The organism is Geminicoccaceae bacterium, from assembly GCA_020638465.1.
In the GTDB taxonomy this organism is placed as follows: Bacteria; Pseudomonadota; Alphaproteobacteria; order Geminicoccales; family Geminicoccaceae; genus JAGREO01.
The window spans coordinates 1898079-2001765 of the sequence record JACKIM010000002.1 but is presented as its reverse complement, the minus strand read 5'-3'; the positions used below and the strand labels follow the sequence as shown (position 1 = coordinate 2001765).

At 63.2% G+C, this 103687-nt stretch carries 97 protein-coding genes and 1 tRNA gene; 49 read left to right on the top strand and 49 right to left on the bottom strand.

Features of this window, described 5'->3' with window-relative positions; genetic code table 11:
• From H6851_19635 to H6851_19615, 5 genes are all read right to left on the bottom strand, one after another.
• On the bottom strand, positions 1-193 hold a 193-nt coding region (locus H6851_19635), incomplete at its 3' end, for an ATP-binding cassette domain-containing protein (protein MCB9945824.1).
• 17 nt (positions 194-210) lie between these two features.
• Positions 211-756 (bottom strand): lipopolysaccharide transport periplasmic protein LptA, encoded by a 546-nt coding sequence (gene lptA / locus H6851_19630; protein MCB9945823.1) that lies wholly within the window; start codon positions 754-756, stop codon positions 211-213.
• Complete coding sequence (locus tag H6851_19625; protein ID MCB9945822.1) at positions 753-1757, bottom strand: KpsF/GutQ family sugar-phosphate isomerase; 1005 nt, start codon at positions 1755-1757, stop codon at positions 753-755. Before H6851_19625 ends, lptA begins: the two co-directional genes overlap by 4 nt.
• Positions 1758-1938: 181 nt before the next feature.
• Positions 1939-2550 carry a ribonuclease D gene (locus H6851_19620; GenBank protein MCB9945821.1) on the bottom strand — a complete coding sequence of 204 codons (612 nt, stop codon included), beginning with the start codon at positions 2548-2550 and terminating at the stop codon, positions 1939-1941.
• Positions 2551-2645: 95 nt separating this feature from the next.
• Positions 2646-2732, bottom strand: a tRNA-Leu gene (locus tag H6851_19615).
• A 207-nt stretch (positions 2733-2939) separates the two neighbouring features.
• Here H6851_19615 and H6851_19610 point away from each other — a divergent pair.
• Positions 2940-3878: a complex I NDUFA9 subunit family protein gene (locus H6851_19610; GenBank protein MCB9945820.1), complete on the top strand. Its 939-nt coding sequence runs from the start codon at positions 2940-2942 to the stop codon at positions 3876-3878.
• A gap of 191 nt (positions 3879-4069) precedes the next feature.
• Positions 4070-5365, top strand: a complete 1296-nt coding sequence (murA, locus tag H6851_19605) for a UDP-N-acetylglucosamine 1-carboxyvinyltransferase (GenBank protein ID MCB9945819.1) — start codon at positions 4070-4072, stop codon at positions 5363-5365.
• Positions 5366-5399: 34 nt separating this feature from the next.
• On the opposite strand, the gene H6851_19600 is transcribed toward murA, so the two are convergent.
• A complete protein-coding gene (locus H6851_19600) occupies positions 5400-6227 on the bottom strand; it encodes an undecaprenyl-diphosphate phosphatase (GenBank protein ID MCB9945818.1) in 828 nt (275 codons plus the stop codon).
• Positions 6228-6651: 424 nt separating this feature from the next.
• On the opposite strand from H6851_19600, the gene H6851_19595 reads away from it, so the two are divergent.
• The 10 genes from H6851_19595 (at position 6652) to H6851_19550 (ending at position 20852) form a co-directional block, all read left to right on the top strand.
• A complete protein-coding gene (locus H6851_19595) occupies positions 6652-8109 on the top strand; it encodes an NAD(P)-dependent oxidoreductase (GenBank protein ID MCB9945817.1) in 1458 nt (485 codons plus the stop codon).
• Between the two features lie 11 nt (positions 8110-8120).
• Positions 8121-12680 (top strand): glutamate synthase large subunit, encoded by a 4560-nt coding sequence (gene gltB, locus H6851_19590; protein ID MCB9945816.1) that lies wholly within the window; start codon positions 8121-8123, stop codon positions 12678-12680.
• 218 nt (positions 12681-12898) lie between these two features.
• The gene (locus H6851_19585; GenBank protein MCB9945815.1) at positions 12899-13813 is read left to right on the top strand and encodes a hypothetical protein; all 915 of its coding nucleotides are present in this window, start codon (positions 12899-12901) and stop codon (positions 13811-13813) included.
• On the top strand, positions 13810-15015 hold the full coding sequence (locus tag H6851_19580) for a hypothetical protein (GenBank protein ID MCB9945814.1): 1206 nt from the start codon (positions 13810-13812) through the stop codon (positions 15013-15015). The genes H6851_19585 and H6851_19580 overlap by 4 nt, the downstream gene beginning before the upstream one ends.
• 236 nt (positions 15016-15251) lie before the next feature.
• The gene (locus H6851_19575; protein ID MCB9945813.1) at positions 15252-15980 is read left to right on the top strand and encodes a nitroreductase family protein; all 729 of its coding nucleotides are present in this window, start codon (positions 15252-15254) and stop codon (positions 15978-15980) included.
• 14 nt (positions 15981-15994) lie between these two features.
• Positions 15995-16927 carry an AEC family transporter gene (locus tag H6851_19570; GenBank protein ID MCB9945812.1) on the top strand — a complete coding sequence of 311 codons (933 nt, stop codon included), beginning with the start codon at positions 15995-15997 and terminating at the stop codon, positions 16925-16927.
• A 110-nt stretch (positions 16928-17037) separates the two neighbouring features.
• Positions 17038-18018 (top strand): tripartite tricarboxylate transporter substrate binding protein, encoded by a 981-nt coding sequence (locus H6851_19565; protein MCB9945811.1) that lies wholly within the window; start codon positions 17038-17040, stop codon positions 18016-18018.
• A gap of 18 nt (positions 18019-18036) precedes the next feature.
• Positions 18037-18513: a tripartite tricarboxylate transporter TctB family protein gene (locus H6851_19560; protein MCB9945810.1), complete on the top strand. Its 477-nt coding sequence runs from the start codon at positions 18037-18039 to the stop codon at positions 18511-18513.
• Positions 18510-20003: a tripartite tricarboxylate transporter permease gene (locus tag H6851_19555; protein ID MCB9945809.1), complete on the top strand. Its 1494-nt coding sequence runs from the start codon at positions 18510-18512 to the stop codon at positions 20001-20003. Before H6851_19560 ends, H6851_19555 begins: the two co-directional genes overlap by 4 nt.
• 138 nt (positions 20004-20141) lie before the next feature.
• Positions 20142-20852, top strand: a complete 711-nt coding sequence (locus H6851_19550) for a class I SAM-dependent methyltransferase (protein ID MCB9945808.1) — start codon at positions 20142-20144, stop codon at positions 20850-20852.
• Here H6851_19550 and hpt read toward each other — a convergent pair.
• Genes hpt through rpmH form a run of 5 tightly spaced genes read right to left on the bottom strand, consistent with a single transcriptional unit; the run spans position 20831 to position 23962 of the window.
• A complete protein-coding gene (gene hpt / locus H6851_19545; GenBank protein MCB9945807.1) occupies positions 20831-21355 on the bottom strand; it encodes a hypoxanthine phosphoribosyltransferase in 525 nt (174 codons plus the stop codon). The genes H6851_19550 and hpt overlap by 22 nt on opposite strands.
• Positions 21356-21412: 57 nt before the next feature.
• Complete coding sequence (yidC, locus tag H6851_19540; protein MCB9945806.1) at positions 21413-23176, bottom strand: membrane protein insertase YidC; 1764 nt, start codon at positions 23174-23176, stop codon at positions 21413-21415.
• The gene (gene yidD, locus H6851_19535) at positions 23173-23493 is read right to left on the bottom strand and encodes a membrane protein insertion efficiency factor YidD (protein ID MCB9945805.1); all 321 of its coding nucleotides are present in this window, start codon (positions 23491-23493) and stop codon (positions 23173-23175) included. The genes yidC and yidD overlap by 4 nt, the downstream gene beginning before the upstream one ends.
• Positions 23427-23777 carry a ribonuclease P protein component gene (rnpA, locus tag H6851_19530; protein MCB9945804.1) on the bottom strand — a complete coding sequence of 117 codons (351 nt, stop codon included), beginning with the start codon at positions 23775-23777 and terminating at the stop codon, positions 23427-23429. Before rnpA ends, yidD begins: the two co-directional genes overlap by 67 nt.
• A gap of 50 nt (positions 23778-23827) precedes the next feature.
• On the bottom strand, positions 23828-23962 hold the full coding sequence (rpmH, locus tag H6851_19525) for a 50S ribosomal protein L34 (GenBank protein ID MCB9945803.1): 135 nt from the start codon (positions 23960-23962) through the stop codon (positions 23828-23830).
• Positions 23963-24090: 128 nt separating this feature from the next.
• Here rpmH and H6851_19520 point away from each other — a divergent pair, with 128 nt between their 5' ends.
• Positions 24091-25521 carry a HAMP domain-containing histidine kinase gene (locus H6851_19520; protein ID MCB9945802.1) on the top strand — a complete coding sequence of 477 codons (1431 nt, stop codon included), beginning with the start codon at positions 24091-24093 and terminating at the stop codon, positions 25519-25521.
• A 14-nt stretch (positions 25522-25535) separates the two neighbouring features.
• The gene (locus tag H6851_19515) at positions 25536-25940 is read left to right on the top strand and encodes a hypothetical protein (GenBank protein MCB9945801.1); all 405 of its coding nucleotides are present in this window, start codon (positions 25536-25538) and stop codon (positions 25938-25940) included.
• A gap of 28 nt (positions 25941-25968) precedes the next feature.
• Here the strand turns inward: H6851_19515 and H6851_19510 are convergent, their stop codons facing one another.
• The gene (locus tag H6851_19510; GenBank protein ID MCB9945800.1) at positions 25969-26634 is read right to left on the bottom strand and encodes a Fe2+-dependent dioxygenase; all 666 of its coding nucleotides are present in this window, start codon (positions 26632-26634) and stop codon (positions 25969-25971) included.
• A gap of 39 nt (positions 26635-26673) precedes the next feature.
• Between H6851_19510 and H6851_19505 the strand changes: the two genes are divergently transcribed.
• Positions 26674-27528, top strand: a complete 855-nt coding sequence (locus tag H6851_19505) for a hypothetical protein (protein MCB9945799.1) — start codon at positions 26674-26676, stop codon at positions 27526-27528.
• Positions 27529-27537: 9 nt separating this feature from the next.
• On the opposite strand, the gene H6851_19500 is transcribed toward H6851_19505, so the two are convergent.
• Complete coding sequence (locus H6851_19500; GenBank protein MCB9945798.1) at positions 27538-28872, bottom strand: HlyD family type I secretion periplasmic adaptor subunit; 1335 nt, start codon at positions 28870-28872, stop codon at positions 27538-27540.
• Complete coding sequence (locus tag H6851_19495) at positions 28869-31004, bottom strand: peptidase domain-containing ABC transporter (protein ID MCB9945797.1); 2136 nt, start codon at positions 31002-31004, stop codon at positions 28869-28871. Before H6851_19495 ends, H6851_19500 begins: the two co-directional genes overlap by 4 nt.
• Positions 31005-31396: 392 nt before the next feature.
• Here H6851_19495 and H6851_19490 point away from each other — a divergent pair, with 392 nt between their 5' ends.
• From H6851_19490 to H6851_19475, 4 genes are all read left to right on the top strand, one after another.
• Positions 31397-32020: a class I SAM-dependent methyltransferase gene (locus H6851_19490; protein MCB9945796.1), complete on the top strand. Its 624-nt coding sequence runs from the start codon at positions 31397-31399 to the stop codon at positions 32018-32020.
• Positions 32021-32262: 242 nt separating this feature from the next.
• Positions 32263-33234, top strand: a complete 972-nt coding sequence (locus H6851_19485) for a tripartite tricarboxylate transporter substrate binding protein (protein MCB9945795.1) — start codon at positions 32263-32265, stop codon at positions 33232-33234.
• A gap of 45 nt (positions 33235-33279) precedes the next feature.
• Positions 33280-33753, top strand: a complete 474-nt coding sequence (locus tag H6851_19480; protein MCB9945794.1) for a tripartite tricarboxylate transporter TctB family protein — start codon at positions 33280-33282, stop codon at positions 33751-33753.
• A 4-nt stretch (positions 33754-33757) separates the two neighbouring features.
• Positions 33758-35305 (top strand): tripartite tricarboxylate transporter permease, encoded by a 1548-nt coding sequence (locus H6851_19475; protein ID MCB9945793.1) that lies wholly within the window; start codon positions 33758-33760, stop codon positions 35303-35305.
• A gap of 55 nt (positions 35306-35360) precedes the next feature.
• On the opposite strand, the gene H6851_19470 is transcribed toward H6851_19475, so the two are convergent.
• The 4 genes from H6851_19470 to H6851_19455 all read right to left on the bottom strand — a co-directional run bounded on the left by H6851_19470 (position 35361) and on the right by H6851_19455 (position 39624).
• The gene (locus H6851_19470; GenBank protein MCB9945792.1) at positions 35361-36380 is read right to left on the bottom strand and encodes a biotin-dependent carboxyltransferase; all 1020 of its coding nucleotides are present in this window, start codon (positions 36378-36380) and stop codon (positions 35361-35363) included.
• On the bottom strand, positions 36377-37099 hold the full coding sequence (locus H6851_19465) for an allophanate hydrolase subunit 1 (GenBank protein MCB9945791.1): 723 nt from the start codon (positions 37097-37099) through the stop codon (positions 36377-36379). The genes H6851_19470 and H6851_19465 overlap by 4 nt, the downstream gene beginning before the upstream one ends.
• Before the next feature lie 76 nt (positions 37100-37175).
• On the bottom strand, positions 37176-38078 hold the full coding sequence (locus H6851_19460) for a neutral zinc metallopeptidase (protein ID MCB9945790.1): 903 nt from the start codon (positions 38076-38078) through the stop codon (positions 37176-37178).
• 172 nt (positions 38079-38250) lie between these two features.
• Complete coding sequence (locus tag H6851_19455; protein MCB9945789.1) at positions 38251-39624, bottom strand: ammonium transporter; 1374 nt, start codon at positions 39622-39624, stop codon at positions 38251-38253.
• A gap of 195 nt (positions 39625-39819) precedes the next feature.
• On the opposite strand from H6851_19455, the gene H6851_19450 reads away from it, so the two are divergent.
• Positions 39820-41058: a UbiH/UbiF/VisC/COQ6 family ubiquinone biosynthesis hydroxylase gene (locus tag H6851_19450; protein MCB9945788.1), complete on the top strand. Its 1239-nt coding sequence runs from the start codon at positions 39820-39822 to the stop codon at positions 41056-41058.
• Here the strand turns inward: H6851_19450 and H6851_19445 are convergent.
• From H6851_19445 to H6851_19430, 4 genes are all read right to left on the bottom strand, one after another.
• Complete coding sequence (locus tag H6851_19445) at positions 41053-42033, bottom strand: D-2-hydroxyacid dehydrogenase (GenBank protein MCB9945787.1); 981 nt, start codon at positions 42031-42033, stop codon at positions 41053-41055. The genes H6851_19450 and H6851_19445 overlap by 6 nt on opposite strands.
• A 102-nt stretch (positions 42034-42135) precedes the next feature.
• On the bottom strand, positions 42136-42648 hold the full coding sequence (locus tag H6851_19440) for a hypothetical protein (GenBank protein ID MCB9945786.1): 513 nt from the start codon (positions 42646-42648) through the stop codon (positions 42136-42138).
• Positions 42645-43253: a hypothetical protein gene (locus H6851_19435; protein MCB9945785.1), complete on the bottom strand. Its 609-nt coding sequence runs from the start codon at positions 43251-43253 to the stop codon at positions 42645-42647. Before H6851_19435 ends, H6851_19440 begins: the two co-directional genes overlap by 4 nt.
• Entirely contained in the window at positions 43240-43773 is a 534-nt protein-coding gene (locus H6851_19430) for a MotA/TolQ/ExbB proton channel family protein (protein MCB9945784.1), read from the bottom strand. The genes H6851_19435 and H6851_19430 overlap by 14 nt, the downstream gene beginning before the upstream one ends.
• Positions 43774-44330: 557 nt before the next feature.
• Here H6851_19430 and H6851_19425 point away from each other — a divergent pair.
• The 3 genes from H6851_19425 to H6851_19415 all read left to right on the top strand — a co-directional run bounded on the left by H6851_19425 (position 44331) and on the right by H6851_19415 (position 47618).
• Positions 44331-44711, top strand: a complete 381-nt coding sequence (locus H6851_19425; GenBank protein MCB9945783.1) for a sel1 repeat family protein — start codon at positions 44331-44333, stop codon at positions 44709-44711.
• A gap of 113 nt (positions 44712-44824) precedes the next feature.
• Complete coding sequence (locus H6851_19420; protein MCB9945782.1) at positions 44825-46690, top strand: ABC-F family ATP-binding cassette domain-containing protein; 1866 nt, start codon at positions 44825-44827, stop codon at positions 46688-46690.
• 49 nt (positions 46691-46739) lie between these two features.
• Complete coding sequence (locus H6851_19415; protein MCB9945781.1) at positions 46740-47618, top strand: DMT family transporter; 879 nt, start codon at positions 46740-46742, stop codon at positions 47616-47618.
• Between the two features lie 8 nt (positions 47619-47626).
• Here the strand turns inward: H6851_19415 and H6851_19410 are convergent, their stop codons facing one another.
• Together H6851_19410 and H6851_19405 are read right to left on the bottom strand one after the other, a co-directional pair.
• Complete coding sequence (locus tag H6851_19410; GenBank protein ID MCB9945780.1) at positions 47627-49555, bottom strand: HD-GYP domain-containing protein; 1929 nt, start codon at positions 49553-49555, stop codon at positions 47627-47629.
• Between the two features lie 275 nt (positions 49556-49830).
• Positions 49831-51021, bottom strand: a complete 1191-nt coding sequence (locus H6851_19405; protein MCB9945779.1) for a LysR family transcriptional regulator — start codon at positions 51019-51021, stop codon at positions 49831-49833.
• A gap of 217 nt (positions 51022-51238) precedes the next feature.
• Here H6851_19405 and H6851_19400 point away from each other — a divergent pair, with 217 nt between their 5' ends.
• The 9 genes from H6851_19400 (at position 51239) to H6851_19360 (ending at position 60382) form a co-directional block, all read left to right on the top strand.
• The gene (locus H6851_19400; GenBank protein ID MCB9945778.1) at positions 51239-51973 is read left to right on the top strand and encodes a PIG-L family deacetylase; all 735 of its coding nucleotides are present in this window, start codon (positions 51239-51241) and stop codon (positions 51971-51973) included.
• Positions 51974-52049: 76 nt separating this feature from the next.
• Positions 52050-52721, top strand: a complete 672-nt coding sequence (locus H6851_19395) for a 4-carboxy-4-hydroxy-2-oxoadipate aldolase/oxaloacetate decarboxylase (protein MCB9945777.1) — start codon at positions 52050-52052, stop codon at positions 52719-52721.
• Entirely contained in the window at positions 52714-53766 is a 1053-nt protein-coding gene (locus H6851_19390; protein MCB9945776.1) for a 4-oxalomesaconate tautomerase, read from the top strand. Before H6851_19395 ends, H6851_19390 begins: the two co-directional genes overlap by 8 nt.
• Positions 53767-53825: 59 nt before the next feature.
• Positions 53826-54710 carry an amidohydrolase family protein gene (locus H6851_19385; GenBank protein MCB9945775.1) on the top strand — a complete coding sequence of 295 codons (885 nt, stop codon included), beginning with the start codon at positions 53826-53828 and terminating at the stop codon, positions 54708-54710.
• On the top strand, positions 54707-56614 hold the full coding sequence (locus H6851_19380; protein ID MCB9945774.1) for a TRAP transporter fused permease subunit: 1908 nt from the start codon (positions 54707-54709) through the stop codon (positions 56612-56614). Before H6851_19385 ends, H6851_19380 begins: the two co-directional genes overlap by 4 nt.
• Positions 56611-57585, top strand: a complete 975-nt coding sequence (locus H6851_19375; GenBank protein MCB9945773.1) for a TAXI family TRAP transporter solute-binding subunit — start codon at positions 56611-56613, stop codon at positions 57583-57585. Before H6851_19380 ends, H6851_19375 begins: the two co-directional genes overlap by 4 nt.
• A 90-nt stretch (positions 57586-57675) precedes the next feature.
• Positions 57676-58332 carry a dienelactone hydrolase family protein gene (locus H6851_19370; protein MCB9945772.1) on the top strand — a complete coding sequence of 219 codons (657 nt, stop codon included), beginning with the start codon at positions 57676-57678 and terminating at the stop codon, positions 58330-58332.
• Positions 58333-58485: 153 nt separating this feature from the next.
• Positions 58486-59355 (top strand): NAD(P)-dependent oxidoreductase, encoded by an 870-nt coding sequence (locus tag H6851_19365; GenBank protein MCB9945771.1) that lies wholly within the window; start codon positions 58486-58488, stop codon positions 59353-59355.
• Positions 59356-59395: 40 nt separating this feature from the next.
• Positions 59396-60382, top strand: coding sequence for a D-2-hydroxyacid dehydrogenase family protein (locus H6851_19360; GenBank protein ID MCB9945770.1), 987 nt, complete (start codon positions 59396-59398; stop codon positions 60380-60382).
• A gap of 39 nt (positions 60383-60421) precedes the next feature.
• On the opposite strand, the gene H6851_19355 is transcribed toward H6851_19360, so the two are convergent.
• The 7 genes from H6851_19355 to H6851_19325 form a co-directional block, all read right to left on the bottom strand.
• Complete coding sequence (locus H6851_19355) at positions 60422-61429, bottom strand: NAD-dependent epimerase/dehydratase family protein (protein MCB9945769.1); 1008 nt, start codon at positions 61427-61429, stop codon at positions 60422-60424.
• Between the two features lie 269 nt (positions 61430-61698).
• Complete coding sequence (meaB, locus tag H6851_19350; protein ID MCB9945768.1) at positions 61699-62670, bottom strand: methylmalonyl Co-A mutase-associated GTPase MeaB; 972 nt, start codon at positions 62668-62670, stop codon at positions 61699-61701.
• 44 nt (positions 62671-62714) lie between these two features.
• Entirely contained in the window at positions 62715-63836 is a 1122-nt protein-coding gene (gene ribB, locus H6851_19345; GenBank protein ID MCB9945767.1) for a 3,4-dihydroxy-2-butanone-4-phosphate synthase, read from the bottom strand.
• 6 nt (positions 63837-63842) lie between these two features.
• Positions 63843-64925 carry a recombinase RecA gene (gene recA, locus H6851_19340; GenBank protein ID MCB9945766.1) on the bottom strand — a complete coding sequence of 361 codons (1083 nt, stop codon included), beginning with the start codon at positions 64923-64925 and terminating at the stop codon, positions 63843-63845.
• Between the two features lie 75 nt (positions 64926-65000).
• Entirely contained in the window at positions 65001-65927 is a 927-nt protein-coding gene (locus H6851_19335) for a DMT family transporter (GenBank protein ID MCB9945765.1), read from the bottom strand.
• The gene (locus H6851_19330) at positions 65905-66054 is read right to left on the bottom strand and encodes a DUF1674 domain-containing protein (GenBank protein MCB9945764.1); all 150 of its coding nucleotides are present in this window, start codon (positions 66052-66054) and stop codon (positions 65905-65907) included. Before H6851_19330 ends, H6851_19335 begins: the two co-directional genes overlap by 23 nt.
• A 77-nt stretch (positions 66055-66131) precedes the next feature.
• Positions 66132-66452 carry a DUF1476 domain-containing protein gene (locus H6851_19325; protein ID MCB9945763.1) on the bottom strand — a complete coding sequence of 107 codons (321 nt, stop codon included), beginning with the start codon at positions 66450-66452 and terminating at the stop codon, positions 66132-66134.
• A gap of 103 nt (positions 66453-66555) precedes the next feature.
• Here H6851_19325 and H6851_19320 point away from each other — a divergent pair, with 103 nt between their 5' ends.
• Positions 66556-67299 (top strand): NRDE family protein, encoded by a 744-nt coding sequence (locus H6851_19320; GenBank protein MCB9945762.1) that lies wholly within the window; start codon positions 66556-66558, stop codon positions 67297-67299.
• Between the two features lie 21 nt (positions 67300-67320).
• Here the strand turns inward: H6851_19320 and H6851_19315 are convergent, their stop codons facing one another.
• Positions 67321-68082, bottom strand: a complete 762-nt coding sequence (locus tag H6851_19315) for a fumarylacetoacetate hydrolase family protein (protein MCB9945761.1) — start codon at positions 68080-68082, stop codon at positions 67321-67323.
• Positions 68083-68137: 55 nt separating this feature from the next.
• Here H6851_19315 and H6851_19310 point away from each other — a divergent pair, with 55 nt between their 5' ends.
• The 4 genes from H6851_19310 (at position 68138) to H6851_19295 (ending at position 72248) form a co-directional block, all read left to right on the top strand.
• Positions 68138-69418, top strand: a complete 1281-nt coding sequence (locus H6851_19310) for an acetylornithine deacetylase/succinyl-diaminopimelate desuccinylase family protein (GenBank protein ID MCB9945760.1) — start codon at positions 68138-68140, stop codon at positions 69416-69418.
• Between the two features lie 44 nt (positions 69419-69462).
• Positions 69463-70638: a Gfo/Idh/MocA family oxidoreductase gene (locus H6851_19305; GenBank protein ID MCB9945759.1), complete on the top strand. Its 1176-nt coding sequence runs from the start codon at positions 69463-69465 to the stop codon at positions 70636-70638.
• Between the two features lie 32 nt (positions 70639-70670).
• Positions 70671-71201 (top strand): GNAT family N-acetyltransferase, encoded by a 531-nt coding sequence (locus H6851_19300; protein ID MCB9945758.1) that lies wholly within the window; start codon positions 70671-70673, stop codon positions 71199-71201.
• A gap of 672 nt (positions 71202-71873) precedes the next feature.
• Positions 71874-72248 carry a hypothetical protein gene (locus H6851_19295; protein ID MCB9945757.1) on the top strand — a complete coding sequence of 125 codons (375 nt, stop codon included), beginning with the start codon at positions 71874-71876 and terminating at the stop codon, positions 72246-72248.
• Between the two features lie 74 nt (positions 72249-72322).
• On the opposite strand, the gene H6851_19290 is transcribed toward H6851_19295, so the two are convergent.
• On the bottom strand, positions 72323-72739 hold the full coding sequence (locus tag H6851_19290; protein MCB9945756.1) for a RidA family protein: 417 nt from the start codon (positions 72737-72739) through the stop codon (positions 72323-72325).
• On the bottom strand, positions 72736-73971 hold the full coding sequence (locus tag H6851_19285) for a flavin reductase (protein ID MCB9945755.1): 1236 nt from the start codon (positions 73969-73971) through the stop codon (positions 72736-72738). Before H6851_19285 ends, H6851_19290 begins: the two co-directional genes overlap by 4 nt.
• A 60-nt stretch (positions 73972-74031) precedes the next feature.
• On the opposite strand from H6851_19285, the gene H6851_19280 reads away from it, so the two are divergent.
• Both H6851_19280 and H6851_19275 read left to right on the top strand, forming a co-directional pair.
• The gene (locus H6851_19280) at positions 74032-74805 is read left to right on the top strand and encodes a GNAT family N-acetyltransferase (GenBank protein ID MCB9945754.1); all 774 of its coding nucleotides are present in this window, start codon (positions 74032-74034) and stop codon (positions 74803-74805) included.
• A 37-nt stretch (positions 74806-74842) separates the two neighbouring features.
• Positions 74843-75646, top strand: coding sequence for a DUF3108 domain-containing protein (locus H6851_19275; protein MCB9945753.1), 804 nt, complete (start codon positions 74843-74845; stop codon positions 75644-75646).
• Positions 75647-75726: 80 nt separating this feature from the next.
• Here H6851_19275 and H6851_19270 read toward each other — a convergent pair whose 3' ends face one another.
• Positions 75727-76503 carry a hypothetical protein gene (locus H6851_19270; protein ID MCB9945752.1) on the bottom strand — a complete coding sequence of 259 codons (777 nt, stop codon included), beginning with the start codon at positions 76501-76503 and terminating at the stop codon, positions 75727-75729.
• Between the two features lie 344 nt (positions 76504-76847).
• Here H6851_19270 and H6851_19265 point away from each other — a divergent pair, with 344 nt between their 5' ends.
• The gene (locus H6851_19265; GenBank protein ID MCB9945751.1) at positions 76848-77531 is read left to right on the top strand and encodes a hypothetical protein; all 684 of its coding nucleotides are present in this window, start codon (positions 76848-76850) and stop codon (positions 77529-77531) included.
• Between the two features lie 122 nt (positions 77532-77653).
• Here the strand turns inward: H6851_19265 and H6851_19260 are convergent, their stop codons facing one another.
• Positions 77654-78334: an SDR family oxidoreductase gene (locus H6851_19260; GenBank protein ID MCB9945750.1), complete on the bottom strand. Its 681-nt coding sequence runs from the start codon at positions 78332-78334 to the stop codon at positions 77654-77656.
• A gap of 140 nt (positions 78335-78474) precedes the next feature.
• Between H6851_19260 and H6851_19255 the strand changes: the two genes are divergently transcribed.
• Positions 78475-78981: a damage-inducible protein DinB gene (locus H6851_19255; GenBank protein ID MCB9945749.1), complete on the top strand. Its 507-nt coding sequence runs from the start codon at positions 78475-78477 to the stop codon at positions 78979-78981.
• Between the two features lie 53 nt (positions 78982-79034).
• Here H6851_19255 and H6851_19250 read toward each other — a convergent pair whose 3' ends face one another.
• From H6851_19250 to H6851_19220, 7 genes are all read right to left on the bottom strand, one after another.
• Positions 79035-80000: an ATP-binding cassette domain-containing protein gene (locus H6851_19250; GenBank protein MCB9945748.1), complete on the bottom strand. Its 966-nt coding sequence runs from the start codon at positions 79998-80000 to the stop codon at positions 79035-79037.
• The gene (locus H6851_19245; protein ID MCB9945747.1) at positions 79997-81874 is read right to left on the bottom strand and encodes a dipeptide/oligopeptide/nickel ABC transporter permease/ATP-binding protein; all 1878 of its coding nucleotides are present in this window, start codon (positions 81872-81874) and stop codon (positions 79997-79999) included. The genes H6851_19250 and H6851_19245 overlap by 4 nt, the downstream gene beginning before the upstream one ends.
• Positions 81875-81878: 4 nt before the next feature.
• On the bottom strand, positions 81879-82832 hold the full coding sequence (locus H6851_19240) for an ABC transporter permease (protein ID MCB9945746.1): 954 nt from the start codon (positions 82830-82832) through the stop codon (positions 81879-81881).
• Positions 82833-82837: 5 nt separating this feature from the next.
• The gene (locus H6851_19235) at positions 82838-84313 is read right to left on the bottom strand and encodes a peptide ABC transporter substrate-binding protein (protein MCB9945745.1); all 1476 of its coding nucleotides are present in this window, start codon (positions 84311-84313) and stop codon (positions 82838-82840) included.
• Positions 84314-84404: 91 nt separating this feature from the next.
• Positions 84405-86045, bottom strand: coding sequence for a hydantoinase B/oxoprolinase family protein (locus tag H6851_19230; protein MCB9945744.1), 1641 nt, complete (start codon positions 86043-86045; stop codon positions 84405-84407).
• The gene (locus tag H6851_19225; protein ID MCB9945743.1) at positions 86042-88096 is read right to left on the bottom strand and encodes a hydantoinase/oxoprolinase family protein; all 2055 of its coding nucleotides are present in this window, start codon (positions 88094-88096) and stop codon (positions 86042-86044) included. Before H6851_19225 ends, H6851_19230 begins: the two co-directional genes overlap by 4 nt.
• A gap of 149 nt (positions 88097-88245) precedes the next feature.
• Positions 88246-88971, bottom strand: coding sequence for a YrhK family protein (locus tag H6851_19220; protein ID MCB9945742.1), 726 nt, complete (start codon positions 88969-88971; stop codon positions 88246-88248).
• Between the two features lie 215 nt (positions 88972-89186).
• Here H6851_19220 and argC point away from each other — a divergent pair, with 215 nt between their 5' ends.
• Positions 89187-90116, top strand: a complete 930-nt coding sequence (argC, locus tag H6851_19215; protein MCB9945741.1) for an N-acetyl-gamma-glutamyl-phosphate reductase — start codon at positions 89187-89189, stop codon at positions 90114-90116.
• 93 nt (positions 90117-90209) lie between these two features.
• Here the strand turns inward: argC and H6851_19210 are convergent, their stop codons facing one another.
• On the bottom strand, positions 90210-90911 hold the full coding sequence (locus tag H6851_19210) for an SDR family NAD(P)-dependent oxidoreductase (GenBank protein MCB9945740.1): 702 nt from the start codon (positions 90909-90911) through the stop codon (positions 90210-90212).
• 85 nt (positions 90912-90996) lie between these two features.
• Here H6851_19210 and H6851_19205 point away from each other — a divergent pair, with 85 nt between their 5' ends.
• The 4 genes from H6851_19205 (at position 90997) to H6851_19190 (ending at position 94964) form a co-directional block, all read left to right on the top strand.
• Positions 90997-92001 (top strand): TRAP transporter substrate-binding protein, encoded by a 1005-nt coding sequence (locus H6851_19205; protein ID MCB9945739.1) that lies wholly within the window; start codon positions 90997-90999, stop codon positions 91999-92001.
• A gap of 120 nt (positions 92002-92121) precedes the next feature.
• Positions 92122-92679 carry a TRAP transporter small permease gene (locus H6851_19200; GenBank protein ID MCB9945738.1) on the top strand — a complete coding sequence of 186 codons (558 nt, stop codon included), beginning with the start codon at positions 92122-92124 and terminating at the stop codon, positions 92677-92679.
• Between the two features lies 1 nt (position 92680).
• Positions 92681-93967 carry a TRAP transporter large permease gene (locus H6851_19195; GenBank protein ID MCB9945737.1) on the top strand — a complete coding sequence of 429 codons (1287 nt, stop codon included), beginning with the start codon at positions 92681-92683 and terminating at the stop codon, positions 93965-93967.
• Between the two features lie 67 nt (positions 93968-94034).
• Positions 94035-94964 carry a glyoxylate/hydroxypyruvate reductase A gene (locus tag H6851_19190; protein ID MCB9945736.1) on the top strand — a complete coding sequence of 310 codons (930 nt, stop codon included), beginning with the start codon at positions 94035-94037 and terminating at the stop codon, positions 94962-94964.
• Here H6851_19190 and H6851_19185 read toward each other — a convergent pair.
• On the bottom strand, positions 94958-95917 hold the full coding sequence (locus H6851_19185; protein MCB9945735.1) for a DUF1835 domain-containing protein: 960 nt from the start codon (positions 95915-95917) through the stop codon (positions 94958-94960). The genes H6851_19190 and H6851_19185 overlap by 7 nt on opposite strands.
• A complete protein-coding gene (locus tag H6851_19180; protein ID MCB9945734.1) occupies positions 95914-97560 on the bottom strand; it encodes a gamma-glutamyltransferase in 1647 nt (548 codons plus the stop codon). The genes H6851_19185 and H6851_19180 overlap by 4 nt, the downstream gene beginning before the upstream one ends.
• 18 nt (positions 97561-97578) lie before the next feature.
• Between H6851_19180 and H6851_19175 the strand changes: the two genes are divergently transcribed.
• The gene (locus H6851_19175) at positions 97579-98250 is read left to right on the top strand and encodes an RraA family protein (protein ID MCB9945733.1); all 672 of its coding nucleotides are present in this window, start codon (positions 97579-97581) and stop codon (positions 98248-98250) included.
• Between the two features lie 17 nt (positions 98251-98267).
• On the opposite strand, the gene H6851_19170 is transcribed toward H6851_19175, so the two are convergent.
• Together H6851_19170 and mobB are read right to left on the bottom strand one after the other, a co-directional pair.
• On the bottom strand, positions 98268-99521 hold the full coding sequence (locus H6851_19170; GenBank protein ID MCB9945732.1) for a molybdopterin molybdotransferase MoeA: 1254 nt from the start codon (positions 99519-99521) through the stop codon (positions 98268-98270).
• Positions 99518-100018 carry a molybdopterin-guanine dinucleotide biosynthesis protein B gene (mobB, locus tag H6851_19165; protein MCB9945731.1) on the bottom strand — a complete coding sequence of 167 codons (501 nt, stop codon included), beginning with the start codon at positions 100016-100018 and terminating at the stop codon, positions 99518-99520. The genes H6851_19170 and mobB overlap by 4 nt, the downstream gene beginning before the upstream one ends.
• 57 nt (positions 100019-100075) lie before the next feature.
• On the opposite strand from mobB, the gene H6851_19160 reads away from it, so the two are divergent.
• Positions 100076-100336 (top strand): sulfurtransferase TusA family protein, encoded by a 261-nt coding sequence (locus H6851_19160; protein ID MCB9945730.1) that lies wholly within the window; start codon positions 100076-100078, stop codon positions 100334-100336.
• Complete coding sequence (locus H6851_19155; protein ID MCB9945729.1) at positions 100329-101156, top strand: metallophosphoesterase; 828 nt, start codon at positions 100329-100331, stop codon at positions 101154-101156. The genes H6851_19160 and H6851_19155 overlap by 8 nt, the downstream gene beginning before the upstream one ends.
• A gap of 16 nt (positions 101157-101172) precedes the next feature.
• Here the strand turns inward: H6851_19155 and H6851_19150 are convergent, their stop codons facing one another.
• On the bottom strand, positions 101173-103683 hold the full coding sequence (locus H6851_19150) for an EAL domain-containing protein (protein MCB9945728.1): 2511 nt from the start codon (positions 103681-103683) through the stop codon (positions 101173-101175).
• Positions 103684-103687: the final 4 nt, after the last annotated feature.

The following is a 103687-nucleotide window of genomic DNA, read 5'->3' as shown; positions in this document are numbered from 1 at the left end:
ACGTGGTCTTGCCGGCACCGTTCGGGCCGAGCAATCCGACGGCCTCGCCGCGGCGGATGGTAAAGCTGACATCGCGCAACACCACGCGGCCGGCGAACGCCTTGCGCAGGCCGCGCGCTTCGAGGACGCCGCCACCCGCGGAACGTTGTGCCGATCCGGCAGGTGCGCCGGCTTCATGGTGCTGCGCGGGGATGATGTCGGCTGGCTCGTTCAATTCTTGTCCTTGGCCGGCACGAACAACGCCCGTACGCGGTGATTTCCCGATGAAGGGTTGGCTGTCATGGTGGCAACACTCGTTGCCAGGTCTATGGACAGGATATCCCCGCGTATGACGTTCTCATCACGGGTCAAGGTAACGTTGCCGAGCAATTCCAGCGTGCCTTGAACCACATCGTAGACACCCTTTTCACTGCTGGCATTCTCTCGTGGCGAAGCCATGGTCACGCCGCCATCCACCTCGATGCGGCGAATAGGCTGGCTGGATGATTGTTGTCCATTGAGCGCGTAATAGACGAGGAGACGTTCGGCATGCATCGTCAGATCGCCCTGGATGACGATCACGTTGCCGGTAAAGGTCGCCGTCTCGTTGTTCTGCGCCACGGTGAGCTTGTCGGACTCGATCTCGATGGGCAACGACGTATCGTATGCAGCCGTCTCCTCCTGTGCTCCGCCGGATTCCGCCATGCCCGTCGCGAGCAGGGTGACGATAGCACAAGCGAGCCCGGCCCGTTTGATCTGCCGCAAGGATGTCGTCATGCGATTCCGGCTCTCAGGCAATCATGCAGATGCAGCGCTCCGATCGGGCGATCGTCTTCGACGACAAACAGCACGGTGATCGATCGCGGCCCGCGGACATTCATCTCGTTCACGGCCTCGACCGCCAGTGCCCGCGGGCCGATGGTGCGCGGATTGCGTGTCATCACTTCGGCAACCTTGCGTTCGAGCACGTCAGGCGTCATCTGCCGGCGGAGATCGCCGTCGGTGATGATCCCGACCAGCCTGCCATCGCTGCCGGTCACACCGACGCAACCGAGGCGCTTGCCGGTCATCTCGATCACGGCAGCCGACACGAGCGCGTCAACGTCGATGATGGGCAGATCGCTACCCTTGTGCATCAGTTCTTCGACCCGCAAGAGCTGACTGCCAAGCTTCCCGCCCGGATGGAAGACGGCAAAGTCATGCTTGGTGAAGCCGCGACGCTGCAGCAGGGCAACCGCCACCGCATCGCCCAATGCCAGCATGCAGGTGGTCGAGGTGGTCGGAGCGAGGCCCATGGGACAGGCTTCGCCCACGTCCGGAACCAGCAGGACCGCATCCGCCGTCTCAGCCAGCGTCGCCCGGGGACGTCCGACCATCGCCACAAGGGGAATGTCGAACCGGCGGGTATAAAGGGTGAGATCCCGCAATTCGGAGGTTTCGCCCGAATTGGACAATGCCAGCACGGCGTCCTCGCGGGTGATCATGCCCAGGTCGCCGTGGCTTGCCTCACCCGGATGAACGAACATCGCCGGTGTGCCGGTGGATGCGAGCGTGGCAGCGATCTTGCGGCCGACATGCCCGCTCTTGCCCATGCCGCTGACCACGACCCGCCCCCGGACCCTTGCAAGAAGGTCTACCGCTTTGGCGAAATTGTCGTCGATCGATGCGGCAAGGGCGTTCAAGGCCGTCGCTTCTGCCAGAATGGTATCGCGGCCGGCTGCGATCATGTCTGTAGCGGCGCGGGAATCACGGGTCGTGTATGCGCCCAGGTCTTCCATCAGGCCCTCTTTGTGGCCATCGCTTCGGATTCGTTCAACCACACCATTCCCGCCATTGCATAGTCTGCCCGCGACCACGATCAGTCATCGCACGCATCATCATGTCGCCGCATAGAGCACAGACGACGGCCTCGTTTGAAGCCCGATTGTGACCCGGCATCATTTTATGCGTCAACGCGCTTCAATGGGCAAAGATATCCACTTCGTTCCAGCCGAGCAGATCAAGATCGGCCCGTTTGGGCAGGAAGTCGAAGCAGGCCATCGCGAGTTCGCTTCGGTTTTCGCGTTGAAGCATGACGTCGAGCCGCTCACGCAAGGCATGGAGGTGGAGCACGTCCTGCGCGGCGTAGGTTTGCTGTGCCTCGGTCAGCTCGGCAGCGCCCCAATCGGAACTCTGCTGCACTTTCGAAAGATCGACCCCGAGCAGTTCGCGACACAGTTCCTTGAGCCCGTGACGGTCAGTATAGGTGCGAACGAGCTTCGAGGCGATCTTGGTACAGTAGACCGGTCCGGTTTGCACACCCAGATACTGCTTCATGACGGCAACGTCGAAGCGAGCGAAATGGAACAGTTTCAGCTGGTCGGGATTCGTCAGCATGCGCGTGAGATTGGGAGCATTCCACGACATGCCGTCGAACTTCACCAGATGAGCGATTCCGTCGCCCGAGGAAAGCTGCACGACGCAGAGACGGTCGCGAAGGGGATTGAGACCCATCGTCTCCGAATCGATCGCGACGACAGGACCGAGATCGAGATCTTCCGGGATATCACCATGATACAAATGGATCGTCATCGGCTCACTCAGACAGGAATTCCGACAACGAGTATCGCCAAACATGGTGAATTTCGGGTTAACGGCTACCCGCAAGGCCGGATTATTGGGGACGTTGGTGCCCAGGAGAGGACTCGAACCTCCACGACCAGATGGTCACTAGCACCTGAAGCTAGCGCGTCTACCAATTCCGCCACCTGGGCATCGTGCGCGGTGATTTATGGTCTCTCGGTGCCGTCGTCAACAGCTTTGCGCAGGCTTTTCGCACGACGGTGTCATCAGCCATCACAGGTTACGGTTCACCTGCCGATCGGGATCGTCTATATCCCTGACCCAGACTTTCTGTTGGAATCCGCCCCGTTCGCGCCATGGCCGCCGGTGGCGGGAGCTCAGCGGTTTTCGGAGGCAGGATGCGGAACGCAACGGTCACGGTTTTCGGCGGCTCGGGGTTCATTGGCGAGCAGGTCGTCAAGCGGTTGGCGGACGATGGTGCAATGGTTCGGGTGCCCACCCGCAATCCCGCCCTTTCGGGCTATCTCTGTCCGCTGGGCGAGGTCGGGCAGGTCGTGCCGGTCAAGCTCGCGGGAGTGGAGCCCGGGGATATCGATGCCGCCATGGCCGGCTCGACCCACGTGGTCAACCTCATCGGCATCATGCACGAGCGCAAGGCGGGCGACTTCGATCGCATTCACGGCGAACTCGCCGGCACCATCGCCCGGTCGGCGAGCGAGCACCGGGTTCGTTCGCTGGTCCACATCTCCGCGATCGGTGCCGATAGCGGGGCGCTGAGCGCCTATGCCCGCAGCAAGGCCAAGGGGGAGGAGGCTGTCCGCGATGCCTTCGGCGATGCGACCATCCTTCGTCCCAGCGTTGTCTTCGGGCCGGGCGACGGCTTCTTCCACCGGTTCGCCGAGATGGCGACGCTGTCACCCGTGCTGCCGCTGGTCGACGGGGGGGAGACACGCTTCCAGCCCGTCTATGTCGGCGATGTCGCCGATGCCGTGCTGACCTGTCTTGGTGGCACGCATGCCGGTATTTACGAACTGGGCGGGCCGGAGGTGAAAACCTTCAGGCAGCTCCTGAGTTACATGCTCGAAAAGCTCGGTCGCGGCAACCGGCTGGTGAATGTGCCATCCGGCATTCTCGAATTCCCGGCGCGCTTGATGGAGTACCTGCCCAATCCTCCCCTGACCCGTGATCAGTTGCTGTTGCTCAAGCGGGACAACGTCGTGTCGGCCAATGCCCGGACCCTGTCCGATCTGGGTATTCACCCGACACCCATGGAAATCGTGGTACCGCGCGTGGTCAAGGCCTTCGCCCGGCCGAGGATTGAGGTTCCTGCCATCTGACAAGTCCCGCGCCCGCCTTTCGTCATCGCGATGGCACCCGCTAGTGCTCAGGCGCATTCACTTCGTTCATTCACCCGAGCACTGGTTCCTTGTTTTTGCATCAATTTATCCAGTCAGATCAGTATGATCTGTCTGGATCGATGCACTAGGTCGATGCCATCGGGCTGCATAGCTGCGAGTTGGAAGCCACCATTCCGGATAACATCCAGTACCGTGTTTCAGGTGGGCACAAGCTCACGGGGCGCATCCGGCCAAGCGGCAACAAGAATGCGGCCCTGCCGATCATTGCCGCGTCGCTTCTGACGGACCAACTCGTCCGCCTGACGAACGTGCCGCGCATCCGTGATGTCGAGGCGTTGGTCGAACTGGTCGCCTCGATGGGTGCGGACGTGCGCTGGACAGGCGACAACGCGCTGGATATCCGGGCATCCGATGTCCGGCCTGCCGATCTCGATCCGGATCTCTGCGCCCGCATCCGTGCATCCATCCTGCTCGCGGGGCCGATGCTGGCGCGCTGCGGCGAACTCACGCTCCCGCCGCCCGGCGGTGATGTCATCGGTCGGCGACGCATCGATACGCATTTCCTTGCCCTGCGCCAGCTTGGCGCGACAATAACCGCGGGGGAAACCTATCGATTCCGGGCCGGCAAACTCGTCGGAGCCGACGTGTTCTTCGATGAGCCATCGGTCACCGCAACCGAAAACGCCCTTTGTGCGGCGGTTGCGGCCGAGGGAACCACGATCCTGCGCAATTGCGCATCGGAACCCCATGTCCAGGACCTTGCCCGCTTCCTGAATGCGCTCGGGGCGCGGATCGAGGGGATCGGCACCAACACGATGGTGGTCGAGGGCGCGCGCGCTCTTGGTGGCACCACCCACGCAATCGGTCCCGATCACATCGAGGTCGGATCGCTCATCGGCCTTGCCGCCGTGACGCGTTCGCACATCACGATTTGCAATGCCGGCGTGGAACACCTGCGCTCGACATTGATGAATTTCGAGAGACTGGGAATTGCCTGCGGGGTGGATGGTGACGACGTGGTTGTTCCCGCGGAACAGGAGCTGAAGATTCAGGCGGATTTCGGTGGCCATATTCCCAAGATCGAGGATCAGCCATGGCCGGCATTCCCCGCCGATACCATGTCCATCGCCATTGTTGCGGCGACGCAATGCGATGGTGTCGTCTTGATGTTCGAGAAGATGTTCGAAAGCCGGATGTTCTTTGTCGACAAGCTGATCGCGATGGGCGCTCGGATCGTTCTGTGCGATCCCCATCGGGCCATCATCGCCGGACCGTCGAGATTGAGGGCGGCACGACTGGAAAGCCCGGATATCCGGGCCGGCATGGCCATGCTGATCGCGGCCATGTGCGCCGAGGGGACGAGCACGATCAACAATGCCCAGCAGATCGAGCGGGGTTATGAACGCATCGACGAACGCCTGAACGCGCTGGGGGCGCAGATCACCCGGATCCCGGCGCGGGGCTGACGTTCGGCCGACGGTTCACGCCCGGCAGGGGGATCTATCCCGCAAGCGGACTGCTGACGCCCCACATCGACAACAGGACCAGCATCACGATGCCCAGTGCTATCCGGTACCATGCGAACGGCACGAAGCCATGCTTGCTGATGAAGGCGATGACCGACCGGACGACCGCGAGTGCGGCGAGGAAGGCGATCACGAAGCCGACGGCGATCAGGCCGGCATCATCGAAGCTCAGCACGTCCCGGTTCTTGTAGAGGTCGTAGACCGTCGCTCCCAGCATGGTCGGAATGGCGAGGAAGAACGAGAATTCGGTAGCGACCTTGCGTTCGAGGCCGAGCAGCAGGCCGCCCATGATGGTCGCGCCAGAGCGCGAGACGCCCGGGATCATCGCCAGCGTCTGGCACAGGCCCACCGTGATCGCCAGCAACGGGCTCATGGTCTCGATGGTTGTCGGCTTGGGCTGGTGAACGCGGCGTTCGATGACGATGATCAGGATGCCGCCGACGATGAGGGCCACCGACACGACCCAGGGATTGAACAGGACGGACTTGATGAATCCGTGGAGCAGGACGCCGAGGACGGCGGCGGGCAGGAATGCGAGGACGATGTTGCGCACGAAGGCGAAGGCCGACGGGTCCGAGAACATGCGCAACGCGACATGGATCAACCGCTCGCGATAGGCCCAGCAGACGGCGAAGATGGCACCGAGCTGAATGACCACCTCGAAGACCTTTCCGGGCGGTCCCTCGAACCCGAGGATATTGATCAGCAGGATGAGATGGCCGGTGGAGGAGACCGGGATGAATTCGGTAAGTCCTTCGATGAGGCCGAGCAGGCTCGCTTCGAAATACTGGGTCAGGTCCATGGGCAGGGCAGGTCCGGGAAAGTGGGGGAGGGATCCGGGGGCTGGTTCGCCACAGGGGACAATGACCAGCCTGCGTCACCTAGCCCCGGTCATGGACCATGACAAGTTAACAATTAATTAATACCATTTCAGTAGTGAATCTTGAAAAATTCCCACTGTGCAATCGCCGGATCAGGTGATGCGGGGCAGGATAATTCGAAAATAATACCGTATCGGTATGATTGGCCGGAATCATCGCTTTACGCCCGCCCGGCTCGCCTATATAAGATGGACCGCCGGGATCTTGTGTGAGCCTGATGATCGGAGTGGCACCCGTCGACGTCCCGCAAGTCGGGCGACCGGACGCGGCAGCCGCCGTTCGACGCCTCTCCCGGCGTTCATGATCCCGTTTCGTGACCGAAAAGATTGAAGGGGAGGGCGCCCTATGGCCCGCAAGATGATGCAGTTCGTCAGCCTCGGCCATGCCATGCCGGAAAAGCGCGATGCCGGGCTGCGAAAGCAGGATTTCCAGGAAATCTACGATCGGTTCGCGGACAAGGCCGCGGGCGATCAGGCGTCGCGCTGCGAACAGTGCGGCATTCCCTTCTGCCAGGTCCATTGCCCCCTGCAGAACAATATCCCCGACTGGCTGAAACTGACGGCCGAAGGTCGCCTGCAGGAAGCCTATGAACTCTCGTCGGCAACCAACAACATGCCGGAGATCTGCGGCCGCATCTGTCCGCAGGACCGCCTTTGCGAGGGCAATTGCGTTCTCGAACAGTCGGGTCATACGACCGTCACGATCGGGGCCGTGGAAAAGCACATTACCGAGACCGCCTTCGAGCAGGGGTGGGTGCAACCCGTGCGTCCGCTGTGCGAGCGGAGCGAATCGGTGGGCATCGTCGGGGCCGGTCCCGCCGGTCTTGCGGCGGCCGAGGAACTTCGCCGGCAGGGTTACAGGGTCACGGTGTATGACCGCTATGATCGCGCCGGCGGTTTGTTGATCTACGGGATTCCCGGATTCAAGCTGGAAAAACACGTCATCCAGCGCCGGCAGAAGCTGCTTGTCGATGGCGGTGTGGAATTTCAGTTGGGTGCGGATATCGGCGGAGAGGGAAGTCCTTCCTTCGCCGGCCTGCGCGAGAGGCATGATGCCATCCTGATCGCGACGGGTGTCTACAAGGGAAGGGAACTCGGCGGGCTCAATACCGCCCTTGAGGGGATTGTTCCGGCCCTGGAATTTCTCACGGCCGAGAACAGGCATGACCTGGGTGACCGGGTCGAGGCCCTCGAGAGCGGCCGCCTCAGCGCGAAGGACAAGAATGTCGTCGTGATCGGCGGTGGCGACACGGCCATGGACTGCGTGCGCACGGCCATCCGCCAGGGCGCGCGCACGGTGCGCTGCCTCTATCGCCGCGACAGGGCCAACATGCCAGGCTCGATGCGCGAAGTGAAGAATGCCGAGGAGGAAGGCGTCGAATTCGTCTGGCAAACGGCGCCGGAAGCTTTCCTCGGCGACGGGGCGGTTCGCGCGGTTCGCGCCATCCGCATGCGGCTTGGTGCGCCCGACGCCTCGGGGCGTCAGCGTCCGGAGGTGATCGAGGGCTCGTCGCATGACATCGAGGCCGATCTCGTCATCAAGGCCCTTGGGTTCGATCCCGAGGACATCCCGGCCATGTTCGACGAACCGGCGCTCAAGGTCACCCGTTGGGGTACCGTGACCATCGACTGGGACACGATGATGACCAGCATGGATGGTGTGTTCGCTGCCGGCGACATTGTTCGCGGCGCTTCGCTGGTGGTCTGGGGCGTGCGCGATGGCCGGGAAGCCGCTGCTTCCATACACCGATATCTGCAGAACCGTGACGCCGGGGCCGATGCGCCCATGGCTCTGGCATCGTGAGGGGAACTCCCATGAGCAGGAACGAAAAGGGTTTCGAAAACGCCCTCGAATTCGTCGAGACCTATCAGCGTGAAAGCGCGAGGCTCGCCGCACTGGGCATGGAGGACGCTCTGGCGGACCGCGATGCCTGCGGTGTCGGTTGTGTCGTTGCCATCGACGGAAAACCCCGGCGCGAGGTTGTGCTGGGCGGCATCGACGCGCTCAAGGCGGTCTGGCATCGCGGGGCGGTGGATGCCGACGGCAAGACCGGTGACGGGGCAGGCATCCATATCCAGATTCCGCAGGAATTCTTCAAGGAGCAGATCAAGGGCGCGCGCGATGCCCTGCATCGGGTGGCCGTCGGCATGGTATTCCTCCCGCGCAACAGCTTCCAGCAACAGGAAGCCTGCCGCACTCTGGTGGAGAGCGAAATCCTTTCCTTCGGGTATTCGATCCGCGGCTGGAGACAGGTGCCGGTCAATACCAGTGTCATTGGCGAGAAGGCCCAGGTCACGCGGCCCGAGATCGAACAGATCATCATCGGCAACCCCGAAGGCCGTGACGATGACAGTTTCGAACGCGACCTCTATGTCATCCGGCGGCGTATCGAAAAGCAGGCGCTGCGGGAGAACATCACCGAATTCTACATATGCTCGATGTCATGCCGCTCCATCATCTACAAGGGGCTGTTCCTCGCCGAACAGCTCGCAGTGTTCTACCCGGACCTGCTCGACGAACGTTTCGTGTCGAGTTTTGCCGTCTTCCACCAGCGCTATTCGACCAACACCTGGCCTTCATGGCGTCTGGCGCAGCCCTTCCGCACGCTGGCGCACAACGGAGAGATCAACACGCTGCGCGGCAACGTCAACTGGATGCGCAGTCACGAGACCCGCATGGCCGCGGAATGCCTGGGGGAATACAATGACGACGTGAAGCCGTTCATCCAGTCGGGAAGCTCCGATTCGGCCTCGCTCGATGCGGTGTGCGAGGCGCTCGTGCGTGGCGGCCGCAAGCTGCCGCTGGTCAAGACGATGCTGGTTCCGCCAGCCTGGTCGCATCGCATGGCCATGCCGAAGGAGCATGCCGACCTTTTCAGCTACTGCAACTGCGTCATGGAGCCGTGGGACGGGCCGGCAGCCCTCGTCGCCACGGACAGCCGCTGGGTGGTGGCCGGCATGGACCGCAACGGTCTGCGGCCGATGCGTTACAGCCGTACGTCCGATGGACTTCTGGTGGTAGGCTCGGAAAGCGGCATGGTACCGTTGCGCGAAGCCGACATTGTCGAAAAGGGCCGGCTCGGACCGGGTGAGTCAATCGGTGTCGACCTTGAAAACGGGCGATTCTATCACGACCGGGAGTTGAAGGATTATCTGGCATCGCTCAAGCCCTATTCACGCTGGGTCGAGAATATCACCCATCTGGAAACGCTTGTGGAGAAGCATGGTCCGGCACCACAGACCTTCGAGCGTGGAGAGCTGCGCCGCCGGCAGGCCCTGTTCGGCCTGACCATCGAGGACATGGAGCTGATCCTGTCGCCCATGGCTGTCGACGGCAAGGAAGCGCTGGGCTCGATGGGCGACGATACGCCGATGGCGGTATTGTCGAAGAAGTATCGCGGCCTGCACCATTTCTTCCGTCAGCAGTTCAGTCAGGTGACCAACCCGCCCATCGACCCGTTGCGGGAATGGCGGGTGATGAGCCTGAAGACGCGGTTCGGCAATCTCGGCAATGTCTATGACGAGGATCCGAGCCAGACCGCGATCCTGCAACTCGAAACGCCGGTGCTGACGACCACCGAATATCATGCCGTTGCCGGATATTTCGGGGATAATGCGCGCACCATCGATTGCACCTTCCTTGCGCATGACGAGTCCAATCCCAAGGGCGAGCGTCTGCGTGCGGCGCTGGACCGGATCCGCCAGGAGGCGGAGGAGGCGGTGCGTGGCGGTGCCGAGGACCTCATCCTCACCGATGAGCATGTCGGGCCCGAACGGGCGCCGATCCCGATGATTCTTGCGGTGGGAGCAGTGCACAGCCATCTGGTCCGGCAGGGATTGCGCGCCTTCAGCTCGATTACCGTACGTAGCGGAGAATGTCTGGATGTGCATTACTTCGCCGTGCTGATCGGTGTCGGTGCGACAGCGGTGAATGCCTATCTGGCGGAAGCGGCCATTGCCGATCGCCATGCGCGCGGACTGTTCCCCAACCTCACGCTTGCCGAATGCATTGCCAACTATCGCGAGGCGGTGAACCAGGGCCTGCTGAAGATCATGTCCAAGATGGGCATTTCCATCGTCAGCTCCTATCGCGGCGGATACAATTTCGAGGCGGTCGGCCTTTCCCGTTCGCTGGCCCGGGAATATTTCCCGGGTCTGGTCACCCGCATCTCGGGCATTGGCCTCACCGGCATCAAGTACCGGGTGAAGGCCATGCACGAGCAGGCCTTTGCCACCAGCGAGCCGCCACTTGCGATCGGGGGGTTCTATCGCTATCGGCGGGGTGGCGAGGCGCATGCCCTCGAAGGGCGGATGATCCACCAGCTCCAGCATGCGGTGGCGACTGATTCCTACGCCGCCTACAAGCGTTATGCGGAGACGGTCTACGCTCAGGAGCCTGTGACCGTGCGTGATCTTCTCGACTTCGTGTACCGCAATGATCCGGTTCCGCTGGAAGAAGTCGAAAGTATCACGGAGATCCGCAAGCGGTTCGTCACGCCGGGCATGTCGCTGGGAGCGTTGAGCGCCGAGGCGCACGAGACGTTGACGATCGCCATGAACCGGATCGGAGCGAAATCGGACTCGGGCGAGGGGGGCGAGGGTGCCGAGCGCTATGTCCCGCGACCCAATGGCGACAATGCCAATTCGCCGATCAAGCAGGTCGCGTCGGGCCGGTTCGGTGTAACGGCCGAATATCTCAACGCTGCACGCGAGCTGGAAATCAAGGTGGCACAGGGGGCGAAGCCCGGCGAAGGTGGCCAGTTGCCGGGGTTCAAGGTGACGGTGGAGATCGCCCGTCTGCGTCATGCTACGCCCGGTGTCACCCTGATCAGCCCGCCGCCGCATCACGATATCTACTCGATCGAGGACCTTGCGCAGCTGATCTACGATCTCAAGCAGATCAATCCCAAGGCCAAGGTGTGCGTGAAACTGGTGTCGGAAAGCGGCATCGGCACGATCGCGGCAGGCGTGGCCAAGGCCAGGGCCGATGTCATTCTCGTATCCGGTCACAATGGCGGCACGGGTGCCAGTCCGCAGACCTCGATCAAGTTTGCCGGCACGCCGTGGGAAATGGGTCTTTCCGAGACCAACCAGCTGCTCACTCTCAACCGCCTGCGTCACCGCGTCGTCCTGCGGACCGATGGTGGCCTCAAGACCGGCCGCGATATCGTCATCGCGGCACTTCTCGGTGCGGAGGAGTACGGTATCGGCACGTTGTCGCTGGTCGCCATGGGATGCATCATGGTGCGGCAGTGTCACTCGAACACCTGCCCGGTCGGTGTCTGCACACAACGGGATGACCTGCGCGCGAAATTTACCGGCTCGCCGGAGAAGGTCGTCAACCTGATGACTTTCATTGCCGAGGAAGTTCGCGAAATCCTTGCATCGCTGGGACTTCGCTCGCTCGAAGAGGCAGTCGGCCGCACCGACCTGCTCAAGCAGGTGGGACGCGGCTCGCAGGACCTCGACGATCTTGACCTCAACCCGATCCTCGCGCAGGTCGATGCGGCAGGGCTGCCTCGTCATTGTGCCATCGAGGGCCGCAACGAGGTCCCGGACACGCTCGATGCGCAGATGGTCAAGGACGCGACCCCGTTGCTTGAGGATCGCGAGAAGATGCAGCTCACCTACAATGTCCGCAATGTCCACCGCGCGGTGGGCACGCGGCTGTCGGCACACATCACCAAGCGCTACGGCATGGCGGGATTGCAGCATGGCCATCTCACGGTACGGCTGCGCGGTTCGGCAGGACAGTCGTTGGGTGCCTGGGCGGTGCAGGGGTTGCGTCTCGAAGTGTTCGGCGATGCCAACGACTATGTCGGCAAGGGCCTGTCCGGTGGCAGCATTACCGTGAGGCCGATGGTCTCCAGTCCGTTGGTGGCGCGTGACAACGCCATCATCGGCAACACCTGCCTCTACGGTGCCACGGCGGGCGAGCTGTTCGCGGCGGGCCGGGCCGGCGAGCGGTTTGCCGTGCGTAATTCCGGTGCCGTGACGGTCGTCGAGGGATGCGGCGACAACGGCTGCGAGTACATGACCGGGGGCACGGCCGTCATTCTCGGGCCTGTCGGTGACAACTTCGCCGCGGGCATGTCGGGTGGCATGGCGTTCGTGTGGGACCCGGACGGGCAGGTCGAGGAGCGGCTCAACGGCGACATGGTGGTCTGCCAGCGTATCGAGGTCGATCACTATGCCGCCTTGCTCAAGGACCTCATCGGTCGCCACGTCGAGGCCACGCAAAGCATGCTCGGTGACAGCTTGCTGCGCGACTTCGATCGGGAGATCGAACGCTTCTGGCAGATTGTGCCCAGGGAATTGCTTGGCAAGCTGGAGGTTCCGGTAACAGCCGACGTCGCCGAGCGGGCCAACGCCTGATCGTCGGCGTGCCGTGGCTGTCTGTGGTTCGGTGCCACCCTCTCTGTTTCGAGAGGGTGGCCGTGCGGTAACGGATGCCGCATCGGGAAGATCCGGCGATACAAGAATATTTCAACTTATGATATATTAACTGTAAAAATATTCTACTTTTGGGAAATGCATTGTGATATGACGGATGGATCCTGTTCTACCGTTCGGGGTCCGGAAAATTGCCTGTCGTGCATCGATGCCACTGGAATCGCCTCCCGCACTGTCTTCTGGCGGCAGCCCTGGTCACCCTCAGCCTTTCTTCGACCGTCGAAGCGGCAACGCCCGATCGTACCCGCCGTGTCGTGCCCGTCCCGCAACCCAAGCCTGCTGGCCACCAGGTTGAAATGGGGTTGATCGAGCCTGCCGCAGCGTCCCGCGGTCGGTCGGTTTCGAGCTTCCAGATGCCCGGCCTGGTGATCAGTGTCGACCACGATGCCAACCTGCTTGATGTGCAACTTCAGGAGGGGCGCATCCCGCGCGACGACCTTCGCCACCAGTTCGGCCTGCTGCAGCGGGCGGTACAGCTCCAGGATGAAAGAGGAGATCCGAAGCTGACGGCGGGACTCAAGAAGGTGTTCGATGGGTTGGCTCAATTGGCCCTGATCCTCGACGAACCCGATGCCGCGTTGCTTTCCGAGGAGCAGGCGCTGGCCCTGTTTGACAGGATGGCGCCATCGCAGCGCGGTCGCATGCCGGCCCGCATTGCACGACTGGAAACTCTGGACCGCTGGGCCGATCTGAACTTCCGTATGGGGAACTATGGCGATGCCGCCGATGCCTATCGCGAGATCGCGGCGGAGACCCTGCAGGGTGAGGGATTGTCGCGGCAGGAACCCGCCGTCTGGTCGCGGGTCGCCCGAACGATGATCAAGCTCGCAGCATCCCGTCGTCAACTTGGCGACCGGCAGAGTTCCATCGATGCGTTTCAGGCTGCCGGCTTCATTACCCGGGCACTGCTCGATCGGGAAGACATCAGTGAAACCGGACGGGAGCCGTTGTCCATGCAGCTGGCCTTCATTCGTACCAGCATCGAAACCATCGACGGAGCGTTGCCTGCTGATGGCGACCTCCAAAAGGCCGTTTTCCGGGATGTTGAGCCATGAGTGCAGCCGATACCCTCGAAGAACGGCGGGAACTTCTTGATTCAAGACGTCTTGATCGGCCGGTCGACACCAATGAATCGATGCACCTCGCCAAGGAGCGGGCCGGTGTGCCTTTTGCACAGCAATCCCGTGACATGTTGTCCCTGCGCCGTGGCTCCGGCGGCATCGAACCCAATGAGTACTACTATTTCGGACTTTATGACCGGACATTGTTCGACGATGCCGCACGTGCGGCTTTCCTCGGCCGCTGGCGGGTTCACCGCATGGCCAGTGCCTTCAATGAGGAGGTTTTCGGCAAGACGGGAGACAAGGTCGCCATCCAGAGAATGCTTGCGGCCGTGGGCATCGCCGTTCCGCGCACCCTCGCACTCTACAACAGGGATGGCACGGTGGACGAAGGCATACGCCATGTAGGCGATATTGATGACCTTCGTCGGCTGTTCCTCGAAATCCCGTCGGCGGGCCTGTTCGGCAAGCCCGTGTCATCGGTTGGCAGTCTCGGGGTGATTTCGATCGATGGCTTCGATGTGGAAAGCGACAGATTGCAGATCAGCGATGGCGGCAGCGTGTCATTGCGTGAATTCGTGGTTGAATTGAAGCGGTACGAGGAGGATGGGTACCAGTTTCAGGAACGCCTGCATTGTCACTTTGACATCAAGCCCATCCTCGGAAACCGCATCGGCACGCTGCGTGTGCTGGTGGCCAATGATGGGGAGCCGCAGATCGTCCGTACGAGCTGGAAGATACCGACCGGTACCAACATGGCTGACAATTTCTGGCGCAAGGGTAATCTTCTGGCGGCCGTCGAACCGGAGACGGGGCGTGTGTATCGTGTTGTTGACGATGTCTATCCCCGTTTGAAGGAGATCACCGAGCATCCCGATTCCCATGTGCGGTTGATCGACTTCATGTTGCCGGACTGGCGGGAGATGCGGGAAATGGTGATCGAGGCCTCGCGAACCCTCACCGGTCTGCCGCTGCTGGGGTGGGATGTTGCGCTGACCGACCGGGGTCCCGTCATTGTCGAAGTCGAAGGCAATGGCGGTCATCCGATGATGACCCAGCTTGCCCAGGGGCGTGGGCTGCTCGAAGAACCCGCCATTCGCTCGGTCATGGAGAAGATGAGAAAGATGCAGCCCAGTATGCCAGTCCTGCTCTTTCGCTACATCAGGCGAAAGGTGCTCGGCAAGGCGGCACCTTGAGATCTTCTGGTTGATAAATTATTTTTTTGGCGGAGTTTGTCAGGAGAACCTGTTCCAACTTATCGCAGCAGGCATTAGCTATCCCCGGTCAAGGTGGGGAGAGTGACGTGACGGATGACGAACGGCAGCAGTGGGTGGAATGTCTTCAGTCGGCATTGGAGCGGCGTTTCGGGGTAACTGCACAGGTGCCCGACGACCTCGGAACCGATGACCTTCGACGATTGTCAAGCATTGCCATGCGACGATCGCATCGAAGCTGGTCGGACCGGCCCGTCGGCGATGACCTTATACGATTGCTGGTTCTCACCGCCCTGAGTGCTCCGTCGAAAAGCGATCTTCAGCAGGCTGACATCATTCACGTGCGCGATGGGGAGTTGCGGGCGGCTGTTGCGGGGCTCGTCCCTTCCATGTCCTGGGTTGCAACGGCACCGGCATTCCTCATGATCTGCGGCAACAATCGACGTATCCGACAGGTTGGCGACGCGCGTTGTCACCCCTTTGCCAACGATCATCTCGACGCGTTCTTCAACGCTTCGGTCGATGGTGGAATTCACATGGCCTACCTGTTGATGGCAGCCGAGATGATCGGACTAGGCGGCTGCCCGGTCAGCGTCATCCGCAATCGTGCCGTGGAGGCGAGTGCCCTGCTGGGATTGCCCGAGCATGTATTCCCGGTGGCAGGACTGGCCCTGGGCTGGCCCGATCGCGAGAATTGCATCGTTCCGCGATTGTCGCCATCAATCACCTTTCACACCGACCGCTTCGAGGATGCGGGTATCGCCGAGATCGAAGCCTACGACCGCCGTCGGCGGGCGGTCCTGCCCTATGGTTCGCAGCGGCGTACCGACCTGTTCGGCTCCAGCGAAGACTACGGGTGGATGGAGGAGAAGGCCCGCCACTACTCCCTGCCCGAACGTCAGGATTTCGGCGCTTTCGTACGCGGCAAGGGATTTAGGCTCGACTGAGGCGGGCGGGTTCCATGTTCGACGCCATCGCGCCGCTCATCCTGCTGATCGCGCTCGGCGTGATCCTCGGTCGTTCGGGGTTCCTCGACGAGGAACGCCGGCGGGTCGTGGACGCGCTGCTGTTCCATCTGCTGATGCCGGCGTTCATCCTTGCCCGACTGGGCAGTGCCAGCCTTGACATGACGGTGCTCGCCGACCTCCTTGTGCTGGTCACGGGGCTGGTCAGCAGCACCGGTGTGGCCATGCTCTTGTTGCGCAGGCCGCTCTGCTTCGTGCTTGGCGGCATCTCCGGGGTGACATTCACCTCCCTTCTGCAAGGGACGATCCGCAACAATTTCTTCATTCCATTCGCCATCGCCGAGACGGCCAACCTCGATCTCGGCGGCCTGCTGGCCATGGCGACGGTCATGAATATCCTGCCTGCCACCGCGCTCAGTGTCTTCGCGTTGACCCGTCATGGCGACCATGCGACGAGGCCAGGCTGGAAATGCAGTCTGGTGACATTGGTCAAAAATCCCCTGGTGATGGCCGCGTTGGCCGGGACCGGTCTCAGCCTGTCGGGTATCGGACTCGACGGGCCGCTGGAAGGCGCGCTGCGCCTCCTCGGGAATGGCGTGCTGGGACTGGCCCTGCTGGCGGTCGGTGCCGGGTTGCGTCTGGGAAACATGCCTCGTGCCCGGATGGGTATCTTTGGGATCAGCCTGGCGAAACTGGCACTGTTGCCCCTCCTTGCGGCTCTGCTCGCGCATGCGCTGGATGCTGCGGCCACCACCACGGCCACTGCCGTCCTTCTGCACACGGCCCCGACAGCCGCTGGAGCATATATTCTTGCACGACAACTTGGCGGAGATGGCGAAACCATGGCGGCGATCATCTCCTTCCAGACGGCCGCGTGCATGTTCACCATGCCCCTGATGCTCTATCTGCTGGGAATACGCATCGTCTAGGTTTGGGGTTCCTTGCCCCTTCCCGGGAAAAAGATCGGTTGCCGAATCAGCACAACGGAGCAACATTGACATCCAGGGAGCAGGCAAAAAAGTTAGGGAGAGAACGAAGCATGCTGAAAAGAACTCTTGGCGCCTTGGCTGCGGCTGTGATCGGCTTGAACGCGTTCGCCGCGAAAGCCGAATATCCTGACCGGCCGATTACCCTGGTTGTTGCCTATGGCGCTGGAGGGGCCACCGACATTGCTGCTCGCAACATGGCTGCCGTCGCACCCAAATATATTCCGCAACCGATTCTGGTCGTCAATCGCACGGGTGCCGGCGGAGCGACCGGGACGGCATCGGTGAAGAGTGCCGATCCCGATGGTTACACGATGATCGTCGCCCGGGTCGGTTCCCACACCGTCAATCCCGCCATGAAGGCGAATCTGCCCTATTCGATCGACGATTTCAGGTATGTTTCCGTATTCGAACTCAACCCCGTGATCTGCGCCACCAGTCCTGACAGCGGCATCGACAGCATGGACGCCCTGATCGAGAGGGTGAGGGCCAATCCGGGTGAGGTTACCTACAGTTCGTCGGGCGTCGGATCGCTCCTGCATATTGCCGGTGCGCTGGTGATTGATGCCTTCGGTGTCGACAATGTCGCCGAAGCGGTGACGCATCTGCCGTTCCGGGGAGGCGGGGAGGCCGCGACAGCAGTGGTTGCCGGTAACGCAACATTCATCTGCACCAATTCGTCCGCGTTGATGGGGCATATCCAGAATGGGGCACTGACGCCCCTGATGGTGACGACCCATGATCGCCTTGACGGTGTCGATGCGCCGACAGCGGCTGAACTCGGTCATCCCGAACTGGAAGTCCTCGTCGGATGGAGCGGTATTGCCGGACCGAAGGATATCTCCGATGAGGTTTACGATGCCTGGAACAACTGGCTGGCGGAAATTGGCAACGACGACGATTTCGTCAGCACCCTGAAGGGACTTGGATCCATACCGGTGCAGATGAATACCAAGGATTCCGTTGCCTTCATCCAGAAGCAATATACGGAGTTCAAGCAACTGGTCGACAAGCTGGGCCTGCAAGTCGAATAGGGTACGGCAGTGTCCGGCATGGCCGGGGGGCGGCAGAACTTCCTTCTCGGGCTCGGCATTGCCGCCTTCGGTGTCCTGCTTCTCCTGGTCATTATTCCCGAAGGTGTTGTTGTCCCGAAGGGAGTTCGTTCGGCCGTGCTGTCGCCGGCTTTCTGGCCGAGTGTGATTGCCGGGTTCCTCATCGTATCCGGTCTGATCCTGGCCGTGCAGAGTCGTCTGTACGGCCAGTCGATGGAGCTGGAGCACCATGATGTCTCATGGTTGCGCTTTGGCCTGGGTGTCGTGTTTCTGGCGGTCTTCTATCTCCTTGTGCGACCGATCGGGCTCGTTCTCGCGTCGATGTTGGCCATTACCGCCTTCGGCCTTGTCGCACGCGCCCGGAACAGGCCCATGCTGCTTGTCACCGCCGTGATCCTGCCCCTTCTCCTTTACGGGTTCTTCGTCAAGATTGCCGGTTTGCCCGTTCCTGTCGGTCATTGGATATCATTTCCATGAATGGCATGGACGCGGCACTCGCTGCCCTGAGCGTGGTAGCCCATCTCGATAATGTCCTTGCGCTGGCCCTGGGCGTCGTGATCGGTGTGATTGTCGGCGCCATTCCGGGCATGTCGGCGACCATGGCCGTCGCGCTGTCATTGCCCTTCACCTTCACTCTGGACCCGATCGTCGGCATTCTCATGCTGCTGGGTGTCTACAAGGGGGGGATTTACGGCGGCTCGATCCCGGCCATCCTCATAAGGACACCGGGAACACCGGCATCGAGCTGTACCGTTCTCGATGGCCACCCCCTTGCTTCCAGGGGGCAGGCCGGCAAGGCGCTTGAGATGTCGCTCTATGCGTCCTGCATCGCCGATGTCATTTCCAATCTGTCGCTGATCCTGTTTGCGGCCTGGCTCGCCGCGTTTGCCCTATCCTTCGGCCCGCCGGAATTCTTCACGCTGATTCTCTTCAGCCTTACCATCATCGCCGGTGTTGCCGGTGATACGCTGATGAAGGGGCTCATCGCCGCTGGTCTCGGCCTGCTGCTGGCAACCATTGGCCTCGATCTGGTCTATGGAACCGACCGCTTCATTTTCGGTCAGGCCGATATGATGTCGGGGCTCAATTTCATTCCGGTCCTGATCGGGTTGTTCGCCATTCCCGAAATTCTCCTGCAATGCAGCAGTTCCCCGGATGATGAAGGGAAGATGGTTGCACTCGGGCATTCGCATGCGACGATGGCCGACATGCGCCGATGTCTGAAATCCATCCTGCGTGGAAGCGTTATCGGCGTCATCATGGGAGCGATACCCGGCATTGGCGGTGCCCCCTCCGCCTTCATGTCGTATGGTGCCGCACGGAGGGCATCGCCGGACGGGGATAATTTTGGCAAGGGCGAACTCGAAGGTGTCGCCGCTGCCGAGGCTGGCAACAATGGCGTATGCGGTGCCACGATGATCCCGCTGCTGGCGCTTGGCGTACCGGGCGATGTCATCACGGCGGTAATCCTCGGTGCCTTCATGGTACATGGCCTGCAACCGGGGCCGTTGTTGTTCCAGCAGAATATCGTCATGATCTATTCGATCTTCATCGGCATCATGCTGTCATCCGTCTTCCTTCTGATCGTCGGACTGGTTGCGATACGCATTTTTCGCCATGTGGCGGATATCCCGAAATCGATTCTCATGCCGTCGGTTCTGGCGTTGTGCGTGTTTGGCACCTATGCGGTCAACAACACCATGTTCGATGTATTGGTGATGTTCGCCACGGGTCTGCTGGGCTATGGCATGATCCGCCTTGGCATGCCCGTTGCCCCCTTTCTCATAGCCTTCATTCTGGGGCCCATGCTGGAAGACAACTTCCGCCAGGCCATGTTGATGGGACGGAGCGATTTCGTGATCTTCTTCCGCAGCCCCATCACCTGGTTCTTCTGGTCGCTCACCTTGCTGAGCGTCGGCATGATGATCTGGCGCGGGGTCCGTCCCATGCCCGCAGAGGTCAACTGAGCGACAAGGTTTCGTCTTGAGCATATCCGTTGTCGATCGACCATTGACGTGCGGTAATGCCTGTCACTTGGAACGCAGGTGGTGGAAGCCGGAGCCCGGTTGTATGGCACGATGATTGATGGGGATTTCGGGGCTCGGATGAGCCGACCGGCCTGTCCCGTATGCCGATCGGCTGACAGCCATTCGCTGGTCGAGGTGGAGGGACGTCGGTACTGGGCGTGCCCGGTCTGCGAGGTGCGCTATCTGGATCCATCCCGGCATCCGACTCCGGATGAGGAGCGTGCGCAATATGCGCTTCACCGCAATGAGGTTGACGATCCGGGATACCGGAAGTTCCTCGCGCGCCTCGCGACCCCACTGCTTGAAAGGCTTGCGCCGGCATCGAGCGGCCTTGACTACGGATGTGGTCCGGGACCGGCGCTGGCAGCCATGCTACGTGAAGCGGGGCAGCGAATGGCCGTCTATGATCCGCTCTATGCGCCCGACCGAAAGGTACTGGGACGGTCTTACGACTTCATCACCTGCAGCGAAGTGGTCGAGCATTTTCACCAACCGGCTGACGAGTTCGTCCGTCTGACCCGACTCGTGCGGCCGGGGGGCTGGATTGCGGTGATGACATGCTTCCAGACAGATGATTCACGATTTGCCCGGTGGCACTACCGACGTGATCCGACTCATGTGGTCTTTTATCGCGAAGCCACATTCCGATACATTGCGAAGATCCATGGGCTGTTCCTTGAGTTCCCCGCGAGGAATGTCGCGTTGATGCAAAAGTCCACCAACGATGGGAATCCACCACCGGCTTCGGACACGCCCGGGAGATCGTCTCACGAGACCACGCCGATATAGGGGAGGTGGCGGTAACGCTCGGCATAGTCGATCCCGTAACCGACGACGAAGACATCTTCGATGGTAAAACCGATGAAATCGGCTTCGAAGTCGACCTGTCGCCGCGACGGCTTGTCGAGCAAGGCACAAGTCCATATCTTCCTGGCGCCGTTCTCATAGAGAAGATCGGTCGTGAACTTGAGCGTACGGCCGGTATCCTGGATATCGTCGACCAGTAGCACATCGCGATCATCGACAGTGGTGGGCATGCCGCCGATGACCTTCACCCGACCCGAGCTCTCCTTGTCCAGCCCGTATGAACTGACCTGCAGGAATTCGATGTCCGGTTGCAGCCCCTTGGCGTCGAGGGCGCGCGTGAGGTCGGCGGCGAGCATGAACGCCCCCTTGAGGAGCCCGACCAGCATGATGTCCGGTGGAACCGCCAGGGCGATCTGATCGGCCAGTTCATCGATCCGGCGATGAACTGTCTCGGCGCTGTAAAGCGGTGTTACAGTTTCGCTCATCTGCTTGCCTCCCGACAACCGCACCAATGACGCTCACATCAGATCAGGACATGCGTTCTAGCCGGCCTTGCCCGTTGTCGTTCCATCCGCCGAAACACCCATGCGACGCATGATGATCCATTGCTGGGCGATGGAAAGGAGGTTGTTCCAGGTCCAGTAAATGACGAGGCCGGCCGAAAACGTCGAGAACAGGAAGGTGAACATCACCGGCAGGAACATCATGACCTTCGCCTGGACCGGATCCGCCGGCTGCGGGTTGAGCCGCTGCTGGAGGAACATGGTGATGCCCATCGCCAGTGGCCAGGCACCGATCATCAGGACGTGTGGCGGCGTGAACGGCAGCAGGCCGAACAGATTGAAGACCGTCGTCGGATCGGGAGCCGAAAGGTCGTGGATCCAGCCATAGAATGGCGCATGTCTCATTTCGATGGAAACGAACAGCACCTTGTACAGCGAGAAGAAGACCGGGATCTGCACAAGTATCGGCAGGCATCCGGCCATCGGATTGACCTTCTCCTTCTTGTACAGGGCCATGAGTTCCTGCTGCATCTTCTGCTTGTCATCACCGTAGCGCTCACGCAGCTTCTGCATTTCGGGCTGCAGCTTCTTCATCTGGCTCATGGCCCGGTACGACTTGTTGGCCAGCGGGAAGAACAGCAACTTGACCAGCAGCGTCAGGCAGAGGATGGCAATACCGTAATTGCCGACGAGCCCCTGGAAGAACTTCAGCACATGAAAGATCGGTTTGGTAAGGAAATAGAACCAGCCGAAATCAACGGCGCGATCGAATAACGGAATGTCCAGATTTTCCGAATAGCGGTCCAGCAGGTCGACTTCCTTCGCACCGGCGAAGAAGTGATGCGTCACGCTGACGGTCTCGCCGGGTTGAATGGTCCGCGGCTGCCACAGGTAATCGATCTGATAACGATTCTCGTTGTCCTTCGTCGTCTCGCGGAAATTGGCTGTCAGTTGTTCCTTCTGGTCGGGAATCAGGGCCGCCAGCCAGTATTTGTCGGTAATGCCGGCCCAACCACCGGTCGACGCCTTCTCGATGTCGCCATCTTCAACCATGTCCGAGTAGTTGATCTCGGACAGCGTGTCGTCGAATACGCCTATCGGTCCCTCGTGGAGGATGTAGTAACTGGAGACCGGAGGATTGCCCCATCGGCTGATGAGATCGTAGGGATGAAGCGTCACGGGCTTGTCGGTATTGTTCGTGACCTTCCGCGTTATCTCGAACATGTAGTTGTCGTCGAGAGATATGTTCTTTTCGAACGCGAGGCCCGCTCCATTGTCCCAGCTCAACGACACCGGAGAACCTGTATGCAGGGCACTGTCGCCGCTTTGCCAGATGGTGTGGGCATCCGGCACCCTGATATCGGGACTGTCGGAAACCCAGCCCGACTCCGAGAAATAGGCGTCGGCGGTACCCGCGGGGTTAAGGAGTTCGACCTCGGGAGACCTGGGGTCGATGGTCTCATGGTAATCGGCAAGCGTGATATCGTCGATACGCCCACCCTCAAGGGAGAGGGATCCGTGCAGGCGGCCATTGTCAATGCGGATGTTCGTGCGTCCGGAGATGATCGCGTTGCGGCTTTCGCCCTGGGATCCGGTGACACCGGGAACCGAGATGTTGCCGGATGTTTGCGCGCCGGGCGTCGGCTTGACCGTGCCGCTGTCGGCGGGCTGGGGCTGGCTGGCCTGCTGCTCTTGAGCTTCCTGCAACGCACGCTGCCGCGGCATCTCGTAAAATACCTGGAACAGCAGGATGATGCCGACCGAAATCACGATCGCCAGGATCAGGTTGCGCTGGTCACTCATCGAAGCGAACGGCCTTTCGGGTTAACATGGGACGGACTGCCGGCACCAAGCTTGTTGTCCGGTACGGGATCGTAACCCGACCCTCCCCAGGGATGACAACGCAGGATGCGGCGGATGGCAAGTACAGAGCCCTTGATGGCGCCATGACGGTCGAGCGCTTCGAGCGCGTATTCCGAACATGTCGGAGCAAATCGACAGCGAGGACCTAGCATGGGCGAAATGGCGTAACGATAACAGTATACGAGGAATTTCAGCGGAGCCGATGCAACTTTTCCAGGCCATCTTCGATTGCGCGGGTGATCTGGTCGAAACTGCATGTGAGGACCGGCGGCCGTGCAATCAGCACGAAATCGTGGCCGGCGGATGCAAGGCGCGGAAGAACGAACCGCGCTGCTTCACGCATGCGTCTCTTGGCACGATTGCGAACGACAGCATTCCCCAGTCTCTTGGTTGCGGTGAAACCGACGCCAATCTCGTTATCCCGCTTTTCTTCGGGCGGGGGCGTTCCTGCATGCTTGCGCTCCACGCACTGGAGAACCAAGATCCTGCCTGCGAACTTCCGGCCACGGGCGGCACGAAGAAACTCCGGCCGCTTGCGCATCCGGACAAGTTTGGCGCGGTCGGTCCTCTCATCCGGCGGGTCAACCGGCGTCAGGCGGAGAGCCGCTTGCGGCCGCGGGCACGACGGGCGTTGATCACCTTGCGGCCACCGACGGTAGCCATGCGCGAACGAAATCCATGCCGCCGCTTGCGGACAAGCCGGCTCGGCTGATAGGTCCTTTTCACGAGTTGACCTCACGATATGTTGGAATGACAAGACCTGCGTCGATATATGGACCGGAACGCCCGCTGTCAAATGGCCCGGTATTGTCACCGCAACATGACGGCGTGGGCGCGGCGGGGAAAGGTCCGCCATGCCGCTGAATGGAAACCGTGTCCGCCTCGGCCGCGGTCTCTCGGCGCGTGTGCTGGGTATTGCCGTGAGTTGTGTTCTTCTCGGCGAAGTCCTCATCTACCTGCCGTCGATTGCCCGCTTCTGGCAAACTTATCTCGAAGAACGGATCGCGGCGGCGCATCTGGCGGCACTGGTTCCCTCGGTCATCGATCATGACATCGACATAGGCGTCGTCGACGACCTGCTCATCTATTCGGGAACGGTGACTATCGTGGTCCGCGACCCGGAGTCCCAACTGATGCTGGGTGAACTGCCCGTCGTCGATCGAACCTATTGGCTCAGCGAAACCTCCGCCTTCGATCTTGTGCTGAATGCCTTCGAGACCCTTTATTCACGCGGCAGGCGTTTCATCCGGGTCATCGGTAATGCGCCGATGAAGTCCGGAACGGAGGTGGATATCGTCCTTGCCGATGCACATCTCTATTCGGAGATGGTCGCCTATTCGCGACGTGTCCTGTTCGTGTCGTTGTTGCTGTCGGCGATCGTGGCGTCCCTGCTGTTCGTCAGCCTGCAGCGTGTCATCATCCAGCCTCTGGGGCAGATCGCCCGGCAGCTCACCGAATTTCGGCGGCATCCGGAGGATTCAAGCGTCACGGCCACGCCTCGCGGGAGAAGCGACGAGATCGGTGTCGTGGAGCGTGAATTGATCGAGATGCAGCAGGACCTGCGTCAGGCGCTTGCCGGCAAGGCGCGTCTGGCCGCCCTGGGCGAGGCTGTCAGCCGGATCAATCACGATTTGAGAAATTCCCTGTCGAGTGCACTGCTGGTCTCGGATCGTCTCGAACGCAGCGATGATCCATCGGTGCGGGATGCGACCCCGCGTCTCGTGCGGGCGCTTGAGAGGGCCATCCGGCTTTGCGAGGCCACGCTTTCGCATGCGCGCAACCGGCCCCAGCCGTTGCGGCTGGCGCCGGTACCGCTGGCGGAACTGGTTCGTGAGGTGGTCGCGGATGTTGTCCTTCCCTATCCCGGTATCGAGGTGAATATCGATGTCTCTGCGGGAACGATGCTTCGTGTCGATCGTGACGAGATGCATCGGATGCTGACCAACCTCGTCCGCAATGCCATTCAGGCAATGGCTGATGGCGGGCGCATCGCCGTTCGCGCGGCGATGGCGACGGACGGTGGCTTTCGGAGCCTTGGCGGGCGCGGACACGGCATTGTGATCGCCGTGGAGGACAGCGGTCGTGGGATTTCGGGTCGGATGACCGACCAGCTGTTCGAACCCTTTGCGTCCGGCGGCCAGGGGGCGGGGTTGGGGCTTGCCATCGCCCGCGAGATCGCCCGGCGCCATGGCGGCGATGTGCGCCTTGCATCCACGGGTGCCGAAGGTACATGTTTCGAGATCATCCTGCCGCAGCGTGCTGTCATTCATTTTGAAAAATCCTGACGAGGAGGAAACCGATGATAGCCAAGGCTTCGTTGTACCTGGCAGCCGTTGCCGCCCTGGTCCTTGCCGGTTGCACCTTCGAGGGTCCCAGTCTGGCCGGTGTTCCGGGGCTGCAGATCCGCGTGCTGAACTATTACAGGGACCATGCTGCCGAGGACAACGGTCGGTGCCTTGCTCCGCGGATCCGTGCGATTACCCGGACCGAAGTGCTTGAGCAAGGCGAGGACCGTATCGTGTTGCGGCTCCGTTATGCCTACTACGACAGGGAGTTCGGTGCACAGGACGACCTGGATGTCATGGTCGGTCGCTGCAATGATTTTGCAACTCGCGATTTTACCATCGAGAAGAACGCGAACGGCGTGATGGTTGTAACCGGCATGACGGGCGAGACCCACACCATGAAGAACTGGAGCCGATAGGCGGTCGCTGGATCGTGCCGTGCCGGGATCACGGCTCGGCTGAATGGCGCAGAAGGTTGCTGCGGGCACGTGAAAGCAGGTCGAACTCGGTCGATTTTCCCTGTCTTTCGAATACCATCTGCCGCGCCTGTTCGAGATCGAGGAGGATGTCGCGGATGGCGGCATCCCGAACCATCGACTGTATCCAGGTCACGGCTACCATGCGCACGCCACGCGTGACGGGTTCGACCCTGTGCAGGGTTGTCGAGGGGTAGATGACGGCGTTGCCGGCCGGCAACCGGACCGCTTCCTCCCCGTCCCGTCCGACCGCCACGAGGTCGCCACCGTCGTAGGTATCCGGCTCGGTCAGGAACAGGGTGCACGACAGGTCGGTGCGCATCGGCGGCTGTCCCATGATGGCATCGTCGATATGATTGCCGTAATTCTGCGCATTTGCGTAGCGGGATATGATTGGTGGCATGATGCGCCGGGGCAGTGCCAGCGACCTGAACATCGGATGCCGTTCGAGTGCCTTGACGATCTGATCCTGCACCTGACGCAACGCGGCCGAAGGTGCCGCCTGGTCATTGTCCTTGACCATGCGGGCATGCCAGCCTGCCGTGGCCCGCCCGTCACGGAATTCCAGTTTGGAAAGGATCGAATTGATTGCGGCCATTTCCTCGCTATTGAGGACTCCACCGAGGGTCACGAACATGATGGCTCCTTTACAAGTCAAACCGACAAGGATGGCATAATGAAGAGAAGTCGATTCGTCTGGGTTTCGTTGGCGGCCGCGACTGTTACATTGGCAGGTGCGGCTGACTCAACTGCTGAAACTCGTGTCGATAACAAGAGTAATTCCAATGAAGGCTATGGCGTCAGGTTGCCGGCGCAGTCCTCGCGTATCCTTGTGGCCGATGCGATCGGTGGAGGGGAAGGGGGTGAAGGCGGAGAAGGGGGCGTCGAAGCCGCCGATGCGGCCAGCGATCCGGTCGTCTTCCTGACAGCACTCGATGTGATCGCCGCCCATGTCATTGCCGGGCGCGACATCTACGACGCCGGCAATCGCGAGGTCGGTACCGAGATGTTCGCGCACGCCATCAGCGAGATCTATGTCGAGATCGAATCCGTCCTGGAAGAACTCGGTGCCAGTCCGTTCATGGATCAGCTCGACCGGTTGCTCGAACTCGCAGGTGAGCAACAGCCGAACGCCCGGATCGACGAAGCCGCCGCTGCTGTCATGCAGGCACTTGATGACGCAGCGGGACATGCTCCTGCGAGTGGACATGACGAGATCGGTGTCGAGGCGCGGGTGCTGGCAGAGCTGATTGACCGTGCCGCGCGCCAGTATCGCGTGGCGCAGGCCGATGGCAGCGACGAGGCCTACATTGATGGTTACGGCTTCCTGGCGGCTGCCAGGTTGCGCTTTGCCGGCCAGCGCGAAGCGATCGAGGCGCTCGATCAGCATGCCGCGGCAGCGATCGACAATGGAATTACTGTGCTCGGTCGCGCCTTTCCCTCCGTGGAGAAAGATGGGGCGGCGGTTGTACCTGTCGGGGAACCCCTGGTTGCGGCCTCGCTCGCCGTACTTGCGACCAGTCGCTATTGAGAATGCGGATCAGCCCTCCTTGAGGGCTGACTGACGATAGCGGGTAATACCATCTGTGAGATAGGAAAGGATCGATCGTTCGCCCACCTGCAGTTCGATGTCGACCAGCATGCCCGGCAATACCGCATTGGCGGCGTCGCTGCCGACATGGGCGGTGTTGGTCAGGACCGACACCTGGTAGCTTGGAGCCTGCCCCTTCTCGCTGACGCTGGCATCGGTCGCGATCTGGTCGACCGTCCCCTCCAGCGTTCCATACCGGGCGAAATCGTAGGCTCTTACCTTGATCGTCACGGGCATGCCCTTCCTGATCCTGCTGATGTCCTCGTTGGCGACATCGGCACGGATGACGAGATTATCGTCGACGGGTACCAGTTTCATCAGGGGGGCATTCGCACCCACGGACTGCCCCTCGGCCAGAAGACCGAGTTCCTCGACGATACCATCGACGGGCGCTGTCAGCTCCAGCCCCTCGACAACGCTCGTGCGAGCGGCAGCCTCCTCGCGCAGTCGGTCGCGTTCCGCGGTCGCCCCGGCCAGCTCGGCGCGCAGGTCGCTCTGCCGCTTCCTTTCCAGGCGCTCCAGTTCGGCCTTGCGTTCGGCCACGGCGGCATCCGCGCTGCCGCGGCTGGCATGGGAACGTTCGAGCAATCCGCGTGTTTCCACCAGCTGGCGTTCCACCTCCAGGGCCTTGAGCTTGGGATAGAGCCCGCGCTCCGTGAGTTCCTTGACCGCGGCGAGTTGGCGTTCGAGCAGTTCGAGACCGCTTTTCAACCGTCTGGTATCGGCCTCGATCTCGCGTTCGCCATCGCGTCGTGCCCGGACCGATTCAAGCAGCGAGCGGCGCTCGGAATTGACCGACTCGCGCCGGGCCTCCATGAGTTCCCGCTGCTGGTCCAGCAGGTCGGGGCGACGTTTCGCGAGATCCGCGGGGAAGGCGAGGTCCGTGCCTTCGATCTCGGCCTTGAGCCTGGCAATCTCGGCATCCGCCTGATCCAGCTCGGTTTCCGTGCCACGCTGCTCGCTCAGGGCGATCTCGGGTGCGAAGGTCACCAGTGGATCCCCGGCATGCACGAACGTGCCTTCGGTGACATGCAGCCTGGCGATGCGACCGCCCTGGGAGTGGTTGATGACCTTCACGCGGCCCATGGGCTCGACCTTGCCGGGAGCGTCGATCACTTCATCGACATCGGCCCAGGCCATCCAGCCGATACCCAATCCGACCATCAGGGTAATGCTGCCGATGAGCGCGCTGGCCAGTGGCGAACTTCGCCGCTCCAGACTGGCTCGGGCGGTTGCGGGTACGACCAGCCGATCGTCCTCGTCCATGCGTTCGGTTCCACTCATGTTGCGGCTTCTTCGGGTTCCCGGGTCGTGCGAAAGCGGGCGGCGAGGTCGAGGACTTCCCGGGGGGCACCGGATATGGCGAGGCGGCCCTCGTGGATGAAGAGTACGCGGTCGCAGAGTTCCGCCACCGATCTGCGATGGGTTATGAGAAGCACGGTGCGGCCACGACCGGAGCGCCGGATATTCTCGAGCAGCCGCTTTTCCGAAGCGGCGTCGAGGGCGCTGGTAGCTTCATCGAGGATGATGAGCCGCGGATTGCGGACGATGGCCCGGGCAATCGCGACCAGCTGGCGCTGGCCGATCGAAAGGCCGATGCCGCGTTCGCCCAGCATGGTGTCGTAGCCCTGCGGCATGCCCTGCACGATGTCGTGCAGGCCGACGAACTTGGCGGCGGCGACAATCCGGGCGAAACTGCCGTCATCGGCAGCGATCGCAATATTTTCCGCGATCGTCCCCGAGAAGAGCTGGACTTCCTGTGGCACCATGCCGATCTGGTCGCGATACGCCGTCAATGGGACCTTTGACAGGTCGTGCCCGTCGAGGAAAACCCGTCCTTCCGTGGGAGGTTCGAGACCGGCGATCAGTCGGGCCAGCGTGCTCTTGCCGGATCCGGGAGCACCGATGATCGCAAGCATGGTTCCGGATTCGACCGTGAGATCGAACTGACGGATCGCAAGGGGCCGCTCCGCAGTGTAGCGAAAACTGACATGTTCGAGGCGGATCTGTCCCGTGATCTGGATGGGTGCCGCGGCACGGCGGTCGATCGACGGTTCCCGACTGGTGAACAATTCGTCAAGCCGCCGGAAGCTTTCGCGAACCTGTTGCACCTGGTTCCATGCGAAGAAGATCTGGCGCATGGGCGAGAGGGCACGGGCCGATAGGATGGTGCACGCGACCAGGGCGCCGATGGAGAGTTCTCCGGCCATGATCATCCGCGCGCCAAGGTAGACGATGACGAGGCCGGCGACGTGCTGCAAAGTCTGGGCGGAGCTTGCGACCAGGTTGGCCAGGCTCGAAGCCTTGAACGCGGTCCAGGCGCATTCGACCTGCCGTTCGTCGAAGCGGCGTTGCATCTCGTTTTCGATGCCCAGGGCCTTCACGGTCAACGCCTGGCCGACCATTTCGGCAAGACCCGCCGACTTTCCCGCGACGGCCCGGAAATTCTGGCGCAGCAGCCGGTGCTGGCGCTTGTGGGCGAGTGCCGAAATCAGGACGAAGCCCGGCATCGTGGCGAGGGTCACCATGCCGATCGTGGGGCTGAGGAGGAACAGTGCGGCCAGGAAAAATCCGACGAAGGCGAGATCGACGGTAAGCAGCGGCAGATGACCGGTGAGGAACTGGCGCAATTGGTCAAGTTGCCGAAGCCGTTCCATTGTCATGCCGGATGGCATCCGTTCGATGACGTGCAGGGGCAGCGACAGGATGTGCCTGACCACTTCGGTGGAGATCGCGAGATCGAGCTTTGAGCCGGTGTGGCTCATGACGTGGCCGCGCAGGCCGCGCATCAGCAGTTCGAACGCAAACAGCGAGACCATGCCGATGGTGAGGACGTCGAGCGTCTGCATGGATCCGTGGTTGATGACCTTGTTGTAGATGGTCATCATGAATAACGGTGTGGCGAGTGCCATGAGGTTGATGAATACCGAGGCGGCAATGATCTCGATGAGTGCGGGACGCAGGCGGAGAGCGACCGTGCGCCGCCACAAGCCCTGGTGCCGGTCTTCCTTTTTGCACGGCGTAAAACTGTACAATGTGCTGGATGCGTCGGCCGCAGTGGCGGGTTCGACCTCGTGGATGCTGCCGTTGCTCATGTCCATGACCAGCAGCCTGTCGCCCTTGCGTCCGCGTACCAGCCAGGCATCATCTTCGCTGGCGAGAATGTAGGGGGGCGGTTGGGATTCGAGGCGCGGGACATTCACCATGTGGCGTTGCATCGACAGTCCGACATGATCGGCAAGCCGGTACAATGTTGCTGCATCCGCACCATTCGCGGGTATGGTTGCCGCAGCTCTCAGTTCGCGATCGGATGTTGCCAGATCGAATTCGGCACACAGGGCGATGAAGCTGGACAGCAACGGATCGTTGTCACTGGCCCCGCCGGGTTGGGCAAGGTCGCCTCGCGGAGTCGGCATGGTTGGCTCATCCGGGTCAGATCGTGATGCCGTTTCAAATGGGACTTCCCCCATTAAGATAATGAATTTTGTTTTTCAACTACTTTTAGTTGAATTAAATTGCGTACGATCACTGCCAGCGCGCGTCAGGAAAATCGCCAACACTGTATCCGGATACGACCCGGCAAACGCAGGACCGCAGGGGCACCTCTCGGGTCCTGCCTGTGGTTCAAGATCCGTTCGCATCGATTTAACGATGTATAATTGTAGATGTTTCCAAATTGTCGGAGAGCTATTGTTCAAGGCCCGAATTGACCCGCAGAAAGCTCCGTGTATTCTATTGACATGAAAAAAATAACATCAAGAATTTGAATGTATAGGGGATTGAAAAGATGCTGGTTCATTCGCTTGTTATGAGCCAATACAAGCGCCCTCGCGGTCTCGTGGGATTGATTGTCGCGGGCTCGCTGGCGAGGCGAGCGACCCATGTCGAACGGAATGACTGGACGGTCGATTGTCTGGACCTGCGACCCGGCATGCGGATTCTGGAGATTGGCTGCGGTCCTGGTCTCGGCGTCGAAGCCTGCAGCCGGAAGCTCGAAGGCGGGTCCATCCTCGGGATCGATCATTCCCGCCTGATGGTACGCAAGGCACGTTCCCGCAACCGGGCCGCGATCCGCGACAAGCGGGCGGAGATTCGGCTTTGCACCCTGGACGATGTCGCCGGCAGCGACGGCCCCTTTGATCACATCTATTCCATCAATGCGATTCAGTATCTGGGTTCGCTCAACCGTGTTTTCGAACGCATCCACGCCTTGCTGGCCGATGGCGGACAGGTGGCCAGCACCTATCAGTCGAGGTCGCGTCACCCCACCCGTACCGATGCACTGGACATGGCGGCCCGTATCGAGGCGGCGATGGAAGCCGCCGGTTTTCACCATATGCTCCACCATGAGTTGCTGAGCGCCGAGGTTCCGGCGATTTGTGTCGTCGGGCAGAAGGATCCATCCGTCCCGGAAGTGTCGGGCGGTATCTGACTGGCGAAAGGGCAGGGGGAAGGCTTTCGGAGCCGGAAGGCAGGGCTGAATCGTCGCATGCAGCCCGCAGTCCATGGCGAAATTGTCGGCGGGGACGGGTTTTATCGGGACATGGCAGCACCTTTGTACGGTCGGTGAATGCATCCCGGAGGTGCGATTTTGCATGAAGCGACTGGTGCGAATGCGAGCGCTGGGCTAGCAAATGGATATCGTCCTTAAAGATTATCGGGGAGATGCTACTCATGCTTCGTCGGACGTTGTTGCTCACTGCTGCCGCAGCCACGATTCTCGCCGGTGGATTCGCCGATGCGAACGCTGCCTATCCGGATCATCCGATCACCATTGTCGTGCCATGGGGAGCCGGAGGCGGAACCGACGCGACGGCGCGCATCCTTGCCTCGCTGCTGGAGCCGGAGCTGGGAGTTCCGGTCAACGTCGTCAACCGCACCGGCGGTTCGGGCGTGGTCGGTCACAGTGCCATCGCCACCGCGGAGCCAGACGGTTACACGCTCGGTATCGTGACCGTCGAGATTGGAATGATGCATTGGGCGGGCCTGACCGATCTCACCTACGAGGATTACACGCCCCTGGCGCTGTATAACGAGGACTCGGCCGGCGTGCAGGTCCGTACCGACGCGCCGTGGAGCACGCTTCCGGAGATGCTGGAGGATATCCGTACGAGCGATCCGGGGACCTACAAGGGATCGGGGACGGGACAGGGGGGCATCTGGCATCTCGCTCTCGCCGGTCTGCTGCAGACGGCCGGCATGGAGCCGGACCGGGCGACGTGGGTCCCCTCCGAGGGTGCGGCACCCGGCCTGCAGGATCTTGTCGCAGGCGGTGTCGATGTGGTCACCTGTTCGATTCCCGAAGCCCAGTCCCTGATCGACGCCGGCAGGGTCAAGAGCCTCGCGGTCATGGGTGAGAGCCGGAACCCGAGTTTCCCGGATGTCCCGACCGTGAAGGAAGAGGGCGTCGACTGGCAGTTGGGCGCATGGCGTGGCGTGGCCGGTCCGAAGGGCCTGCCGCAGGAGGTCGTCGACAAGCTCGTGCCGCTGCTGGAGAAGATCCATGGAAGCGACCAGTTCCGCGAATTCATGAACGGCCGGGGCTTCGGCATGGTCTTCAAGGGACCCGATGGTTTCCGCGAGTTCATGGCCAGCAGCAACGAGGCTCTTGGCAACGTGATGACCAAGCTCGGGCTCGCCAAGTAGGCTCGGGCAACCTGTTGTGCTGGCGGTCGAGGGGAGGCGAGTGCCATGAAATTCAATGATGCGATTCTCGGGCTCGTGACCCTTCTGGCTGGGCTCGCCATCGTGCTGGAAGCCAGCACATTTCCCGCAACGCATGGTCAGGCCTACGGGCCTGACCTGTTTCCCACGATCATCGGTACGGGCCTCGCCTTTTCAGGGCTCATGCTCATCGTCAGCGGCTGGAGGGCGCGAGCCGCCACCGGCTGGATCGAGGTCTCGGGGATCAATCGCTCCTACATGCTGGACGCGGCAGCGGTACTGGTCTCCATTCTGGTATTTATACTGCTGGTCGGAAAACTCGGTTTTGTACTTGTCTCCCTTTTGACCACAGGACTCCTGATGGTCCGGTTCCGTCGCGGTGCGTGGCTGTCATCCGTCCTGATCTCGCTGGTCTTTTCACTGGTCTCCGACTGGGTATTCCGGTCGATGCTGCTCGTTCCCCTGCCGCAGGGACATGTCCTGCCATCGATGCCCTGGTGATGCCATGATCGACACACTGCTGGCGGCCATTGCTCTCGTCGCCGATCCCTATGTCCTGTTCGTCATGGTCGCGGCCGGCCTGTTCGGCGTCTTTGTCGGGGCCATGCCGGGCCTGACGGCGACCCTGGCGACCGCGCTTCTGGTGCCGGTTACCTTTTTCATGGATCCGATTCCCGCGCTTGCGGCCATCGTCTCGACGACAGCCATGGCGATCTTTGCCGGCGATCTGCCGGGTGCCCTGATGCGCATTCCCGGCACGCCCGCCTCGGCCGCCTATGTCGACGATGCCCACAAGCTGACCTTGCAGGGCAAGGCCAATGTCGGTCTGGGGACCGGGCTCGTCTGCGCCGTCATCGGCGGAATGGTAGGAGCTACCATACTCGCCTTCACGGCACCGATGCTGGCCGAGATCGCGCTCAGCTTCTCGACGTTCGAATATTTCTGGCTGGCCACGTTCGGACTCACCTGTGCTGCCTTCGTCTCGACCGGCCGGCCGGTCAAGGGGCTGATTTCGTTGTTCCTGGGATTGTTCATCTCGACCATCGGCATCGATATCATGGCCGGCCAGCCGCGTTTTACCATGGGGTCGACCGAACTCATGGGCGGGGTGAGCTTCATTCCCGCCATGATCGGCATGTTTGCCGTCTCCGAGGTCCTGCGCTGGGCACTGGGAACGACCGGCGGACGGGAAAAGGTGTCAACGGTCAGCCAGGCATCCGGGGCGATCTTCGCATCGGGGCTGAAGTCCATCCGCCGCTACAAGGCGGGCCTCGTTCGTGGAAGCCTGATCGGCACGCTGATCGGCATTCTGCCGGGGGCTGGCGCCGACATCGCAGCCTGGGTGACCTACGCGATCTCGAAGAAGGCCAGCCGCGAGCCGGAGCGTTTCGGCAGCGGGCATGTCGAGGGGCTTGTCGATGCGGGGGCCGCCAACAATGCGAGTCTTGGTGGCGCCTGGGTGCCGGCGCTCGTCTTCGGCATACCGGGTGATACGGTCACTGCGATTGTCATCGGCATTCTGTACATGAAGGGAATGAATCCCGGGCCGATGGTGATGATAACCCATCCCGAACTGCTCTACGCCGTGTTCATGACCTTCTTCGTCGCCAATCTCCTGCTGTTGCCGATCGGCTGGCTGGCGATCAAGTTCTATGGGCAGATGCTCAAGGTGCCGCGCGAGGTGCTGATGCCGATCATTCTCATGCTGTGCATGATCGGCGCCTTTGCCATCAACAACACCGTTGCCGGCGTCACGATCATGCTGGTCCTGGGCGTGATCGCCTTTGTCATGGAGGAGAACGGCTTTCCCGTTGCCCCGGCGATCCTCGGTCTTGTCCTGGGTTCGATGATCGAGCGCAATTTCATGCAGAGCATGATCAAGGCCGATGGCAACCTTCTGGCCTTTTTCGAGCGTCCCATTGCTGCCGTCCTTGGAGTCATCACCATCACCATCTGGGTCTTTGTCATCGTCGGTGCCATCCGCAATCGGCATCGGGTGCCGACAGGAGACGATGGAGGTAGTGCCAGCGAGTCGTCGGTTGCCCGCGGCTGACTGAAGCCGGCGTTTTCCCATCCGGATGGGATTGCCATCCGAACGGGAAAGGCTTCTAGCCTGGATCATCGCCGGCGGTGGCGCCGCTGATCAGTTGATAGCCCAGCAGGTCGCGCATGGCTGCCGGGTCGCGGATGAGCGGTTCGACCTTGTAGCGGAGGTCGGCCTCTTCCCGGCGCTGCCGGCGGTAGTCGGCGAGGGCAGCGACCGGGTCGACGAGGTGAAAGCGCAGACGTGTTCCCGGTGCGGCCTGGGCGACGATGGCCAGATCGTCCGGGACGATGGTGCCGATGCGGGGATATCCGCCGATCGTCTGGCATTCAGGCATCAGGACAAAGGGCGAGCCATCGCCGGGGACCTGGATATCGCCTGGCGAGATGATTTCCGAGACGATGTCGAGTTGCCCTTTCACCGCGAAGCGCGGCCCGTCGAATACCAGTCGTACTCCCTGGCGATTGCCACGGGGATCGCGGGTGAATGCCGTATTCACGAAACGGTCGCGTGATTCTTCGTCGAACAGCGCGGTTTGCGGACCTTCGACAAACCGCACCGTTCCACCCGTGAAGCGGGGCCGTGGTTCGAGGCGCTGGCCCACACTTTCGAGATGGGTGTCTTCCCCCGAAGGGATACGGTCGCCTGCGCGAATATTTCTCCCGATGCGTGCCACGCCGTGGGTCGAGCGGCTGCCCAGCACCGGTGGCGTATCGATGCCGCCACCGAGTGAGAGATAGCCGAACAGGCCCGACAGGGGGCCGCCGATGTCCAGCATGTCGCCAGCCTGCAAGCCATGGCTGGCGTGCCAGGCGATGGCCTCGCCATTGAGTCGCGCGCGCATGGGCGCACCTGTGAGCGCTATGCGCATGGCGCCCGTCGCCTCGAAGATGCCGCCGAACCCGGCCATCTCGATGGCGGCGGCATCCGCTGTCTCATGGCCGAGCAGTGCCGCGGCTTCGAGCAGGGCAAGTCTGTCGGCTGCTCCGCCCCGCGACAATCCCACTGCCAGAAAGCCCGGCCGGCCGCCATCCTGGATGCTGACGCCGGGACCCGCCGAATGGACGATCAGCGATGCGTTCACGGCAGGGGTTCCGTCATGGCACCTCCTGAACCATCGCCGGTCGATGCCTCGATCCGCGCCATTTCCTCCGCACTGACGGCCACAAACCGCACCTCGTCGCCAGGCCGCAGCGGGAAGGGGGGATCTTCGGCGGGACGGAAGCAGCGAAACGCGGTACGACCCACCTGCCGCCAGCCCGTGGGCGAGGCAATGGTGAACAACACGAACTGGCGCACCGCGACGACGAGTGCGCCCTCGGGGACCTGCGGCGTCAGGCCGGCCTGACGGGGAATATTCCAGCGTTCGGGAAGGATGCCCAGATAGGGCTGTCCCGGCGCAAAGCCCAGTGCCAGTACGCGCACGTTCTGCCCGGTCAGTTCCTGTACCGCCTGCTCGGCCCTGACACCCGCCAGCGACGCGACTTCTTCCAGTTGTGGACCATGTTCACCGCCGAAGGTCACCGGAATTCGCCAGAGGCGCCGGCCCACCGGCAATTCCGCAGTCATCCAGTCCCGTTCTTCAAGAAGAGACAGCAGGCAATCCGCGATTGTCTCGTAGTCGGTACGAAGCGCATCGAACCGGACAAACACTGAAGTCAGCGAGGTCGAGGTCTCCTCGATGACCTCAAGGTCCTCGGCCTCGATCCGGGCACGAAAGGCGACGGCTGCACGGTTGGCCTCCTCGTCCAGCCGATCGCCGAATGACACCAGCGCACCCGTCAGGCCAAGTCGGGAGATCATGCACCCACCCGGTCATGCTCCGCTCGCTTCCGCATGGGAATCAGGGCCGTTGGTATGGATGAGGCATGCCCTGCGCTCACAAATTGTTGGCGCTGAACGTGTCGCATGCGTTGATGTCACCGGCATCGAGACCCGTTTCGAACCAGCGCACCCGCTGCTCCGAACTGCCATGGGTGAAGCTGTCGGGAACGACATATCCGCGGGCCTGCTTCTGCAGCCGGTCATCGCCGATGGCCGCTGCCGCATCCAGCCCCTCGCGCACGTCGCCCTTTTCGAGGATCTGCCGCTTTTCATGCGCCTGCCGCGCCCAGACACCGGCAAAGCAGTCGGCCTGCAGTTCGAGCATCACCGAATAATGATTGGCATCGGCTTCCGAAGCCTGCGCACGGGCCTGCTGGACCTGTTGCGAGATACCCAGCAGCGTCTGCACATGATGCCCGACTTCATGGGCCACGACATAGGCCTCGGCAAAGTCGCCCGGCGCACCGAAACGGTTCGTCAGGTCGTCGAAGAACGAGAGATCGAGATACACCTTCTGGTCGCCAGGACAATAGAACGGCCCGGTAGCCGCACTGGCCATCCCGCAGGCCGACGCCACCTGTCCGTCGAACAGCACCAAGGTCGGCTCGCGATAGTCGCGGCCCAGCTGGCGGAAGACAGGATTCCATACATCCTCGGTCTCGCCAAGCACGGCGGCGACGAAATCGGCCCGGCTGTCGCCGGCCGAAGGTGTGCCGGTCGGCGCCGACGACTGCTGCTGCACGTAGCCGCTGCCGCCACCACCGCCGAAAATGCCCAGCACGATACTCGGGTCGACGCCGAAGAACATGGCGATGAGCGCCAGGACAATGACGCCGATACCCCCGCGCCCGGCAACCCTGCCAACCCGCAGGCCTCCACTGCCTCCCGCGCCGATACCGCCGCCCATGCCACGGCGATCCTCGATATTGCTGCTTCGTCTGCTACGTCCGAGGCGCACGCTACCCTCCCGCATGCGTATGATCGTGGAGGCATCTTATCGGCCGTATCTCACCATGGCCAGCAGGGAACCGGCCATCGCCGCACCGGTGGCGTATCAACGGGAGCCCCCGTGACAAAAAATGCCCGGGAAGCATGGGCTTCCCGGGCCAGTTGGCTGCAGTCCTGACTGTTCAGACCACAGCGCTTGGGCCAAACTCCGGATAGGCTTCCATCCCGATTTCCGCCTGGTCGATGCCGACGGCTTCATCTTCGGGATGAATGCGGATGCCGACCGTGGCGCGCAGGATGAACCAGATCACCGAAGAGGTGACGAAGATGAACGCGCCGATGGACGCGGCGCCGAGGGCCTGCGTGGCGAAGGTCGTGTCGGGATTGCTGATGGCGACGGCCAGCGTTCCCCAGATCCCGCACACGAGATGGGCCGGGATGGCGCCGACGACATCGTCGATCTTGAGATGGTCGAGGATGGGGACGGTGACGACGACGAGAATGCCGCCAATGCCGCCGACGATGAGCGCAACGGTCAGCGTCGGGGCCAGGGGTTCGGCCGTGATCGCGACCAGGCCGCCGATCGCGCCGTTGAGGGCGAGGGTCAGGTCGATCTTCTTGAACAGCAGCCGGCTTGCCAGCATTGCCGTGAACACGCCGCCACAGGCCGCGACATTGGTGTTGATGAAGATATTGGCGATGGCGATGACATCCGCGCCCGAACCCATGGCGAGCTGGGAACCGCCATTGAAGCCGAACCAGCCGAGCCAGAGGATGAACGTGCCGAGCGTCGCCAGCGGCAGGGAGCTGCCCGGCATGGGATGCGAGCGGCCGTCGCTGGTGAACCGGCCGTGACGTGCTCCAAGGAGCAGGGCGCCGGAGAGGGCTGCCCAGCCGCCGACCGAATGGACCAGTGTCGAGCCGGCGAAGTCCGAGAAGCCGCGCTCGGAGAGCCAGCCGCCGCCCCACTGCCAGGATCCGGTGACGGGATAGAGGATGGCGGTCAGCACGACCGCAAAGATCATGAAGGGCCAGAACTTGATGCGTTCGGCCAGCGTGCCGGAGACGATGGACGCGGCCGTGGCGACGAACACCATCTGGAAGAACCAGTCGGACGCTGCTGCATAGCCGGCACTGAAATCCCCGGCCAGTGCCGCCGTATCATCGGGATACCAGACGGCAAACGTCCCCATGTAGCCACCGTCAACGCCAGTGTACATGAGGTTGTAGCCGATGAGATAGAACGTGATGCCGGACACGGCGAAGAGCGAGACGTTCTTGAGGCACTGCACGCCGACGCTGCGCTTGCGCACGAGACCGGCTTCGAGCATCGCGAAGCCTGCCGCCATGAACATGACGAGAAAGCCGGCGACCAGGAACAGGAAGGTATTGAGGATATAGGCGACTTCGGGTGTGACCCCGGTGGGTGCCGCCGCGGCGACGGCCTCGCCCACATCCTGCGCATTCGCGGCAACGCCCCACAGCAGTGCCGGTATTGCCGCGAGGGGCGGGACCGTCCATCCCTTCAGCCCTGAATAGCGATTACGAATTGGCATGCGTCTCTCCCGCCATTGCCCAAGCGTTGTGAACCAGGTGGGGTCACCGCGCGCAGACGCCGCGCACCACCTCTGAATTGTGCAGCGCAAACGGCGTGCCAATCGTGTATCTGTGCCGTTCGGGGCTTTGGTGGAGTAGAATTCTGCCTGAAAAATAGGCATAATTGAATTTGATGATGAAAAAAGAGGCATGAAATGTCGAACCCGTATCGGGAACGTATCCATGGCGAGCGCGTCGATGTCATCGTCGTCGGTGGCGGGTTGACCGGGCTGGCGCTGGCCATCGCCATCGGTCGTGTCGGTGCGAGGGTGGCCGTCATCGAGGCGCAAACCTTCGAAACGCTGGTGTCGGCCCCGCATGACGGGCGGGTTACGGCCATAGCCCTCGGATCGAAGCGGCTGCTTGAAGGGATCGGCGTCTGGGAGCGCATGGAAGGCGAGGCGGAAGCCATTCTCGACATCGAGGTGGGTGAGCCGGACAGTCTGGGCCGCGTGCACTACGATCACCGGGAGATAGGCGACGATCCGCTGGGATGGATCGTCGAGAACCGCGTTACCCGCAATGCGCTGGTCGACACGGTCCGGGGGCTGGAGACGGTCCGACTGATACCGTCCGCACGTGTGGAACGAATCGAGCGCGACGCTGGAGCGGTGGCGGTGACGACCGATTCCGGCGAGGTATTGCGCGGTTCGTTGATGGCGGTCTGCGAGGGGCGTCAGTCGAGCACCCGCGACCGGCTGGGCATATCTGCCCGTCGCTGGTCCTATGACCAGCTGGGGATTGTCTGCACATTGAGGCACGAACAGCCGCATGGCGGACTGGCCGTCGAGCGCTTCTTTCCCGACGGTCCGTTCGCCATGCTGCCCATGCGCGACAACCGCTCGTCGATCGTCTGGGCGCTGGAAACCGGCCTGGCGAAGCAGGTCACCGCTCTGGATGACGATGCCTTCGTCGCCGAGGTCAGCGAGCGCTTCGGCGACAGCCTAGGCCGACTGTCGCTGGAGGGGCGGCGCTGGGCCTATCCCTTGCAGCTTGTCTGGTCGGACAGTTATGTCGCCGAACGGGTCGCGCTGGTCGGGGATGCCGCGCGTGGTATCCATCCGATTGCGGGACAGGGCTGGAATCTCGCCCTGCGCGATGTCGCTGCACTGGCCGAGATCATCGCCGACCGCATGCGGCTTGGCCTCGATCCGGGCGACGGTGCCGCACTGGAGAATTATGCCGCCTGGCGGCGTTTTGACGGACTGGCGCTGGTTGCCGTCACCGACGGGATCAACCGTCTGTTCGCCAACGATTTCACACCGCTCAGGCTGGCACGCGAAACCGGGCTGGCCGTTGTCGACCGGCTCCCGCCCGCCCGCAGGTTCTTCATGCGTCATGCCATGGGGCTGGTGGGCGATCTGCCCCGGCTGATGCGTGGCGAGGCGTTATGACGACGGTGAGGGAAGTGGCTGACTGACGACATTCTCCAGGCGACGTCCGTCGACCCACCGCTGAAGGTTGTCGATGAAGAACATTGCGTGGCGATCTTCCCAGTCCTCGACCTGATCGCTGCAGTGCGGCGTGATCATCACCCGCTCATGCGCCCATAATGGGCTTTCCGGCGGCAGCGGCTCGTTCTCGAAGACATCGAGGTAGACACCGCGAAAGCGTCCCCTGTCGAGTTCGGCGATCAGTGCCGCCTCGTCGACCACGGCACCCCGGGCCGTATTCACCAGGATCGCGTCGTGTTTCATCGCCGCCAGAAGCCGGGCGTCGATGATGTGCCGGGTCTGCTCGTTGAGCGGCAGGTGAAGGCTGACGATATCGGCCATCGTCACCGCCCTGGGCAGTTCATCCAGTCGTGTTGCGTCATTGCAACCCTCGACCCGTCGCCCGTCGCGCGTGACGGCGGTGATGTGGAACCCGAACCCGGCCGCACGCCCGATGACCGCACGGCCAATGGCGCCGGCTCCCACGACCAGCAGCCGCTGGCCGGCCAGCCCCCGGAACCTGCGCGCCTCGAAGCGCCTTTGCTGTTGTCCGGTGCGAAAACCGTGAAAATCATGGTTCAGGGCGATGATGGCGCCCATGACCGTGTCGGCCTGGAACCCGGCCAGTACGCCACGGCCGTTGGTCAGTGTGATCCGCTGTACATCGAGACCGCTGAAATGCTCGTAGCCCGAGCCGCCCACATGCAGCCAGCGCAGGCCGGGCTGCTCCATGATCGGCCGATGCAGGTGCCGCGGGAACGCCCGGGTGGTGCAACTGTAGGCGATGGTCGGGATGAAATCCGGCAGCAGGCCCGCAAGCTCGTTCTCATCGCGGGCAATGGCCAGTTCGATGTCGGGGAAACGTTGACGGACCTGCGGGGCATAACTGTCGGCATTGCTGTGGGCGATCAGCAGGCGTTCGGAAGGCGTGGTCAAGAAAACGGCTCCGCTCACGGATGGTGATTGCGAAGCCGTTGCTTACGCCCTTGCGCGGCTGTCGACCAGTCCGGCGGGAAGAAGGGGCCGGGACGCCGGGGGTCAGGTTTCCCTTGAGGGCTGCCGGTAGATCTGCGGGCCGTCGAGTTGATCCTTGGGCGGCAGGGCAGGCTGCGGCAGGGCATAGAAACGCGGTTCGCGGTTGTCGAGCGAGCTTTCGAAGGGAAGCCGCATGCGCACGCCGGTCTTCTGCTTTTCGGCTTCTTCCATCGCATCCTGCAACTGCTGCGCCAGCTCCCGGCTCCAGGGCAGGACGTAGGAACGGGGCTCGTCGACGTTGTCGAGCTGTAGCCACAGGAATATGCCCTTGTTTTCCTGTGCCGTGCTGCCGAGCACCGTGGCCTCGTCGGCTGCCGATTTCCACCATTCGAGGGCCACGGGCTTGGGCTTGCTCAGCAGTTCTGCAAAGGCCGCATAAGTCAGCGGCAGGAACAGGATGCTGGCCAGGACGGCGGAGACCTTTACCGAGGTCCGCCTCGGCGACCAGACGCTCAAGATGGCGAGGAAGGCACCGATTATGGCGGCAAGCGTGAAGAATTGCGGTATCGTGGTCATGACTTTTTCCAGCTCCGGAGCTTGGTCTGGAGGTTGTGGACCGATCCGGGAACAAGGTCGCCCTGGCCGTCGAGCTCGAAACGGAAGACCGTGGCCTCCTGCCCCTCACGGTCGAGATCGAGCTTGCTGGCGAGGATCTGCTTGGCCGAGTCCTTCGCCGTCTTCTTGACGCTGGTGACAACTGTCACCGGGATCGGAAAGGTGTGTGCGGGATTGCGATAGAGGTGGACATTGACCGTGTATTCGCCGGGCGGGATGCCGCGGGAATAGGAAACCTCGTAGTTCATTCCGGTGGCGTCCGCCCGCTTTCCAAGGTCGTCGCGCAGCAGGTTGAAGATCACGCCGCCCTTGTTCGAGTAGCCGACGGGGACGTCGCCCGGAGCCTGCACCCACAAGTCGACATCGCTGTCCATCTCGTCCGGCCAGCGCACCTCGATGATGACGTTTCCCGGAGGGTCGACATTCTCCGCGGTCTTTTCGCCCGGCGGATTGAGGTGTGGAAGAAGAAGGATGACAATCGCCACGAAGCCGGCCAGCGCCAGCATGATGACGTCGCGAAATACCGTACCGGTCTCGTCGTCTTCGACGGGATCAAGGGTCTGCATGGTAGTGCTCCGCCCGGTCGACCAACTGGGTCAGCAGGTGAACGGTACCGGTTTCGAGCAGTCGATAGTTCATCATCAACCACATGTTGAGAATGGACCCGACCAGTGTTGTATACAGCGCGACCGACATGCCGCTGATGAGCAGGGAGACCATCGGCCCGACGGCGCTCACATCCGATGCCGTCTCCGGGTTGACGCCCGATAGTGCGATGATGAAACCCAGGACCGTTCCGATCAGGCCCAGCAGCACGAGGCTGTTGGCGATATGCTTGATCAGCGCGATGCGGGTGGCGAGTTTCAGGCGCAGCGCCGCGGCGAGATTGGCACGCCCCTGTCCGTCGAGGGCGCGCGATCGTTCGAGGAACTCGGCCACCCTCGTACCCGGCAATGGTCGCAGCTCCTTGAGCTGGTTGAGTTCGATGCTGGTCTGCCAGACCTTGCGCGTGCAGAGGAAAATGCCGGCCAGGAAAACGGCGATGATGGCCACGACCAGATTGGTGGAGTCACCGGCGAAGATCATCTTGAGCCAGCCTTCGGACCAGACGGCCCCGACCAGGGCAAGAGCTGTGGCGTTGATGACCGCATAGCGAAGGATCAGCAGGTAGCGCTGGGCCACGACACTTTCGGCATTGAGACCCTGCAGGATCGAGCCGAAGGTCGATCCGTTGCGGTCATTGTCGCCGGGGGCCGCGAAGGTCTGGGGCATCGATCGAACTCCGTGGCGAGTTGTCAAGGCTGGACGCGTGCGGCCTGCTCGCCTTGTCGCCGCACTGGCGGCTCGCCGGACATGGGCCGGCGGGCAACGGCAAATCCTGCGATCGATCCCGCAGAAGGCTAACGGAATGGCAGGATATCAACCTTTGGAGACAAAATTCAAAGTAGCAAATTTTAACTTTGTCATCTACCTATAATTGAATTCGATCGAATCGAATTTTATTGATATTCGATCGGATAAATTCAGTTAAACGCAACTTTTCCGCTAATTTCGTACCCTCTCTTAGCAATTCATTTATAAATTATCGAGGATAATGCAGGTCGACTGTGGAACGTTCAGAACCGTCGGGATCTGATAACGGTATGCCTGATACCAAGAATGATGAAGATCGCATCGCCGCGTTGACGTTCGCTGCCGAGGACGGGCAGGCGGAAGCGATGTTCCTGCTCGGCGTGTCCTATGCCCAGGGACAAGGTGTGGAACGCAACGAGACTGCCGCTGCCCGATGGTTTCATCAGGCGTCGAAGCGGGGCCACGCGCGCGCGCGTACCAGCATGGGGTATCTCTATTCCATCGGCAAGGGGGTGCGCCATGATGTGATCCTCGGCTTTCTCTTCCTCACCCAGGCTTCCGAAATGGGTGATCTCCTTGCCAAGGATCTGCTCTCCCGCCTGCGCAAGCAGATGAATCCGGCACAGTTGCGCGAGGCCGAAAAGCGGGTACGGGACCGGGCCGTCTCCTGACCGGTAGTCGCCCGTGTCAAGCGCACGGTTGATCAAAGGGACGGTTCGCGGAATAAGTCCGGCCGCAAGACGGCGTCATCGCCGACGCCAGCTCGAAGCGGATCTCATTCCTGATGTTGCATATCAATGACCTCACGTTGAGGATAGCCGGGCGCGTCCTGCTCGAAGGTGCCAGTCTGCACGTTGCCATGGGCCAGAAAGTGGGTTTCGTCGGCCGTAACGGCACCGGCAAGACCAGTCTGCTGCGGCTGATCGAGGGACGGTTGCAGCCCGATCAGGGCGAGGTGCGCTTGCGCTCGGCTGCAAGGCTTGGCGCGGTGGCGCAGGATGCGCCGGGCGGTGACAGTACGCCGCTCTCGGCCGTGCTCGCTGCCGATCGCGAGCGGCAGTCGCTGCTCGACGAACTTGAGCGATCGCCGGGACCCGAGCGGATTGCCGAGATCGAGACGCGCCTGCTGGAGATCCGTGCGGATGCCGCACCGGCACGGGCCGCGCGCATTCTCAAGGGATTGGGTTTCGACGATGACGGCCAGCTCCGCCCCCTGTCGAGCTTTTCCGGAGGCTGGCGCATGCGTGTCGCGCTGGCCTCGGTCCTGTTCGTCGAGCCCGACCTTCTGCTGCTCGACGAACCCACCAACCACCTCGACCTTGAAGCCACGATGTGGCTGGAACAACATCTCAAGGCGTATCCACGGACGCTGTTCATGGTCAGCCATGATCGTGAACTCCTCAACAGCGTACCGGATCGCATCGTCCATCTCGAAGGCGGACAGCTCAAGGCCTATGCCGGAGGTTATGACAATTTCGAGCGGACCCGCCGCGAGAAGATGGTCCTTGAGGAAAAGGCGCGGGAGAAGCAGGAGCTTCAGCGCAGGCACATCCAGGCCTTCGTCGACCGGTTCCGCTACAAGGCGTCGAAGGCACGCCAGGCGCAAAGCCGCATCAAGATGCTCGAACGCATGCAGCCCGTCGGCGATGTCGTGTCGGAGCCGGAAATCCATTTCGATTTCGGCGGAGCGGCCATTCCCGCACCGCCCATGATCTCGATCGAGAGGGCAGAGGCGGGATATGGAGGCAAGCCGGTGCTGCGGCGGCTGGACCTCAGGCTCGACCCGGAGGACCGGATTGCCCTGCTGGGCGCCAACGGCAACGGCAAGTCGACGCTGGCCAGGCTTCTCGCAGGCACGCTGGAACCGATGGGAGGAACGATTACCCGTGCGCGCAATCTCGAAGTGGGGTTCTTCGCCCAGCACCAGATCGAAAGCCTGCAGGCGGAGCGAACGCCCATAGAGCATTTGCGCGACCTCATGCCGCACCTCACCGAGGAGCGCCTGCGGGCACGGCTCGGCCGCTTCGGGCTGATCCAGCAGAAGGCGGAAACACCGGCGGGGCGCCTGTCGGGCGGCGAGCGCACGCGGCTCAGCCTCGCGCTGATGTGTGTGCGCGATCCGCAGATCCTCATACTCGACGAGCCCTCCAACCATCTCGATATCGACAGTCGACAGGCGTTGATCGAAGCGATCAACACCTTTCCCGGTGCGGTTGTGCTCATCAGCCATGACCGGCGGCTGGTCGAACTCACCGCGGACACGCTGTGGCTGGTGCGGGACGGACGGGTGCGCGAGTTCGATGGCGACCTCGATGACTATCGCCGCGACCTCCTTGAAAGCCGCTCGGACAGACCGGCGAAGCCTCAGCCGGCATCCGCGGTCGACGGGAAAAAGCCGAGTGCGGCGGATCGTAGGTCGAAGCTTGCCCCGCTTCGCGCCCGCGCCCGCGATGCCGAACGCGAGGTGGAGCGGTTGCAGGCCCGAAAGCTCGTTCTCGACGCAAGGCTGGCCGATCCCGCCACTTATGCCGACGGTACCGATGTGGCGGCACTGAACCGTGATGCCGCGGCGCTGGAAGATGCCATCGCAAGCGCCGAAGGCCGATGGCTGGAAGCGGAAGCCGAGATCGAGGCACTGGATCTTGGCTGAACATCCTTGCCCGGCATCGGCCACCGCGCCGTGGCTTCAGGCGGTAGGCATGCCGGCACTGTTCGTCGTCCTGTGGAGCACGGGCTTCATCGGCGCGAAGCTCGGGCTGCCTGACAGCGAGCCCATGACGTTCCTCGCCATCCGCTTTGCCATCGCCGCGGTGATGCTTGCGGTGGCGGCGTGGTTTTCCGGAGCATCATGGCCTCGCGACATGTTCGAGGCGGCGCGCTACGCGCTCATCGGCCTGTTCGTTCACGGAGTCTATCTCGGAGGTGTATTTGCCTCGATTGCCCATGGTGTCGAGGCCGGCGCTTCGGCGCTGATCGTCAGCCTCCAGCCCCTGCTGGTGGCGACCATGGGCGGATTGCTCCTCGGCGAGCGTTCCACCGGTCGCCAATGGGGCGGGCTGGTGCTGGGCGTGATCGGTGTCGCCCTGACCGTGGGCGATAAGCTCTCCACGGGCATTGGTTCTCCTTTTGGTGTTCTTCTCGCTGTGATCGCTCTCATCGGCATGACCATCGGGACGCTGTTGCAGAAGCGCTATGGGCAGGGGATGGACCTGCGCAGCGGTAGCGCCATCCAGTTCGCCGCTGCGATGCTGTTCTGCGGCCTTCTCGCGGCGATGTTCGAGAACGGGCATGTCCACTGGACGCCGAAATTCGCTTTCGCGCTGGCATGGCTGGTCCTGGTCCTGTCATTCGGTGCCATCAGTCTGCTTTACCTGCTCATCCGCCGTGGCGAGGCGACCCGTGTGTCGAGCCTGTTCTTCCTCGTTCCCTCGTCGACCGCGCTGATCGCCTGGTTGCTGTTCGACGAACGGATGACCGGGTTGTCCCTGGTGGGCATGGTGCTGACCATGGTGGCGGTCGCGCTCGTCAGCCTTCCGCATCGCGGAGGCGGTCGGTGGCTGGGAGCTGTCGGCCGGTAGGCACGGCCCTATTCCTCGTGCCGGCAGCAGGAGCGGGAGGAGGCAAGGATCCTGTCGAGCCGGGCCTGGATCGTCTCCATCAGCTTGTCGGCCTCGGGAATGCCGACACTCTGGCATACGCAGCGGGCAGCCGCTTCCGGCTCGGTCGTGATCTTCGACTGTCCCTCGCCGGCGAGGTGCAGAAAGGCCTCGACGACCTTGGGGTCGAACAGTTGCCCCCGCGCATCGCGGATCATGTCGAGGGCGACATCGATATTGCGCGCACCGGCATAGCAGCGCTGGTGTGTCATCGCATCGAAGGTGTCGGCGACCGCCACGACCTTCGCCACCAGTGGAATCCTGCTGCCCTTCAGCCCGTAGGGATAGCCGCTCCCGTCCATGCGTTCGTGATGGTATTCGGCCGCATCGATCTTCACGCGGTCGTTGGCTTCCCTGTCGCTGCGCAGCAGGTTGGCGCCATGGATCGGGTGGGTCTTGATGGTCATGAATTCCTCGTCCGTCAACGGTCCCGGTTTGCAGATGATGGTGGCGGGGATCATCATCTTGCCCAGGTCGTGCAGGTCGGCCGCGTCGCCGAATTCCTGCGACTGTCGTTCGTTGAGGCCCATGTGCCGGCAGATCGAGCGGGTGATGCTGCCGACGCGCAGCGCATGGCGGCCCGTGTGATCGTCACGCAGTTCGGCAAAGGATGCGAGCCTGCGGAACCAGTCGTAATTGCTCGGTGGCGGCCCGGAAAAGAACTTGAGCCAGGCATAGGCCGGGTGGGTCGAGACCATGGGGTAGTCTGCATGGCAATGGCAGATGATATGGCTCAACTCGGCCATGTGCCGGATGCGTGTCGCCGCACTCACGCCGGCAAAGCAGGTCGCCGCGGCCAGTTCAGGCTTCGCGGCGATGGCGGTCAGCAGCAGGCTGATACTACGGCCATAATCCGGAAAATAGGTCTTGCTGAGGAACCGGGTGAGTTCGGGAAAGACCGTTTTGTCGGCATCGACCACCCGGGCCGCGAGACCGAGCCATTGCCGCCTCCAGCGGGAATTGTAGTTGCCGTTGCCGGGTTCGTCGAGATCGGTCGGGCTTGCACTGAACCGGACCGCCTTCGCATCGCCGCGGCGGATATGGATCAGCGTCCTGACTTCGGCGATCAGGCCGAGGATCAGCGTGTGCCGCACGGAGGGCGAGGTTGGCCACTGGCGTTCGAATTCGAGCGCCTGATCGGCGATCCGCATGGCCGTGTCATCGTCGCCCTCGACCGCATGGGCCCAGGCGAGATTGGCCAGCAGCCAGGTCCGCCCCTGGACGCGGCGGATATCGGGGTTGACGAGATCGCTGATCCGGATGGCCGCGAGGATGAACGAACGCGCCTGCACGGTGAGGCCGGTGGCGATCATCCAGTGCACGGTATTCTGGATCATGCCGAGGAAGGACAGGAGCGTCTCGGGGTCCTTCAGCGACTGGACATCGACCCACTCCAGCGCATCCGCCGTTTCGGCGAGCAACGGTCCCACATGGTTGCCGTGGGCATAGAAGTTCAGCCGGCACTGGGCGAGGCGGAACCGTTCGGCCGGCGAGCGTGGTATGCCATGCGGTATGGCGTAGTGGGTGTGCAGGATGCCCACCTCAAGGGGAAGCAGGGCCGAATTGGCGGCAAAGGTGATGGTCAGTTCCTCTGCGGGCGTTCCCAACGGTTTTCCGAAGCCCTGATCGTGCCGCCAGCGGGCAATGGCCTGCAATGTTGCGCGGGCATGTTCGGAAGTGAAATCTCCGGCGAGCGCATGAAAAAGGTCGAGCGCCTCCCTGGTCGATGAGATCCGGATACGTGGCTCCTGCGTCGCCTGCGGCCCGGGATCCTCGATTTGAAACGAGATGCCGGGGTCGGCGATCATGTCGATGGCCTGCTCAATATCGGAATCGCGTCCTTGATCGTGCAAATCCATGGCACACACGGCTTCAGGTTGTTCATGGAAATAGTTTCGCTAATGAAAACTAGCGACAACATGCAAAAATCGCAATTTCGCTAATAAATCCCATTTCGCAAGAGTATTTTCATAAAAACATTGCCAACAGGTGAAATGGGATGATCTGCAAGAACTTCCTCGCTTCATTTCCCGGAAAATGTATGCTGATAGGACTTTTTGACCTGAATTGAAATTCTGCACAACGTGACGAAACGCATGGCAAATCGGGTCGCGGCCGTGGTCGGCGGAGTCCTTCAGAGGTCATGCACCACGGATCTGAGGATTTCGAGGAAGCGTTGCTGAGGCAGGTTGGGGAGCCATTGGCGGCGGTGCGTGTAGCCGATGATGCGCGCGCTGGGGGGCAGGTCCAGGTCGAGCTGACACAGGAGGCCGTGGGTGAGATCGTCGCGGACCTGGGACAGGGAAACGAGGGTGAGACGGTCGGTGGCGCGCAGGAGCCCGCGCATGACGCTGTGTGCGCCGGTCTCGATTGCGGCCGCCGGCGCCTGCGGCAGCTCGCCGAGCAGCCGTTCGAAATATTCGCGCGCCGGTGCGCTGGTGCGCGGGGCGATCCAGCTGAACCCGTGCAGGTCGGCCAGCGTCAGCCTGTGCCGTCCTTCGAGGGCGTGTCCCTTGCGTGCAACCACGACGAGTTCATCGCCGAAAAGGGCGTGTTCCTCGAATTCCTCGCTCAGGTCGCCGCGGCGCAGCGCGCCGATGATGAGGTCGATGTCGGCATGTCCCAGCGCACGCGACAGGGTCGCGTAGTAGCCATCGACAATTGAACAGTCGATGCGCGGGTATTCGACGGTGAACCGGGCGAGTGCTGCGGGCAGGATCGTCGATTGTGCCAGGGGCAGGCAGCCGATGGCCAGCCGGCCGGTATATTCACCGCGCCAGATGCGCAGTTCGTCTTCAGCCTCGCGCAGTTCGGCCAGTGCCAGTCGGCTCAGGCGCGCCAGCTGTTCCGCACGCCGGGTGGGACCGAGGCCGGTCGAGGTGCGCTCCAGCAGGGCCACGCCGAGCCTCAGTTCGAGGTCGCGGCACGAACGGCTTATGCTGGAAACGCGAAGGTCGCAGGCGCGCGCCGCCATGCGCAGACTGCCTTCCTCGGCGACGGCGATCAGCGCCCGGATGCGTGACATGGACAGCTGCCCGGCGAGATGGGGACGCGCGCCGATCTCGCTCATGGCCCGGCGCAGATGGTCCGTGCAGCGCTCGACCCGGACCCGCAGGATCCGTCCCGGTTCGGTGAGGACCATGCCGTCGTGGCGGCGGTCGAACAGCGGCACGCCCAGGCGCGCTTCCAGCCCGGCCAGCGCCTGGGTGAGGGCCGGCTGCGACGCCGCGACCGATTCGGCCGCCGCCGATATCGTGCCCCGCCCGGCGATGGCAAGAAACCCGCCGAGGTGACGCAGGTTGGTCAGACATCCATGCGCCGGCATGTTCCGCTATCCCTGATCTTGCCCGTTTCGTAGCCCTTGTCCTCAGGATAACCGATTTGTTTTCCATGATAAACGGGGATCCCGAAACCCGCGACGAGACAGTAAATTGCATAAAATGAATAATGCCGCGCAAATTGTACATGCTTCGAATTGGGCAAAGGGGAAGGAAAAGCGCAATGTAGGACAAGACGCAACATATCAGGGAGGAACCGCAGTCATGTCAGCGGACAAGACCGCGCTCGTCATCAGTGCTCATTCAGCCGATTTCGTCTGGCGGTGCGGAGGTGCCATCGCCCTGCATCAGCAACTTGGTTACAAGGTCACGGTCGTCTGCCTGTCCTATGGCGAGCGTGGCGAGAGTGCCAAGTTGTGGAAGCTGCCGGGCATGACGCTGGACAGGGTCAAGTCCGAGCGCAGGACCGAAGCGGAGAATGCCGCGCGGGCTCTGGGTACCCATGAGATCCTGTTCTTCGATCTGGGAGATTATCCGCTTGAGCTGGATCGCGAGGCCAAGAACAGGCTCGTCGATGTGATCCGTCGGGTGCAGCCCCGCTTCATGCTCAGTCATTCCCAGTACGACCCGTACAATACCGATCACATGTATGCCACGACGGTGGCCCTTGAGACCCGCATGATTGCCCAGGCATGGGGCCACAATCCGGGGGAGAAGGTGCTGGGAGCGCCGCAGCTCTATCTGTTCGAACCGCATCAGACCGAGCAGATGGGCTGGAAACCCGACACATTCCTCGACATCACTCCCGTGTGGGAGAAAAAGCGCGCGGCGATCGAGTGCATGCAGGGGCAGGAGCACCTGTGGGAATACTACACCCGCGTCGCGCAGAACCGGGCCAATCACTTCAAGCGCAATTCCGGCGGACAGTCCGGCGGGCGCGACTGCAAATATGCCGAGGGTTTCCAGTCGATCTTCCCGCGCACGGTCGACGAACTCTGAATTGCACAGTCAGGCTGTAATATCTGGATATTCACATATTTGATCCGCAGATTCGGCGGTCAGGGAGAACCGGGAAATGAATGTCGTCGTGCAGAACATCGAGCGTGCCGATGCGGACGTCATCAAGGGGCTGGGCGAGGCCGGGGTGGCGACGGTGCATGAGGCACAGGGAAGGAAGGGCCTGCTGGCCAGCTACATGCGGCCGATATGGCCCGGGGCGGCGGTGGCGGGCAGTGCTGTGACGATCCTCGCTCCGCCGTGCGACAACTGGATGCTGCATGTGGCCATCGAGCAGGTCAAGCCCGGCGACATGCTGGTGCTGGCGACCACGTCTCCGTCGGACGCCGGCTATTTCGGCGATCTGATTGCCACATCGGCCAAGGCTCGCGGCTGTATCGGACTGGTCATCGATGCCGGAGTGCGCGATGTGCGCGACCTCACCGCCATGGGCTTTCCGGTATGGTCGAAGGCCGTCTGTGCACAGGGGACCGTCAAGGAGACACTGGGTTCGATCAATGTTCCGGTCGTTTGTGCCGGAGCGGCCGTCGAGCCTGGCGATGTGATCGTCGCGGATGACGACGGCGTCTGCGTGGTCCGTCGTGCCGAGGCGGCCGAGGTGTTGGACAAGGCCCGGGCACGCACGGCAAACGAGGACGAAAAGCGCCAGCGACTGGCCCGGGGCGAACTCGGTCTCGACATGTACAAGATGCGCGAGCGTCTGGCGGAAAAGGGGCTGCGCTATGTCTGACGGCATACCGTGCATGTGGATGCGCGGGGGCTCGTCCAAGGGTGCCTATTTCCTGGCAGGAGATCTGCCGGAGGACGGGACGGTCCGGGACGCGCTGCTGCTGGCGATCATGGGATCACCCGATCCGCGCCAGATCGACGGTATCGGCGGGGCCGATCCGCTGACCTCCAAGGTGGCGGTGGTGCGCCGGTCGCAGCGGCCGGATGCAGATGTCGATTATCTCTTCTTGCAGGTATTTCCCGACAAGCCGGTCGTCAGCGATGCGCAGAACTGCGGCAATATCCTCGCCGGCGTCGGCCCGTTCGCCATCGAGCGCGGGCTTGTGGCAGCTGGAAACGGCACGACCGAAGTTCGTATCTTCATGGAGAATTCCGGGGAAACGGCAACAGCGGTGGTGGACACGCCGGATGGCGTCGTGAGCTATCGCGGGGATGCCTCCATCGCCGGTGTACCCGGCCATCATGCTCCCGTGCCGTTGATGTTCGGGAATATCGCCGGTTCGATGTGCGGGGCACTTCTCCCCAGCGGGAACCCTGTCGATCGTGTCGAAGGTATCGATGTGACACTCATCGACAACGGTATGCCATGCGTCATCCTCGATGCCGTGGCTCTGGGTGTCACCGGACGCGAGAGCCGCGAGGAACTGGAAGCCAACGAGGCATTGAAGCGGCAGCTCGAAGCCATCCGCCTGGCCGTCGGTCCGATGATGAACCTGGGCGATGTCGCCGCCAAATCGGTGCCCAAGATGACGTTGGTTGCACCTCCGGCCGAGGGTGGGGTGGTCGCGACGCGAAGCTTCATACCCCACCGCTGCCACGCCTCGATCGGCGTGCTCGCCGCGGTCTCGGTAGCTACCGCCTGCCTGCTGCCCGATGGACCTGCCGCCCGGCGGGCTGTTCTTCCGCAAGGGGAGATATTTGCCGTCGAGCATCCAAGCGGGTCCGTCGAGGTGATGCTGGAGCGTGATGCGCAGGGAGAGGTGATCCGGGCTGGCACGTTGCGCACAGCACGCAAGCTGTTCGACGGACTGGTCTTCGCGCCATGATGACCGGTCATTATCCCCGAGTGAAGATATTCAACAATATTACCGAGTGAGTTCCGATGATGGATCCCGATTATCTGCCGTTTCATCCCGACCCGAAGAAGCCGGACTATCGCCCGCCTGCCGGTGCCGTCGATGCGCATTGTCATGTGTTCGGCCCGGCTGCCGTGTTCCCGTTCGCGCCCGAGCGCAAGTACACGCCCGTCGATGCGCCGAAGGAGCAGCTGTTTGCCCTGCGCGATCACCTGGGCTTCGCCCGCAATGTCATCGTCCAGGCGACCTGCCACGGTCGGGATAACACCGCTCTGGTCGATGCCCTGCGCGGATCGGACGGAAAGGCACGCGGCGTTGCCATCGCCGGTCCCGAGGCGAGCGACGAGGAATTGCAGCAGTTGCACCGCGACGGAGTGCGCGGCGTGCGTTTCAACTTCATCAAGCGGCTCGTCGATGCGACACCGAAAGAGGTGTTCCAGACGGTCGCACAGCGCATCCAGCCGCTTGGCTGGCACACAGTGGTCTATTTCGAGGCTGCCGAGCTGCCGGAACTGGTGCCCTTCCTCGAAACGCTGCCGGGTACGGTGGTGATCGACCACATGGGCCGCCCGGATACCGCCGCCGGGGTCGACGGGCCGGCCTTCGCCAGTTTCCTCGCCTTTCTCCATACCCGCCCGAACTTCATGGTCAAGGTCTCCTGTCCCGAGCGGCTCACGGTCGAGGGACCGCCCTATCATGACGTGGTTCCGTTTGCCCGTACACTTGTGGAGCAGTTCCCCGATCGTGTTCTATGGGGGACGGACTGGCCACATCCCAACATGCGCTCGCACGTGCCGGACGATGGCGAACTGGTCGACATCATTCCACAGATCGCGCCGACCGGGGAGTTGCAGCGCAAGCTCCTGATCGACAATCCCATGCGGCTGTACTGGCCCGAGGAGGCCGGACAATGATCCCGGCGGCACTACGCGACAAACTCGTTGCGGCGATGGCCACCATCATGTGCCTCGCCTGCATCCTGTGGAACGTCGAGGCTCCGACCCGGCTCGGTTTTGCCGTCCTGACCCAGCAATACATGGCCCTGCAACTGGGTCTGGCGCTCGCCATCGCCTATCTGCGCTTCGGGTTCGACGGCAGGGAGACCGAAGGTACGGGCCGGGTCGACGGTGTGATAGCCATCGTCGTCCTCCTCACGCTTCTCTATGCGATGTGGGACTTTTCCTGGCTGTTGCATGAACAGGCCTATCGGCCGTGGCAGATCACCGTCATCGGTGCCGTGGTCACCCTGGCTGTCATGGAAGGCGTTCGCCGCCGTGCGGGCTGGATGCTCTTCTCGATTGTCGCGGTGTTCATCGTCTACGCCCTGTTAGCCGACAAGGTGCCGGGCCGGCTGATCGGCAAGGAACTGAGCCCGCTGCGTCTGGTGCAGTACATCGGCTTCGATTCCAGTGCGGTGTTTTCCACGCCCCTGGCCGTGGGAACGATCATCGTCCTGCTGTTCGTGTTCTTCGGCCAGTTGCTGTTTGCGGCTGGCGGAGGCGCCTTCCTCACCGATCTGGCCATGGCCGCAGCTGGCCGTTCGCGCGGCGGCAGTGCGAAGATCTCGGTGATCGGATCGGCGCTGTTCGGCTCGATTTCGGGCAGTGCGGTTTCCAACGTGGTCACCACCGGTGTCGTCACCATCCCGCTCATGGAACGCAGCGGCTACTCCAAGCGCGATGCCGGAGCCATCGAGGCGGTCGCCTCCACGGGCGGGCAGCTCACGCCGCCGATCATGGGAGCCGCCGCCTTCCTCATGGCCGAGTTCCTCGATATCTCCTACCTGACGGTGGCGGTCGCCGCATTGCTTCCGGCCATGCTCTATTACCTGAGCGTCTTTATCCAGGTGGATCTGATCGCCGGTCGTGATGATATCCGGACCACTGATCTCGAAGGTCTGACCGTCCGCGAGGTCCTGGCCGACGGCTGGCACTTCGTCGTTCCCTTTGTTGTTCTGCTCGGCGCGCTGTTCATCTGGCGGATGGATCCCGAGGATTCCGCGCTGCTGGCCTCGCTGGTCATCGTCGCCGTCGGCATGGTGCGCGACTATCGCGGACAAAGGCTGACATTCTCCGGGCTCGGCCGTGTCTTCGTCGATACCGGCACGGGCATGGTCGACCTCATCCTCGTGGTGGCGGCCGCCGGCTTTGTCATCGGCATCCTCAACATCACCGGGCTGGGCTTCGCGCTGACGCTGGTGCTGGTCGATGCCGTGGGATCGAACATCATCCTGCTGCTGCTGATTTCGGCCGTCATCTGCATCGTCCTCGGCATGGGCATGCCGACTTCGGGGGTTTACGTGCTGCTGGCGGCTCTGGTCGCTCCATCGCTGGTCGAGGCCGGGACGCAGCCCATCGCCGCTCACCTGTTCATTCTCTATTTCGGCATGATGTCGATGATCACGCCGCCGGTTGCGCTCGCCGCCTTCGCCGCGGCGACCATCACCAAGGACAATCCCCTGTCCACGGGGCTTGCCGCGATGCGCGTGGGCTGGGCATCGTTCATCATACCGTTCGTCTTCGTCGCATCGCCGGCATTGTTGCTCGATGGCAGCATTCCCGACATCGTCATTACCATGGTCGAATCCGTCGTTGGCATCGTTGCCGTGACGGCCGGCATCGTCGGTTTCTGGGGCGTCCGTCTGGGGCTCGCGATGCGGGCGATCATAACCGTGCTGGGTTTGCTTGCCCTGCCGCTGGGCTTCATCCCCGAGGGAGGCTTCGTTCACATTCCCGCAACCCTGGCGGCCCTGGCGGTGGCGGCCATCCTTCACTTCCGTTCGAACCAACATCAACATCAGGAGAGGTCCATACCATGAAGAATTTCAGCCGATTGCTGGCCACGGCGGCCCTGGGGCTGGTCGTTGCCGCCACTGCCGCCCGGGCGCAGGTCGTCACCATCGCCACCGGCGCCCAGGGCTCGCTCGCCTACAATTCGGGGCAGGCCGTGGCCAAGGTGGCCAATGACGCGGGGATCACGGCCCGTACCCAGCCGCTGGTGGGTTATCTGCCGCTGATCAACAACGGTGAGGTGGATTTCGGCTTTTCCAACGGCGTCGAGGCCGAGTATGCGCTGGACGGGTCCGGCAATTATGACCGCGCCAACCCGAGTCTGCGGCTGGTGGGCGTGATGTTCCCGCTGGTCACGGGTCTGATGGCCCCCTGCGACCTCGGGCTGAAGACCATTGCCGACCTCAGGGACAATGCCGCCGATCTGCGCATCGCCTCGGAATATACTTCCTCGACGATCATTCCCTATTATATCCAGGGCGGTCTTGCCAATGGCAACCTGACCTATGACGACTTCAAGAAGCAGCCGGTATCGAGTTTCGTTGCCGGTATCGAGGCGCTGGGCGACGGCCTGGTCGATGTGGCGCTGGTGAGTCTCAATTCCGGCGCTGGCAAGCAGGCGGCGGTCAAGCTTCAGTCGCGCGGCGGACTTTGCTACATCTCGCTCGACAATAGCGACGAGGGTATTGCCGCCTTCAAGAACTTTCTGCCAGCAGGGAAAATCGTCACAAGGGCGAAGAACGACAACGTGACCGGGCTGGAGGACTACGACGCCAACCTGATCCAGATTCCCTGGATGATGCTGACCAACGATCAGGTCGATCCGGATCTCGTCTACCGCATGACCAAGGCCGTGGCCGAGAACAAGGACGAGCTCAAGGCATCGTTCGGTGCCTTCGCCCAGGCCGACCGGGACACCATGGCACCGAGCAACGCCGTGCCTTACCATCCCGGTGCTCTCCGCTACTTCGAGGAAGCCGGTATCAAGGTCGGCGACTGACACTCATGCGGCAACCGATCCCGCCGATAGCTGGCACGAGCCGGTCCGGTGGGATCGCCGGTATGCTCCACATTCGGGGGATGGCTCCCTATGATGACTGAACTCACGGCCGGCGATGGCCACCGTCTGGATTGCTGGATCGAACCGGCGCAGGGCAGGCGTCGGGGCGGAATCGTCCTGCTTCAGGAGATCTTCGGTGTTACCGACCAGCTCAAGGGGGTAGCCCGGCGCTATGCCGGGCAGGGTTACGAGGTGGCGATTCCGGCGCTGTTCGACCGGCGCGCGAAGGGGGCGGTCATACCGTTCGACGAGGCCCCGCGCGGCCGCGATCTCATGATGGCGAGCAAGCTCGACGAGACGATGGCCGATATCGATGCAGCGGTGCGCGCCCTTGCGGCGAACGGCGGCAAGGTGGGCGTGATCGGCTTTTGCTGGGGCGGGGGACTGGCCTTGCGGGCGGCGCAGGTCCTCGACATCGACGGTGCCGTGGCCTTCTACGGGACCCGGCTGCCGCAATATCTCGATCGGCCGCTCAGGGCGCCGCTGCTCGGGCATTTCGGCAGTCGTGACGAGCACGTGCCCGTCGAGATGCTGGAGCAGGCGAAATCCGCGCTTCCGGAGATGGAAATCCGCATGTACGAGGCGGGACATGCCTTTGCCAACGATGCCCGGCCGGCCTATGTCGCCGAGGCGGCCGAACTCGCCCACGAGCGCACCGGGGCATTCCTTGCCCTGCATGTCGGTTAGAATTTTTCCCGTCAAGGTGGAGCCGCCCTGGCGATCGGAAAATACGGCAAGTCAATGTAATGGAACGCATGCCCACTCCGCCTGACCGGGGTGCGCTCGAAGGACAGGCGGAAGGGAGTATCGGCAGTGAGTCGTATCATCACGTTCATCGGTATGGGCGAGGCGGGAAGCGCCTTCGTTCAGGGCTGGGGAAAGGGAATCGATGCCCGGATCCGGGCCTATGACATCAAGAGCGACGATCCGGCCACTGCCGGGGAGATGCGCGAGCGCTACGCCGGCCTCGGCATCGAGGGGTGTTCGAGCGCCGCCGAAGCCGTGGCGGGAGCGCAGGTCGTCCTGTGCACGGTGACCGCTGATCAGGCGGTGCGGGCTGCCGAGACGGCGGCACCGTATCTCGATGAAGGCGTCTTTTGGTGCGACCTCAACTCCTGTGCGCCCTCGTCCAAGCAGCGCTCGGCCGGGATCATTGAAGCGCGGGGCGGGCGCTATGTCGATGTAGCGGTGATGTCGCCCGTCCACCCGAAGCTGAACATGACGCCGCTTCTGCTCAGCGGGCCGCATGCGCAGGCGATTGCGCCGGTGCTTGAGGCCCTGCCGACCTCGTTGCGGGTGGTCGAGGGGCCAGTGGGGGCTGCCTCGTCGATCAAGATGATCCGTTCGGTGATGATCAAGGGCATGGAGGCCCTCACCGCCGAATGCCTGCTGGCCTGCGTGGCTGCGGGCGTGGACGGCGAGGTGCTGGCGTCGCTGGGCAAGAGCAATCCGCAGATCGATTGGCCGGCGCAGACGGCGTACAATCTGGAACGGATGATGGTCCATGGCGCGCGGCGTGCCGCCGAGATGGAGGAGGTCGCAAGGACCCTCGCCGATCTCGGCCTTCCCAATGGCATGGCGTCGGCCACCGTCGAATGGCAGCGGCGGCTGGCGGGGCAGGGCCTGCCCGCACCGGATCTGGCCGATACGGACGGTCCGGCGATGGCACGGCGACTGCTGCCCTGCGTGCGCGGCGACGGGGGCGCCTGATCGGCGGATTCGGGATGAAAGTACGGTGGGAGGTCTGGTGATGAAGGTGCACATCCTCGATGACTGGTTCGACACGCTTCGGCACCTGCCGAGCTTCGGGCGCCTGAAGGGACACGAGGTGACGGTGTGGAACGACCACGTGACCGACCGGGACCTCCTGGTTGAGCGACTGGCACCGGCCGAGGTGCTGGTCCTGTTCCGCGAGCGAACCCCGATTGACGGGGCGCTGCTTGATCGACTTCCACAGTTGAGGCTTGTCAGCCAACGGAGTGTCTACCCCCATGTGGATGTTCCCGGATGTACGCGGAACAAGGTGCTGCTTTGCTCCAACATGCATTCGGACACACCGTCGATTGCCGCCGCCGAACTGACGTTCGGCCTGATCCTGGCGGCGGCGCGGCAGTTTCCCCGGCAGATGCACTCGCTGCGCGCCGGCACGTGGCAGGCAGGTGTGGGCCAGACCCTGCGCGGTCGCACGCTGGGCCTCTATGGCTATGGCCGCATCGGCCGCACGGTTGCCGGCTATGCGCGGGCCTTCGGCATGACCGTGATCTGGTGGGCTTCCGAGGCCGGCCGCGAGCGGGCCACGGCGGATGGCGAGACAGTGGCCGGCTCCCGCGAAGCCTTCTTCGCCGATGCCGACTTCGTCAGCGTCCATGTCCGCATGAAGCCCGAGACGCGCGGGATCATCCGCGAGACCGACCTTCTGGCGATGAAGCCGTCAGCGACCTTCGTCAACACCTCGCGCTCGGGTCTTGTGGCACCGGGCGCCCTGGAGGCTGCCCTTGCAGCGGGACGGCCCGGCACCATCGCACTCGATGTGTTCGATACCGAACCCCTGACCGATCCGGACGATCCGGTCGCCAGTCATCCCAACGTGATCGCCACGCCGCATATCGGCTATGTCACCGAGGATGAACTGGATCTCCAGTTCGCTGATATCTACGACCAGATCAACGCTTACGCGGACGGAGACCCGATCCACATGATCAATCCCGAGGTCTGGCGGGGACGCGGGCAGGCCTGAGCGGAGCCGCTTCCAGGTCGTATTTCATGTGAACCGCAACTAAACACCCTCGTTCCAGCCGCGATACCAGTCTACGAATTCCTGAACACCATTTCTTATGTCCGTGCGAGGCAGCTTTCCCACGAGAGCCTCTATCAACCGTGTGTCCGCCCAAGTCGCGGGTACATCACCGGGCTGCATCGGCATCAGGTTTCGCAGTGCCTTCCTACCTGTCGCGATCTCGATGGCTTCGATGAATTCCGCAAGCGCAACCGGTGACCCATTGCCTATATTTACAACGCGGAACGGTGCAACCGGCGAAAGGCTGTCCATCGGTCCGACAGGTTCTGATCCGGGAACTTTTCCAGAAAGACGGACGATACCCTCGACGAGATCTTCGACATAGGTGAAGTCACGTCGCATATCGCCATGGTTGTAGACGTCGATTGCCTCCCCCTTGAGAATGGCTTTGGTGAACTTGAACAAGGCCATGTCTGGCCTGCCCCACGTCCCGTAGACCGTGAAAAACCGGAACATGGTCGTCGGAATGTCGAACAGGTGCGAATAGGAATGGGCCATCGCTTCATTGGCAATTTTCGTTGCCGCATAGAAACTCATTGGATGCACGGCTCGGTGTTGTTCGGCGTAGGGCATTTCGGTGTTGGCGCCATACGCTGAGCTCGTGGAGGCCATCATGAGGTGCCTGGGCTTGCAGGATCGAGCGGCTTCAAGAACTTCATGCGTGCCAATCAAGTTCGATGTGACATAGGAGCGTGGAGCATCAATCGAATATCGAACACCGGCCTGCGCTGCCAGATGCACGATCACGTCCGGCTGGAAGCTGCTGACGAGCCCCGACAACAGCCCTTGTTCCTCAAGCATCCCTTTCTCGAAGGAAAACCCCGCGCGGTCCTGGAGGATTGAGAGGCGCGTTTCCTTGAGCCTGGGACTATAATACGGTGTCATGCCGTCAAAACCCATCACTTCCCATCCGTCACGCAACATCCGCTTTGCGAGATGGAACCCGATGAAGCCCGCCGCACCGGTGATGAAAACGCGTCCACCCATGATTTTGTCCACTTTCGAATCAATCCAGCCTGCTGCGCCACATCTACGATGGTATAGGAATTTTTCTCTTGCCCACGGTCAAGGCGTTGCCCAGTCAGTTCGAGGCGAGTTGCGGACAAGCGGCCGGGCAGAGCCGCCACTCGCCGCTTTGAGCGCCGTCGGAGCACCGCTCACGGCTCAACCGTTTAGTTCCCAAGCATATAGGCACACATCGTCTCCATCGCAACTTTCGCGCGTTTCTCTCGACCGGGGATATTTTCTTCAGTCGGTCACATCAACCGGTCAAGGATCTCGTTGACAGCGCGGGTGGGCAGGAGTTCGCCGGCGCGTACCGCACCTTCAGCCCGCTCGATGGCCTCGCGCGTGTCGCGGTCGCGGCGCAGGCGGTCGAGCAGGCGCCCTTCGAGCATCGACCACATCCAGCGCAATCGCTGGTCGCGGCGCAGCGCTTCCATCTCGCCGCTCGCCGTGAGCAGTTCGTGATGGCGGCTGATTTCCTCCCACACCTTGTCCAGACCGGTTTCGGCAATGGCCGAGACGGTCAGCACGGGGACCGTCCAGTTCGGACCCTTGGGCTCGATGATATGCAGCGCCCGACGGTAATGGGTGGCGGCCTGTTCCGCACGCAACCGGCCGTCGCCATCGCACTTGTTGACCGCGATCATGTCGGCCAGTTCCAGGACTCCCTTCTTGATCCCCTGCAACTCGTCACCGGCACCGGGCAGCATCAGGACAAGGAAGAAGTCGACCATGTCGGCCACAACGGTTTCCGATTGCCCGACGCCAACGGTCTCCACAAGTATGATATCGAAGCCCGAGGCCTCGCATAGCAGCATTGTCTCGCGAGTCATGCGCGCGACACCGCCGAGGGCGCCCGAGGTCGGGGAGGGGCGGATGAAGCTGCGCTCGTCGATGGACAACCGCTCCATGCGGGTCTTGTCGCCGAGGATCGAGCCGCCCGTGCGGCTGCTCGACGGATCGACGGCCAGCACGGCCACCCGATGCCCCCGGCTGGTCAGCATGGTGCCGAAGGCATCGATGAACGTGCTCTTGCCGGCACCCGGCACACCCGTGATCCCGATCCGCCGGCTTTTGCCAGTGCAGGGCAGCAATCGTTCGAGGAGGTTCTGCGCCCGGTCCTGATGTTCGGTCCTGCGACTCTCGACAAGCGTGATCGCACGGGCCAGTGCTGCCCGGTCACCGTTGAGGATAGCCTCGACCAGTCCATCTGCCGACAGCACCGCACGTGCGGTTGATGGCGCCCTGCCGCTCACCGCAACCGGTCCTATTCGCCTTCCAGAAGCACGGTCTCGCTGATCTCGATGCCGAAGCCGGACAGGCCCACGTAATGCCGCTGGTGGGTGGCGAGAAGGCGGATCGAATCGATGCCGAGATCGCGCAGGATCTGGGCTCCAAGGCCGACCTCGCGCCATTGGCGCAGGCGCTTTTGCGCACTGCTGTGCCCCTCGTCACCCGCATGTCCGTCGTCACCGCCACCGGAAGTGCTTGGTGGTGGCTGGCTCGCCAGGGGATCGCGAAGCAGCACGAACACGCCGCGTCCTTCCTTGCCCAGCCTGTCCATCGCCAGTTCCATCGACCGGCGACCGCTGCCACCGAACAGGTCGCTGATCGGCTGTTCGCGATGGATGCGGGCCAGCACGTCCTTGCCGCTGCCGATGTCGCCGAGAACGAGGGCCATGTGCTGGATGCCGTCGAACGGCGTCTGGTAGACGACGGCACGGGCCGGTCCGCCGATGGTGGTCGTCTGCACCTCGCTGATCTTCTGGACAAGGTGTTCGCGGCGCTGGCGGTATTCGATCAGGTCGGCAATGGAAACGATCTTGAGGCCGTGTTCGCGGGCAAACTCTGTCAGCTCCGGCAGGCGCTTGACCGTGCCATCGTCATTGACCAGCTCGCAGATGACCGCCGCGGGCTCCAGCCCGGCCAGGCGGGTGAGGTCGACGGCGGCCTCGGTATGACCGGAGCGCACCAGCACACCGCCATCGCGGGCAATCAGCGGGAAGATGTGCCCGGGGCGAACGAAATCCTCGGGACCCGCATTGCCATTGGCAAGCGATCGCACCGTTGAAACGCGTTCATCCGCGGAAATGCCGGTGGTAAGCCCGTAGCGGTAATCCACCGAGACGGTGAATGCCGTGCCGAGCGGCGCATCGTTCGCGCTCACCATCGGGTCCAGCCGCAGCCGCCTTGCGGAGTCCCCGGTAATCGGCGCGCAGACGATGCCACAGCAATGACGGATCATGAAGGCCATCTGCTCGGGTGTGGCGAGGCTGGCGGACATGATCAGGTCGCCCTCGTTCTCCCGGTCGTCATCGTCGACGACGATGACCATCTCGCCCCTGCCAATGGCCTCGATGGCCTCGTCTATGCTGTGAAGACCTGTCATGCGCTCCTACTCCTCGATGAACGGTTCTTCGTCGAGGAGGTCGATGCCGCCTCCACCGCCTCCACCGCCACCACCGACGCCGGCATGTTCGCGGATGCGGCGCTCGATATCGTCGGCGATTGCCGTGTTTTCCCTGAGAAAGTTCTTGGCGTTCTCGCGGCCCTGCCCGATGCGCTGGCTGTCGTACGAAAACCACGAGCCGGACTTGTCGACGATGCCGGCCTTGACCCCCAGATCGAGAAGTTCCCCGGTCTTGGAAATACCCTCGCCATACATGATGTCGAACTCGACGACCCTGAAGGGCGGAGCCACCTTGTTCTTGACCACCTTGACACGGGTCTGGTTGCCCACCGTCTCGTCCTTGTCCTTGACCTGGCCGATGCGGCGGATGTCGAGGCGCACCGAGGCATAGAACTTCAGGGCGTTGCCGCCGGTGGTCGTTTCCGGACTGCCGAACATCACTCCGATCTTGGAGCGGATCTGGTTGGTGAACAGGACCATGCACTTGGAGCGGTTGATCGAGGCCGTGAGCTTGCGGAGCGCCTGGCTCATCAACCGCGCCTGCAGCCCGACATGGCTGTCGCCCATTTCCCCTTCGAGTTCCGCCTTGGGTACCAGGGCTGCCACGCTGTCGATCACGATCACGTCGACGGCACCGCTGCGCACCAGCGTATCGGCGATCTCCAGTGCCTGTTCACCGGTATCGGGCTGGGAAATCAGCAGGTCGTCAAGACTGACATGCAGCTTGCGGGCATAGCCCGGATCGAGCGCATGCTCGGCGTCGATGAAGGCGCAGACGCCACCGGTCTTCTGGGCTTCGGCGATGATGTGCAGGGTAAGCGTCGTCTTGCCCGAGCTTTCCGGACCGTAGATCTCGATGACGCGGCCGCGTGGCAGCCCGCCGACGCCCAGGCCGATATCGAGGCCGAGCGAACCGGTCGAGATGGTCTCGATCTCGACGGCCTGCTCGTTCTGTCCCAGGCGCATGAGCGAACCCTTGCCGAACGAACGCTCGATCTGGGCAATGGCAGCATCCAGCGCACGCTGGCGGTCATCGGAAGACTGGCGGGAAGTCGTGGTAATGGCCATGATCTCACTTCAATCCCTGGGGGTTCGCGCTTTGTCGGCGCTTATATCGGCTGCAGCCCCGGAATCCCAGCCCTCTTACGGCTGTCGGGGCGATGCTGGGCGGGGCTGCAGGAGCACGAGGGCCAGGGAGCACAGAACGAGAACGAGGGCCATGACTTCGTTGATGCCGACGGCCTCGCCCAGCAGCCAGGCCGAACTGATCACTCCGACCACCGGGATGACCAGCGTGCTGATCGCCGCAACGCTCGCCGGCAGCAGCCGGACCAGGCGCAGATAGGAGGTGAAGCAGAAGACGAGGGCCACGAAGATCACATAGCACAGTGCGAGTGTCCCGGCGCCGCTCAGCCGTGAAAGGTCGGGCGGTGCCACGAATGCGAGCCACCAGGCGAGGATCGGGATGCCGCCGGTGACCAGCATCCATCCCGAGAGGGCGTTGGTGCCGATCTGCCAGTCGAACGCCTTGACCCCCACCGTGCCCGCACCCCAGCACATGGCGGCGGCAAGGATCAGCAGGGTACCCCACGGCGAGGCCCCGAGCACGAGGATGTCCGAGCCGATCAGGAAGATGATGCCGCTCATGCCGAGGACAAGCGCGGCCACGCGGCGCAGGGTGAAGCGCTCTCCAAGGAAGAGCACGCTCAGGATCATGGCCCAGACCGGCATGGTGAAGGCGACGATGGCCGCCCGCCCGCCTCCGACATGACCCAGTCCGAAGGCCGTGAGCATGTGCCAGCAGGTGATCGCGAGGAACGTGATGGCGAGGAACCGGCCCCACCGCGCGCGCGGCACCGCCATGCGCTCGCCGCCCAGACGCGCGATCAGCAGCAGCGTGAATCCCGCGCCGAACACGCTGAAGATGCGGAAGGTCCAGGGGTCAAGCTCGCCCACCACGAACTTCATGGCCGGCCAGTTCAGGCCCCAGAGGATGGAAATCGCGGCGATCAGGATCAGCGCGAGACGGGGGACCGGCGCTACTGCCTCAGAAGTCGAAGCAACGGCCACCTTTTTCCCAATCACCGAAACGGGTGGGCTCCGGTCCGTCCGGTCCGCCATTCTCGCCATCGGGCTGTATCACCTTCGCCGGCGCCTTGCCGGCCTTGTCCCCTCCTGCAATCGCGCCGTCATGCAATGGACTTCGGCGAAGCGTGCCATCCCCGCGATCCGCGGAGGCATCCGCGGTTCCGGCCTTGCCGGCGGTTTCCGGCGTCACTCGGACATCACCTGGGCACGGGCCTGGCTGTCGCACAGTTCCATCTGCTTGCGCAGCATGTGGTCGCTGATCTCCACCTTGGCCGCATCCAGGTCCTCGCGGACCTTCTCGAACACGTCGTCGTCGCCGGGGCGCTCGAAATCGGCCATGACCACGTCCTTCGCGTAATTGAGCGCATCCTCGCCGTTCTTGCCCAGATGCGTCTCGGCGATCCACATGCCGAACAGCTTGTTGCGCCGGTTGCGGACCTTGAAGGCCACTTCCTGCTCGTGCTTGTATTTCGATTCCTCGCTCTTGCCGCGATCTTCCAGAGCCATGCAGAAATCCTCCGTCAACTGGTCATCCAAACGTTCCTGTCATATAGGCACTTTTCAGACGCAGCGCCATCCGGCCAATCGCAAACCGCGGGCGACATTCTTCATGTGCACACTCGTGATGCTTCGCAGACCCAGCCATGAGCAATGGCCGGTCCTCATCGCCGCCAACCGTGACGAGCTTTCGACGAGACCCGCCAGGCCGCCCGGGCGATACTGGGAGGATCGGGACGAGATCCGTGCGGGGCTCGACGTCGAGGCGGGTGGGTCGTGGTTCGGTGTCAACGACTACGGCGTCATGGCTGCCGTCCTCAACCGCCGGGGTACGCTCGGTCCGGAGGCCGGCAAGCGCAGCCGCGGCGAACTGGTGCTCGAAGCGCTCGACTATGCCGATGCCGAAGCCGCCGCCGCCGCACTGGCGCATCTCGACCCCGAGGGCTGGCGGCCCTTCAACCTGATCATCGCCGACAATCGCGACGCGTTCTGGATCCGTCACGCCGGTGATGGAATGCTCAGTTCGATACCCATCCTCAATGGGGTGACAATGGCCACGGCCGGCGAGCTCAACGACACGGACTCCGCGCGGGTGCGCCGCTACCTGCCATTGTTCCGCAGTGCCGAAGCGCCCGACCCGGGCAAGGGGGACTGGTCAAGCTGGCAGCTGCTGCTGTCCTCGACATCGTCGGAGACCGGCGACCCGAGGGATGCCATGTGCATCCGCACCGACGGAGCCTACGGCACGGTGTCCTCCAGCCTGCTGGCCCTTCCGGCCGACATCGGCGACCCGCCCGCATGGCTCTTCGCGGACGGCCCCCCGGACCGCGCGGCCTACGAGCCCGTCGGGGACTGAGCGCATGGCCCTTCCCGTGTTTCAGGTCAGGACCAGTTCTACCTCGCCCAGGTGCTCGATCTCGATGCGGGCGGTGCAGGGCGACGGGACCCATTGAACGGGGGTGATTGTTCCCAGGCTGACGAAACTTCCGGCATCGAGATCGCGGCCAAGTCGGGAATACCGGTTGGCCAGCCATACCAGGGCATCGAGCGGGTGGCCCATCAACTGGTCGGAAACGGCTTCGGCGACGCGCCTGCCGTCGATGAAGGTCCTCGCCCTGAGCTTGTCGAGGGGCAGGGTCCTCCATTCGCGAAATTCCCTGCCGAGTATACTTCCCGCATTGAAGTTGTTATCGGCAGCGAACGTGGCTGCTCCGGCGGTGCGGAACTGCTCGTAGCGATCGTCGACGATCTCGATGGCCGGCATCAGTGCCTCGACATGGCGGGCGATGCCGTGGCGGTCGTAGGGAGCGCCGGCGGCGGCGATCGTGTCGCCCAGCCGGACCGCGATCTCGGTCTCGATGCCCGGTGCGACGAAGGACGCATGCGGTATCCGGGCACCGGAATGGTTGACGGTTCGCTCGAAGACCTCGCCGGCGATCGGTTGTTCGACCCGCAGGAGGTCGCGCATGGCTCGTGTCGTCGCTCCGATCTTGTAGCCGCGACGCGGCCCGAGATGCCCTGCCAGCTGCCGGTTCGCCTCAAGCTGCAGGCCGTAGCCCTCATCCTCGCTCAATCCGTCGATCGCGGCAAGGCGCCTGCCTTCGAGCCTGTTGGCGACGATCCATCCGACCTGATCCACCTTGACCTCCCTGTTCGCACGACGCAGCTTGCATGGGCTGCGCGGGGAGAGGGTAGTGCTTGACAGGTTGAAGGACCAGATCGGTCGCAGGCAGGATGAACTGATTGGGCTAACCCGTGACCTCGTCGCATTCCCCACCGTCAACCCGCCGGGCGAGGCCTATATGGAATGTGCGGAGCATCTGGGCGAACGGTTGCGGCGGCGGGGCTTCGAGGTGCGCTACATCCGCGGCGAGGGGACGCCCGGCGACAGCGAGCGCTACCCGCGCACCAATGTCCTCGCCCGTTTCGAGACCGGCCGGCCGGGTCCCTGCATCCATTTCAACGGCCATATCGATGTGGTCACGGCGGGGCTCGGTTGGACTCGTGACCCGTTCGGCGGCGAGGTGGCGGACGGGCGCATCTACGGGCGCGGCACCTGCGACATGAAGGCCGGCATCGCCGCTGCCGTGATCGCCGCCGAGGCGCTGGTCGACAGCGGGATCGGGCTTTGCGGCGCCATCGAGATTTCCGGCACGGTCGATGAGGAATCGGGCGGGTTCGGCGGCGTGGCCTACATGGCCCGCCAGGGGCTGTTTTCCAGACCGCGCGTCGATCATGTCATCATTCCCGAACCGTTGAACGTCGATCGGGTATGCATCGGCCATCGCGGCGTATGGTGGGCGGAGATCACCACTCACGGCCGCATCGCCCACGGCTCCATGCCGTTTCTCGGCGATTGCGCCATCCGCCACATGGGGGCCTTCCTTGAACGGGTCGAACACGAGCTGCTGCCCGCGCTGGCGGCGCGCCGTACCGCCATGCCGGTCGTTCCCGAGGGCGCGCGCGCCAGCACGCTCAACATCAACGCCATCCATGGCGGCATGGGCGAGGACCACGACGGGTTGATGAGCCCCTGCGTTCCGGACAGCTGCCGCCTCACCATCGACCGCCGCTTCCTGCCGGAGGAGAGCCTCGATGAGGTGCGGGGCGAGGTGGTCGGCATCCTTGACGAACTCAGGCGCAGCCGGCCGGGATTCGACTATGCGATCGAGGAACTGATGACCGTGCTTCCCGTGCTCGCGGACCGCGATGCGCCCGTTCCTCGCGCGGTGTCTCGGGCCATCGAGGCCATCTTGCACCGTCGGCCGGAGATCATCTGCTCGCCGGGGACCTACGACCAGAAGCACATCAGCCGCATCGGCCACCTGCATGACTGCGTCGCCTATGGTCCGGGCATCCTCGATCTCGCTCACCAGCCCGATGAATATGTGATCATAGAAGACCTTGTCCATTCGGCACAGGTCATGGCCCTGGCAACACTCGAACTGATGGGGCATCCACTGGCCATTCGTTGAAAATCCCTTTTCGCCAACATTCCTCGAATTGTGGAGAAACGCCCATGAATCCGGTATTCCAGACACTTGGACGCCGCCTGCGGCTGGGGGTCGTCGGCGGCGGGCCCGGCTCCTTCATCGGTCCGGTGCATCGCCGGGCAGCCACCTTCGACGACCGCTTCGAGGTCGTGGCCGGCGTCCTCTCCTCGGATCCCGGCCGTTCGCAGGCCGCTGCCGCCGATCTCGGCATTGCCGCGGATCGGGCCTACAGCGACTGGCGAGCACTGCTCGACGGCGAGCGGGCGCGCGATGACGGCATCGATGCGGTCGCGATCATGACTCCCAACCACCTGCACTATCCCGTGGCCGATCGGGCGCTCGACATGGGCTACGACGTCATTTGCGACAAGCCGCTCACCCTGACCGCCGCCGAGGCCGTGGCGCTCGCCCGCAAGGTCCGCGATACCGGTCTCGTCTTCGTCGTCACCTTCAACTACTCGCAATATCCGCTGGTCCGGCAGGCGCGGGCGATGGTTGGCGCGGGCGAGCTGGGCGACATCCGCCAGATCCACCTGACCTATGTCCAGGGGCACAACGCCACGCTGGTCGAGGCCGACGGCAAGGGCAGTACGTGGCGATTCGACGCGGACAAGGCCGGTGCCTCGCTCATCCTGGGCGACATCGGCAGCCACGCCCACCATCTGGGTGCCTATGTCAGCGGCCTCGAACTCGATGCCGTCATGGCCGATGTCGGCGCCAGCGTTCCCGGCCGCACCGCCGATGACTATGCCGCGATCCTCCTGCGCTGGTCGAACGGCGCGCGCGGCACGCTCTGGGTGACCAATGCGGCGGCAGGCGGCGAGCACGGACTGGGCTTTCGCATCTTCGGTGCGAAGGGCGGTCTCGAATGGCAGCAGGAGCAGCCCAACACCATGCTCCACCGCCGCCTCGAAGGCTTCCCCGAACTCGTGACCCGTCGCCTCCACGGTGCATTGCATCCGTCCGCCGAACGCGCCACGCGAACCGAGATCGGTCATCCCGAAGGCTACCAGGAAGCTTTCGCCAATCTCTACGCCGACGCCGCCGAGGCTATTCTGGCGCGACATACCGGAAGAAGTGCAAACCCCCTTGCGCTCGACTTCCCGACGGTGCTTGATGGTGCCCGTGGCATGAGGTTCATTGAGGCCGCCCTCGAGAGCAGCCGCCGAAAGTGCTGGGTGGATTGTCGCCTCGCATTCTAGGCGTTGCCATGGCGGCCCAGGGAGAAAGGCGCATGGCGATGCTCTGGTTGCCGTCAACAACCGATTTCTCGACTCTCGTCATCCGGCGGGCGAAACCCCAGGATGCACTCGCCATCGCCGAGGTCTATGTCGACAGCTGGCGGCAGACCTACCGGGGACTCATGCCCCAGTCCTATCTCGACAGCCTCTCCGTCCCCAATTTCGAGCGGCACTGGCGGCGTACCTTCGCCGCACGCGGCTGGGCCTTCGTCGCCGAGGTGGAGGGGCAGGTCGTCGGCGTGTCCAGCGGCGGCCGCTGCCGTCGGCAGAGCATCGCCACCGGCGAGATCTACGTCCTCTACCTGCGCAAGGAATACCAGCGCCGCGGTTTCGGACGCGCCCTGTTCGACGCCTGCCACATGGAACTCGCCCGCCGCGGCATGGGTGGTACGCTGGTCTGGGTGCTGGAAAGCAATCCCGCCCGCGCCTTCTACGAGCGCCTTGGCGGCAAGCCCGTCTGCCATAACGAGATCAAGGTTGGTGGCACGAAGCTCAACGAGGTCGCCTACCACTGGCCCGACTGAATTTCCAAGGTGGGGCATGCTGCCCATGCCGGTGATGCCGGCCCGGTTGCACGGACGTGGCCCCCGGGTGCCGCAGGAGTTCTTGCCGAGCGGTGGTATGTCGTCCTTCGGGTCGAGGTTGAAAGACCGGATCGGTGATCCACGCCCTTCACACACCTTTTCTCTCCCCGATATCATCCGAAATGCCTTTTGGAAGCGTTAAGGGATAAAAATACGGGAAAAATCTTCAGGGCAGGAATTGCGCCTTCATTTTGACGCGCGCAGTGACGGGGCAGGAAAAATTATGGCCCAACCTTCGCGAAGTCGCTTCATGTAATAATCTTCAAATCGAAAAAAAATCACCAAATAAATGTAAGGAAATGTTCTTTGGGCTTTGCAAGATGGATGAATTTTTTGCACAATGAGCAGGTTCTCTATTGGTAGAAATGCTTATCCGCCGGCCGCTTTTTTCCGGTCTTTGCTATGGCGAATCCGGTCGCGGAGCGGGCAGGTCTGCCAGTATCGTCGGTCGAATGGAGTCCTGCCGGGATCGAAGTGTCGCTTTGCGAGGGGTGGACGTGGTGCCACGGGCCACCCGCATCGGTTTCCGGCGTGACGTTCGGCCGGTCTGATCCCTTCAGGCGGGCCCGTGCCATCCGGTGACCGGCCCGGCGACAACTCGTTGGTGGAACGATGACAAGCGACAAGAAATCCTGGACGCAGCACGATACGTCTTCGGCCGTCGGTACCGGGGATGTCTCGAAGGTCATTCATGGCCTGCCGGGCTGCTTTCGCTTCCCGTCTCCCTCCGGTCCGCATTTCCACAACCAGAACCACGGTCCCGTCGGCACGGTGCCGTTCAGGGCCGAGCGCGAGCGCCTGCGCAGCCTTGCTGCCTACATGCGTTCGCTCAATCCGGGCAAGGGCGAGCTGGAGATCTTCATCCACAACTGGGCAAGGATGATGGAGCGCATCGCTCTGGAGATGGAGGCATTCGGCGATGAGTTGCTGGCCCATCATGTACGGCTGGGTGATCCCGATACCTCCGACACGCCCCGGCCGCGCTAGGGCATCGATCCAGACAGATCATACTGATCTGTCTGGATAAATTGATGCAAGAACAAGGAACTAGGGCTCCGGATCTAACAGTCGGGAATGACGGCGATCGCGTCCACCTCGACCAGCCATTCGGGCCGGGCCAGTCCGCTGACCACGATCCCGGTGGAGACCGGGAAGACGCCCTTCAGGTGCCGGCCGACGGTGCGATAGACATCCTCGCGATAACGCGGGTCGGTGATGTAGATCGTGATCTTGCACACATGATTCATGTGAGAACCGGCCTCATCCAGTAATGTGGCGATGTTGCGCATCGCCTGTTCGGCCTGTCCCGCGGCGTCGCCGATGCACACGCTTTGCGCTGTGTCGAGGTCCTGCCCGACCTGGCCGCGGACGAACACCATGGTGCCACGGGCGACTACGGTCTGGCATAGGTCGTTGTCCAGCTTCTGTTCGGGATAGGTGTCGCGTGTGTTGAATGTCCGGATGCGCTTGTGGATCATGGCGGTTCCTGCAATTTCGCGAGGTTTTCGCGGCAAATGTTGCGAAAAATGTCTGCACCCGGGCTGAGCGCGCGTCCGCGCATCCGTGCCAGCACCAGCCGGCTCGGCCGCGTGTCGTCGGCGACGGGCCGGCATGCCAGTGCCCGGCCGTCATGGGTCAGGTTGCACGAGGGGCGGGTGGCGAGCAGGCTGAAACCGAGGCCATGCCCCACCAGCCCGCGAACCATCTCGATGGACGAGCTGCGATACGCGATCTCGACCTTCAGCCCGGCGTCGCGGAACAGGGACAGGAAGTAGTCGCGGCTCAAGGGGACATCCAGCAGGACCAGCGGGCGTCTGGCCAGGTCGGCCAGCCGGACAGCGTCCCTTTTGGCGAGGCGGTCGCTTCCGGCCATGAGGGCGTAGACCTTCAGATCCTGCAGCGGTTCGACGTGGAACTCGTCGTCGAGGTCGAAATCGTAGAGCATCGCCAGCTCGATTTCGCCGGCGCGCAGGCTGTCCATAAGTCTACGTTGGTCACCTTCTACCAAAGAGAGATTAATGCCAGGATGGTTTTTTTGCATTTTGGCAAGGAGGGGGGGCAGCAGCGCCGGGCCGAATGTCTGGAAACAGCCGAGACGCAGTGACGTGCCCTCGTCCTCATTCTCGCTCGACAGGTGCTCCGCGAGCAGCCGCGCCGGCGAGCCATAGGCGCGGTTGGCATAGATCAGCGCCAGGCCGGCACTGGCCACCACCGTTTCCTCCACGGCTCCGAAGAAGACATGATGCGTACCCACCTGCATGTGCTGGTCGAGCTCGCAATGAAAGGCGACGAGGCCGTCGGCCACGCGCGGGGTACCGTTGACTCCGTTGATCCATTCGGCGGCCGAGAACTTGTCGCCGTCACGGGTCGCGAGTCGTCCGGCGAAGACGTCCGAGATGTAGGACTGGTCGTCCCGCAGCAGGTTGACGCAGAACCGGCGGTTCCTGATGATCGCCGTCGATGCCCGGCTGGCCTCGTGCACGCAGATCAGCAGGGACGGCTTCGGCGAATCGGCGGATACCGACGACATGGCGGACACCGTGACGCCGACGCGTCCAGCCGGGCCATCCGTCGTCACCACGCTCACCGATGCAGCCGCATTGCTCATGCCGTCGATGAAACGCCGCCTTGCATCCTTTTCAGCCATCGCCTTCCATGATCCTCGCCACCGCCCCCACTCCTTGCTAGCAGGAACTGCGCCGGCGGGCATCACCAAGGTCATGACGTGCGCGAAACCTGCCAGCCGACTTTCGTGGAATTCGAGACAGACATGAACCCGGACGAACTCAAGACCATCGAGAAGGCCGCCATGCTGGCCTGGCCACCGGTCGAGACCGCCCCGCACCGCGGGTGGCTCATGCGTGCCGGCGGCGGGCGCTCGCGCCGGCTCAACTCCGTCTCGACCCTGTATTTCGACGATCCGCGGGGCAGGGGGCTCGACGCCGCCATCGACCATGTCGAGGCATGGTATCGTGCACGTTCCATTCCGCCCTGTTTCCATCTGGCGAGCCATGTCGAGCCGGGAGACCTCGACGACAGGCTCGCCGGACATGGCTACGCTGCCATCACCCCCACCGGCGTCATGACGGCGCCGATATCCGCCGACGCCGCAAGCGCCGATATCCGCGGCGGAGATGTGCTGCTCGAAGGGCGGGCCACGGCCCTGGTGATGAACATCATCTGCGACCCGCTCTGGTCCGCCCGGGTCCGCGGGGACCGCGCGGCCGTCTTCGCCCGGATCCGCCGGCCGCTGACCTTCGCCGTCATCACGCTGGACGGTATCGCCCGCGCCGGCGGCCTGTGCGTGGCCGATGGCGAACTGGCCGGCATCTTCAGCGTCCGCACCGACCCGGCCTTCCGCCGCCGGGGGCTGGCCCGCGCGCTGATGGCTCGGCTCGGCATCTGGGCGCATGGCATGGGTGCGCGCCGCTTCTACCTCCAGGTCGAGGACGACAACCAGCCCGCCATCAACCTCTACGGTTCACTCGGCTTCGAACGCATTTACGGCTATCACTACCGCCAGCTCGGCGAAGGCAGGGCCTGACCCGCAGCCGCACGGAACGACGAGGAAGGGACCGCCGATGCTCCGCGCCGTCACGGCCATACTGGTTGCCGTCCGGGCAACGACCGCGATCGCCGCCGACGGGCCTCCGCCACCGGAGCCGGTCGATGCCACCGCCCGCTACGAGGTCCGATGGACCGGCCTCACGGTTGGCGAAATCCTCGTCAACGTGAAAACTGACGCCAGTGGTCGGGCCTTGCGCCTCGACAGCCGGACCGCCGGCGCGCTGGACTGGTTCTTCACCTACCGCTCGACGATCACCAGCACCACCGGCCTCGAAGCGGGACGCCCGGTCACGACCCGGTTCGCGGCCAGCCGTGCCTTCAACGACCAGGAACAGGACTGGTCGCTGACCTTCGATGCCGCCGGCCGGATCCTGCAAGGCGAGATATCCGCGGAAATCGCCGCCGAGCACGAACCGGTTCCACCGGAGCTGCAGCACGGTCCCGACCCGCTCGCCTTTGCCATCGATGCGCTCGCCCGCCTCGGTCCGGGCGTCAACCTGCAGGGCGACACCTTCGACGGCAAGCGCGTCCTGCAGCTGGACATCGACTGCGGCGTCGAACGCGAGCCGGTGTCGCCGATCCCCGAAACCCCGCAGCAACCGGCCCTTGCCTGCCGGATCGGCGGCGAACTCCTGGCCGGCGCCCGCAAGGATGATGACGACGATGACGAGGAGGATGAAAGGACTGGCAGGGAACGGACCGTCACGGCCCGGCTCGTCGACAATCTCATCCCCGGCTACGCCATTCCGGCCATCATCCAGGCCGAGACCCGCTGGGGCACCGTCGTCACGCGGCTCGTCGAGATGACGGTCCGTTAACACGCTGTTAAGGAAGGTCGAAAAGGGGCGCCTCCTCCAACCCCACCAATTCCACTGTAGAATAGACTCACACGAAGGCGTCAGGGGATGCCGGAGAGCGATTTTCCGAATACGGGGTGGGGTTTGCAGACCGGTAGCGGTCGCCTCGCCGGCACGGGCGGCGGCGGCAGGTCGGGGAAATCGCCGGGCGGGAGCGCGCGGATCAGGCGCAGCTCGTCCGGCGCGAAGATGGCAAACGCACCCGACTGCGGGGTCGTCATCATCGCGTCGAGGATATGCTCGTGGAGACTTTTGAGCAGGCGGGACCGTCCCCTGGCGCGGAGCCTTTCCTCCTCGCTGCGGGATTTCCTCACCCTTGCGGGTTTCGCCGCTCCGGGAGTGTCCTTCGTGAGCGACCATGGCACCGGGCAGACATCCGGCACGTCGATCCCTCTGGCCACCGACTTCAGCAGCGAGGTGATGACATTCCCCATTCCCCTGCGTCCGGCACGATCCAGCCATGCCCTTTCGGCACCATCCGCCGATGCGACGGATTGCGCCAGGGAGTTGTCCTGCAACTGGCGGAACCAGTCGCGGGAGTGGAACAGCAGCAGGCGGTGGAGGATCGCCCGGAGGCCATGACCACCATGTGGGGATAGTCCCGCCCGCATCGCCGACAGGACACCCGCCACATGCGGCAGATGTTCCAGCCCGTCGACCTCCGCCATATCAAGCCGGACCGTCGACCCCGCCAGCACCCCGCGCCGCCCGGTCGCCACCAGCCAGCACACCTTCAGGAAACGAGGCGCGCCCCAGCGAAAGACCCGGCCGGCGAGTTTGCGCGGCAATATGGGGGGTGTGGCGGGGGTATGGGACATGGGGGGAGGTTATGATACAAGGGCAGTGTGAGAGTCAAGGAATATTTTCATAGAAATCCATGACAGGAGCCTAGACTGTCCTTCTATCGGCACCTTTCATGATTATTTTCGGCAATAAAAAAATCAAAACTATCCCATTCGGGGGATGTTCTTGCAAGAAAAACTAAGATAAATTCATCTGGACTTTGAAATAAAGTCATTAGAACCGTAAGTTGCATAAGATCGAGTCTTTATTCTTATTCTTGATGAAATTCTGAACATCATGGTCTTCGTAAAAAAAAGATGATGATCTTGTGTCTGGATAAATTCTGATAATTCGAATTGTAATGAAAGGCAGACTCAAAATGAGTGATAAATCCGAAAGGGCTTCGCTGGGGCTGGAACAGGGAAATCTCGAATTATTTTCGCAATCTGTTTCCGACCTGAATTCCGCTCTTCTTCGTCTGGCTTGCCCCGACATGAAGTTGCCGGAGAACCTGCCGCAGGCCAGACAGGATATTCAGCAAACCGATGCCCTGTCGGCCAATGGTGTTGGCCAGAACCTCGTCCTTGATATTCTCCCCCCCGGACCACCGGTTCCCCATCGCTCGGTAACCATGATCGTCCAGCGGATATGCAATACCGCTCTCAGCGGACAAGGCATCGGGGCAAGCGGACCCCTTGCCTTCATAAGCTGGTTCACGAAAGGGGCGCAGGCAACGCATCAATACCCGGATGATTTCGTCTACTATGTAGTGCCGCCGCCAGGCCGATGCTGGAACCTGGAATATCATACCATGATTTACCGGGGCGCAATCGAAGACGGTTGCGGATTTTCCAGCGAGTTCGAAATCAACCTGACAAGCAATATCGAGGATCCACTCGGTACGATCATCGGGTCATTCCAGGCAACGGACAGCATTTCCATCAGCGGAGGCGGTACGTGGATTTTCAAGTATCCCATCATCGCGAACGATGGGGCGGGGAACAGCTCGCGCATCGATGTCAAGGGCATCGTCAATGCGAGCTGCACGAATGTGCTTCCGTGACTTGAGGGCGTCCGGGATGCCCTGACCGGACATGTCCGGTGCCGTGGGCAGGGGCGGACCCGAGGTCCGTTCCTGCCTCGCCGGAACCGGTCCCCTTGTCCCGGACCTTCCTTCCTTTCCCGTCAGTACGTGGCACGGCCGCCCGACAGGTCGAAGACCGATGCGGTGTTGAAGGTGCAGCGGTCGCTGGCGAGCCATGCGGTGATTTCGGCAACCTCCTCGACCGTGCCCAGCCGCCCGAGCGGCGACTTGGCAATCATCGTGGCGACATGTTCCTCGCTCATCTGGGCAAGCAGGTCGGTCGCGACCGCGGCCGGTGCGACGGCATTGACGAGGATACCGGTTCCCGCAAGCTCCTTGCCCAGCGACTTGGTCAGCGCGATCACGCCGGCCTTGGCGGCACTGTAGGCGGCGGCATTGGGAGTGCCTTCCTTGCCGGCCAGCGAGGCGATGTTGACGATCCGGCCATATCCCTGACGGCGCATCAGCGGCACGACCGCACGGCAGGTGAGGAATACACCCACGAGGTCGATGTCGACGATCTGGCGGAAGGTGTCGATCGGGTAGGTGTCGAGCGGCCCCGTGGGTCCGGCGATGCCGGCATTGCACACGAGGATGTCGATGCGTTCCATCGAGGCGGCCGCGCGCTCCAGTTGTGCGCTGTCGCACACGTCGATGGAGGGATGCCCGTCGATGTCCCAGCTTTGCACGTGGACGCCGTCGGCCCTCAGGCGTTCGGCAATGGCGAGGCCAATGCCCTTGCCGCCTCCGGTTACGACTGCGGTCCTGCTTGTGCCGGTCATGTTCGCGATCCTCCGATGGCCCGATCTCTGTTGAACCCGTTCCCCCTTGAAACGGCGGTACGATGCGCCGCGTACGGACTGGCGGCAAGGGGGGAGTTGTGCTGGAATTCTCCTTGTAAAGGGACGGGTGGAGGTGTGGGATGATCGATGCCGGTTATGTGCGGGTGATGGCCCGTTATTCGGTATGGCAGAACGAGAGCCTGATTGCCGCCGCGGGCAGGCTGGACGACGAGGCCCGCCTTCAGGACCGGGGCGCGTTCTTCGGATCCATTCAGGCGACGCTCAACCACCTGTTGTGGGGCGACCGGACCTGGCTGTCGCGATTCACCGATCTGCCGGCTCCCGAATCGGGAATTCAGGGGTCGGTCCACCTGGCTCCCGACTGGCCAACCTACAAGCTGGAGCGGCGGGTCACCGATGCCGACATCACCTCATGGGCGAGTTCCGTCGGCGACAATGATCTGGTGGGGGAGCTTACCTGGTTTTCCGGAGCGCTGGGCCGCGAGGTCAGCCGCCCGGTCTCGCTGCTCGTCGTGCATTTCTTCAACCACCAGACCCACCATCGCGGCCAGGCCCACGCCATGCTGACGGCGGCCGGCACGAGGCCCGAGCCGACCGACCTGCCGTTCATGCCGGGGATGGGGTGAGATGGTGCCGGACGGGATCGTCGTCTCGGGCATGGCGATCCGATGGACGAAGGTCAGGGGACGTCGTCGCGGATGCAGGCCCTGAAGTGGCCGGGTTCGGTTTCGGTCAGCGGCGGCACGGTGCCGGCGCATTCCGGCCGTGCGTAGGCGCAGCGGGTGCGGAAGACGCAGCCGGAGGGCGGATTGGCCGGGCTCGGCTGATCGCCCTTGAGGATGATGCGCTCGCGCCGGGAAGCCGGGTCGATGGTTGGTGCTGCGGACAGCAGGGCCTCGGTATAGGGATGGCGTGGGCGGCGCATGAGGGTCTCGGCCGGAGCCAGTTCCATGACCCGGCCCAGATAGAGTACCATGACACGGTTGGAGACATGCTCGATCACGGAAAGATCGTGGCCGATGAAGAGCATGGTGAGGTCAAGGTCGCGCTGGAGGTCGCAGAGCAGGTTGACGATCTGGGCCTGGATCGAGACGTCGAGGGCGGAAACGGGCTCGTCGGCGACGATCAGCTCGGGGCCGACGGCAAGGGCGCGGGCGATGCCGATGCGCTGGCGCTGGCCGCCGGAGAACTCGTGCGGGTAGCGGTCGAGATGTTCGCGACCCAGTCCCACCTTCTCCAGCAGTTCGAGGATGGTGCCGCGGTCGGCGGGCAGGCCGTGGATGATGCGGGCTTCAGCGAGGATGTCGCGCACGCGCTTGCGCGGATCGAGCGAGGCATACGGGTCCTGGAAGATGATCTGCATGCGCCGGCGCAACTTGCGCAGGTCTTCGCCTGCCGTTTCGGTGATATCCTCGCCTGCCAGTTCGATGCGCCCGGCCGTGGGTTCGTGCAGGCGCAATATGGTGCGGCCGAGAGTGCTCTTGCCCGAGCCGCTCTCGCCGACGAGACCGAGAACCTCACCCTTTTCAAGGCTGAAACCGACGTTTTCCACGGCCTTGAGCGTGCGTCTTCCGAGACCGAGCGGACCGGCGCGGAGTGCGAAGTGCTTTTGCAGGCCCTCGACCCGCAGGAGCGGCGGATTCATGTCACCTCCTGCCAGAAGTGACAGCGCGAACGGTGTCCGGGAGCGGTCTCGACCAGTTGCGGCGCATCCCTGCGGCAGAGGTCCCGGGCGAGGGCGCAACGGGGGGCGAAGTGGCAACCGGCGGGCCGGTCGAACGGGCTCGGCACGACGCCCGCAATGGCCCGCAGCCGCTCGCGCGATCCGGGGCGGGGCACGCTGTCGAGCAGGCCGCGGGTATAGGGGTGGCGTGGATGGTCGAAGACCTCGCGCATCGGTCCCTCCTCGACGACATCGCCGGCATAGACGACCATCACCCGGTCGGCGAGTTCCGCCACAACGCCCAGATTATGGGTAATGAAGATCATCGCCAATGGTGGATCGCTGGTGCGTTGCAGCGATTTCAGCAGTTCGAGGATCTGTGCCTGAATGGTGACGTCGAGCGCTGTCGTCGGTTCGTCGGCGATGAGCAGGGCGGGTTCGAGCGCCAGCGCCATGGCGATCATCGCCCGCTGGCGCATTCCGCCGGAAAGCTCGTGGGGGAAGGCGTCGATGCGGGTTGCCGGATCGGGAATGCCGACCTTGTCGAGGGCGTTGACGGCCAGCCGGCGCGCCTCCTTCCTCGTGATGTCGCGGTGCTGGCGGATGGCCTCGGTGATCTGGTCGCCGATGCGGTAGACCGGATTGAGGGCGGTCATCGGCTCCTGGAAGATCATCGCCACGTCGTCGCCGCGGATCGAACGCAACTCCTCGTCCGATGCGGTCTCGACGTGCAGGGCGGACCCGTCGCGCCGGCGCAGGCGGATGCTGCCGCGGGCGATATAGCCGGCGGGCTCGGGCAGCAGGCCCATGATCGACAGGCCGGTCATCGACTTGCCGGAACCGCTTTCGCCGACGACTGCCAGGGTCTCGCCCGGTACGAGGCTGAAGCTCACGCCATCGACGGCCTTGACCACGCCACGTTCGGTCATGATGTGAGTGGCGAGATCCTTCACTTCGAGAATATTGTCCGCACGCGTTTCATCGGCATGGTCCGCGAGAGCGGTCCGGTCGGGCAGGGCTGCGGCCACTGCCGCCGAATCGACCGGTCGGGCCCGCGGGTCGAACAGGTCGCGCATGGCGTCGCACATGGCGTTGAAGATGAGGACGGTGACGATCAGCGCCAGGCACGGCCAGATCAGTCCCATGGCCGAATAATTCATGTAGCCGCGCGCACCGCGGATCATGAGGCCCCAGGACGGGTCGGGCGGGATGACGCCCAGCCCGAGGAAGGACAGGCCGGATTCGATGAGGATGGCGGAGGCGACCGTCAGGGACAGCTGGACGAGGATCGGGCCGGCGACGTTGGGCAGCACCGTCTTGAGGACGATGCGCGGTGAACCCGCACCGAGTGCCCGCACGGCCTCGACATAGTCGAGCTGGCTGATCGACAGCACCTCGCCATAGGTGACCCGGGCGAAGCCGGGGGCCAGCAGGACGGAAAGGCAGGCGGTCAGGGTCACGGCACCGGGACCGAACAGGGTGACGATGAGCAGCGCCAGCAGGATCGGCGGGAAGGACAGGACGATGTCCACCAGGCGAAGCGTGAATATCTCGGCCAGACCGCGGAAATAGCCACCGACGAGCCCGAGGGTGACGCCGATGACCATGGCGGCCAGCGAGGCGATGATCGCCACGCTCAGGGACACCCGCGCGCCGTACAGCAACCGGCTCAGGATGTCCCGGCCATATTCGTCCTGCCCGAGCCAGTGGTCGGCCGAAGGGGGCTTGAGCCGCCCGGCGACATCCATGGCGATGGGGTCGTGCGGTGCTATCCAGGGAGCGCCATAGGCCAGCACGAGCAGCGCCAGAAGGCTCAGGCCGGGCAGCAGCAGGGCGAGCTTGCGGCGGTCCGTCATGGCCTCAGGTCCGCCGGATACGCGGATCGAGGACCGAATAGAGAAGATCGACAACTAGATTAATCATGATGAACAGGAATGAAATCACCAGCACGATGCTCTGCACTGCGGGATAGTCCCGGAGTTCCACGGCATTTACCAGGAAGCCCGACAGGCCGGGCCAGTTGAAGACGTATTCCACGAGAACCGTACCGCCGAGGAGTGTCCCCACATGGAGACCGACGACGGTGACCACCGGTCCCAGCGCGTTGCGCACCACATGGCGCCGGAGCACCTCCTTGCGCGGCAGACCCTTGGCGCGGGCCGTGCGCACCCAGTCGCGCTCCAGCGTCTCGATGACGGTAGTCCGCACCATGCGGAAGATGACGGCTGACAGACCTACCGCAATGGTGAAAGCCGGCATGGACAGATGGATAAGATGACGGACGGGGTCTTCGCCGAACGGGGTATAACCGCCCGCGGGTACCCATCTCAGTGTCTGGGCGAACAGCAGGATGAGAAGGGTGCCGATGACAAAGACCGGCATGGAGAGCTGAAGTCCGGCCATCCACGACAGCAGCCGGTCGGTCCAGCTTCCCCGATGCGTGGCGGCAAGGGTGCCCAGCGGCATACCGATCAGCAGGGCGAGGAGTGTCGCTGCGAGAATCAGTTCGATGGTACGGGGCAACCGTGTGGCGATTTCCTCGACAATGGGATAACCGTCGGTGAAGGACCGCCCCAGATCGCCATGCAGCAAGCCGGCGAGATAGCTGCCATACTGTTCGAGAATCGGCCGGTTGAGCCCCATCTTCTCGCGCAGCGCCTCGACGGCCTCCGGCGGCGGCAGCACGCCACCGCTCGAAGACAGAAGCACAGCCGGATCGCCGGGTATCAGGTGGAGAACCGAGAACACGATGGTCGCCACCACCCAGACCAGGATGAGGGCGACCAAGGTACGTTTGAGGGCATATCCCCACATGAGGACTACGTGTTTTCGGCGGTTTCGATGATCGCCCCGGAATAGAACGTCAGGAATCCGGGAATATTGGTGAAACCCTGAACATTCTTCTGGAAGGCGTACCCCTGGGCCCGCCAGTTGATGCCGACGATGGGCACAAGTTCAACGCAGCGCGCCTGCCACTGGTCGTAGATCTCCTTGCGCTTGCCCTCGTCGAGCTCCCTCTGGCCGGCATCGATCAGTTCGTTGATCTTGTCGTCGTTGAAATTGTGGCTGCGGACGAAGGACGGTCCGCGGCGACCGTCGACAAAGTTGGCGAGTGCGTCCGGATCGTTGAAATCCCCGGCCGTCCCCATGACCGCAATGTCATATTGCCCCTGATTGCCAAGATCCACGCGCGTGGCCCAGTCCGGCAGGTTCAGCTTCGCCCGGATGCCGACGGCGGCCAGGTGCTGCTGGCAGACCTCTGCCGTGTCCTTGTGCATGCCATATTGCGCCGTCGACAGGAAAGTGCAGTCGAAACCGTCGGCATAACCCGCTTCGGCCAGCAATTGCTTGGCCCTTTCGGGATCGTAGGACCAGTGGTTGGCATATTCTTCGTTGAAGAAGGGCGAGCTTGCCGGAATGGGCATGCCGTTGAGCGGATTGCCCCGCCCGAAGAAGGCCGCTGCCATGACATCCTCGCGCTTGATGGCGTAGCCGATGGCATCGCGCACGCGCGGATCGGCGAGCGGCCCTTCCGTCGTGTTGAACACCAGGTACATGAATGGACCATCGGTGTTGTCGAGCACCAGGTTGTCGTTCTGGGCGATGAAGTCCATCGACTGCCAGGGCACGTACTCGATGATGTCCACGTCACCCGCCTCAAGGGCCGCGACGCGCAGGTTCTCGTCCTTGTAGGCGATGAAGCTGAGCTTCTGCGACTTCGGCAGCCCGTCCTTGTAGAAACCGTCATAGGCTTCCATGTCGATGCGGGTGCCGCGTTCGACCGAAGCGATCCGGTAGGGGCCGCAACCGATCACGTCCTCGCGGTCGCCGCCGATGCTGCCGGCGGGGATCACATGCGCCATGAAGCTGGCGGTAAGATAGATGAAGGGTGCGGAATCCTGCCCGAGATGGATGCGGACGGTGTGATCGTCGGGTGTCTCGATGGAGTCGATGATCCCGAAGGCGCTGCGCAGATAGGCGGTCGAATCCTCGGCCATGATCGCTTCGTAGCTGGCCTTGACGTCGGCCGAGGTCACCGGCGTTCCGTCGTGGAACGTGGCGTTCTGGCGCAGCTTGAACACATAGGTGCTGCCGTTCTCGGCTTCCCAGCTTTCGGCCAGTTCCGGCCGGAGATCGGCCTTGTCGTCATAGCTGAGCAGACCACGGTGGATCTGTAGCTTTACGGTCGCTGCCGCGGTGCCGGCATTGGCCCAGGGATCGAGCGAGGGGGGATAGGAGGAAAGGCCGAAACGCAGAAGGCCGGGCTCGCCGGCCATGGCATGCCCGGAAAGCATCGGCCCGGTTACCAGTCCCGCACCCAGCACGACACCGCCCTTGAGCAGGGTGCGGCGCTCGATCGGTAGACGCCTGTCGAACTTCTTCATGTCAGCCTCCCGTCATTCCATAGACATCCTGTGCGGTTTTCGCCGAGATCTTGCCGTCGGCCAGATCGCGCCGGACGAGCTCCGGATCGCGCAGCTCCGGATTGCCGTAGCCGCCCGAACCGGGGGTCACCACTTCCACCGTGGCGCCATGTTGGAAGATGCCGTCGCCCCTGACCAGCGGGCCGCCCCTGCCGGCCGTGCGTACCGAGAAACGCCCGCCTTCGCCGCCGCCGTCGAGGCCCCAGGGCGAGGACAGGCCGCGCGAATGGTGAACGGCGACCGTGCAGTCGTCATGTTCGATCCGGACCTTGCGCCGCATGCCCATGCCGCCGCGCCATCGTCCGACGCCACCGGAGTCGTCCACCAGCTCGTAGCGCTCGACCATGAGCGGATATTCGGGTTCCAGCCCTTCCACGGGCAGATTGCTGGTATTGGTCGTGTGCACGTGCACGCCATCCAGCCCGTCCTTGGTCGCCCGTGCGCCGAAGCCGCCTCCGATGGTCTCAAGGTAGACGTAGTAGCTGCCGGTCTTCGGGTTGATGCCAGAGAAGAAGGCGCCGATGCATGCGCCGTTGCAGGCGGCGATGACCCGCTCGGGCACCGCCTGCGCGAGGCAGCCATGGACAAGGTCGACGATGCGTGCCGATGCCTGCATGCGCCCGTCGACGGCGGCGGGTTCGGCGGCGTGGACGATGGTGCCGGGCGTGCCCTCGACATGGATCGGCCGGTAAAGTCCGGCATTGGGCAGGATATCCGGATCGACGACCGTCTTGACGGCATAGTAGACGGTGGCCAGCAGTGCGGTGCGCACCATGTTCACCCCTGCGCGCACCTGCGGGGGGTTGTCGCGAAAGTCCAGATGGATATCGCTTCCCCTGACGGTGAGCGTGAGCTTCAGCGTAAGCTCGTTCTCGACATCATGGGTGTCGAACCTGTCCTCGAAGTGATAGGTCCCATCGGGAATGGTGGCGATGCCTGCACGCATGCGCCGTTCGGCATAATCCAGCAGTTCCTCGCCCGCCGCCGCCACCAGTTCCCTGCCGAACTTGCCGCAAAGGGCGCGAAAGCGCTCGATGCCGAGACGGTTCGCGGCCATCTGTGCGCGCAGATCGTTCAGCCTTTCGCGCGGAACCTGACAGTTGAGCAGGATCATCGACATGATGTCGTCGACCAGCTTGCCCTTGCGATACAGTCGTACCGGCGGGATGCGCAGACCCTCCTGGAAGATGTGCGCATGCGCGCGGTCGACGAAGTCGGCATGATGCGCGAGGTTGACCGCCCAGGCCGCGATCTCGCCATCGACGAAGACAGGCGACGCCAGGACGATGTCCGGGAGATGCGTGCCGCCGCCGGTATAGGCATCGTTGCCGACGAAGGTGTCGCCGTCCTCCACCGTCGAGAGGTCGGTGCGTTCGAGGATGGCGTCGATGACGCCGATGAACGAACCCAGGTGGATGGGGATGTGCTCGGCCTGCGCCAGCGTGCGTCCCTTCGCGTCGAAGAGCGCGGTGGAGCAGTCGCGTCGCTCCTTGATGTTGGTCGAGTACGACGCGCGTATCAGGGTTTCCCCCATCTCCTCGACGATGGAGGATACGGCATTGCCGATGACCTCGACGGTGATGGGATCGACGGTCCTGCTCATGCCGGAACCTCCTCGATGACGAGATTGAGGTAGGGATCGACGACAGCCCGCTGGCCGGGCAGCAGCAGCGTGGTCGAGTCCATCTGCTCGACGATGGCCGGTCCGTCGATGACATGGCCGGGACCGAGCTTCGTGCGGTCGTAGAGCGGACACTCGACCTCGCCACGCGTTTCGGGCATCCAGACACCGCGCTGGCCGATGCGGGCGTCGAGCAGGGGCGTTGCCGTCCTTTCGTGCCGCCGGATCTGCGCCTTCTCGACGATGCCGGTGGCCTCGATGCGGAAGGTGACGAGCTGGACGGGCTCCTCGGGTGCGATGTAGCCATAGAGGCGCTCATGCGCCGCCTCGAAGCCCTGCTTGAGGATATCGAGCGTTTCCTCGCTGACGGGACCTTGCGGGAAGGGCACGTCCAGCTCGTAGTTCTGCCCGGCATAGCGCATGTCGACCGACAGTCGCAGCTTGCGCGCATCCTCGGCCATGCCCTCGTGTTCCAGCCATTCATGCGCTTGCGCGGACAGATCGGCGAAGATCTCCTCGATGAGCGGAAGCGACGAGGCTTCGAGTGGAGCCAGCCGGGTGCGGGCGTAGTTGGTCTGCAGATCGGTGAGCAGCAGGCCGATGGCGCACAGGATACCGGGATGGGGCGGCACGATGATGCGCGGCAGTTCGAGTTCGCGCGCGAGCCGCGATGCGTGGATGGGGCCGGCGCCGCCGAAGGCCATCAGCGTGAAGTCGCGCGGGTCGTAGCCGCGCTGGACGGAGATGACCCGGATGGCCTTGGCCATGTTGGCTGTGACGATCGAGATGATGCCCTGTGCTGTCTCCATGGCCCCGAGGCCCAGCCGGTCGCCAAGCTTCGCGATCGCATCGACGGCGAGGCCCCGGTCGATCTCCATGCGCCCGCCGAGCAGGTGCGTCGGATTGAGGACACCCAGTGCGACATTGGCATCGGTGACGGCGGGTTCGTCGTTGCCGCGGCCGTAACAGACCGGCCCCGGATCGGCCCCGGCGCTGCGCGGTCCGACCTTGAGCAATCCGCCGGTGTCGATGTAGGCGATCGACCCGCCGCCGGCGCCGACCGTGTTGATGTCGAGCATCGGCGTCTTGAGCGGATGGCCGTGGACCACCATTTCGCCGGAGAGCTTCGGGCGGCCACGGTCGATCAGCGCCACATCCGTTGATGTTCCGCCCATGTCGAAAGTGATCAGGTCGTTGAAACCGGACAGGCGGCCGATCTCGATGGCGCCGACGACGCCGGTGGCCGGCCCCGACAATACCGTCTTGACCGGCGCCAGGGCAGCGGTCTCGAAGGTGATGATGCCGCCATTGCTCTGGGTGATGTGCGGCGGACTCTCGATGCCGAGCCCTTCGACGCGCTGCTGGAGGCGACGGATATAGAGGCTCATCACCGGACCCAGCGAGGCGTTCACCGTGACCGTCGAAAGCCGCTCGTATTCGCGGAATTCCGGAGCGATCTCGTGGCTGGCCGACACGAAGGCCTCCGGGAACACCTCCTCGACGATGGCCCGGGCCCGGCGCTCATGGTCCGGATCGACGAAGGAATAGAGGAAGGCGATGGCCACGGCCTCGACACCGGCCTGCTTCAGCGTTCGCGCCGCCCGCCGCACGGCCTCCTCGTCCAGTGGTGTCTCGACCCGACCGTCGTGCCGCAGGCGTTCCGGCACTTCAAGGCGCAGCGAACGGCGCACCAGCGGCACTGGCTTGTCGCATTGAAGGTCATAGAGCGAAGGACGTTTCTGGCGGGCGATTTCCAGCAGATCGCGAAAACCGTCCGTGGTGATCAATCCCGTACTGGCGGTTCGCCCCATGATGAGGGCATTGGTCGCCACCGTCGTGCCGTGGCCGAAGTAGCGGACGTCGCCACCGCCGAAAGCTTCGAGCCCCTGCTCGACACCGCCGGCAATGGCCTGTGACGGGTCCTGGGGCGTGCTCGGCACCTTCCAGACGTTCAGCCCTCCGGTATCTTCATCGAACAGGCAGACGTCCGTGAACGTGCCTCCTGAATCGACACCAATTCGCCAGTTCGCCAAACCGTTCCTCCCCACAATTACACTGGAACGATTTCACGGTGTCTGGCGCATGGTCAAGGTCTGATTAAGTCGTTTTTCGTGTTCTGTGGGATTTTCCATCGACTTTGCCGGTGGAAGAACGGGAAAATCGCCAGGTTTTGGGGCGTGTTTCACGTCGCTGGTCCGGGCAGGCGACGTGTTGCCCGTTTCATCGCCCGCCAGGCCCGCCAGTAGTTGAAAATGCCGCCGAGCCAGAAAAGGACGCTTCCCGCGACATACTGGGAAGCGAGGAAGGTCCCGACCATGCGTTCGTCCTGATGGCTGGCAAACTGCCAGAGGTAGGGGACCGAGGCGACCGTGAACAGGACCGATCCGGCGACGAAGGCAAGCGCGGTCAGGTTCATCAGCTGCAAGGTCGTCATGTCCTTCGCGGTGACGATCTGCAGGACGTTGACGATTGCTCCGACAACGAAAAGCAGGCTGCCGATGACAAAGCACCATGCACCGGGGCGGAACAGGGACACCCATGAGAGGAAGAACACGCTGCCGATGGCGAACAGGATGGTTCCCGTGAAGTAGGTGACCGCCGCTATCGCTTCCAGCTGGCGCCAGATCTTCGGTGGACGGTCGAGCCGATGCCTGTAGGTGATGACTTCGACGAGATCGTGGCCGGTCACCAGCAGGTAGAGCAGCGAGCCGGCGAAGAAGATCCATGCACCCAGATCGGCGTATTTCTCCAGGGCGGGAAAGAACATGATGCTGCCGGCGATGAACATCAATCCGCCGACCTTGTAGAGGATGGCGTTGATCGTCTCCCAGCGGAACTGGTCGCGCAGGTCGGGATTGCTGTCCAGCAGATCGAACATGCGATCGCGGTCGGTGAACATGTGGGGCATGGCGATCCTGCTTCATTTCCGCTTGCAAACTTGCAAATGAACGGCATGGAGGCCCGACAAACCATCTGGCCCCGGGACCTCCCGGTCTGGATAGAGGAAGCGTCCCGGGCCTGACAAGTCGACGGGCCGTCGGCGGATTGGCGATTGTGGCGTCATTGGCAGGCTGGTAGAGGTCTTCGGGCACCGATCTTTCCAATTTTTCATCGAGCCAGCCCATGAACAGCAGACCCCCGAAGAGTATCTTCATCGACGGCGAGGCCGGTACGACGGGGCTTGGCATCCGCGAGCGCCTGACCGGCATGGAAGGCATCGAGCTGCGCTCGATCGAGCATGACCGGCGCAAGGATGCGGAGGCGAAGAAGGCGTTGCTGGCCGATGTCGACCTGGTGGTGCTGTGCCTGCCCGACGATGCGGCCCGCGAGACGGTGGCCCTTGTCGACGAACTGGGCGGGAACGGGCCGAAGGTTCTCGATGCCTCGACCGCGCACCGGGTCTCCGAAGGCTGGGTTTTCGGCTTTGCCGAAATGACGGGGGGGCAGGCGGAAGCGATTGCCACGGCGCACAAGGTTTCCAATCCGGGATGTTATCCTACTGGAGCGATAGCGCTGGTCCGCCCGCTGGTGGATGCCGGGATCGTGCCCCGGGATTTCGCGCTGACCATCAATGCCGTGAGCGGCTACAGCGGCGGCGGCCGGCAGATGATCGAGAATTTCGAGGCCGGGAAGGCGCCCGCTTTCCAGCTCTACGGGCTGACGCTGGAACACAAGCACCTCCCCGAACTCCAGCGCTATTGCGGGCTGGAGAGGCGCCCGATCTTCGTGCCTTCGGTTGCCAATTATCGCCAGGGCATGCTGGTCTCCATCCCGCTGCACCTGTCGTCGCTGAACGGCGAGCCGGTCATGGACGACCTGCGCGCGGTGCTGGAAAGACACTATGCCGGCAGCCGCCATGTCAGCGTGGTTGCCGCATCGCAAACGCCCGTCTCGGTCGAGCCCGAGGCGCTCAACGACAGCAATCGCCTCGAACTGTTCGTCTTCGGCAATGATCGCCAGGGACAGGCCGTCCTGGTCGCCCGCCTCGACAATCTGGGCAAGGGAGCATCCGGTGCGGCGGTGCAGAACATCGAGCTGATGCTCGGATTGTAACGGCGAGCACGACGTCCGCCGGTCGGCATCATCCTGAAAATGCGGGCCGTGTTCCAGCGGGGAAAGTTGCGGTCCGGTCGTGTTCCACTTTCGTCAGAGGGTATCTTCGAGCCGGCAGTTGACCAGCAGTTCGGCGATGCTGGCCGTATTGGGCAGGGCGATCACCGTCGCCGCGAGTTCGGCGAGGTCAGCCGCGTCGATCATCTCCGCGCGTCCGACCTTGGTGACATCGGCGGTCATGTCGGTTGCCACGAAGCTCGGGCACAGGGCGGTGGCCCGCACCCCGTCTTCCCATGCGATGCGGCGGGCCGAGTGGGTGAGCGCCATCACCGCGAACTTGCTCATGCTGTAGGCGACATTGTCGTTGCGTACGCGCTTGCCGGAAAGCGAGGCAACATTGACGATTCGTCCCGAACCGCATGCGCGCAGATGGGGAAGGCAAAGGCGGATCATCGACAGGGGTGCCTTGACATTGACGGCCCAGACCTCGTCCAGGAGGTCGTCATCGTCCTCCTCGATGTTCAATCGTCCCGCCATGCCGGCATTGTTGACGAGAGCATCGATACGGCCGAAGCGTTCCGCGGTCGCCGCGACCCAGGCCATGTGGCTGGGCTTGTCGACGGCATCGAACCGGCCGTGCATGACCCTCGCACTCTCCCCGATCGGCAGGGTGGCCGGATCGCGCGCGCCAAGGCTCAGGGTGTAGCCGGCATCGTGCAGCCTTTGCGCGATGGCAGCGCCGATGCCGCGGCTGGCGCCGGTGACCATGACCACCCGGCCTTCACTCTTGAGCATGATACTCTCCCGATGTTGACCTGGAATACATCAGGGTTTCTAATCAGTTTGGCAATGATCAACGGGGGAGCAGACCATGCCGGGAATGGATCGCCGCAGTTTTTCCGCCCTTGCTGCGACAGCTGCCGTGACGGCGGCGATGCCTGCAGGGAAGGCGTCGGCTGCCGAGAGCTGGCGCATGGCATCGAAAATGCCGACCGACAGTCCCGAAGGCGTCGTCTTCCAGTATTTCGCCGATGCGGTCGCCGAGCATTCGAACGGTGAGCTGACGGTCAAGGTGTTTCCCAACGAGCAGCTGGGCAAGACCGACGCGGTGATGGAACAGCTGGGCATGGGAACGGTCCAGTTGTACGCCGAGGGTTCGACCTTCATGGACAAGTGGGTACCGGACATTTCCTGGGTCAGCGCCGCCTTCCTGTTCGATGACCGCGACCACTGGGTCCGGTTCTGCGGTACGGATCTGGTCAGGGGCTGGTACAAGGAGGCGCAGGAAAAGGCCGGTGTGACGCTGCTCGGCGATCCGACCGCCATCCTGCGCGGTCCCTTCCGGGTGATGGTCTCCAAGCGCGACGTGCAGACGTTCGACGACATTCAGGGGATCAAGCTGCGCATGCATCCCGACGAGCTTGCCCATGCCACATGGACCCATCTCGGTGCGGACGTGAAGACGCTCGCCTGGACCGATGTCTATCAGGCCATCGACAAGGGCATCGTCGAAGCGGTCAACAGCCCGATAGCACTGGTGGAGAGCATGCGCTTTCAGGAAGTCGCGCCGCACATCATCCGTCATGACGAATATTACCAGGCCATCGGCTTCATGATGAACCTGCAGGCCTATGAATCCTTGTCGGATGCCCAGCGCGAAGCCATCGACAAGGCGTACCGGCAGGCCGGCGACTACAGCTTCGAGGTGATGAACAGTGCCGCCGACGAGTCGCTCGCGCGCATGGCCGAAGAGGGGGTGACCTATCTCGAGATCGACCGGCAGCCCTTCATCGACAGCATGAAGGGATTCTACAAGGATCTCGATGGCAAGGGGGAGTTGCCGGAGGGCTTCCTTGATGCGGTGGAGAGTGTGCGCCAGTCCTGAGCGCATCCGCCATGAATGGGCTGGCATGCCCTTCGGGGCGGGACGTGCCATGCTCCGTGCAGCCATCATCATCCGGTATCCGTGGCCATGGGGCCGCGGACGGGATCGGGGACGACCTCCTTGGAACCTATAACGACGGGTCCGCTGGCAAGGTTCGTCAGCGTGGCCGACACCCTGCTCGAACGGTTGAGCGACCTCTTCGCAATCATCGCCAATCTCTGCCTGCTGGCGATGCTGGTGGCGACCGCGGCCACCATCGTCCTGCGGCCGTTCAACATCTCCTTCTACTGGTTGTGGCCGTGGTCCATGCAGGTGTTCGTGTGGATGAGCTTCTTCGGTTTCTTCGTCATCTGCCGGAGGCACAAGGACATTGCCGTCGATTTCCTGATGCGGCGGCTCGGCCCGGTGGCGATGGCGGCAAGCCGCTGGCTGGTGGCCCTGATCGTGTTGCTGGTGATCGGCACCATCCTCTACCAGATGCCCAGGGTGCTGCGCTCTCAGGTCGGCGGGATCGACGGGGTCATCACGCCGTGGGGAGGTGAACTCCAGCGCTACACGCTCACGATACCGCTTGCCGCCTCGTGCCTGCTGATCTTCGTCAATGGCATTGTCGACCTGCTCAAGGCGAAACTCGGCTGGCCCGAGCCGGTGGCCGAGCATCATGTGGGGGATGAATGACATGACGGCCATCCTGCTGTTCGTCGGCTTCATCCTTCTCATCCTCATCCGGGTGCCGATCTCCATCGCCATCGGTGCCGCCGTGGTCGCGGCGTTCAGCGCCTCGGAATTCAGCGGCGATCTCTACATCATCCCGCAGCAGATCCTCGACGGGGTGAACAAGGCATCGCTGGCGGCGGTTCCCTTCTTCATCATGGCCGGCAACCTCATGAACGTGGTCGGCATGACCGACCGCATCTTCGCCTTCGCCAGTTCGCTGGTCGGCCACTTCAAGGCAGGGCTGGCACAGGTCAATGTCCTCTCCTCGATGATCTTCGCCGGTGTGTCGGGAGCGGCGGTGGCCGATGCGGCCGGGCTTGGTACCATCGAGATCAAGGCCATGAAGGAGCGTGGCTATCGCGCCGATTTCTCGGCGGCGATCACCGTCTGCTCGTCGGTGGTGGGTCCGCTGATTCCGCCCTCCATCGGCCTTGTCATCTACGCCTTCCTCGCCCAGCAGTCGGTGGAGCGCATGTTCCTTGCCGGGCTCGTGCCCGGCGTGCTGGTCGGCCTGTCGCTGATGGCGTTCAACCGCTTTCTTGCCATCAGGGAGAATTTCCCCACGCAGCCGAAGGCGACATTCGCTGAAGTTCGCGCCCATGCACTCGACGGCTTCCTCGCCCTGGTCGCACCGGCGATCATCCTGGGCTCGATCCTGTTCGGCTTCGTCACCGCCACCGAGGCGGGGGTACTGGCCTGCCTCTATTCGATCGTGCTCGGGCTGATCTACCGCACGCTGACCTTCGGCAAGTTCTGGGCGGCGCTGAGCGATACCATGAGCATGACCACCGTGATCATGATCATCATCGGCTTTTCCATCGCCATGGGCTGGCTGCTGGCCATCCAGCAGGTTCCGCAGGCGCTGGGTGACGCGCTCTTTGCCATCACCGACAACCGTAACGTCTTCCTGCTGCTGCTGATGGTCTTCGTCCTGCTGATCGGTTGCGTGGTCGAGGGTGTGCCGGCCAAGCTGATCCTCGTGCCGATGCTGCTGCCGGTCACGGATGCCTACGGGATCGACCGTGTGCATCTGGGCATCATTCTCCAGTTGGGTTTGCTCATCGGTATCGTGACACCGCCGATGGGCATCGGTCTCTACATCATGGTGGAAGTCGGCAAGGTGCCGTTCGAGAAGGTGACGATGGCCTGCCTGCCGTTCATGATCCCGCTTCTGGGTGTGTGGATCGCGCTGACCTACATTCCCGGGCTGACATTGTGGCTGCCCAACCTCGTGCTGGGACCGGAATGATCGCCCATGCCGGATCGATGCCCGTCGGGGATCGGTGGCTATCATCGAAAACAGGGAGAAGTGGAGGATGACGCTCGTCGTACATGTCGGCCCGGCGCGTGCGCAATGGTGGAAGGAACACCTTCAGGGGCTGCTGCCGGAACTCGATGTGCGCCTGTGGGACGAGCCGTACGACGTCGCGGACGTGCGGCAGGCGGTGGTCTGGAAGCCACCCGCGGGCGGGTTGAAGCGTTTTCCCAATCTTGAGGTGATCGTCTCCATGGGTGCGGGAATTGACCACGTACTGGTCGATCCCGAATTGCCACGGCACCTGCCGCTGATCCGCACGACGGGTTTCGATTTGACGCAGCGGATGCGTGAATATGTCTGCCTGCATGTCCTGCGGTTGCACAGGCGGTTGCCGGAGATCGAGGCGGCACAGGGCAGGCGCGAATGGCTGCAACTGGTCAATCCGCCGGCCTACGAGCGCAAGGTGGGCGTGATGGGGCTCGGCAATCTGGGGGCGGACTGTGCCCGCAGCCTGTCGATGCTGGGCTTCGACGTCGCGGGCTGGGCCCGTCGCGATCACGACATCGAGGGTGTGGAATGCTTTGCCGGGAATGACCGGTTCGATGAATTTCTCGCCCGGACGGAAATCCTCGTCTGCCTGCTGCCGCTCACCGAGGCGACAAGGGGCATTCTCGATGCGTCACTGTTTGCCAGACTGCCGAAAGGTGCCTGCATCATCAATGTGGCTCGGGGCGAACATCTCGTCGAGCGGGACCTGCTCGACGCGCTGGCCTCGGGCCAGATCCGCGCGGTCGCGCTCGATGTCTTCCACGACGAGCCCCTGCCGCATGATCACCCGTTCTGGGACCATCCCGACGTGCTGGTGACCCCGCACGTGGCCTCGCTCATCGACCCCGTATCGGGTGGCAAGGCGATTGCCGACAACATTCGCCGTTTCATGCGTGGCGAGCCGGTACCCGATCTGGTCGATATCGAACGGGGCTATTGAGCGTCCCTGCGGCACGTCGCGCCGGGTTCGATCCGGACACCGCCGACATGGCGGACAACGGTGCACAGCTCGCCATAGGACCGCTTGCCTGCGAGGACGGCCCGGCCTGTTTCCGTGATTGCCACGGCGCGTTGCGGCCAGGGCGCCGCACGGTCCGCCACGTCGATGAGCGGGCATGATGCCGCGGCCAGTTCGTGCAGGACCGGCCAGTACATCAGGTCGCCGAGGAAGGGCATCGGCTCGGCCTCGTCATGCAGCCTCTTGAACAGGCGGCCTGCGGTCATCGGTCCGTGCGTGGCGAGCAGTTCCAGTGTCAGTTGACGGGTGAGGCCAAGTCCCGTGGCCGCGTCCGGCAGTTCGCGCAGGTACCGGCGCAGTGCCGGTGCCATCAACGGCAGTTCCGGTGTATTGGTGTCGGCCTCGCGCTGCAGGGCATCGGCGGCGGGTGAACACAGGGCGGCATCGACCCTCCGCCCGCGTTCGAGCATGGCCGGGGTCACCGGGCGGCGCTGTTCTCGCCACAATCGACGAAGGTGTTCGGGTGAAAGCTGGCCAAGACCGAAGAATGGCTCGATGCCGGGAAACCTGTTGATGGCAATCAGTTCCAGTCGCGGCACTTGTTCACGACCGGCAAAAGCTGCCAACAGGCGAGCAAGGACGAGCTGGTCATAGGGATCGTGTTCGCACCAGATGATGACATGCTCGTCTTGGGAAATATCATCTATCGCCTGATATTCATCCTCCAGCTTCCTCCGCACCAGATTCGGGGCGAGCCCGTAGGCCGGTGCCAGATGGCCGGTGCGCGTGTCGATATATGCGGCCCGGTCGAGCGCAGGAACCGGGCCGTCGCACAAGGGGTCGGAAAACTCGACGAACCGCCCGTCCAGTCCCGCCTGTTGCAGTTTCGCGCGGATGTCACTGCCGCAACGGACATGGACGACACGCGAGGTCACGCCCTCGCACCTCTCGCGCTTCCGCCTGCCGGGTCGCCGGGATCGAGGATGAACGGGGCGGGGGCGGCCGCACCCCCGATGGGTTGCGACGGGTCATTGATGCCATGGCATGTTCCGCTTGCCGGATCGCGGGAGACACCCGACGGGCAGGCGTACAGCTTGGGAAACACGAGCAATTGCGCGACTTCCAGCTCGAAATGGCGGCCAAGCTCGCCGAGCACCGCCTCGCCCATGCGCGGGTCGACGCGGATCGAGCCCCGGTCCGAGGCGTCGATGCGCGGATGGTTGAAGGCCTCTTCGAGGCTCATTCCGAAATCGAGCATCAGTGCCGCGATCTGGGTGACGCAGGGCTGGATGTGATTGGCCCCCGATGCACCGATGGCGAACAGTGCCTCGCCGTTCCTTGTGGCAATCGTCGGACAGATGTTCGACGCATTGATGCGCTTGCGTCCCTCCATGGTCGTCGGATAGCCCGGACGCATGTCGAAATAGGAAACCGCGTTGTTCATCAGGATGCCGGTCCTCGGCAGGACCACGCAGGAGCCGAAACGGTTGAGCAGGGTGTAGGTGAGTGCGACCATGTTGCCCTCGGCATCGACCGCCGAGAGAGAGCTGGTGCATCCCTGCCGGTCCGGACCCCGGCCCAGTCTCGCCTTGTGGCTGCGCCATGCCTTGTCGAGAGCCCGCGCGTAGATGGTCCAGCTTTCGCCGTCCGGTCCCGTTCCCGGCTGCGGCATTTCCCGAGCCACCTCGGCAAGCGTCTCGATCAGTCGCGGTCCGCCACTGGTCGGGCCGGCGGTGTGCAGGATCGCTCCACGATGCCGGCCCTCCGGCGAATCATGTTCGAGCAGTTCGTAGGCGGCCAGATCTTCCAGCGTGATCCGGCTGCCGCGCTCGGACAGGTCGGCGACCAGCGCCTCGCCGAGCGATCCGCTGTAGAACGCTTGCGGCCCGTCGGCGGCCAGCCGTTCCAGCGTGTCCGCGAGCCGGCCCAGGGGCAGGAACTGTTCGGGTGCCGGCGGCATGCCGCCCGGCAGATAGATGCGGCTGGCTTCCGGGTCCCGGGCGAGATCGCCGGCGGCGAGCGCGACCTGCAGGGTCGTGAACCAGTTGCAGGGCAGCCCGCGCCGGGCGAGCTGGATGGCCGGACCCAGCACGGAATCGAGCCCGAGGCGCCCGAAGCGCTCGAGTCCGCGCGACAGGCCCATGACCGCACCCGGCACGGTGATCGACAGCGGCCCGACGACATTGCGCCGGTCGACGACCCCCGGAAAGCCCATGATCGTTTCGGGTATGCCCGGGTCAACGGGATAGTCGTCGAGACGGATGTCCCCTGGCAGCATTCCCTGGAAGTCGATGACATCCGCCCGCCGGCTGGCGGCCGACCATGCGACCATGTAGCCGCTGCCGCCAAGCCCGCACATCCACGGTTCCACCGCAGCCAGGGCAAAGGCGGCGGCCACGGCCGCATCCATGGCATTGCCGCCGGCATCGAGCATCGCCGCACCGGCGCGGGCGGCAAGCTCGTGCTGGGCCGCCACGACGCCTTGCGGCGATGTTACGGCCGATTTTTTGACCTGCCAGTGCTGGACATCGCGATTCATGTTTCCCCTCTCTCCCGAATATCGCCAGACTAGGACCATCCTTGGGAGGAGGGAACCATGACCTACGATATCCGCGACATGCCGAAGCCGGTTCCGGCAGCGATCCTTGAGAAGGCCGGTCGGGTCGAGACCGCCACCATCGGCCATCGGCGCTTCATGGGCTTCATCGACCCGGCCATACAGCCCGTTCTCAAGGGGCGGCGCGTGGCCGGAACTGCCGTGACCCTGGCACTGCCCGGACAGGATTCCACCTTGCTGCACCACATCATCCGGTTCTTGCGCAAGGGAGACATTCTCGTCATCGATCGCCTTGGCGATCACAGGCATGCCTGCCTGGGCGGTGGTGTGGCCTGTGCGATCAAGGCTTCGGGTTGCGCGGCCGTGGTGATCGACGGTACCTGCACGGACGTGCCGGAGATCGAGCAATACGACCTGCCGGTGTGGTGCCGCGGACCCTCGCCGATCACCACGCGGCTCTACAATGTCGGCGGTGCGTTCAACGTCCCGGTTTCCTGTGGCGGTGCCGTGGTTCGTCCGGGGGATGTCGTGGTCTGCGATTTCAGCGGCGCGCTGGCGATGCCGGTGGACGAGGCCGAAGCCGACATCGACTGGGCGCTGGGCAAGCAGGCCAGCGAGCCGCAGGGGCACCGGAAACTGGCCTCGGGTACCCTCTTGGGCGACATGTCCGGTGCGTCGAAGATGGTCGAGGCCCGTCTGGGCAAGGGCTGATCCGGGAACGGCCGGGCTCAGGCGAGGCCGAGTTCGGCGAGGCTGAGGAAGGGCAGGCGGTCGCCTGGCTGGATGTCGGTGACGTCGTCGCCGAGTTCGGCGACACCGTCGGCTTCGGTCAGCGAGGTGAGAACGCCGGAGCCCTGCTTGCCGATGTTCTCCATGAGGGGGCCATCCGGGCCGTCGACCAGCCGTACGCGCACCAGTTCGGTGCGGCCGGGGCGTTTCCTCATGGCACGGGCGAATGGCAGGAGCAGGCCGCGGGGTGCGTGCCAGCCGGCACCGGCCATGGCCAGGAGCAGCGGGCGGGCGAGATAGGCGAAGCACAGGGCGGCGGCGACGGGGTTGCCGGGCAGGCCCATGATGCGGGACGTGCCGATCTCGCCAAAGGCCAGCGGCCGGCCGGGTTTTATGGCAATGCGCCAGAAGCGCAGGCGTCCCATGCGCTCGATGGTTTGTGCCAGATGATCTTCATCGCCTTGTGAAGCTCCTCCCGAAGTGAGGATAAGGTGATGATCCGACGCCGCCTGTCCGAGCACATCGGCGATGTGCCGGGGATTGTCATCGAGGCGGCCGAGATCGGTCACCTTCACCGGCAGCGACGCGAGCGCACCCATGAGGATGGGCCGATTGGCGTCGTAGAGACCTCCTTGCGGCAGCGGCATTCCCGGTTCGGTGACTTCGTTGCCGGTGGAAAGGACGGCGACCGACAACCTTTCGAACACGCAGACATCCGCCAGCCCGAGCAGGGCGGCCGCACCCAGGTCCGGAGCACGCAGGATGCGCCCGGACCGCAGCACCGTGTCGCCCGTGGCCATGTCCTCGCCGCGTGGCCGGCGATTGCCGCCACCCCGGCGCAGGATAGGCAACACCAGTTCCCCGTCCTCGACGCGGCATTCCTCCTGCAGCACCACCGTGTCGGTGCCGGCGGGGAGAACCGCGCCGGTGAGCACCCGCAAGGCTTGCCCTTCGGGGACAGTCTCCATATGCGGAGCGCCGGCGGCCGACCGCCCCCGGGCGACGGGCAGGCGGAACGGGCGTTCGGCCATGGGCGGCTGCCACCGCAATGCCCACCCGTCCACGGCAACATTGTCGAAAGCCGGAATGTCCCGATCGGCGACCAGTGCCTCGGCGAGAATGCGCCCGCGTGCCTGCCCGACCGCGACCCGTTCGCGCCCGACCGCGGTCGTGACCCGCTCGCGCAGCCGCCTTTGCGCCTCCGCGACCGGAACGAGGCCCGGGTCGTGGTCGAAGCAGTCGGCGACGGTCATGCCGGCTCCGCCCTGGCCAGCGCCAGGGCCGCGATCGCGTCGATGTCGTTGATGTCGATCACCGGGACCGGGGGGGGCGGGTCGATGATGTGGTTGCTCGCGACGGCGACGACGGTGGGATCGCCATGGGCCAGCAGCGGCCGGCCCCGTTCCACCAGGTGGACCTCGATCTTGGCATGGGGAAAGCGCTTGAAGCCCTCGACCACGACGAGATCGCACGGCGACAGCCGGGGAAGCAGTTCATCCAGCGGCGCATCATCCTCTCCCGCCATCTCGTGCATCAGCGCCCAGCGCTTCGATGTCGCCAGCAGGACCTCGCGGGCACCGGCCTCGCGATGACGCCAGGTATCCTTGCCGGGCTTGTCGATCTCGACACTGTGATGGGCGTGCTTGATCGTGGAAACGCTCAGGCCGGCCCGGGTGAAGTGTTCCACCAGCTTGACGACAAGCGTGGTCTTGCCATTGTTCTTCCAGCCAACGATACCGATCACCCGCATGGACGCTCCTCTGTCCTGCCTGAGGCAGGGGATACAGATGCAAGGACAGGACCAAAGATGCAAGAGCATGAGCTGGACGCACGGGGTCTCAGCTGCCCATTACCCGTGCTGAAAGCGCAAAAGCGGCTGAAGGCGATGGGCTGCGGCGACCGGCTGGTGATTCGTGCAACCGACCCGAAGGCTCCGGGCGACCTCGCGGCGCTGTGTGGCGAGCATGGTCACGAACTGGTCGACAGCCGCGAGGAGGACGGGCTCTTCGTGATCACCATTGCGCGATCATGCGACAGCGATCGAACCATTGGGATGCGCCGTGGCTGACCGGATCGACCTCGACCTCGACCCTTCATTCCGCGGTATGCTCGTCGTCGGCGACATCCATGGACATGTCGACCTGATGGAGCGGATGGTCGTCCATGCCCGCGAGCGCGGTCTCTTCTTCGTCAGTTGCGGCGATCTGGTCGACCGTGGCCCTGACAGTGTCGGCTGCCTGTCGCGGATGCGCGATCTCGTGGCTGGCGGCCGGGGTCTGTGGATCCGGGGCAATCACGAGGACAAGCTGTATCGGGCGCTCAAGGGACGGATGGTCAAGGTCACCACGCCACTTCAGGTGACGATGGAGCAGCTGGCGGCCCACGAACACGGGCCGGCGATACGCGATGGCTTCCTTGAGGCGTTCGAGGCGGCACCGTTTGCCGTGCGCCGCGGCAACCTGTTCGTCGTTCATGGCGGTTTCGGCGTCCGGATGCTCGACCTCGATCCGATGCCGCAGCCCTTGCGCGTCAGGGCGTTGTTCGGCCAGCCGGCACGGCAGCGCAAGCCGGACGGCAAGCCGATCCGCCTGTATCGCTGGGTCAACGAGATACCCGATGGCATGTCCATCCTGATCGGCCATGATCCCTGTTGCGATGACTGCCTGCTGGAGAGGGTGGGCGTGCAGGGCGGGCGGGCGATTCACATCGACAGTGCGGCCGGCAAGTGTGGACCGTTGTCAGCAGTGGAAACCTGCCGGGACGGTCATATTGTCGCGGCGATACAGGTCCGCCGCGACGAGGAGGGCATTCGGCCCATCGAGATCCTGCCCTATTCACTCGATCGTGTACGCAGGACCGAGGAGCCTTCGGCCACCGACGGCCCGTGACCGGTGAAGGTGCCGTTCAGTCGGCGTCAGCGTGGTCGCGTGCCGGGACCGTCTCGTCCATGTCGAGCAAATGGGAACAATCTCGGGCCAGGAACTGTCGCAGGGCGTCAATGGTCATTGGCCGGGCAATGAGATAGCCCTGGGCCGCGTCGCAACCGAGCTGTTTTACCCGGTGCAATTGCTCCATGGTTTCAACGCCTTCCGCGATGGTCCTGATGCCGAGATTTGTGCCAAGTGTGGCAACCGCGCCGACAATCGCCTCGGCGTCGCGTTCACTGCCCAGTCCGGCCACGAATCCGCCGTCGAGCTTGATCTTGTCGAAGGGGAAACGGCGGATGTAGCTCAGGCTTGAGTAGCCCGAGCCGAAATCGTCCATGGCGATCCGGGTACCTCGCGCCTTCAGGCGGTGAAGCATCGCCAGGGTCGCGGTCGTATCATGGAGCAACACACCCTCGGTGATCTCAAGGACCAGCCTGCCGGTCGGCAAGCCGACCTCTGTCAGTGTGTCGAAGACCTGCCGGTCGAAATCGTCATGGCGGATCTGTGCCGGCGAAAGGTTGACGGCCACCTTGAGGTTCTCGAAGCTGGCAATGTCCCGCGCAGCCTGTTGCAGGACGAGGGCGCCGATATCGCAGATGAGTTCGGACTCCTCTGCCAGTGGTATGAATTCCGAAGGTGGCACCATTCCCCGTGTAGAGTGTTTCCAGCGAACCAGAGCCTCGACCGAGTCAACCGAGCCGTTCTGCAGGTTCAGCTGTGGCTGGTAATTGACGGTAAGGGAGCCGCTCTCGACCGCCGCACGAAGGTCCCGCGTGAGATCCCTCCTGGCGATGAGCTCGCGATGCATGGTCTGCTCGAAGATGCGGTAGCGATTGCCGCCCCCGGACTTGGCCCGGTAAAGGGCGATGTCGGCATGGCGCATCAGTTCGCTCGTGTCGGCGGACATCTCGTTGGACAGGGCAATTCCGATGCTCCCGCCGATCTCAAGTCGATGGTCGCCGATACGGAACACTCTCCCGAGGCTTTCGACGACCCTTCGTGCGAGGCGCCTCGCGGCTTCGGGCTGCCCCACTTCCACCTGGACGATGGCGAACTCGTCGCCGCCCAATCGTGCCAGCAAATCGGTTTCGGAGCAGCAGTCGCGCAGGCGGTTGGCAACGGCCACCAGCAGGTCGTCGCCGACGGCGTGGCCCAGCGTGTCGTTGATCTCCTTGAACCTGTCCAGGTCGAGACACAGGACGGCGAGCGAGGTCGTCCAGCCCGAGGTCTGGTCCACCGCGGCATCGAGACGCTCGTTGAACGCCAGGCGGTTGCGGAGGCCCGTGAGCGGATCGGTGCCGGCCAGCTCGACCAGCTTGCGCTCGACCTGGCGGCGGGTGGTGATGTCGGTGCAGATGATGACGGCGCCCTGGGCCTGGCCGTCATCGCCATGCAGGGGACTGAGGCGCATCTCGACCGGTAGCGTCCCGCCGCCCGCCAGATTGATCTCGACCTCGCCACTCCAGACGCGGCGACGCCTGATCGCGCCGTAGATGTGGGAGGCGTCATTGGGGTGCACCGTCAGCCTCCAGATGCCTCCGATATCCCTGAGCGATGCGAGGTCATGACCGAACATGGTCTCGAACGCGTTGTTGACGAAGACCGGGTCGCCGGTCTTGCTGTAGATGAGCAGGGCGTCGGTAATGCCGCTGACGGCCGCGCGCGCCTGCAGCTCCCGCGACTCTTCGAGTTGCCGGATGGCCGTGATGTCTTCCACGGTGCCTTCGTAGTGCAGCAGTTCGCCATCGCCGTCATGGACCGCCCGGGCATTCTCGCGGATCCAGATGATTTCCCCGTCCCGACGGCGCAACCGGGATACGAAATCGGCGACGGAACCATTGCGGTCCATCTGCAGGCGAAAATCTTCATGCCGGGAAGGGTCGACATAGGGCGCTGTCGGGCCGTCTTGCGCACCGTTGCAGGCGGACATGAGCTCCTGGGGCGAATTGTAGCCGCATATGTGTGCCAGGGCGGGGTTGGCCGCGAGCAGGTCTCCCTTCGCGGAGGTGCGGTAGATCCCGTGGATGGCGTTGTCGAACAGGCTGAGATAGTCGGCTTCGGCCCGTTCCCGCGCGAGCCGCGCCTCGACCTTGAGGGAAATGTCGCAGACCGCACCGACGATGCCGCGGATCCTGCCGGAGGCATTGCGTACCGCACGGGCATTGATCGACACGGGAAGCTCGCTGCCATCGGCCCGTGTCATCCGGCAGTCGAAATGCGCGACAGCGCCCTCGTTGCGCAGGATATCCATGAACTGCCGGCGATCGGCCGGCTCGGCGTGGACATCGCGGCAGAAGTCGCGGACATTGGCGAGCAGCATGCGCGGGGAGGCATATCCCAGCATGTCCGCCAGCACCCGGTTGGCCGACACCAGCCGCCCGGCCGTGTTCGTCTCGTAAATTCCAACGGGGATCTGATCGAACAGCTGCTGCAATGTCGTCGTGGCCGGCCTTGGATCGGCACCCGATCTGCGGTTGATCCAGGACATGCGA

Bases quoted from the DNA above. Each gene is read 5' to 3' on its own strand.
- lptA (MCB9945823.1), bottom strand. From the start codon at position 756: ATGACGACATCCTTGCGGCAGATCAAACGGGCCGGGCTCGCTTGTGCT.
- H6851_19625 (MCB9945822.1), bottom strand. From the start codon at position 1,757: ATGGAAGACCTGGGCGCATACACGACCCGTGATTCCCGCGCCGCTACA.
- H6851_19620 (MCB9945821.1), bottom strand. From the start codon at position 2,550: ATGACGATCCATTTGTATCATGGTGATATCCCGGAAGATCTCGATCTC.
- H6851_19610 (MCB9945820.1), top strand. From the start codon at position 2,940: ATGCGGAACGCAACGGTCACGGTTTTCGGCGGCTCGGGGTTCATTGGC.
- H6851_19600 (MCB9945818.1), bottom strand. From the start codon at position 6,227: ATGGACCTGACCCAGTATTTCGAAGCGAGCCTGCTCGGCCTCATCGAA.
- H6851_19595 (MCB9945817.1), top strand. From the start codon at position 6,652: ATGGCCCGCAAGATGATGCAGTTCGTCAGCCTCGGCCATGCCATGCCG.
- gltB (MCB9945816.1), top strand. From the start codon at position 8,121: ATGAGCAGGAACGAAAAGGGTTTCGAAAACGCCCTCGAATTCGTCGAG.
- H6851_19580 (MCB9945814.1), top strand. From the start codon at position 13,810: ATGAGTGCAGCCGATACCCTCGAAGAACGGCGGGAACTTCTTGATTCA.
- H6851_19575 (MCB9945813.1), top strand. From the start codon at position 15,252: ATGCGACGATCGCATCGAAGCTGGTCGGACCGGCCCGTCGGCGATGAC.
- H6851_19570 (MCB9945812.1), top strand. From the start codon at position 15,995: ATGTTCGACGCCATCGCGCCGCTCATCCTGCTGATCGCGCTCGGCGTG.
- H6851_19565 (MCB9945811.1), top strand. From the start codon at position 17,038: ATGCTGAAAAGAACTCTTGGCGCCTTGGCTGCGGCTGTGATCGGCTTG.
- H6851_19560 (MCB9945810.1), top strand. From the start codon at position 18,037: ATGGCCGGGGGGCGGCAGAACTTCCTTCTCGGGCTCGGCATTGCCGCC.
- H6851_19555 (MCB9945809.1), top strand. From the start codon at position 18,510: ATGAATGGCATGGACGCGGCACTCGCTGCCCTGAGCGTGGTAGCCCAT.
- H6851_19550 (MCB9945808.1), top strand. From the start codon at position 20,142: ATGAGCCGACCGGCCTGTCCCGTATGCCGATCGGCTGACAGCCATTCG.
- hpt (MCB9945807.1), bottom strand. From the start codon at position 21,355: ATGAGCGAAACTGTAACACCGCTTTACAGCGCCGAGACAGTTCATCGC.
- yidC (MCB9945806.1), bottom strand. From the start codon at position 23,176: ATGAGTGACCAGCGCAACCTGATCCTGGCGATCGTGATTTCGGTCGGC.
- yidD (MCB9945805.1), bottom strand. From the start codon at position 23,493: ATGCAGTTTCGACCAGATCACCCGCGCAATCGAAGATGGCCTGGAAAA.
- rnpA (MCB9945804.1), bottom strand. From the start codon at position 23,777: ATGCGCAAGCGGCCGGAGTTTCTTCGTGCCGCCCGTGGCCGGAAGTTC.
- H6851_19520 (MCB9945802.1), top strand. From the start codon at position 24,091: ATGCCGCTGAATGGAAACCGTGTCCGCCTCGGCCGCGGTCTCTCGGCG.
- H6851_19515 (MCB9945801.1), top strand. From the start codon at position 25,536: ATGATAGCCAAGGCTTCGTTGTACCTGGCAGCCGTTGCCGCCCTGGTC.
- H6851_19510 (MCB9945800.1), bottom strand. From the start codon at position 26,634: ATGTTCGTGACCCTCGGTGGAGTCCTCAATAGCGAGGAAATGGCCGCA.
- H6851_19505 (MCB9945799.1), top strand. From the start codon at position 26,674: ATGAAGAGAAGTCGATTCGTCTGGGTTTCGTTGGCGGCCGCGACTGTT.
- H6851_19500 (MCB9945798.1), bottom strand. From the start codon at position 28,872: ATGAGTGGAACCGAACGCATGGACGAGGACGATCGGCTGGTCGTACCC.
- H6851_19495 (MCB9945797.1), bottom strand. From the start codon at position 31,004: ATGCCGACTCCGCGAGGCGACCTTGCCCAACCCGGCGGGGCCAGTGAC.
- H6851_19490 (MCB9945796.1), top strand. From the start codon at position 31,397: ATGAGCCAATACAAGCGCCCTCGCGGTCTCGTGGGATTGATTGTCGCG.
- H6851_19485 (MCB9945795.1), top strand. From the start codon at position 32,263: ATGCTTCGTCGGACGTTGTTGCTCACTGCTGCCGCAGCCACGATTCTC.
- H6851_19480 (MCB9945794.1), top strand. From the start codon at position 33,280: ATGAAATTCAATGATGCGATTCTCGGGCTCGTGACCCTTCTGGCTGGG.
- H6851_19475 (MCB9945793.1), top strand. From the start codon at position 33,758: ATGATCGACACACTGCTGGCGGCCATTGCTCTCGTCGCCGATCCCTAT.
- H6851_19465 (MCB9945791.1), bottom strand. From the start codon at position 37,099: ATGATCTCCCGACTTGGCCTGACGGGTGCGCTGGTGTCATTCGGCGAT.
- H6851_19455 (MCB9945789.1), bottom strand. From the start codon at position 39,624: ATGCCAATTCGTAATCGCTATTCAGGGCTGAAGGGATGGACGGTCCCG.
- H6851_19450 (MCB9945788.1), top strand. From the start codon at position 39,820: ATGTCGAACCCGTATCGGGAACGTATCCATGGCGAGCGCGTCGATGTC.
- H6851_19440 (MCB9945786.1), bottom strand. From the start codon at position 42,648: ATGACCACGATACCGCAATTCTTCACGCTTGCCGCCATAATCGGTGCC.
- H6851_19435 (MCB9945785.1), bottom strand. From the start codon at position 43,253: ATGCAGACCCTTGATCCCGTCGAAGACGACGAGACCGGTACGGTATTT.
- H6851_19430 (MCB9945784.1), bottom strand. From the start codon at position 43,773: ATGATCTTCGCCGGTGACTCCACCAATCTGGTCGTGGCCATCATCGCC.
- H6851_19425 (MCB9945783.1), top strand. From the start codon at position 44,331: ATGCCTGATACCAAGAATGATGAAGATCGCATCGCCGCGTTGACGTTC.
- H6851_19420 (MCB9945782.1), top strand. From the start codon at position 44,825: ATGTTGCATATCAATGACCTCACGTTGAGGATAGCCGGGCGCGTCCTG.
- H6851_19415 (MCB9945781.1), top strand. From the start codon at position 46,740: ATGCCGGCACTGTTCGTCGTCCTGTGGAGCACGGGCTTCATCGGCGCG.
- H6851_19410 (MCB9945780.1), bottom strand. From the start codon at position 49,555: ATGGATTTGCACGATCAAGGACGCGATTCCGATATTGAGCAGGCCATC.
- H6851_19405 (MCB9945779.1), bottom strand. From the start codon at position 51,021: ATGCCGGCGCATGGATGTCTGACCAACCTGCGTCACCTCGGCGGGTTT.
- H6851_19400 (MCB9945778.1), top strand. From the start codon at position 51,239: ATGTCAGCGGACAAGACCGCGCTCGTCATCAGTGCTCATTCAGCCGAT.
- H6851_19395 (MCB9945777.1), top strand. From the start codon at position 52,050: ATGAATGTCGTCGTGCAGAACATCGAGCGTGCCGATGCGGACGTCATC.
- H6851_19390 (MCB9945776.1), top strand. From the start codon at position 52,714: ATGTCTGACGGCATACCGTGCATGTGGATGCGCGGGGGCTCGTCCAAG.
- H6851_19385 (MCB9945775.1), top strand. From the start codon at position 53,826: ATGGATCCCGATTATCTGCCGTTTCATCCCGACCCGAAGAAGCCGGAC.
- H6851_19380 (MCB9945774.1), top strand. From the start codon at position 54,707: ATGATCCCGGCGGCACTACGCGACAAACTCGTTGCGGCGATGGCCACC.
- H6851_19375 (MCB9945773.1), top strand. From the start codon at position 56,611: ATGAAGAATTTCAGCCGATTGCTGGCCACGGCGGCCCTGGGGCTGGTC.
- H6851_19370 (MCB9945772.1), top strand. From the start codon at position 57,676: ATGATGACTGAACTCACGGCCGGCGATGGCCACCGTCTGGATTGCTGG.
- H6851_19365 (MCB9945771.1), top strand. From the start codon at position 58,486: ATGGGCGAGGCGGGAAGCGCCTTCGTTCAGGGCTGGGGAAAGGGAATC.
- H6851_19360 (MCB9945770.1), top strand. From the start codon at position 59,396: ATGAAGGTGCACATCCTCGATGACTGGTTCGACACGCTTCGGCACCTG.
- H6851_19355 (MCB9945769.1), bottom strand. From the start codon at position 61,429: ATGGGTGGACGCGTTTTCATCACCGGTGCGGCGGGCTTCATCGGGTTC.
- ribB (MCB9945767.1), bottom strand. From the start codon at position 63,836: ATGACAGGTCTTCACAGCATAGACGAGGCCATCGAGGCCATTGGCAGG.
- recA (MCB9945766.1), bottom strand. From the start codon at position 64,925: ATGGCCATTACCACGACTTCCCGCCAGTCTTCCGATGACCGCCAGCGT.
- H6851_19325 (MCB9945763.1), bottom strand. From the start codon at position 66,452: ATGGCTCTGGAAGATCGCGGCAAGAGCGAGGAATCGAAATACAAGCAC.
- H6851_19320 (MCB9945762.1), top strand. From the start codon at position 66,556: ATGTGCACACTCGTGATGCTTCGCAGACCCAGCCATGAGCAATGGCCG.
- H6851_19305 (MCB9945759.1), top strand. From the start codon at position 69,463: ATGAATCCGGTATTCCAGACACTTGGACGCCGCCTGCGGCTGGGGGTC.
- H6851_19300 (MCB9945758.1), top strand. From the start codon at position 70,671: ATGGCGATGCTCTGGTTGCCGTCAACAACCGATTTCTCGACTCTCGTC.
- H6851_19295 (MCB9945757.1), top strand. From the start codon at position 71,874: ATGACAAGCGACAAGAAATCCTGGACGCAGCACGATACGTCTTCGGCC.
- H6851_19290 (MCB9945756.1), bottom strand. From the start codon at position 72,739: ATGATCCACAAGCGCATCCGGACATTCAACACACGCGACACCTATCCC.
- H6851_19285 (MCB9945755.1), bottom strand. From the start codon at position 73,971: ATGCCCGCCGGCGCAGTTCCTGCTAGCAAGGAGTGGGGGCGGTGGCGA.
- H6851_19280 (MCB9945754.1), top strand. From the start codon at position 74,032: ATGAACCCGGACGAACTCAAGACCATCGAGAAGGCCGCCATGCTGGCC.
- H6851_19275 (MCB9945753.1), top strand. From the start codon at position 74,843: ATGCTCCGCGCCGTCACGGCCATACTGGTTGCCGTCCGGGCAACGACC.
- H6851_19270 (MCB9945752.1), bottom strand. From the start codon at position 76,503: ATGTCCCATACCCCCGCCACACCCCCCATATTGCCGCGCAAACTCGCC.
- H6851_19265 (MCB9945751.1), top strand. From the start codon at position 76,848: ATGAGTGATAAATCCGAAAGGGCTTCGCTGGGGCTGGAACAGGGAAAT.
- H6851_19260 (MCB9945750.1), bottom strand. From the start codon at position 78,334: ATGACCGGCACAAGCAGGACCGCAGTCGTAACCGGAGGCGGCAAGGGC.
- H6851_19255 (MCB9945749.1), top strand. From the start codon at position 78,475: ATGATCGATGCCGGTTATGTGCGGGTGATGGCCCGTTATTCGGTATGG.
- H6851_19250 (MCB9945748.1), bottom strand. From the start codon at position 80,000: ATGAATCCGCCGCTCCTGCGGGTCGAGGGCCTGCAAAAGCACTTCGCA.
- H6851_19245 (MCB9945747.1), bottom strand. From the start codon at position 81,874: ATGACGGACCGCCGCAAGCTCGCCCTGCTGCTGCCCGGCCTGAGCCTT.
- H6851_19240 (MCB9945746.1), bottom strand. From the start codon at position 82,832: ATGTGGGGATATGCCCTCAAACGTACCTTGGTCGCCCTCATCCTGGTC.
- H6851_19235 (MCB9945745.1), bottom strand. From the start codon at position 84,313: ATGCTTTCCGGGCATGCCATGGCCGGCGAGCCCGGCCTTCTGCGTTTC.
- H6851_19230 (MCB9945744.1), bottom strand. From the start codon at position 86,045: ATGAGCAGGACCGTCGATCCCATCACCGTCGAGGTCATCGGCAATGCC.
- H6851_19220 (MCB9945742.1), bottom strand. From the start codon at position 88,971: ATGCCCCACATGTTCACCGACCGCGATCGCATGTTCGATCTGCTGGAC.
- argC (MCB9945741.1), top strand. From the start codon at position 89,187: ATGAACAGCAGACCCCCGAAGAGTATCTTCATCGACGGCGAGGCCGGT.
- H6851_19210 (MCB9945740.1), bottom strand. From the start codon at position 90,911: ATGCTCAAGAGTGAAGGCCGGGTGGTCATGGTCACCGGCGCCAGCCGC.
- H6851_19205 (MCB9945739.1), top strand. From the start codon at position 90,997: ATGGATCGCCGCAGTTTTTCCGCCCTTGCTGCGACAGCTGCCGTGACG.
- H6851_19195 (MCB9945737.1), top strand. From the start codon at position 92,681: ATGACGGCCATCCTGCTGTTCGTCGGCTTCATCCTTCTCATCCTCATC.
- H6851_19190 (MCB9945736.1), top strand. From the start codon at position 94,035: ATGACGCTCGTCGTACATGTCGGCCCGGCGCGTGCGCAATGGTGGAAG.
- H6851_19180 (MCB9945734.1), bottom strand. From the start codon at position 97,560: ATGGTCCTAGTCTGGCGATATTCGGGAGAGAGGGGAAACATGAATCGC.
- H6851_19175 (MCB9945733.1), top strand. From the start codon at position 97,579: ATGACCTACGATATCCGCGACATGCCGAAGCCGGTTCCGGCAGCGATC.
- H6851_19170 (MCB9945732.1), bottom strand. From the start codon at position 99,521: ATGACCGTCGCCGACTGCTTCGACCACGACCCGGGCCTCGTTCCGGTC.
- mobB (MCB9945731.1), bottom strand. From the start codon at position 100,018: ATGCGGGTGATCGGTATCGTTGGCTGGAAGAACAATGGCAAGACCACG.
- H6851_19160 (MCB9945730.1), top strand. From the start codon at position 100,076: ATGCAAGAGCATGAGCTGGACGCACGGGGTCTCAGCTGCCCATTACCC.
- H6851_19150 (MCB9945728.1), bottom strand. From the start codon at position 103,683: ATGTCCTGGATCAACCGCAGATCGGGTGCCGATCCAAGGCCGGCCACG.